At 50.3% G+C, this 115,343-nt stretch carries 96 protein-coding genes, 1 tRNA gene and 1 pseudogene; 29 read left to right on the forward strand and 69 right to left on the reverse strand.

Going from position 1 to position 115,343, the window contains the following annotated elements:
• Together OGV80_RS02835 and OGV80_RS02840 are read right to left on the reverse strand one after the other, a co-directional pair.
• The coding region (locus tag OGV80_RS02835) for a hemagglutinin repeat-containing protein (RefSeq protein ID WP_286513558.1) at window positions 1–11,096 on the reverse strand (11,096 nt) is incomplete at its 3' end.
• A 12-nt stretch (window positions 11,097–11,108) separates the two neighbouring features.
• Window positions 11,109–12,746, reverse strand: coding sequence for a ShlB/FhaC/HecB family hemolysin secretion/activation protein (locus tag OGV80_RS02840; RefSeq protein ID WP_231125754.1), 1,638 nt, complete (start codon window positions 12,744–12,746; stop codon window positions 11,109–11,111).
• Between the two features lie 414 nt (window positions 12,747–13,160).
• Here OGV80_RS02840 and OGV80_RS02845 point away from each other — a divergent pair, with 414 nt between their 5' ends.
• On the forward strand, window positions 13,161–13,736 hold the full coding sequence (locus OGV80_RS02845; RefSeq protein WP_200000224.1) for a hypothetical protein: 576 nt from the start codon (window positions 13,161–13,163) through the stop codon (window positions 13,734–13,736).
• Between the two features lie 35 nt (window positions 13,737–13,771).
• Here the strand turns inward: OGV80_RS02845 and OGV80_RS02850 are convergent, their stop codons facing one another.
• Window positions 13,772–14,380 carry a class I SAM-dependent DNA methyltransferase gene (locus tag OGV80_RS02850; RefSeq protein WP_181230713.1) on the reverse strand — a complete coding sequence of 203 codons (609 nt, stop codon included), beginning with the start codon at window positions 14,378–14,380 and terminating at the stop codon, window positions 13,772–13,774.
• 155 nt (window positions 14,381–14,535) lie between these two features.
• Here OGV80_RS02850 and OGV80_RS02855 point away from each other — a divergent pair, with 155 nt between their 5' ends.
• From OGV80_RS02855 to lacA, 4 genes are all read left to right on the forward strand, one after another.
• Window positions 14,536–15,627 carry a LacI family DNA-binding transcriptional regulator gene (locus OGV80_RS02855; protein ID WP_286513719.1) on the forward strand — a complete coding sequence of 364 codons (1,092 nt, stop codon included), beginning with the start codon at window positions 14,536–14,538 and terminating at the stop codon, window positions 15,625–15,627.
• Between the two features lie 121 nt (window positions 15,628–15,748).
• Window positions 15,749–18,826 (forward strand): beta-galactosidase, encoded by a 3,078-nt coding sequence (locus OGV80_RS02860; RefSeq protein ID WP_286513568.1) that lies wholly within the window; start codon window positions 15,749–15,751, stop codon window positions 18,824–18,826.
• Between the two features lie 57 nt (window positions 18,827–18,883).
• Entirely contained in the window at window positions 18,884–20,137 is a 1,254-nt protein-coding gene (locus OGV80_RS02865) for an MFS transporter (RefSeq protein WP_043015335.1), read from the forward strand.
• Between the two features lie 29 nt (window positions 20,138–20,166).
• Complete coding sequence (gene lacA, locus OGV80_RS02870; protein ID WP_087053101.1) at window positions 20,167–20,778, forward strand: galactoside O-acetyltransferase; 612 nt, start codon at window positions 20,167–20,169, stop codon at window positions 20,776–20,778.
• A gap of 56 nt (window positions 20,779–20,834) precedes the next feature.
• Here lacA and OGV80_RS02875 read toward each other — a convergent pair whose 3' ends face one another.
• Both OGV80_RS02875 and OGV80_RS02880 read right to left on the reverse strand, forming a co-directional pair.
• Window positions 20,835–21,167 (reverse strand): plasmid stabilization protein, encoded by a 333-nt coding sequence (locus OGV80_RS02875; protein WP_087053102.1) that lies wholly within the window; start codon window positions 21,165–21,167, stop codon window positions 20,835–20,837.
• 31 nt (window positions 21,168–21,198) lie between these two features.
• The gene (locus tag OGV80_RS02880; protein ID WP_087053154.1) at window positions 21,199–21,432 is read right to left on the reverse strand and encodes a type II toxin-antitoxin system Phd/YefM family antitoxin; all 234 of its coding nucleotides are present in this window, start codon (window positions 21,430–21,432) and stop codon (window positions 21,199–21,201) included.
• A 172-nt stretch (window positions 21,433–21,604) separates the two neighbouring features.
• On the opposite strand from OGV80_RS02880, the gene OGV80_RS02885 reads away from it, so the two are divergent.
• Window positions 21,605–21,877, forward strand: coding sequence for a YceK/YidQ family lipoprotein (locus tag OGV80_RS02885; RefSeq protein ID WP_087051666.1), 273 nt, complete (start codon window positions 21,605–21,607; stop codon window positions 21,875–21,877).
• Window positions 21,878–21,921: 44 nt separating this feature from the next.
• On the opposite strand, the gene prpE is transcribed toward OGV80_RS02885, so the two are convergent.
• The 4 genes from prpE to prpB all read right to left on the reverse strand — a co-directional run bounded on the left by prpE (window position 21,922) and on the right by prpB (window position 27,514).
• Window positions 21,922–23,808, reverse strand: a complete 1,887-nt coding sequence (gene prpE / locus OGV80_RS02890) for a propionate--CoA ligase (protein ID WP_286513573.1) — start codon at window positions 23,806–23,808, stop codon at window positions 21,922–21,924.
• Window positions 23,809–23,847: 39 nt separating this feature from the next.
• Window positions 23,848–25,299, reverse strand: coding sequence for a bifunctional 2-methylcitrate dehydratase/aconitate hydratase (locus tag OGV80_RS02895; protein WP_213732106.1), 1,452 nt, complete (start codon window positions 25,297–25,299; stop codon window positions 23,848–23,850).
• A 39-nt stretch (window positions 25,300–25,338) separates the two neighbouring features.
• Entirely contained in the window at window positions 25,339–26,508 is a 1,170-nt protein-coding gene (gene prpC, locus OGV80_RS02900; protein WP_286513604.1) for a bifunctional 2-methylcitrate synthase/citrate synthase, read from the reverse strand.
• A 124-nt stretch (window positions 26,509–26,632) separates the two neighbouring features.
• Complete coding sequence (gene prpB, locus OGV80_RS02905; protein ID WP_043015329.1) at window positions 26,633–27,514, reverse strand: methylisocitrate lyase; 882 nt, start codon at window positions 27,512–27,514, stop codon at window positions 26,633–26,635.
• Window positions 27,515–27,766: 252 nt separating this feature from the next.
• Here prpB and prpR point away from each other — a divergent pair, with 252 nt between their 5' ends.
• Complete coding sequence (gene prpR, locus OGV80_RS02910) at window positions 27,767–29,377, forward strand: propionate catabolism operon regulatory protein PrpR (protein WP_181230716.1); 1,611 nt, start codon at window positions 27,767–27,769, stop codon at window positions 29,375–29,377.
• A 32-nt stretch (window positions 29,378–29,409) separates the two neighbouring features.
• Here the strand turns inward: prpR and yahO are convergent, their stop codons facing one another.
• A complete protein-coding gene (gene yahO / locus OGV80_RS02915; protein ID WP_003830901.1) occupies window positions 29,410–29,685 on the reverse strand; it encodes a DUF1471 family periplasmic protein YahO in 276 nt (91 codons plus the stop codon).
• A 247-nt stretch (window positions 29,686–29,932) separates the two neighbouring features.
• Here yahO and OGV80_RS02920 point away from each other — a divergent pair, with 247 nt between their 5' ends.
• The 4 genes from OGV80_RS02920 (at window position 29,933) to OGV80_RS02935 (ending at window position 34,043) form a co-directional block, all read left to right on the forward strand.
• Window positions 29,933–30,565, forward strand: a complete 633-nt coding sequence (locus OGV80_RS02920) for a LysE family transporter (RefSeq protein WP_043015327.1) — start codon at window positions 29,933–29,935, stop codon at window positions 30,563–30,565.
• A gap of 79 nt (window positions 30,566–30,644) precedes the next feature.
• Entirely contained in the window at window positions 30,645–32,033 is a 1,389-nt protein-coding gene (locus OGV80_RS02925; RefSeq protein ID WP_286513608.1) for a diguanylate cyclase, read from the forward strand.
• Window positions 32,034–32,252: 219 nt separating this feature from the next.
• The gene (locus OGV80_RS02930) at window positions 32,253–33,350 is read left to right on the forward strand and encodes a 4Fe-4S binding protein (protein WP_087053155.1); all 1,098 of its coding nucleotides are present in this window, start codon (window positions 32,253–32,255) and stop codon (window positions 33,348–33,350) included.
• Window positions 33,351–33,533: 183 nt separating this feature from the next.
• Window positions 33,534–34,043 (forward strand): hypothetical protein, encoded by a 510-nt coding sequence (locus OGV80_RS02935; protein WP_223306664.1) that lies wholly within the window; start codon window positions 33,534–33,536, stop codon window positions 34,041–34,043.
• Window positions 34,044–34,142: 99 nt separating this feature from the next.
• On the opposite strand, the gene foxA is transcribed toward OGV80_RS02935, so the two are convergent.
• From foxA to pepT, 7 genes are all read right to left on the reverse strand, one after another.
• Window positions 34,143–36,251 (reverse strand): ferrioxamine B receptor FoxA, encoded by a 2,109-nt coding sequence (foxA, locus tag OGV80_RS02940; RefSeq protein WP_087051671.1) that lies wholly within the window; start codon window positions 36,249–36,251, stop codon window positions 34,143–34,145.
• A gap of 121 nt (window positions 36,252–36,372) precedes the next feature.
• The gene (locus tag OGV80_RS02945; RefSeq protein ID WP_286513613.1) at window positions 36,373–37,356 is read right to left on the reverse strand and encodes a helix-turn-helix transcriptional regulator; all 984 of its coding nucleotides are present in this window, start codon (window positions 37,354–37,356) and stop codon (window positions 36,373–36,375) included.
• Between the two features lie 197 nt (window positions 37,357–37,553).
• Entirely contained in the window at window positions 37,554–39,113 is a 1,560-nt protein-coding gene (locus OGV80_RS02950) for a methyl-accepting chemotaxis protein (protein ID WP_286513616.1), read from the reverse strand.
• 286 nt (window positions 39,114–39,399) lie between these two features.
• Entirely contained in the window at window positions 39,400–39,645 is a 246-nt protein-coding gene (locus OGV80_RS02955; protein WP_100194010.1) for a hypothetical protein, read from the reverse strand.
• A gap of 91 nt (window positions 39,646–39,736) precedes the next feature.
• On the reverse strand, window positions 39,737–40,372 hold the full coding sequence (locus OGV80_RS02960) for a DUF2913 family protein (RefSeq protein WP_286513621.1): 636 nt from the start codon (window positions 40,370–40,372) through the stop codon (window positions 39,737–39,739).
• 297 nt (window positions 40,373–40,669) lie between these two features.
• Window positions 40,670–42,031 (reverse strand): C4-dicarboxylate transporter DcuC, encoded by a 1,362-nt coding sequence (gene dcuC, locus OGV80_RS02965; RefSeq protein WP_043015319.1) that lies wholly within the window; start codon window positions 42,029–42,031, stop codon window positions 40,670–40,672.
• Window positions 42,028–43,284: a peptidase T gene (pepT, locus tag OGV80_RS02970; protein ID WP_047413179.1), complete on the reverse strand. Its 1,257-nt coding sequence runs from the start codon at window positions 43,282–43,284 to the stop codon at window positions 42,028–42,030. The genes dcuC and pepT overlap by 4 nt, the downstream gene beginning before the upstream one ends.
• Before the next feature lie 1,312 nt (window positions 43,285–44,596).
• On the opposite strand from pepT, the gene OGV80_RS02975 reads away from it, so the two are divergent.
• Window positions 44,597–44,854, forward strand: a complete 258-nt coding sequence (locus OGV80_RS02975; RefSeq protein WP_003021255.1) for a YjhX family toxin — start codon at window positions 44,597–44,599, stop codon at window positions 44,852–44,854.
• A gap of 10 nt (window positions 44,855–44,864) precedes the next feature.
• Window positions 44,865–45,611, forward strand: coding sequence for an SAM-dependent methyltransferase (locus OGV80_RS02980; RefSeq protein WP_080625665.1), 747 nt, complete (start codon window positions 44,865–44,867; stop codon window positions 45,609–45,611).
• 48 nt (window positions 45,612–45,659) lie between these two features.
• On the opposite strand, the gene OGV80_RS02985 is transcribed toward OGV80_RS02980, so the two are convergent.
• From OGV80_RS02985 to OGV80_RS03000, 4 genes are all read right to left on the reverse strand, one after another.
• Window positions 45,660–46,223 carry a DJ-1/PfpI family protein gene (locus OGV80_RS02985; protein ID WP_043015316.1) on the reverse strand — a complete coding sequence of 188 codons (564 nt, stop codon included), beginning with the start codon at window positions 46,221–46,223 and terminating at the stop codon, window positions 45,660–45,662.
• A gap of 244 nt (window positions 46,224–46,467) precedes the next feature.
• On the reverse strand, window positions 46,468–47,058 hold the full coding sequence (locus OGV80_RS02990) for a YiiX/YebB-like N1pC/P60 family cysteine hydrolase (protein ID WP_051642623.1): 591 nt from the start codon (window positions 47,056–47,058) through the stop codon (window positions 46,468–46,470).
• A 177-nt stretch (window positions 47,059–47,235) separates the two neighbouring features.
• A complete protein-coding gene (locus OGV80_RS02995) occupies window positions 47,236–48,624 on the reverse strand; it encodes an APC family permease (RefSeq protein WP_087053110.1) in 1,389 nt (462 codons plus the stop codon).
• A 343-nt stretch (window positions 48,625–48,967) separates the two neighbouring features.
• On the reverse strand, window positions 48,968–50,386 hold the full coding sequence (locus tag OGV80_RS03000) for a glutamine synthetase family protein (protein WP_043015314.1): 1,419 nt from the start codon (window positions 50,384–50,386) through the stop codon (window positions 48,968–48,970).
• A gap of 212 nt (window positions 50,387–50,598) precedes the next feature.
• On the opposite strand from OGV80_RS03000, the gene puuD reads away from it, so the two are divergent.
• The 4 genes from puuD (at window position 50,599) to OGV80_RS03020 (ending at window position 54,855) form a co-directional block, all read left to right on the forward strand.
• The gene (gene puuD, locus OGV80_RS03005) at window positions 50,599–51,363 is read left to right on the forward strand and encodes a gamma-glutamyl-gamma-aminobutyrate hydrolase (protein ID WP_043015313.1); all 765 of its coding nucleotides are present in this window, start codon (window positions 50,599–50,601) and stop codon (window positions 51,361–51,363) included.
• 25 nt (window positions 51,364–51,388) lie between these two features.
• Window positions 51,389–51,946: an HTH-type transcriptional regulator PuuR gene (gene puuR / locus OGV80_RS03010; RefSeq protein WP_047413199.1), complete on the forward strand. Its 558-nt coding sequence runs from the start codon at window positions 51,389–51,391 to the stop codon at window positions 51,944–51,946.
• A gap of 138 nt (window positions 51,947–52,084) precedes the next feature.
• Entirely contained in the window at window positions 52,085–53,572 is a 1,488-nt protein-coding gene (gene puuC, locus OGV80_RS03015; RefSeq protein ID WP_043015312.1) for an aldehyde dehydrogenase PuuC, read from the forward strand.
• A 2-nt stretch (window positions 53,573–53,574) separates the two neighbouring features.
• A complete protein-coding gene (locus tag OGV80_RS03020) occupies window positions 53,575–54,855 on the forward strand; it encodes an NAD(P)/FAD-dependent oxidoreductase (RefSeq protein ID WP_016155784.1) in 1,281 nt (426 codons plus the stop codon).
• 155 nt (window positions 54,856–55,010) lie between these two features.
• On the opposite strand, the gene OGV80_RS03025 is transcribed toward OGV80_RS03020, so the two are convergent.
• Together OGV80_RS03025 and pdxR are read right to left on the reverse strand one after the other, a co-directional pair.
• On the reverse strand, window positions 55,011–55,724 hold the full coding sequence (locus OGV80_RS03025; protein WP_286513635.1) for a GNAT family N-acetyltransferase: 714 nt from the start codon (window positions 55,722–55,724) through the stop codon (window positions 55,011–55,013).
• A 190-nt stretch (window positions 55,725–55,914) separates the two neighbouring features.
• Window positions 55,915–57,384, reverse strand: a complete 1,470-nt coding sequence (pdxR, locus tag OGV80_RS03030) for a MocR-like pyridoxine biosynthesis transcription factor PdxR (RefSeq protein ID WP_286513638.1) — start codon at window positions 57,382–57,384, stop codon at window positions 55,915–55,917.
• Between the two features lie 126 nt (window positions 57,385–57,510).
• On the opposite strand from pdxR, the gene OGV80_RS03035 reads away from it, so the two are divergent.
• Window positions 57,511–57,960 (forward strand): GNAT family N-acetyltransferase, encoded by a 450-nt coding sequence (locus OGV80_RS03035; protein WP_286513641.1) that lies wholly within the window; start codon window positions 57,511–57,513, stop codon window positions 57,958–57,960.
• A gap of 220 nt (window positions 57,961–58,180) precedes the next feature.
• Here the strand turns inward: OGV80_RS03035 and OGV80_RS03040 are convergent, their stop codons facing one another.
• The 6 genes from OGV80_RS03040 to OGV80_RS03065 all read right to left on the reverse strand — a co-directional run bounded on the left by OGV80_RS03040 (window position 58,181) and on the right by OGV80_RS03065 (window position 65,771).
• Complete coding sequence (locus OGV80_RS03040) at window positions 58,181–59,131, reverse strand: PfkB family carbohydrate kinase (RefSeq protein WP_193144579.1); 951 nt, start codon at window positions 59,129–59,131, stop codon at window positions 58,181–58,183.
• A 45-nt stretch (window positions 59,132–59,176) separates the two neighbouring features.
• Window positions 59,177–60,190, reverse strand: coding sequence for an OmpG porin family protein (locus OGV80_RS03045; RefSeq protein ID WP_286513644.1), 1,014 nt, complete (start codon window positions 60,188–60,190; stop codon window positions 59,177–59,179).
• A 12-nt stretch (window positions 60,191–60,202) separates the two neighbouring features.
• Window positions 60,203–61,696 carry a glycoside hydrolase family 32 protein gene (locus tag OGV80_RS03050; protein WP_286513646.1) on the reverse strand — a complete coding sequence of 498 codons (1,494 nt, stop codon included), beginning with the start codon at window positions 61,694–61,696 and terminating at the stop codon, window positions 60,203–60,205.
• A 14-nt stretch (window positions 61,697–61,710) separates the two neighbouring features.
• Window positions 61,711–62,943 carry an OmpG porin family protein gene (locus tag OGV80_RS03055; RefSeq protein WP_422388594.1) on the reverse strand — a complete coding sequence of 411 codons (1,233 nt, stop codon included), beginning with the start codon at window positions 62,941–62,943 and terminating at the stop codon, window positions 61,711–61,713.
• A gap of 133 nt (window positions 62,944–63,076) precedes the next feature.
• Entirely contained in the window at window positions 63,077–64,513 is a 1,437-nt protein-coding gene (locus OGV80_RS03060; RefSeq protein WP_075145104.1) for a glycoside hydrolase family 32 protein, read from the reverse strand.
• A gap of 19 nt (window positions 64,514–64,532) precedes the next feature.
• The gene (locus OGV80_RS03065) at window positions 64,533–65,771 is read right to left on the reverse strand and encodes an MFS transporter (protein WP_043015303.1); all 1,239 of its coding nucleotides are present in this window, start codon (window positions 65,769–65,771) and stop codon (window positions 64,533–64,535) included.
• 264 nt (window positions 65,772–66,035) lie between these two features.
• Between OGV80_RS03065 and OGV80_RS03070 the strand changes: the two genes are divergently transcribed.
• From OGV80_RS03070 to OGV80_RS03085, 4 genes and pseudogenes are all read left to right on the forward strand, one after another.
• Window positions 66,036–67,031 carry a LacI family DNA-binding transcriptional regulator gene (locus tag OGV80_RS03070; RefSeq protein ID WP_043015302.1) on the forward strand — a complete coding sequence of 332 codons (996 nt, stop codon included), beginning with the start codon at window positions 66,036–66,038 and terminating at the stop codon, window positions 67,029–67,031.
• A gap of 232 nt (window positions 67,032–67,263) precedes the next feature.
• Window positions 67,264–67,531, forward strand: a pseudogene (locus tag OGV80_RS03075) (VOC family protein); the annotation flags it as partial.
• Between the two features lie 1,075 nt (window positions 67,532–68,606).
• A complete protein-coding gene (glpT, locus tag OGV80_RS03080) occupies window positions 68,607–69,986 on the forward strand; it encodes a glycerol-3-phosphate transporter (protein ID WP_286513651.1) in 1,380 nt (459 codons plus the stop codon).
• A gap of 22 nt (window positions 69,987–70,008) precedes the next feature.
• Window positions 70,009–71,403: a glycerophosphodiester phosphodiesterase family protein gene (locus OGV80_RS03085; RefSeq protein WP_286513653.1), complete on the forward strand. Its 1,395-nt coding sequence runs from the start codon at window positions 70,009–70,011 to the stop codon at window positions 71,401–71,403.
• Window positions 71,404–71,699: 296 nt separating this feature from the next.
• Here the strand turns inward: OGV80_RS03085 and OGV80_RS03090 are convergent, their stop codons facing one another.
• From OGV80_RS03090 to proB, 14 genes are all read right to left on the reverse strand, one after another.
• A complete protein-coding gene (locus OGV80_RS03090; protein WP_043015299.1) occupies window positions 71,700–72,203 on the reverse strand; it encodes an ATP-binding protein in 504 nt (167 codons plus the stop codon).
• A gap of 391 nt (window positions 72,204–72,594) precedes the next feature.
• Window positions 72,595–72,670: transfer RNA gene (locus tag OGV80_RS03095), tRNA-Thr, on the reverse strand.
• A gap of 165 nt (window positions 72,671–72,835) precedes the next feature.
• The gene (locus tag OGV80_RS03100; RefSeq protein WP_043015298.1) at window positions 72,836–73,300 is read right to left on the reverse strand and encodes a methyltransferase family protein; all 465 of its coding nucleotides are present in this window, start codon (window positions 73,298–73,300) and stop codon (window positions 72,836–72,838) included.
• Between the two features lie 192 nt (window positions 73,301–73,492).
• On the reverse strand, window positions 73,493–74,941 hold the full coding sequence (locus OGV80_RS03105; RefSeq protein ID WP_043015297.1) for an EAL domain-containing protein: 1,449 nt from the start codon (window positions 74,939–74,941) through the stop codon (window positions 73,493–73,495).
• Window positions 74,942–75,282: 341 nt separating this feature from the next.
• Window positions 75,283–75,756, reverse strand: a complete 474-nt coding sequence (locus OGV80_RS03110) for a FidL-like protein (protein WP_047413239.1) — start codon at window positions 75,754–75,756, stop codon at window positions 75,283–75,285.
• Entirely contained in the window at window positions 75,731–76,462 is a 732-nt protein-coding gene (locus OGV80_RS03115; RefSeq protein ID WP_286513656.1) for a winged helix-turn-helix domain-containing protein, read from the reverse strand. The genes OGV80_RS03110 and OGV80_RS03115 overlap by 26 nt, the downstream gene beginning before the upstream one ends.
• Window positions 76,463–76,606: 144 nt before the next feature.
• A complete protein-coding gene (locus tag OGV80_RS03120) occupies window positions 76,607–77,302 on the reverse strand; it encodes a fimbrial biogenesis chaperone (RefSeq protein ID WP_043015294.1) in 696 nt (231 codons plus the stop codon).
• On the reverse strand, window positions 77,299–78,915 hold the full coding sequence (locus OGV80_RS03125) for a fimbrial adhesin EcpD family protein (protein ID WP_043015293.1): 1,617 nt from the start codon (window positions 78,913–78,915) through the stop codon (window positions 77,299–77,301). Before OGV80_RS03125 ends, OGV80_RS03120 begins: the two co-directional genes overlap by 4 nt.
• A gap of 4 nt (window positions 78,916–78,919) precedes the next feature.
• Complete coding sequence (locus OGV80_RS03130) at window positions 78,920–81,412, reverse strand: CS1-pili formation C-terminal domain-containing protein (RefSeq protein WP_043017848.1); 2,493 nt, start codon at window positions 81,410–81,412, stop codon at window positions 78,920–78,922.
• A gap of 58 nt (window positions 81,413–81,470) precedes the next feature.
• Window positions 81,471–82,148 (reverse strand): EcpB family pilus assembly chaperone, encoded by a 678-nt coding sequence (locus OGV80_RS03135; RefSeq protein WP_286513659.1) that lies wholly within the window; start codon window positions 82,146–82,148, stop codon window positions 81,471–81,473.
• Window positions 82,149–82,200: 52 nt separating this feature from the next.
• Complete coding sequence (gene ecpA, locus OGV80_RS03140) at window positions 82,201–82,788, reverse strand: common pilus major fimbrillin subunit EcpA (protein WP_003031365.1); 588 nt, start codon at window positions 82,786–82,788, stop codon at window positions 82,201–82,203.
• Window positions 82,789–83,384: 596 nt separating this feature from the next.
• The gene (locus OGV80_RS03145) at window positions 83,385–84,104 is read right to left on the reverse strand and encodes a Crp/Fnr family transcriptional regulator (protein WP_286513661.1); all 720 of its coding nucleotides are present in this window, start codon (window positions 84,102–84,104) and stop codon (window positions 83,385–83,387) included.
• A gap of 282 nt (window positions 84,105–84,386) precedes the next feature.
• On the reverse strand, window positions 84,387–85,637 hold the full coding sequence (proA, locus tag OGV80_RS03150) for a glutamate-5-semialdehyde dehydrogenase (protein WP_286513663.1): 1,251 nt from the start codon (window positions 85,635–85,637) through the stop codon (window positions 84,387–84,389).
• Between the two features lie 11 nt (window positions 85,638–85,648).
• Window positions 85,649–86,752: a glutamate 5-kinase gene (gene proB / locus OGV80_RS03155; protein WP_003031373.1), complete on the reverse strand. Its 1,104-nt coding sequence runs from the start codon at window positions 86,750–86,752 to the stop codon at window positions 85,649–85,651.
• A gap of 289 nt (window positions 86,753–87,041) precedes the next feature.
• On the opposite strand from proB, the gene phoE reads away from it, so the two are divergent.
• Window positions 87,042–88,097, forward strand: a complete 1,056-nt coding sequence (phoE, locus tag OGV80_RS03160; protein WP_042310379.1) for a phosphoporin PhoE — start codon at window positions 87,042–87,044, stop codon at window positions 88,095–88,097.
• A gap of 57 nt (window positions 88,098–88,154) precedes the next feature.
• On the opposite strand, the gene crl is transcribed toward phoE, so the two are convergent.
• From crl to gpt, 3 genes are all read right to left on the reverse strand, one after another.
• A complete protein-coding gene (gene crl, locus OGV80_RS03165) occupies window positions 88,155–88,556 on the reverse strand; it encodes a sigma factor-binding protein Crl (protein WP_016151866.1) in 402 nt (133 codons plus the stop codon).
• 57 nt (window positions 88,557–88,613) lie between these two features.
• On the reverse strand, window positions 88,614–89,858 hold the full coding sequence (gene frsA / locus OGV80_RS03170; RefSeq protein WP_043015288.1) for an esterase FrsA: 1,245 nt from the start codon (window positions 89,856–89,858) through the stop codon (window positions 88,614–88,616).
• Window positions 89,859–89,958: 100 nt separating this feature from the next.
• Window positions 89,959–90,417 carry a xanthine phosphoribosyltransferase gene (gene gpt, locus OGV80_RS03175; RefSeq protein WP_003031380.1) on the reverse strand — a complete coding sequence of 153 codons (459 nt, stop codon included), beginning with the start codon at window positions 90,415–90,417 and terminating at the stop codon, window positions 89,959–89,961.
• Window positions 90,418–90,678: 261 nt separating this feature from the next.
• Here gpt and pepD point away from each other — a divergent pair, with 261 nt between their 5' ends.
• Window positions 90,679–92,136, forward strand: a complete 1,458-nt coding sequence (pepD, locus tag OGV80_RS03180; protein ID WP_221922490.1) for a cytosol nonspecific dipeptidase — start codon at window positions 90,679–90,681, stop codon at window positions 92,134–92,136.
• A gap of 102 nt (window positions 92,137–92,238) precedes the next feature.
• Here pepD and dinB read toward each other — a convergent pair whose 3' ends face one another.
• The 11 genes from dinB to lafA form a co-directional block, all read right to left on the reverse strand.
• Window positions 92,239–93,294, reverse strand: coding sequence for a DNA polymerase IV (gene dinB, locus OGV80_RS03185; RefSeq protein WP_043015284.1), 1,056 nt, complete (start codon window positions 93,292–93,294; stop codon window positions 92,239–92,241).
• Between the two features lie 66 nt (window positions 93,295–93,360).
• On the reverse strand, window positions 93,361–94,002 hold the full coding sequence (locus OGV80_RS03190; protein ID WP_043015283.1) for a hypothetical protein: 642 nt from the start codon (window positions 94,000–94,002) through the stop codon (window positions 93,361–93,363).
• 55 nt (window positions 94,003–94,057) lie between these two features.
• Window positions 94,058–95,056 carry a putative lateral flagellar export/assembly protein LafU gene (gene lafU / locus OGV80_RS03195; protein WP_043015282.1) on the reverse strand — a complete coding sequence of 333 codons (999 nt, stop codon included), beginning with the start codon at window positions 95,054–95,056 and terminating at the stop codon, window positions 94,058–94,060.
• A 2-nt stretch (window positions 95,057–95,058) separates the two neighbouring features.
• Window positions 95,059–95,922, reverse strand: coding sequence for a flagellar motor stator protein MotA (gene motA / locus OGV80_RS03200; RefSeq protein WP_043015281.1), 864 nt, complete (start codon window positions 95,920–95,922; stop codon window positions 95,059–95,061).
• Between the two features lie 29 nt (window positions 95,923–95,951).
• Window positions 95,952–96,668, reverse strand: a complete 717-nt coding sequence (locus OGV80_RS03205) for a FliA/WhiG family RNA polymerase sigma factor (RefSeq protein WP_043015280.1) — start codon at window positions 96,666–96,668, stop codon at window positions 95,952–95,954.
• 20 nt (window positions 96,669–96,688) lie between these two features.
• Window positions 96,689–97,159, reverse strand: coding sequence for a flagellar basal body-associated FliL family protein (locus OGV80_RS03210; RefSeq protein ID WP_043015279.1), 471 nt, complete (start codon window positions 97,157–97,159; stop codon window positions 96,689–96,691).
• Window positions 97,160–97,166: 7 nt separating this feature from the next.
• Window positions 97,167–98,342, reverse strand: coding sequence for a flagellar hook-length control protein FliK (locus tag OGV80_RS03215; RefSeq protein WP_043015278.1), 1,176 nt, complete (start codon window positions 98,340–98,342; stop codon window positions 97,167–97,169).
• On the reverse strand, window positions 98,339–98,662 hold the full coding sequence (locus OGV80_RS03220; protein WP_043015277.1) for a hypothetical protein: 324 nt from the start codon (window positions 98,660–98,662) through the stop codon (window positions 98,339–98,341). The genes OGV80_RS03215 and OGV80_RS03220 overlap by 4 nt, the downstream gene beginning before the upstream one ends.
• Before the next feature lie 4 nt (window positions 98,663–98,666).
• Window positions 98,667–99,059 (reverse strand): flagellar export chaperone FliS, encoded by a 393-nt coding sequence (gene fliS / locus OGV80_RS03225; protein ID WP_003843794.1) that lies wholly within the window; start codon window positions 99,057–99,059, stop codon window positions 98,667–98,669.
• 33 nt (window positions 99,060–99,092) lie between these two features.
• The gene (gene fliD / locus OGV80_RS03230; protein WP_286513670.1) at window positions 99,093–100,418 is read right to left on the reverse strand and encodes a flagellar filament capping protein FliD; all 1,326 of its coding nucleotides are present in this window, start codon (window positions 100,416–100,418) and stop codon (window positions 99,093–99,095) included.
• A 196-nt stretch (window positions 100,419–100,614) separates the two neighbouring features.
• A complete protein-coding gene (gene lafA, locus OGV80_RS03235) occupies window positions 100,615–101,520 on the reverse strand; it encodes a lateral flagellin LafA (protein WP_087053129.1) in 906 nt (301 codons plus the stop codon).
• A gap of 552 nt (window positions 101,521–102,072) precedes the next feature.
• On the opposite strand from lafA, the gene OGV80_RS03240 reads away from it, so the two are divergent.
• Window positions 102,073–103,023, forward strand: coding sequence for a transcriptional regulator (locus tag OGV80_RS03240; protein WP_087053130.1), 951 nt, complete (start codon window positions 102,073–102,075; stop codon window positions 103,021–103,023).
• Window positions 103,001–103,480, forward strand: a complete 480-nt coding sequence (locus tag OGV80_RS03245; RefSeq protein WP_043015274.1) for a hypothetical protein — start codon at window positions 103,001–103,003, stop codon at window positions 103,478–103,480. Before OGV80_RS03240 ends, OGV80_RS03245 begins: the two co-directional genes overlap by 23 nt.
• Here OGV80_RS03245 and OGV80_RS03250 read toward each other — a convergent pair.
• The 12 genes from OGV80_RS03250 to flgB form a co-directional block, all read right to left on the reverse strand.
• On the reverse strand, window positions 103,477–104,478 hold the full coding sequence (locus OGV80_RS03250; protein ID WP_286513673.1) for a flagellar hook-associated protein: 1,002 nt from the start codon (window positions 104,476–104,478) through the stop codon (window positions 103,477–103,479). The genes OGV80_RS03245 and OGV80_RS03250 overlap by 4 nt on opposite strands.
• Before the next feature lie 25 nt (window positions 104,479–104,503).
• Window positions 104,504–105,433, reverse strand: a complete 930-nt coding sequence (flgL, locus tag OGV80_RS03255; protein WP_043015272.1) for a flagellar hook-associated protein FlgL — start codon at window positions 105,431–105,433, stop codon at window positions 104,504–104,506.
• Between the two features lie 17 nt (window positions 105,434–105,450).
• Window positions 105,451–106,827, reverse strand: a complete 1,377-nt coding sequence (gene flgK, locus OGV80_RS03260; protein WP_043015271.1) for a flagellar hook-associated protein FlgK — start codon at window positions 106,825–106,827, stop codon at window positions 105,451–105,453.
• Between the two features lie 98 nt (window positions 106,828–106,925).
• Window positions 106,926–107,228 (reverse strand): rod-binding protein, encoded by a 303-nt coding sequence (locus OGV80_RS03265; protein ID WP_029139422.1) that lies wholly within the window; start codon window positions 107,226–107,228, stop codon window positions 106,926–106,928.
• An 8-nt stretch (window positions 107,229–107,236) separates the two neighbouring features.
• Entirely contained in the window at window positions 107,237–108,358 is a 1,122-nt protein-coding gene (locus OGV80_RS03270; RefSeq protein ID WP_043015270.1) for a flagellar basal body P-ring protein FlgI, read from the reverse strand.
• A gap of 14 nt (window positions 108,359–108,372) precedes the next feature.
• Window positions 108,373–109,038: a flagellar basal body L-ring protein FlgH gene (gene flgH / locus OGV80_RS03275; protein WP_043015269.1), complete on the reverse strand. Its 666-nt coding sequence runs from the start codon at window positions 109,036–109,038 to the stop codon at window positions 108,373–108,375.
• Between the two features lie 107 nt (window positions 109,039–109,145).
• Window positions 109,146–109,931: a flagellar basal-body rod protein FlgG gene (flgG, locus tag OGV80_RS03280; RefSeq protein WP_043015268.1), complete on the reverse strand. Its 786-nt coding sequence runs from the start codon at window positions 109,929–109,931 to the stop codon at window positions 109,146–109,148.
• A gap of 30 nt (window positions 109,932–109,961) precedes the next feature.
• A complete protein-coding gene (locus OGV80_RS03285) occupies window positions 109,962–110,699 on the reverse strand; it encodes a flagellar basal body rod protein FlgF (RefSeq protein WP_075145152.1) in 738 nt (245 codons plus the stop codon).
• A gap of 9 nt (window positions 110,700–110,708) precedes the next feature.
• Entirely contained in the window at window positions 110,709–111,911 is a 1,203-nt protein-coding gene (gene flgE / locus OGV80_RS03290) for a flagellar hook protein FlgE (protein ID WP_043015266.1), read from the reverse strand.
• Window positions 111,912–111,937: 26 nt separating this feature from the next.
• Window positions 111,938–112,801 (reverse strand): flagellar hook capping FlgD N-terminal domain-containing protein, encoded by an 864-nt coding sequence (locus OGV80_RS03295; protein WP_286513678.1) that lies wholly within the window; start codon window positions 112,799–112,801, stop codon window positions 111,938–111,940.
• Window positions 112,801–113,232: a flagellar basal body rod protein FlgC gene (gene flgC / locus OGV80_RS03300; RefSeq protein WP_043015264.1), complete on the reverse strand. Its 432-nt coding sequence runs from the start codon at window positions 113,230–113,232 to the stop codon at window positions 112,801–112,803. Before flgC ends, OGV80_RS03295 begins: the two co-directional genes overlap by 1 nt.
• Window positions 113,233–113,234: 2 nt before the next feature.
• Entirely contained in the window at window positions 113,235–113,582 is a 348-nt protein-coding gene (gene flgB, locus OGV80_RS03305; protein ID WP_016151840.1) for a flagellar basal body rod protein FlgB, read from the reverse strand.
• 82 nt (window positions 113,583–113,664) lie between these two features.
• On the opposite strand from flgB, the gene flgA reads away from it, so the two are divergent.
• The 3 genes from flgA to flgN all read left to right on the forward strand — a co-directional run bounded on the left by flgA (window position 113,665) and on the right by flgN (window position 115,260).
• Complete coding sequence (gene flgA, locus OGV80_RS03310; RefSeq protein ID WP_286513682.1) at window positions 113,665–114,435, forward strand: flagellar basal body P-ring formation chaperone FlgA; 771 nt, start codon at window positions 113,665–113,667, stop codon at window positions 114,433–114,435.
• 96 nt (window positions 114,436–114,531) lie between these two features.
• Window positions 114,532–114,819, forward strand: coding sequence for a flagellar biosynthesis anti-sigma factor FlgM (gene flgM, locus OGV80_RS03315; protein WP_043017845.1), 288 nt, complete (start codon window positions 114,532–114,534; stop codon window positions 114,817–114,819).
• A gap of 12 nt (window positions 114,820–114,831) precedes the next feature.
• Entirely contained in the window at window positions 114,832–115,260 is a 429-nt protein-coding gene (gene flgN / locus OGV80_RS03320; RefSeq protein WP_087053132.1) for a flagellar protein FlgN, read from the forward strand.
• The last annotated feature ends 83 nt before the right edge of the window (window positions 115,261–115,343 follow it).

A 115,343-nucleotide genomic window follows, 5' to 3' on the forward strand; every position in this document is an offset into this window, starting at 1 on the left:
TTATTCTCAACTGCGTTTTTACCAGACTGCGCACCCGTTGTCGTGCTTTTCGAATCACCACCGGCCAGATTACCTGCCAGCCCCGATGCGATAGTCGCAAGATTGCTGACTAACTGCCTGTCACTTTCATCCAGCTCGCTGACGTGCTTGCCCGGATACATCGTTTTCAGTATCGCATTCGCAGCAAGCTCTCCTGCCACTGCGCCAGCCGCTCCGGCTGCTGCATTGTTCCCCTGCATAGCCGCCGCAGCGCCGCCCAGTATCGCATGCGCGATGGCTTTAGCCGCGATATCATCCTCATTGAGGCCCGCCTTATGACCTATGATATTGGCAAGCTCCGGTGCCGATGCACCCGCCAGCGCCGCGCCAATATCACCGCCAGCCAGCCCCTGCAGAGCGCCTACGGCAGCCTGAATCCCCCGCTGAATATCGCTACCCGTGCCGTATTTTGCCTGCTCGGTCTTATATGCCGCTGAGTTCCGTAGTTGCGTCTGGTATCTTGCTTTTTCTTCATCACTGGCGTTCACATCCGGCTCAGGAATACCTTCCTTTGCCAGCGCTTTTTTACCCGCATTCAGGCCATTTATCTCACCCTGCGTCCTCGCGATATCCGCCGCCTGGTTACCTATCTGGCCTATCAGTTGCACTTCCTGCAGGCGCTTCTGCTCTTTTTCCTTGTCAAAAATCGGACTGATGCTGCCGTTTGCATGCTCCGCATCACGGCTCAGACCGGCGACATCCTGCTTCTGATTTTCCGTGTCGCGAACCGTTATCGTCCCCTCACTCACCGCCGCCTGCGTTGTTCCTTCCGCATGCCCACTGCTGCCACCTCCGGCAATCAGGGCGTTCGCCAGATTACCCGCGAACTGTTGACCAATACTGCCCCCTGTACTGATCCCTCCCCCCTGGTGCTCCACTTTGTAATCTGCCTGATTGTGGATATCGCCAAAGCCCAGCGTGCCCGTATCCAGACTGTTTTTATCCGCCGAACCGGTAGAAGCAATGACCGCGCCATCCAGTTGGGTATGCTTGCCCACTGTGATATCAAAGCCACCGTCTCCCGCGAAGATGCCACTCTGCTCCTGCACTGAATCAAAGTCGCTCTTCATCCTGTCGCGGCTGGCATTAAGACTTGCGGAAGCGGTCCCCGCGCCGAAGGTGTACCCCACTCCTCCGCTCACGCTGTTCTGTTTACTGTCGTAGTGGTCGCTATCTTGTGTGCTGGTTATCGTCAGATCGCGGCCTACATCCGCCGTCACCTGTTTGCCATTGACCTGCGCACCAGCAAGCGTGGTATCCCGCCCGCTGTGTATCGTGACCTGATTACCCGCATCCACCGTGGTTTCATTCTGCCAGGTACCGTTGCCTTTCTCATGCCCTTTGCTGCTGTTGGCGTTCGCCGAGACGCTGATCCCCGCACCACCAGAGCCCACGCCGATACCCACGCCAATACTGCCACCGCTGCTACTGTTTTTACCGGTTGTCAGTTGCGTATCCTGTGAAGCGATGAGATTCACGTCCCGGGCGGCATCCAGTGCCACATCCTTACCGGCCTTCACTTCACTACCAGCAATAGTAATATCGCTACCTGTGGACGTGATATTGACGCTGTTGCCTGCGTTCAGAGTACTTCCCGTCGTTGAATCCTGCTCACTATGGGAGGTCGATTTTGAGGACTGTGAGCCCAGAGAGGCACTAATACCTATCGTATTGGTATTGTCTTTAGCGGTCCCTTTCGCCTGATCCAGAGCCACGGCCTGGCCGGCTTGTACTCCGGAGAGCACTGCCTGCGTGCCCTGCAGTGCCGCCAGTCGGGAATCGCTGCTTTGTTTTGCCCCCTGCGCTGCTGAAACCGCGCTGTTCACCGCACTGCCAGCAGCCCCCGACAGCGCCACCGTCAGTCCGCTGGTTTTCTGCTCAAACTTCTCATCACGGGTGCGTTTGTCATGACCCGGTTCAATAAGTACGCTGTCGCCGCGAACAGCAATATCTTTCTGGGCGATGATATCCGCTCCGCCGATATGTGCCTGCTGGCCTGCGGTGATACTGACGTTGCCCCCCGTTGAGCCGACAGTGCTGAAGCTCTCGCTTTGGGTGGTGCCTTGTTCGCGCAGATCGTGCGTCGTTTTACTGCTACCGATGGTGAAACCGATCCCGCCCGACCCCATCAGACCGCTCTTTTTAGTCTCTTTAAAGCGCCATGAGGTATCCGTATTGGTGGCAGCAACGATATCCACATTGTTGCCAGCCCCCAGCGCCACATTGCCGTCACCGGCAACGGCTGAGCCCTGTACCAGAATGTTATTCCCGGCGGCGACCGTCACATTGTTCCCACTCAGCAGCGCGCCTTTTTCCCGCGTAGCGCTGTCTTCTTCAATCGTATGGGTAGTCTTTTTACTGAGGAATCCTTTTTTGGTTTTCGTGGTTTCCTGGTAGTGATAATCGCTCTCTGTGGCGGTCGTAAGATTCACATCCCGGCCTGCCGTTACGCCGATATCGCCCTGCGCCGTAACATCCGCTGCCTGTGCGTTTACATCACGCCCGGCAATAATGACGGCGTCGCCGCCGCTGGCAATTTCCGTTCCCTGCTGGCGTACGGCGTCATTGACCACGGTTTTCTTCTTCGCACGATAACTGTCGCCGTCTGTCGTTGCTTCAGCCAGCATGTTGACATCACGCCCGGCCTGGAGACCGACATCATTCTCCGCAGCCAGCCCGGCCGCATGGGAATTAATATCCTGGCCCGCTTTCAACACCAGGTTGTCACCCGCTGACACGGTGGTACGGGAAAGCCCTGTGCTGTGCGATTCACTGCCGCCGTTACGGCTACTTTGCTGAGTGGTGGCCGCATTCAGATTGAGATCGTTACCCGATGTAAGCTGAGCATTCCCCCCCGCGTTAACATCGCTGGCGGTGACGTTGAGGTTATTCCCGGCATTGATACCGAGCTTACCGCCCGAACTGATGGTGCTACCCTGCCAGTCCACTGACGAACGGCTAGTCTCGGTTATCCAGCGTCCGGAGTGGCTCCGTGCATCGTTAATCTGGTTGGCATTTACCGCAATATCTCCCCACGCCTCCATCAACAATGAACCGCCCGCAGAGAGATTGGCGCCCGTAACGGTGATATCTTTGCCTGCCGAGAGCGACAATCCGTCCTGCGCGGTAATGGATGCCGTAGACCCCAGCAACGTATCTTTAAAGCTCACATTGCGGTATTTGTCCCTGGCACTCACATCAATCTGTTCCGCCAGCGTCAGGTTATTGATGTTGCCGCCCAGGCTTTCCAGCGCCACCGTTTTTCCGCTGATGGCGGAGCTGACGTTATTAATGTCACCCCTCGCGCTCAGGTCGAGATTGCCCCCGGCCTGCATCAGACTATTGTTAAGGTTGTTAATACTGTTTTGGCTGTCGAGAGTGAGATCGTTTCTCGCCAACAGCGTACTGCCGGAGTTGGTGATATTCCCGCTGGTCAGTTGAACATTATTCCCGGCAATGACGCTACCGTTGTTCACTGTGATATCTTTCGGCGAGAGATACAGCTTCGGTATCATTACCGTCTCACCGTTGACGGTCGCGGCTTCCCACCACAGCATGCTGTGCTCAAGGGACGCTATTTGATCGGCCGTCAGCGCCACGCCAAATTTCAGTCCCAGCGACTGCTGGGTGCTGGCAGCGCTATCCATCAGATAACGCATCTGATCAAGGTCAGAACCAATACCGTTGATATATCGACTTCCCGTCTGATTCAGCATGGCGTTACTGACATAGCGGGTATCAAACGCCGCATCACCGAGGAAGCGGTAGTCATATTCCGGGTTCAGTTTGAGACGATCGAGCATATAGGCCGATCCCAGGAACTGGTTTTGATCGGTATACGCAATATTGGTTTCACGCGGCGCTTCGCCAGGTTTGATACCCAGCATCGCATTCAAATCACCAAACAGGCTGGGATCGAGCTGACCAAGACCGTTCAGTTTCGGGTTAACGTTGATCAGGTACGGGCTTTTCGGATCGTCAGAGACGACGAAATACCCGTTGTTTCCGGAAGGTAACGGATACGCGCTGGTATCCACCGTTTTGCCCTGATTTTGCCCGGCGGCATTCACGCCCTTCTCGCCTGGGTTAATCAGGCCATTGAGTTGACCGAGGCTGGCGTTACCTTTCTGCGTGGTAGAAACAGGGTTGAGCGTAGAGTCTGATACGCCACCGCTTTCCAGCGAGCCTCCGCCGTTAATCTGCTGCAATGCGTCATGCAGTCGATCGTTCCACTGTGGGGAACTGACGCTCACCGTGTCATTGCCAGCCAGTGCCTGCTTTTGCACCCCATTACTGATAGTTTGGTTGCTGAGGGTGTTGAGGGTCGGGGTAACGATGGTATTGCTAACCCGTCCCCCACCAGAGGTTGCGTTTTCGTTGCCAATAGAAGCAGTAAACCTGGCGTTTACATTACCGCCCGCCTGAATCACAGAACGGTACGTTTCTCCCCCTTCCTGAACCCGGTCATGCCCTTCCAGGGTAAATGTTATTGTGCGTTCTTTAGGAAGCACAATAGTTTCACCTTTACTGTTTCTCCCCTCGTTATAACGCGGAGGTAACACATCTATATTATTTACGGCAAATTTCTGACGTGAGTATTTCTCTGGGGTATAGGTATAAACCAGATAATCAGTAAGCGTCCCGGACTGCCAGCTCTGGTTATTTAATGTGCTTCCTGAAAGGTCGATATTATTATTTGCCAGAATAGTACTGGCTGCGTTATCCAGCGTGTTTGCGCCAATTGACAGATTTCGCCCTGATGAAATACGAGCTGCGCCGCCAGAGCTGGAAACCTCTGTTTTTACCTGGCTGGAAATGAATTTTTGCGTCGCGGTATCTTTGAACGGCGCGTAGTAATACTGATAATAATGGTGGTAGCTACAGGCTCCATGTGCGTTACAGGCTCCTGATTCTGTTGTGTAGGAATAACCATTAACACCATAGGAGCCTGACGGTAATTCGCTTATATCAACTTTTATTGTCGCATCACCTATCCCTGGAATACTGTTTGATCCAGCTATTTGTGTCTGGTTTGTTTTCAACCCATCCCGCTGGTTCAGCAGATGTCCTGTTTTGATGGTGATATCACCGTTCTGGGTTTCGATATTGCCGGAGGTGTTGACCACTTCGCTGTTGGCATTGCCCGCAGCATCTCGCTGCATCCACAGATTGTTGCCCGCGAGGATATCGCCGCGCTGGTTGGTGATGGTGTTAGCATAAAGCGCCAGATTATTTGCCGCGTACAACAGCGCCGTATTGACGATGGCGCCCGGTGCATTGAGCGTCAGAGAGCCACGCGTTCCGGTGAAACCAGCGACTGAAATATTACCGCGACTGGTCAGCGTAATATCGCCACCGCCCTGTAACGTTCCGGCGGCATTGAGCGCCACGTTGCTGCCACTGAGGTGGCTCGCACCGTTGCCCGTTGTAATTTGCCCGTTATTGCTGAGCTGTCCGCCCGCAGCCAGGTTGAGCGATTGCCCCTGAAGCACGCTACGGTTGTCGATAGCGCCATCGCTGGTAATGGTCAGCGTTTTACCCGCGGCAAACGCGCTTTGCGCAGTAAAACCATTCACCAGTTTCAGCGTCAGATTACCCAGCGCAACCACCTGTCCCAACGCACCCAGCCCGCGACTTTCAACGGACAGGTCGCCGCCGCTGAACAGTTTCCCGGCCGCATTCTGATTAACTTCACTAGCATTCACACTCAGCTGCGAGTTCCCTAACAGCGTACCGTTATTCGTCAGTTGCTCGTATTTCACCGACAGTTGACCGGCCTGCGCGGTTCCCTGGTTGGTAAACCGGGTCCCTGCAAGCGTGGCGCTATCGGCCAGCCAGTTACCGTCATTGGTGGCCGTTGTCGCATTCAGAATGAGATTTGTCGCCTGTAACCAGCCTGCGCCGGAATACTGCGCCGTGGTCAGCGTCAGCCCCGCGCCGGAAAGTAGTTTGCCGTCATTGAGCGCGCGAGTTGTGGCGTTAAGATGAGTCTCTCCACCGCCCTGCATCAAACCGTAGTTGGACAGCACTGGCGTAGAAAGCGTCAGCCCCTGGCGGCTGACAATCTCCCCGGAAGCCTGGTTTATCAAATCACCGCTCAGCGACAGCGTTGCGCCATTATCCCCTTGTAGTCTTCCGCTGTTGGTCAATGCGCCGGTCGTCATGCCCAGCGTCGCACCCTGAATTTTACCCTCGTTGGTGACTGACGCCGCAGTCAGATCCAACGCGCCGCCGCTCAGCATACTGCCCGCTTTCTGCTGCCTGACCGCGCCGTTCATGGCAAGCGTGAGCGCATTTACGCCGCTAATCGCCGCGCTGTTATCAAGGGTTGTCCCCTTCAGCGTAAGATTTTTCGCCGTCCATTGCCCGGAGTTAGTCAGAGAAAGCGCCTGTAGCGTCGCGTTACCAAGGGCGGTAATTTTGCTGCCAGCCGCAGAAGTCAGGTTATTTGCGAGCGTAAGTTGCAGGGCGTCGGCGCTTTGTATTGCCCCATTGTTTGTCAGCGTTTGCGCACTGAGCAGAACGGACTGTCCCTGCCACGTGCCATTATTCGTCACATCGCCAGAAGTGAGTTTCAGCGCCCCCTGCGTCAGCAGTGAACCACCTGCTGCGTTAATCAATTCCTGTTGCGGTGAAGCCATCGCCATTCGCGCCATCAGACGCTGACGAGCCTCCAGCGTCAGGCTTTGCAGGCCGGTCAGCGTGCCCTGATTGTGGATCCGGTTTTGCTGCAGGGTCAGGGTATTTCCCTGTACCGTGCCACTGTTATCGAACTGTGCGCCGTCGAGCGTTACGTCGCTCTCGCTGAGCAGTTTTCCGCTGTTATCAAGCTGCTGCGCGGTTAGTGACATTCCGCCATGACTCATCACATCGCCTGATGTGGTAAGGCCGTTGTTTACAGTAGCCGTCAGATTACCCAGGCTTATCAGCGATCCTTTGTGCAGCCAGTTATCAGCGGTCAGCGTAAGCTGCTGCCCCTGCAGCGTTCCTTGCGTCGTTATATTGCCAGCATCAAAGGTCAACGCGCCGCCGCTCAGCGTACGGGAGGTTGTACCCGTCGTGAGAACATCACCAGACAGCGCAAGCCCGTTCGTCCCCTGCCACAGGCCTGAATTGTTTAACGTCGAGGCTGCAAGTGTCAGCCTGTCACCGGCAATACGTCCGGCGCTGTTGATATCATCAGCCGTAAGCGCCAGCGCGCCGCCACTTTGAATGTGTCCGGGGTTAGTAAGTCGCCCGGATAGCTTGCCTTCCAGGCCATGTAAACCGTTAAGCACGCCGCTGTTATTCAGCGAGTCGGCAGTGAATGTCAGGGTATTTCCCTGCAGTACGCCGGCGTTTTCCATCGCACCGGTATGCACCAACAGCGCATTACCGGCCAACCATTTACCTGTAGCATCCGTGGTGAAGTTATTCGTAGAAACCGAGGTACTGTCATTACCCTGAACCAGACCGCTGTTACGGATGGATTTTCCATCCAGAGTGACACTTTTCGCCGCCAGCGTACCGCGGTTATCCAGAGAGGCGGTGTTTATCGACGCCCCCTGTTTCGCCACCAGGTTACCCTGGTTTTCAACTGAGTTTGCCAGCGTCAGGTCCAGGGAATTGGCCTGAATATCACCGGCGTTAATTAATGTGTTGCCGCGCAGCGTGAAGTTGGTATTTGTCAGCAGCAGACCGTGGTTTTCCAGCGAATCGAGGCCTAAATCCAGCCCCGCACCGCTAACCAACTGCCCCTGTTGGCCATTGAACAGATTGCGGGTGGTGAGCTGTAGCGCCGAATTACCCTGCACAATGCCGTTATTCATAAGCTCCGGCGCGGAAATGCTAAGGGATTTTGCTGCAATCGTTTTGTCGTTAAACAACTGCGCCGCAGCCAACTCGAACAGGTTGAGACTGCGCAGCGATCCCTGGTTATCCAGTCGCCCGTTAGCCTTAATTTTCAGGCTATCCAGTGCCTGAACGCTGCCGCTATTGCGCAGGTTATCCAGTCTAATCGCCGCCGTACGGCCCTCCAGTTGGCCATCATTTTCGAAACGTTTTCCGCTAAGCTGTAGATCTTCACCGCTGGTCACCTGCCCACCAGCAAGGTTAGTGAAGCGATTGCCATCCCAGGCGAGCGTCTGATTCCCCTGCAGGATCCCACTGTTGCTGAGATCGCCGTGTAATGCCAGCACCTTCGCCGCCAGCATTCCGCTGTTATTCGCACTGGCGGCATGCACGGTCATACCTTGTTGACTGAGTACCTTGCCCTGGTTAGTGAACGCGTCGTGTACTGTCGCCGTTACCCCCGTTTCACCCAACGCATTACCGCTGTTTTGCCACGTATTTGCTTCCAGATTCAGCGTGCCGCCCTGCAGCAAGCCGGTGTTGTGCAGGGTCTGACTCTTCAGGCTCAATTCACCCACCGACAACACATTCCCGTCGTTTTTCACGTCCTGACTGTTCAGCGCGAGAGTATCAGCAGCCATGAGTCCGAGGTTATCTGTCTGCTGTCCGTTAACAGATAATGACGTGTCCGCCAGCAGGCGCCCCGCGGCCTCGTTTTTTACCGTCGCATATTCACTTTGCAGATTAACGCCGTTAATTTCTCCGCCGTTAACCAACTGGCGGCCGTTGAGATGCAATGAACCGTCGGTGGTAATCAGCCCATGGTTGGTCAGATACGGTATATCCAACGCCAGAGAATGCCTGGCATAGAGCGAGCCGCCGCTAAGGTTATCTAACTTATCAATCTGCAGGTCCATTGCCGCGTTGCCCTGCATCAGACCGCTATTCACAACATGCTGACTGTGGAGAGTTAGCGTGTCGGCTATCAGAGAGCCGCTGCTGGTCAGCAGTTCAGGTGCAATAATCGAGATGCGTTCAGCGCTGGCGCTGCCGCTATGAGTCAGCGTCGCCGCGCTGAGCGTCAGGGTGTCTGCCAACAGTTCGCCATGGTTATCAACTGACTGCTGTGCGCTGAAACCAACGCGTGCCCCGGTGGATTTCCCGCCATGACTGAGCCTGTCAGCCGTCACATCCAGCGAACCTTTCGCCGCCTGTACGCCGTCCAGCATCACGCTGTTGCCGGTAATCGCAAGGTCCAGACCGCTCTGTAAATGACCGTCTTTGCCGGTAGTCAGTTGCTTTGCGCCGACGTTAAGCGCACCGGCGGCATTAACCTGACCGTTCAGGTTAAGGTTTTGCGTAACGTTTAACCGTATGTCTTGTTGCCCGGCGATCAATGAATCTTTCGCGGCAGTGAGGTTTTCAGCATTGAGCGTTACCCCCTGGTTGCCAGAGAGGACGCCATATTGTTCAACTGACGCGGCCTGCACCGTTAGAGTGCCATCAGAGAGCAACTTTCCACTATTACGCAGCGTGACATCTGCCCGGATATCCGCATCGTTTTTCGCGCTCAGGATCCCCTGCTGGTTGAGCGATGCCGTCTGAACTGAAAGCTGGCTGCCGCTCGCCAGCGTGCCCATATTATCCAGCGACCCGCTGCGGACCGATACGCTGTTACCCTGCATCAGACCTGTGTTACTAAGGCTGCTGACAGAAGTATCAAGACTGCCGATTGCCGCCAGTTGACCACCATTAACGAGGAGGTCACCGGAGAGAGATAAAGCATCTCCCGCATTAACCTGTCCCTGGTTGTTCATTTCGCTACCGGTCAGGCTTAATGCGCCTTTCGCATCGACCCTGCTGGCGTTATCCAGTGCTATGCGCTGCGCCTTCAGCGTTAATCCGTTACCTGCTGAGAGCAATCCCCCTTTCGCCGACAGATCGCCGTTACTGTTAAGGCTAACATCAGCATCGCTACCCAGCGTGGAACGGGTCAGCGTCAGTCCATGAGTACCCTCGACATCCAGTTTTTCTTTGCTGGTCAGGTTGCCGTCGGTGACTGTCAGCGAGCCGTCACTGCGCAGTGAGGTGTTTTTCTGGCTAACCAGGGTGGTTGCAGCAACGGCTACATCCTGTTTAGCAGCCACCTGCAACTCGCCAGCTGCGGCAATCCCGCCACCATCGATCGTCACCTTGCCATCGCTACCCAACTGCACGTTTGCGCCGCTGGAGAGATTTGCATCCTGTAGCGCTAACGCCCCGGTGCTGTTGATGGTCATCCCGCTTGCGGTCTTATGACTACCGGTCAACGTGACGCCTTCGCCCATGGCAGAAAGGCCACCATTTGCCAGACTGTTGCCGATCGTTAATTTCCCGTTAGCATTGAGGGTGATATCACCCTGACGGGCATTCAGATTCCCGAGGTTGACCCCCAGCCCTTTCTCGCTGGAGACCAAATGAATTCGATTAGCATACATGCCGCCTAACGCGCCGGTATCAACCGCGATTTTCGGTGCTTCTCCTTCGCCATTTAGCGGGCTCGTCTGGCCATTCGCCGCAACGCGATTCGCCCCAGCGATAACTGTCAAATCTTTGGCGTGTAGCGCAGCATTGATTTCCGTGGCGCGAGCAATAATCGACACTGCATCGCTCTGGCTACCATCCAACCCCTTACCTTCGATGGTAATACTGCCCTTGCTTACATCCAGCGACTGCAGGTTGCCATTGGCGTCCAACACAGGTTTACCAGTGGTCAGGGTGGCGTTAGGCGTGTTGATAAATCCACAACCATTACAGGTAATGCCATAGGGGTTAGCGACCATGACGTTGGCGGCTTTCCCCGCGACTTCGGTATAGCCCTGCAGTTGCGAACGGTTAGCGCCGGTAACTTCGTTGATGATCCCTGAAGCTTCCTTTCCTGGCTGTAGGTTTGGGTTATTCTGGATAATGCCGCCGAGCTGAGTTTGGGTAAATTGCCCGGTCGCGTTGTTAAGGATCAGCCCCTCTTTTCCCACGTTGTAGTCGTTATATTTATTGTGTGAAATCCCGGACTGGTTCGGCGTGGCAATATTCACCACCGGAACACCATTGGCGGCTTTATCCATCTGCGTATTGCCTTCAGGCGTGATGACGGCAGCCATCGCCGGAAGCAGTGGTTGGGTAGCCAGCAGGAAACTCAACATGCCGCTTAGCAAACGCTGGGAAAAACGAACCGGATCCTTTTTCATCACCCTTGTTCCTTAAAATGCCACCGCAACGCGGTAATACACATTGAGATGATCCGGGGCCAGCCAGTCCGGATAGTTAACTGGCGTTCCTACGGTAAACTGAGTGGAAAACCAGCGACCTGAGCTGGTTAATCCCAGCGCAGCCCCCCACAACGTGCCAGAGGCATACCTGTCAACGCTATCCTGTTTCAGCCAGCCGCCGTCGAATGCCGCCATCGCGCCAATCTGTCCGAATACCGGCAGCGTAAACAGCGAATAATTCACTTCGTTGCGCCAGTAGCCGCCGTTATCTCCAGAAATGTATTGTTCTTTAAAACCGCGAACGGAGGTTTCTCCGCCCAGCGTCAGGCGTTCACTGCCGTAGAGTCGGTCCACAGACCATTGAAAATAGACGCTGCTAAGCCACCACAGTTTTTCTGCCAACGGGCGCTGAAAACTGCCATTGACGCTCCATTTGCGAAATTCCGCCCTTGGCACATCCCCCTGTTTATCGTTGTCATCCTCTGCGCCAAACCACGGCACGCCCTGGGTGAATGAAGGGTTAAACGTCGCAACGCCAGAAGCAATTTTTTGCGTATGGTTGATGCCCAGCGAAACGCTGGAAAGCTTGCGGCTACTGGTTTCCAGCAGGACATCATTCAATCTGTTACGGTTAATTCGATGCGTGAGACCCAGCGATGCAGCGGTCTTGACATCACCATTGCGAAACAAAACCCAGGATCCGTTCAACCGATGGGTTTCGCTATCACCAGTGGAACGCCAGGCATAACCATTGTTATCAATAGTGCTGAGGTAGTTACTCCAGCTGTAGCTGTAATCAAGCAGTCCGTAGCCATAAGGAATACTCACACCGGCTGCAAAGTTCTGCGCATCTTTGCTACTGGAAAAATCGCTGCTGCGTCCGCCGCTGATAAACCATTTATCTGCCAGGCCGAGCATATTATTGAAAAATAATGCACCACTGAGTTGCCCGGTTCCGGTGCTCTTTTGCCCGCTGTTATCAAAACTTACTGAACCATTGAGTGGAAATTCTGGCGTGGCGGTGAGGTTAACTATTGAGAACCCTTGCTGACTGCCCGGCAAAATTTCAATTTCCACCGGCGTCTGGCGAACGCGGTTCAACTGCTCCATCCCCTGTTCAATGTCACGCAGATTGAGAATTTTTCCTTCCATTCCGGGAAAGGTCATCAGCAGAGTGCGCGATGGGACGCCTTCCAGACGTATTTGCTGCAATTTCCCCTCAAGCACCGCGATATGCAGCACCCCGGATGAGAGATCCTGTTCGGTTAAAAAGGCACGACTGGTGATATAGCCTCGACTGATATACCAGTCGGAAATTGCATTTGTCAGTTCCGTCAGCCGGGGAATATCCAGGCATTGATTCACCCACGGCGCGATAAGCTTTGCCGAGGCAGCGGCGGACAACTTCGTTGCGCCGTCAATATCAATGCGCGAAATCATAAAACACGGCCCTTCAGCCCGGGCTGGTGTTTTCGGCGTTACGGTTTCAGGCAACGTAACGCTACGCTCCAGCTCTTCACGCTGACGCTGGTTTTCATTAAGTAGCTGCTGCTGTTGCTGCTGAATGGTATTACGATCCGCAGGAGAGAGTGGTGCGGCAGAAGCAGTTGTGAACGGCAAAATTAACATCCCAATCAGTAATGCCAACTTTCTTTCATCCCTGAACGTCACCCCAACCCCCAAAAAAGTACGAAAGCGAACTTGACTGCAAAGCACAGTCGACCATTTTAAAAAAGCACAAAATGTAAACAAAAGTAAAGACATTAAGTGCTTTTTCACTTCATTCCTATTGCATTTTAGGATTTTTTATATTTTTAAATTAAATTATTCTTACTCTGTTGGCCCAATCTCATCGCTAGTCGCCCATTTGCCCACATTCATCTTCTGGACAACGCTCCAGGATGACACCACACGCATCGTGCCAAAAGTCCCCCCTCCCCTGAAACTAAATAAGCGGAATACGCAATACCTGGAAATTGTACTATTATCGCTTAACTTAATTGTCGTAAAGTAATAGTATTGAAAGACATGGAATAATTAAAAATGAATACCAGAATAATTAAGCCTTCCGCGATCGTTCTTTTTTTCCTTACTCTGGCAATGTTCAATGGTTTTATTGCAACCCTGAGTTTTTTATTGTCTATTTATACCATCAATAAATTTCGTTCCGATGAATACAGTCAATACCAACTTTTTTTAGCAACCACCTCAATTATTCTAACAATCATACCTTTTGTTTTAATGGTCCTAACCAAAATAGAAGGGAAAGATTACTCAGCGCAAATAGATATAGCGGCATTTAACAGTTCCTCCCCTGAAACCTGCCCTACTATTAACGAACAATTTCGTGACAGATACGACACTGTTATAAAAAAAATCCCCTCAGTTTGTGGAACAGAGCGTATCAAAGATGTTGAATATTTGACGCAGGGGCTTGGCATTACTTTCTATTCAATAATTTTTTCCCATTTCTCAGTCGCCGCATATTTTTTCCCCCAGCCAGAAGTCGTCAACACATGCCAGAAATACGTAAAAGAGTATGCTGAAATATGCCCTCCAATAAAAGGATCTGCGCTGGATAAAACAATAAACAACCTACTAGCCCTCAAGTTCCGGTAGATTTAAAAAAACACTTCAGAATAATACTTTGAGATTTAGCCTCTTTTTTGCGCCAGCCAGATGGTATGTCCGGCGCACTGCGGATCTTCCATCATCATCTCGACCACCGCAAAGCCATACGCTGACAGCAATGCGCGGTATTCGTCCGGCGCGAGGCTGGCGTGAAACAGCGGCTCGCCCTCAAATTGCCCCATGGCAATGCCGTTGTCCGTACCGCTGGTAAACATCAGCGCGCTACCGGGATGGCTGAGGCGGTCAAAGATCGGGAACATCTTTTGCTGGTCCTGCTGGGTTAGATGGAAAAAACTGTCCCAGGCGATCAGGCCGTCGAACGTCTCGTTAAGCACCAGCTCGCGCATATCTTGCTCCAGCCAGCGCTGTGCGGGAAATGAGTGCCGGGCGCGGGCCAGCATCGCCTGAGAACCATCAATGCCCGTAAGCTGAAAGCCTTGCTGGATAAAATAACCGGCAATCGGCTGACCGTTGCCGCAGCCAATATCCACAATGCTGCCCTGCCCGCCCATCACGGTGATGAACTTATCCAGCCAGCTTTTCTCGAACAGGGCGCGTGAGCGCTGACTGGCAAAGGCATCCGCATGGCGTCGGTAGATGGACAGAATATTATTTGCCGCAGAATCGCTCACAATGTCCTCACTTTTTTATTCTGTTAAGCACAACGACGATAAATCCTCCAGCACACGAGGCGCAACCCTGGAATGCGCCTCGCAGAACCCATGCGCAAATCCCCCAAAACCGTCCCGCTGTGGCATCATAGCGCGCAGATAACGTCATGAAAGGGGTGATAAACGTGAAACCGGTAACGCTATACGATGTGGCAGACCATGCAGGAGTCTCTTACCAGACCGTCTCGCGCGTCGTGAATCAGGCCAGCCACGTTTCCGCAAAAACCCGACAGAAAGTTGAGGCCGCGATGGCGGAGCTCAATTACATCCCTAACCGCGTCGCACAACAGTTGGCGGGAAAACAGACGCCGCTGATTGGCGTCGTGACGGCGAACCTTGCCCTGCATGCCCCGTCGCAAATCGTTGCCGCCATAAAATCCCGCGCTGACCAGTCCGGTGCCAGCGTGGTGATCGCCATGGTCGAGCGCAACGGCGTTGAGGCATGCAAAGCCGCGGTTCATAACCTGCTTTCTCAACGCGTAACCGGGCTTATCATCAACTATCCACTGGATGAAGAAGACGCCATTGCCGTGGCTGCCGCCTGCGGTACGGTGCCGGTGCTGTTTCTTGATGTCTCTGACCAGACGCCAATTAACAGCGTGATTTTCTCCCATGACGACGGCGCGCGCCTCGGTGTTGAGCATCTGGTGCAGCACGGACATCAACGGATCGCCCTGCTGAGCGGGCCACACACTTCGGTTTCGGCAAGGCTTCGGCATGCGGGGTGGCACAAATATCTGGCGCACTACCAGCTGAAACCCACCGCGGAGCTGGAAGGCGACTGGAGCGCGATGTCTGGTTTTCAGCAAACGCTGCATATGCTTAATGACGGTAACCTCCCCACCGCCATGCTGGTCGCGAACGATCAGATGGCGCTGGGCGCGATGCGGGCAATCAGCGAGTTTGGTCTGCGGGTGGCGGTGGATATCTCAGTGATCGGCTACGATGACACTGAGGACAGCGCCTGCTACATTCCACCGCTGACCACCATCAGGCAAGATTTTCCGTTATTGGGTGAAACCAGCGTCGACAGGCTGCTGCAACTTCCCCGTGGCGAATCGACCGTGGGCAACCAACTGCTGCCCGTAACCCTGGTTAAGCGCAAAACGGTTCTGCCACCCGATACCCAAACCACCTCTCCCCAGGCGCTGGCAGATTCACTGATCCAGCTGGCACGGCAAGTTTCTCAGCTCACACCAAAATTGTGAACGCATAACAATTGTGTGAGTCAGTTCACTCATTGAACGCCCTATCCTTTACAGTTGGGGTCGCTTATTCGTATTTTGATTGAAATTGTGAGCGAATAACAAATTCAAACAGGATACCGTTATGAACCTGAACACTGATTCACTCTCCGCTGTTCTGAAACGTCGCGACTGGGAAAATCCCGGCGTCTCGCAGCTCAACCGTCTGGAGGCGCACCCGCCGTTCTGTAGCTGGCGCTCAGCGGATGATGCGCGTACTAATCAGCGCTCGACTCAGTTACGTTCGCTGAATGGCCAGTGGCAATTCGCCTGGTTTCCCGCGCCGGAAGCAGTGCCGGAAAGCTGGCTGACAAGCGATCTGCCACAGGCTGACACTATCAACGTTCCCTCTAACTGGCAGATGGACGGTTACGATGCGCCAATTTATACCAACGTCACCTACCCAATCCCGGTTAATCCTCCGTACGTTCCGGCACAGAACCCGACAGGATGTTACTCGCTCACATTCAATATTGAAGACGCGTGGTTAGATGAAGGTCAGACACGCATTATTTTTGACGGCGTCAATTCCGCGTTTCATCTGTGGTGCAACGGCCGCTGGGTCGGCTACGGTCAGGATAGCCGCCTGCCATCGGAGTTCGATCTTAGCGATTATCTGTTACGCGGCGAAAATCGTCTGGCCGTGATGGTGCTGCGCTGGAGCGACGGCAGTTATCTGGAAGACCAGGACATGTGGCGCATGAGCGGGATCTTTCGCGACGTATCTTTGCTGCATAAGCCCACTGTGCAAATCTGCGACCTGCGTATTAACACCCATTTTAACGACGACTTCAGCCGCGCCGTGCTGGAGGCGGAAGTCAGAGTGGCGGGCAACGCGAGCGAAGAGTTACGCGTCACCCTGCAATTGTGGGAAGGTGAAACGCTCACTCACGAAACGACCTCCCCACTCGGCAGCGAGATTATTGATGAACGCGGCGCTTATCATGACCGGGTTACCCTGCGTATGAACGTCGAAAAGCCGGCGCTGTGGAGTGCCGAAACCCCCAATCTGTACCGCGGCGTTGTGCAGTTACGCACCGCGGGCGGAGTGCTGATTGAAGCGGAAGCCTGTGACGTAGGCTTTCGTCAGGTTGGTATTGAAAACGGCCTGCTGTTACTTAACGGTAAGCCGCTGTTGATTCGCGGCACCAACCGTCATGAGCACCATCCGGTCAACGGCCAGGTGATGGACGAGGCGACGATGGTGCAGGATATTCTGCTGATGAAGCAGAATAACTTTAACGCCGTGCGCTGCTCCCATTACCCGAACCATCCGTTGTGGTACACCCTGTGCGATCGCTACGGTCTGTATGTCGTCGACGAAGCCAACATTGAAACCCATGGCATGGTGCCGATGAACCGCCTCACCGACGATCCCGCCTGGCTGCCTGCCATGAGCCAGCGCGTCACGCGCATGGTACAACGCGATCGCAACCATCCGAGCATTATCATCTGGTCACTGGGCAATGAATCCGGCCATGGCGTCAATCACGACGCACTCTACCGCTGGATAAAATCAGCAGACCCGTCACGCCCGGTACAATATGAAGGCGGCGGCGCAAATACCGCGGCGACCGACATTATTTGCCCGATGTACGCCCGCGTAGATCAGGATCAGCCCTTCCCCGCTGTCCCCAAATGGTCGATTAAAAAATGGCTGTCGATGCCCGGCGAGCAGCGTCCGCTGATCCTCTGCGAATACGCCCACGCCATGGGCAACAGTTTTGGCGGCTTCGCCAAATACTGGCAAGCGTTCCGTCAGTATCCGCGCCTGCAGGGCGGGTTTGTCTGGGACTGGGTGGATCAGTCGTTGATTAAATATGATGATAACGGCAAGGCATGGTCAGCCTACGGTGGCGACTTTGGCGACACACCTAACGATCGTCAGTTTTGCATGAACGGACTGGTATTCGCCGATCGCACTCCGCATCCGGCGTTATACGAGGCCAAACATGAACAGCAGTTCTTCCAGTTCACGTTACTGCCGGGCGCTGAACGCCAGATTGAAGTGACCAGCGAATATCTGTTCCGCCGCAGCGATAACGAAGTTCTGCACTGGTCGATTGCTCAGGACGGCAATCCGCTGGCCGCCGGAGAAATCGTTCTGGATATCGCCCCACAGGGCCGCCAGGTGATTACCCTGCCTGATGTCCCGATGCCGGAAACCGCAGGCCAGTTGTGGTTGACGGTGCGCGTAGAACAACCTCAGGCAACCGCGTGGTCAGACGCCGGGCATATCAGCGCCTGGCAGCAGTGGAAGCTGGAAGAAAAACTCAGCCTGGCACGGCTGCCAACTCACTGTTTCGCGCCACAGCTTAACGTTAGCGAAAACATCTTTACCGTTGAGAACGATAACAAGCGCTGGCAATTCGACCGTCAGTCTGGCCTGCTGACACAGTACTGGATTGGCGATACAGCCCAACTGTTAACCCCACTGACCGACCAGTTCACCCGCGCACCGCTGGATAACGATATCGGCGTGAGCGAATCAACCCGCATCGACCCTAATGCCTGGATTGAACGCTGGAAGGCTGCCGGTCATTATCAGGTCGAAGCAACGTTACTGCACTGTGCTGCCGACACGCTGAGCAATGCGGTACTGATCGCCACCGAACATGCGTGGCAGTATCAGGGTGAAACGCTGTTCGTCAGCCGAAAAAGCTACCGCATCGACGGCAAGGGTGAAATGCAAATAACGGTGGATGTCGACGTTGCCAGCGGTACGCCGCATCCGGCCCGTATCGGCCTGAGCTGCCAACTGTCGCAGGTCGCAGAGCGAGTGAACTGGTTAGGTCTCGGTCCGCATGAGAACTACCCGGATCGCCTGAGTGCCGCCTGTTTCGATCGCTGGGATCTGTCGCTAGATGAGATGTACACCCCGTATGTTTTCCCGGGCGAAAACGGTTTGCGCTGCGGCACGCGTGAACTGCACTACGGCGCGCACCAATGGCGCGGAGACTTCCTGTTCAACATCAGCCGCTTTAGCCAGCAGCAACTGATGGAAACCAGCCACCGCCATCTGCTGCAACCTGAGGCGGGCACCTGGCTCAATATTGATGGCTTCCATATGGGCGTCGGCGGCGATGATTCGTGGAGTCCTTCCGTGTCGCCGGAATTTCAGCTGAGCGCCGGGCGTTATCACTACCAGGTTATCTGGGGTTAAACATAATAATAATGGGCAGGTTATGACCTGCCCTTATTTTTCCTGAGGAAGTCTGTTATGTATTATTTAAAAAACACTAACTTTTGGATGTTCGGCTTTTTCTTCTTCTTTTACTTTTTCATTATGGGTGCCTATTTCCCCTTCTTCCCTATCTGGTTACACGATGTAAATCAGATCAGTAAAGGTGACACCGGGATAATCTTCGCCTGTATTTCACTGTTTTCGTTATTATTCCAGCCAATTTTCGGACTGCTTTCCGATAAGCTTGGCCTGCGTAAACACCTGCTGTGGGTCATTACCGGAATGCTGGTAATGTTTGCCCCGTTCTTTATTTACGTTTTTGGCCCGTTATTACAGGTTAATATTTTACTGGGTTCGATTGTCGGCGGGATTTATCTTGGCTTTATTTACAATGCCGGCGCTCCGGCGATTGAAGCCTATATTGAAAAGGCCAGCCGCCGAAGCAACTTTGAATTTGGTCGCGCGCGCATGTTTGGCTGCGTGGGCTGGGCGCTGTGCGCCTCAATTGCCGGAATTATGTTCACCATCAATAACCAGTTTGTCTTCTGGTTAGGTTCTGGCTGTGCGGTCATTCTGGCATTGCTGCTGCTCTTTTCAAAAACAGATGCCCCCTCTTCAGCAAAAGTCGCGGATGCGGTAGGTGCCAACAACTCGGCATTCAGCCTTAAGCTGGCGCTGGAATTATTCAAACAACCGAAACTCTGGTTCCTCTCCCTGTACGTGGTCGGCGTTTCCTGCACTTATGACGTATTTGACCAGCAGTTCGCCAACTTCTTTACCTCATTCTTTGCCACCGGCGAACAGGGTACCCGCGTGTTTGGCTACGTCACGACGATGGGGGAATTGCTCAACGCCTCGATCATGTTCTTTGCGCCGCTGATTGTGAACCGCATCGGCGGAAAGAACGCCCTGCTGCTGGCCGGTACGATCATGTCGGTGCGGATCATTGGTTCATCATTTGCCACCACTGCGCTGGAGGTCGTGATCCTCAAAACGCTGCATATGTTCGAGATACCGTTCCTGATTGTCGGTTGCTTCAAATACATCACCAGTCAGTTTGAAGTGCGTTTCTCGGCCACGATTTACCTGGTGTGTTTCTGCTTCTTCAAACAGTTAGCCATGATTTTCATGTCAGTTCTGGCCGGAAAAATGTATGAAAGCATTGGTTTCCAGGGGGCGTATCTGGTGCTGGGGATCATTGCGCTGAGCTTCACGCTAATTTCCGTATTCACCCTTAGCGGGCCGGGACCGTTTTCCCGCGTTTTCACTCCAGCAAGTAAACAAGCCTGAAGACCAATGACACAGAGGGAATATCTTCGATGAGCATGTCGATAAGAGACCGAATAAAAGCAGGCAAGCTGTTTACCGATATGGGCGAGGGACTGCCGCAGGAGAGACTGCGCGGAAAAGAGTTAATGTATGAATTTAACCATACGCGTCCATCGGAGGTTGAAAAGAGGGAAAGACTGATTCGTGAAATGTTTGCCACCGTGGGAGAGAATGCGTGGATCGAGCCCCCCATTTATTTCTCCTACGGCAGCAATATTCACATTGGCAAAAATTTCTATGCCAATTTTAACTTTACCATTGTGGATGATTACACGGTCACCATTGGCGATAACGTTTTAATTGCGCCAAACGTCACGATCACGGTAACGGGTCACCCTGTTCACCACGAATTAAGGAAATCCGGAGAGATGTTTTCCTTTCCGGTCATCCTCGGCAATAACGTATGGATTGGCAGTAACGTAGTCATCAACCCGGGCATAACGATTGGCGATAATTCCGTTATTGGCGCGGGGAGCGTGGTCACAAAAAACATTCCGCCAGATGTCGTAGCCGTGGGGGTTCCTTGCAGGGTAATAAGAAACATTAACGAACGAGATAGAGAGTACTATTACCAAAATTATAAAGTGGATCCGTCAATTTAAACCGTCATGCCGGATGCACCACTCACGTGGTTTATCCGGCCTACGATGTGCAATCCTCACACCATAATCAGCCGTTTGAACAACAACTGTTGGATGTCTTGTCGATAGGCCAGAATTGCATGAGCCGTCGCTACCGCGCCCTCAAAGGTATAGAGCACCCGATAGCCTCCGGCATGATTAAACTCGCGATATTTTGCGCATCCTATCTTGAGCAATTCCGGGCAAATCTGACATCCAAGCGGAAACTGCCCGACTGTACGCTCAAAATGTGTCAGGATATCTGCGACAACCGGGCGCGGATCGACCTGCGCCCGACGAAGATGAATCACAATATCGTCAATGCAGAGCTTTACCGTCAGTGTGTACTCAAAAGTAATCTTGTGTTCCATTTAAGACCCTTTTCAATGAAGAGTTTCCCCCTCAATCAGTAATGCCATCCAGCAGTTGATCTTTGGTGAATACACGTCCCTCAGCTTTGTCTTTTTCCGACAGGGTAAGCAATTTCAGCAGTGCGATCGCATTCTCCCGCTCCTGCTGTTGTTCATAAGACTCAATAACATATGCCGGTACGCCATTCTGTGTCACCAGGATAGGTTCCGAGAGTTCGAGCGTCGCCGCATTTTTTTTAATGAAGCTGATAGTTTCTACTTTCATTGTCTGGCCGTCGTTGGACATATCTCGGTTTAAATATAGACCATATTCAGACCACCAACAAGAACAGCATTCGCCGCAGCCTACTTGCCCCCATCATTGGGCTTAAGTTCCTAAGACAACCAGCCGCTTTTTTACCGTTATGATAAAACGGGGCGAGAAGCCAGGTCATAGCATGAGCAAAAAGACGGTTGCGGTAATGGCGCTCTTTATCAGCGTATTACTTTCAGGATGCGGCAGCATTGATGCACGCACGGCAGGTGAGGATTCAGATACGTATTACGTGGGTATGCACCATGATATTGATAAACTAAAAAACCCGGGCGCTTACGATTATAACTATTTCGATTTAGCACTGTTATTTGTTGATGTGCCGTTATCGTTCGTGGCCGATACGCTTTATGCACCGTTTGATTACTATCACGGACCGTATAAGAAAGCGGATTAAAACGCAGGCCCGGTAAGCATTGCGCCACCGGGCATAACACGACGCTACTCCTCGATCGCCTGACGGATTTGCTGTAAAGACGCGGGATCGTCAATGGTCGTCAGATCGCCAGGATCGCGGCCTTCGCAGATCGCCTGAATCGTTCGTCTGAGCATTTTGCCGGAGCGTGTTTTCGGCAGTTGCGATACAAACCAGACGTGCGCCGGACGGCCAAAGTTACCAATCTGACTGTCCACCAGCGCCATAATCGCCTTCTCTTCCGAATGAGCAATGTCGCGGTCTTCCAGGCTGTCGCTCTGTTTCGGAATGACAAACGCGACCGCTACCTGCCCTTTCAGCGCGTCCTTCACGCCGACGACCGCCACTTCGGCGACGTTTGGATAGCTGGAAATACTCTCCTCTATCTCGCGCGTCCCCAGCCGGTGCCCGGCCACGTTGATGACGTCATCTGTCCGACCAAGAATAAAGTAATAGCCGTCCGCGTCACGAATCCCCCAGTCAAAGGTGGCGTATACCTGGCGGGAAAAAAGTGACCAGTAGGTATTCACAAACCGCGCGTCATCCCCCCAGATGGTCTGAATACAGCCCGGCGGCAGTGGCCCTTCAATCACCAGCATCCCCTTCTCGTTCGCCGCGCAAGGTTCACCGGTCACCTCATTGAGCAACTGCACGTTATAGCCATACATCGGCACGCCAGGACTGCCCAACCGCGACGGTCTGTCGTCCAGCCCGCGGGCGATCGCCATAATCGGCCAGCCGGATTCGGTCTGCCAGTAGTTGTCGATAACCGGGACGCCCAGCGTTTCCGTGACCCAACTGGCGGTCGGTTCATCCAGCGGCTCACCCGCCAGATACAGCACTTCCAGCGAGGAAAGATCGTGATTACGGATTTGCGCGGTCGGGAATTTCTTCAGTACGCGAATGGCGGTCGGGGCCGAGAACATCCGGCTGACCTGATACTTCTCAACAATTTTCCACCACACCCCGCAATCCGGATACGTTGGCAGCCCTTCGTAAACCACCGTCGCCATCCCCGCCAACAGCGGGGCGTACACGATATAGGAATGTCCAACCACCCAGCCGATGTCCGACGCGCAGAAGAACACGCCGCCTGCTTTACCGCCGAAAATGGTGTCCATCGAGGTCGCCAGGGCGACCGCATAGCCGCCAACGTCGCGCTGGACGCCTTTCGGTTTGCCGGTTGTCCCGGAGGTGTAGAGAATGCAGGACGTTTCGTTTGATTCCAGCCAGACAACTGGCACCCGCGCCCCGAGATGCTGTTGGCGAAGGGCGGCAAAGTCAAGGTCACGCCCCTCGACCCGCGCCATTTTCGCCAGACCGCGATCGACCAATACCACATGACGCGGCTGGTGCTGCGCCTGATCGATCGCATCATCGAGCAGCTTTTTATACGGCAGGATCTTGCCGCCGCGCGCCCCGGCATCCGCCGAAACAATAACCACCGGTCGGGCGTCGTCGATGCGCGCCGCCACGCTGTGCGAGGCGAAACCACCGAACACCACCGAATGGATCGCCCCAATGCGCGCGCAGGCCAGCAGCGTAATGTGCGCCTCGGCGATCATCGGCATATAAACCAGTACCCGATCGCCGCGCTGTACGCCCAGCGACATCAGTATCGCCGCCGCGACGTTCACTTCGTCATACAGCTGACGAAAGGTAAACGTGCGTTCTTCTTCGGTTTCTGATGACACCGCAATCAGCGCCAGCGCCTCGGGCTGTTTGTCCAGCCAGCGATCGATGGCGTTATGGCACAGATTGGTCGTGCCGCCGCAAAACCAGCGGGCAAACGGCGGGTTGCTGTGATCCAGTACCTGTGTATACGGCTGCTGCCAGTCAATACGCTGGGCCTGCTCGGCCCAGAACGACTCCGGCTGCGTAATCGAACGTTGATAAAACTCGCTATAAGACATAATGCTCTCCTGTTGAACTTACGCCTGATGAGTCGGGTTTCAGATAACAAATAAATCCATATACTCATTGACCGGCATCTGCTCCAGGCGAGTTCTGTCCAGGGAGACATCCAGGATGCGCTGCTGCTGACGGGTCGGAAACTGACGCGCCAGGTTGATTTTGAACTTCTCGACCAGCTTCGGCATGCCGTCGTTACGACGGCGCGCGTGGCCGATTGGGTATTCCACTACCACTTCTTCAAAACGTGAACCGTCGGTGAATTCCAGGGTGATGGCGTTGGCGATGGCGCGTTTTTCCGGGTCGTGATAATCGGCAGTAAAGGCCGGATCTTCAAAGCAGTTGATCTTCTCGCGCAGGGCATCAATGCGTTTGTCCTGCGCCACGCCGTCTTCATAATCTGCCGCCGTTAAACGCCCGAACAGCAGCGGAACAGCGACCATATACTGGATACAGTGGTCACGATCCGCGGGGTTATCGAGCGGACCTTTTTTATCGATGATGCGGATACAGGCTTCGTGCGTACGAATGGTCACTTTTTCGATATCCGCCGCCGTTTTACCTGCGGCCTGCAGTTGCTCGTACAGCGTCATTGCCGCTTCTACCGCAGTCTGCGAGTGGAACTCGGCCGGGAAAGAGATTTTAAACAACACGTTTTCCATTACGTAAGAACCGTACGGGCGCTGGAAGCGGAACGACTCACCTTTAAAAGAGACGTCATAAAAGCCCCAGGTTTTCGCCGTCAGTGCGGACGGGTACCCCATCTCACCGGTTTTCGCCATCAGCGCCAGACGTACCGCGCGCGAAGTGGCATCGCCTGCCGCCCAGGATTTACGCGTGCCGGTATTTGGCGCATGACGATAGGTACGCAGCGCCTGGCCGTCGACCCATGCCAGCGACACGGCGTTAAGAATTTCATCCCGGCTCAGGCCAAGCATCTCGGCAACCACCGCCGTCGAGGCCACTTTGACCAACAGGACGTGATCGAGACCTACGCGGTTAAAAGAGTTTTCCAGCGCGATACAGCCCTGAATTTCATGGGCTTTAATCATTCCGGTGAGCACTTTTTTCATGGTTAACGGCGCTTTCCCCACCGCCACCGCATTGCGCGACAGCCAGTCAGCCGTAGCCAGAATACCGCCGAGGTTATCGGAAGGATGGCCCCATTCCGCGGCCAGCCAGGTGTCATTAAAGTCCAGCCAACGAATCATCGCGCCGATATTAAACGCCGCCTGCACCGGGTCAAGCTGGAACTGGGTGCCCGGAACGCGCACGCCGTTCGGCACCACAGTCCCGGGGACGACCGGCCCCAGCAGTTTTTTACAGGCCGGATATTCCAGCGCTTCCAGGCCGCAGCCAAGGGTATCCAGCAGGCAATAATGCGCGGTGTCATACGCCACCTTCGAGGTGATTTCGTAGTTCATGACGTAATCAACGATATCAACGATTTCACGGTCAAATTCCGGGCGGACGTTCGAAATATGTGCAGACATAGGGTACATTTCCTGTTTTTTATCTTTCGAGGTTTGGTATTAGCAACGTTCTTCAATCGCGATAAATTCGCGATCTTCCGGGCCGGTATAGTTGGCGGAAGGACGGATAATTTTGTTGTCCTGGCGCTGTTCGATGATGTGCGCCGCCCAGCCAGTGACGCGGGCGATGACAAACAGCGGAGTGAACATTTCAGTGGGGACGCCCATCATGTTGTAGGAAACCGCCGAGAACCAGTCGAGGTTCGGGAACATCTTTTTCGTTTCCCACATCACCTCTTCCAGGCGGTCGGCGATGTTGTACATTTTCAGTGAACCGCCTTCCTGTGAAAGCTGTTTCGCCACGCGTTTAATCACCTGATGACGCGGGTCGGCGATGGTGTAAACCGGGTGGCCAAAGCCAATCACCACCTCTTTGTTTTCAACGCGTTTACGGATATCCGCTTCAGCTTCGTCCGGCGTTTCGTAGCGCTGCTGGATCTCCAGCGACACTTCATTCGCTCCGCCGTGTTTCGGCCCGCGCAATGCGCCAATCGCGCCGATAATGGCGGAATACATATCGGAGCCAGTCCCTGCAATCACGCGACCGGTAAAAGTGGAAGCGTTAAATTCATGCTCGGCATACAGCACCAGCGAAATATGCATCGCCTTTTCCCAACTTTGCGACGGCTTTTCGCCATGCAGCAGGTGCAGAAAGTGGCCGCCGATGGAATCATCGTCGGTTTCCGGCTGAATGCGCTCGCCGTTATGGCTGTAGTGATACCAGTACAGAAGGATTGAACTGAGCGACGCCAGCAGCTTGTCGGCAATATCGCGTGCGCCGGAAACGGTATGCCCCTCTTTTTCCGGCAGCGTACAGCCCAGCGCGGAGACGCCGGTGCGCATCACGTCCATCGGATGCGAGGCGGCAGGTAGCGCTTCCAGCACGGTACGCACGTTAGCGGGCAATCCACGCAGCGCTTTTAATTTAATCTTGTAGGCGTTGAGTTCATCGCGGGTAGGCAATTTTCCGTGGATCAGCAGGTGCGCAACTTCTTCAAATTCGCACTGCTGCGCCAGGTCGAGAATATCGTAGCCGCGATAGTGCAGGTCGTTACCGCTTTTTCCTACGGTGCACAGCGCGGTATTTCCGGCGGTGACGCCTGACAGCGCAACCGATTTTTTAGGTTTAATGACATGGGTACTGTTTTGCAGGATCGTTGTGTCGCTCATGTTGTCCTCGTCATTTTTATAATATGTAGGGTGCTGAGGGTGTGCGAGTAGCTACGCAGGCCGGATAAACGCAGTGCCATCCGGCATTGCCTGATGGCGGCTTCGCCTTATCAGGCCTACGTGGCTACTTTTTTGTGTACAGCGCGTCGAGTTTCTCTTCGAACTGGTAGTAATTGATGCTTTCGTAGAGTTCGTTGCGCGTCTGCATAATGTCGATAACGCTCTTTTGCGTTCCTTCCTGGCGCAGCACGTTATAAACCTTTTCCGCCGCGCGGTTCATGGCGCGGAAGGCTGACAACGGATACAGCGCCATCGCGACGTTCGCGCTGCGCAGTTCATCGGTGGTGAACAGCGGCGTAGCGCCAAATTCGGTAATATTGGCGAGGATCGGCACCTGTACCGCATCGGCAAACTGGCGGTACATCGCAAGTTCGGTAATGGCTTCCGGGAACAGCATGTCCGCACCCGCTTCAACGTATGCCTGGGCACGATCGATAGCCGCCTCTAACCCTTCCACCGCCAACGCATCGGTTCGCGCCATGATGACAAAGTTGGGATCGGTACGCGCATCCACGGCGGCGCGGATCCTGTCGACCATCTCTTCTTTCGAGACGATCGCTTTGTTCGGGCGATGACCGCAACGCTTGGCGCCGATCTGATCTTCAATATGCAGCGCGGCGGCACCGGCTTTGGCAATCGACTTCACGGTTCGCGCCACGTTGAACGCTGACGATCCAAAACCGATATCTGCATCCACCAGCAGCGGCAGCGGGCAAACGTCAGTAATGCGACGAATATCGGTCAACACGTCATCAAGGGTAGAAATACCGAGATCCGGCAAACCCAAAGAGCCCGCCGCGACGCCGCCGCCAGAGAGGTAAATGGCCTGATATCCGGCGCGTTGGGCCAGCAGAGCGTGATTGGCGTTGATGGTGCCTACGATTTGTAATGGATTTTCTTTGCTGAGCGCGGCGCGAAACGCCAGCCCTGGGGAGTGTAGAGACATATCCCGTCCTCTTGTTATCAACTTGTTAGCATTCGTTGATTTACTTAAAGCAAGGGGTATGCCAAAGACCTTAATTTTTAATTAATTTATGAATTTTAATTTAAAAACAATATGTTAAGGTCAATCATTGTCTCTGTGTTGCACAAAAGCGTGTCAGCTATCGTTTCAAGAAACGTTCCTTCACGTTTCATTGCAACATTTATGAAACACAACTAAACCCTAATACTCGGTTCCTTACTTTTTGGGTTGGTTATGGCTGATACGCATCTTCCGCCACGGGTGAACGATGACAAACCGGTTATCTGGACGGTTTCGGTCACGCGTCTGTTCGAACTGTTTCGCGACATCAGCCTCGAGTTCGACCATCTGGCGACCATCACCCCTATTCAGCTTGGTTTCGAAAAGGCGGTGACGTATATCCGCAAGAAGTTGGCCACCGAGCGCTGTGATGCCATCATTGCCGCGGGCTCCAACGGAGCATATCTGAAAAGCCGTTTATCGATTCCGGTGATCCTGATTAAACCCAGCGGGTTTGACGTGCTACAGGCGCTGGCAAAAGCGGGAAAGCTCACCTCGTCGATTGGCGTCATTACCTATCAGGAAACCATCCCTGCGCTTCTCGCCTTTCAAAAGACCTTCAATTTGCAGCTTGAACAGCGCAGCTATATCACCGAAGAAGATGCCCGTGGGCAAATCAACGAGCTGAAGGCCAGCGGCACGCAGGCAGTGGTCGGCGCGGGGTTGATCACCGACCTGGCGGAAGAAGCAGGCATGACCGGTATTTTTATCTATTCAGCAGCTACCGTGCGCCAGGCTTTTGTCGATGCGCTGGATATGACCCGGCTGACGCTGCGCAGAAATGGTCAGTACGCCTCTGGCGATACGCTACGCACCCGCTATGCGCTGGGGGATATGCGCGGTCACTCTGCGCAAATGGAACAGGTGCGGCACACCATTATGCTCTACGCCCGTTCGCGTGCGCCGGTGCTGATTCAGGGCGAAACCGGCACGGGCAAAGAGCTGGCGGCGCAGGCCATTCACCGTGAGTTTTTCACCCGTCAGGACAATCGCCGCGGGAAGCCCTCGCCGCCGTTTGTTGCTGTCAACTGCGGGGCAATCACTGAATCATTGCTGGAAGCTGAACTGTTTGGCTATGAAGATGGCGCTTTTACCGGCTCCCGTCGGGGAGGACGTGCGGGCCTGTTTGAAATCGCCCACGGCGGAACGCTGTTTCTTGATGAAATAGGCGAGATGCCGCTGCCGTTACAAACCCGACTACTGCGCGTGCTGGAAGAAAAAGAAGTTACCCGGGTCGGTGGACATCAGCCGATTCCGGTCGATGTACGTGTGATTAGCGCCACTCACTGTAATCTGGAGCAGGAGATGAAGCAGGGAGAGTTTCGTACCGATCTGTTTTATCGCCTGAGCATTTTACGCCTTAAGCTGCCGCCGCTACGCGAGCGGTTGCCCGACATCCTGCCGCTGGCGGAAGGCTTTTTAAAACAGTCGCTGGCGGAGCTGGATGTGCCGTTTTCTGAACCCGTGCGTAAGGGGCTGGGACTGAGTCAACCGACGTTGCTCAATTATGGCTGGCCGGGAAATATCCGCGAACTGCGTAATATGATGGAGCGTCTGGCGCTGTTTTTAAGCGTCGAGCCGCAGCCTGAGCTGAATGTACAATTCCTGCAGCAGTTGTTACCGGAACTGGTCGTTGCTGCTGACTCCCCACAGCTATCCACATCGTTGACGCCGCAGCAGGTGCTGGCACAATTCAATGGTGATAAAACCGCGGCTGCACGCTATCTCGGAATTAGCAGAACCACGTTCTGGCGCAGATTAAAAGAAAACCCGCCAGTACAATGACCGACGGGTGGCGTATTTTTTACAGCAGCGTGTTATTTTTTCTTGTAAATATTCGCTGTGCCATGGATTTTGTTATCCGTTTGGCCGGAGGTTAATACCACCACATCAGCGCCTTTCTCTTCAGCTTTCTTCAGCAGCTCTTCTTTAGCATCTGCAACAGAAACTTCATTACTCGTTGAAATATCACCGATTTTTGTGTACTGCGACTCAACCTTTTCAAACTCAAGTTTTGTCATAAATTCCGCAGCATAGGCGTTGGAAAAAACTAAAGCTAACGCACCAATAAGTACTTTATATCCAGTTTTCATATAAAAGCTCCAGGTTTTGTTATATATGCCATCATCGCCCCCTGAACATTCGACACGCGAGTCAAGGATGATTAATAAGTAGTTCAGGCTGATAAAAAGATCCAGAGCAGGCGGAAATATAAAGATATTTTGCTAATCGTTAAATACGCAAAACGCGCAGTGTGAGTGAATACGCAGAATGACGTGGATACTAAAATTATAGTGTTAGCTGACCCTGCTTCCGCCCTCACTAATGGATACGTTGTCTATGGAACCTCTGCACGCCGTCATACTCACCGTCAGCCTGTTTGTTTTAACTTTTTTTAATCCCGGCGCGAATCTGTTTGTGGTGGTGCAAACCAGCCTGGCGTCAGGACGACGCGCAGGCGTCATGACCGGTCTGGGCGTGGCCTTAGGCGATGCGTTTTACTCCGGCCTCGGGCTCTTTGGTATGGCGACGCTTATCACCCAGTGTGAAGAGATCTTTTCGTTGATTAAGATTGTCGGCGGCGCCTATCTGCTGTGGTTCGCCTGGAACAGCATCCGGCATCAGGCTACGCCGCAAATGGCAACGTTACAACAGCCGCTTTCCGCCCCGTGGTATGTGTTTTTCCGCCGTGGATTATTAACGGATTTATCTAATCCGCAAACCGTGCTGTTTTTTATTAGTATCTTCTCGGTCACCTTAAGCGCTGACACGCCAACGTGGGCCAGGTTGATGGCCTGGGCAGGCATAATATTGTCTTCCGTTATCTGGCGTATTTTTCTCAGTCAGGCGTTTTCATTGCCCGCCGTGCGTCGTGCTTATGGCCGAATCCAGCGGGTTGCCAGCCGGGTGATTGGCGCCATTATCGGTGTCTTCGCGCTCAGGCTTATTTATGAAGGTATTAGCCATCGATAAGAGAGTTTAACTTGACCATCGTGAGGTAATTGTCCGTAATACCGCCTGAATTTTTAATCGCACGTTGAGTGGCAGTGAGATGGAACAGGTTGAACCGGTAAACGACACATTACTCCTTACAGAATGGCAGGCGCTGATACGACAAACATCGCCTGAAGTTCACACGCTCCTGACATCGTTAAGCGATGAAGAGATCCGCCATTTAGTGACCGTTTTTTATGACTATATGCTCTCCCACGCCCAGAGCGCATTATTCCTCAATACAGAACAGGTCAGTACCCGCCTCAGCGGCAGCATGTTTGACTGGCTGCGCAGCGTCCTTGGCAGCGCGCATGAAGATCTCTCGCAACTGCTGGCCAAACAACGCAAAATTGGCGTGGTGCATGCCCGCATCGGTCTGCCCATCGATCTGGTGAACCGCGGCGCGCGTAAGCTCAAAGATGAGCTGTATCGGGTGTTGAAAACCAAAGCGGACTATTCGTCCTCTCTGCTGAGCGATGCTATCTGTTTCAGCAGTCTGGCAATGGATACCGCACTGGAGGCCATGACAGTCTCCTATTCCCCAAGCCATCAAAACTCGCTGCATACTCAGGAGCAGTATCGTCTGCAGACTATTTACGATGACGTTAACGTCGAGCGTGAGCGGCAAATCCGTTCGTTTACTGACTGGGAAAACCAGTTTATCTATAACATTGCCACCGCAATGCCTTTCGGTGAAATGGTATTTCTGGCGAACTCTGATTTTGGTATGTGGTTCTCGCATAAGGGAAAACATATTCTTGGCAACAGCAATTTGCTCAACGAAATGGAATCACTGATTGCAGAGATCGACACTCGTCTGACGACCACCCTGTCACCTCAGCATCAACCGACAGAGCCCGAACGGATGAGCTTATTACAGGATGTTCGCCAGCTCTCAGCAAAAATCCATTTCCTGCTCGCCTCAATGTTTGAGGCGCTGGTTAAGCAGGAAAATGGTAAAGATTCGCTGACCCAGTTGCTTAACCGCCGCTTTATTCCGACCATCATGCGACGCGAAATCTCGCTGGCGTTACATGCGCGTAAGCCTTTTAGCCTGGCAATGCTGGATATCGACTACTTCAAGCAAATTAACGATAACTTCGGACATAATACCGGTGATCTGACGCTCAAAAGCGTCGCGGCGGTTATTTATGATCATATCCGTAGCAGCGATTACGTGTTCCGCTACGGTGGTGAAGAATTTATGATTCTGCTCGTCGAGTCAGATGAATCGCAGGCCAGTATTATTCTGGAAACGCTGCGTATGAAAATTGCCGGGATGCGCATGGCCGCCTCTGCGACAGAAACGTTTTCCATTACCGTCAGTATCGCTATTGCCGAATATGACTATCATCCCGACTACAAACAACTGGTTGATAAAGCCGATCGCGCACTTTATCAGGCAAAAAGTAATGGTCGTGACCGCGTTGAGGTTTATCAGGAATAACCATTGCTCTGCAGAGAAATAAATACCCCGTTCAGGGTATTTATCTGACCTGTGATAAATATCAGGCTGTTATTATTATTCAGGTATTTTCGCATGATAAAAATAACAGCCGCGTAATAAGATGCAAATCAAATACACCAAATCTGAATAGCGCTAGCATATCCCGGTGATGACGCCTTCTGAATGCAGAAGGGGAAATATGAGGGACAGTATAAAATCATGAACGGGAAGAAGAGAACGCGCTGGCAGCGCCGCCCAGGCACGACCGGAGGCAAACTGCCCTGGAATGACTGGCGCAATGCCAGCAGTTGGCGAAAAGCCACCCAATTTCTCCTGCTGGCTATCAATATTTATATTGGCGTGACGTTCTGGTATTGGGTCCGCTATTTCGAAACCGCCGGTACCAGCGTCTATGTACCAAGGCCCGGCGGTATTGAGGGATGGCTACCGATAGCGGGCTTAATGAATATCCGCTATACGCTGGAGACCGGTTTTCTTCCGCCCATCCATGCCGCCTCCATGCTGCTGTTAGTTGCGTTTATCCTGATCAGCCTGTTGTTAAAAAAAGCCTTCTGTTCGTGGTTATGTCCGGTGGGCACGCTTTCCGAACAGCTCGGCAATTTGGGCAAAAAATTATTCGGTCGCAACTTCACGTTGCCGCGCTGGCTGGATATCCCGCTGCTCAGCCTGAAGTATTTGCTGCTGAGCTTCTTCTTGTATATCGCCCTGTCGATGCCCGCCCAGGGGATCCAATATTTTCTGACCTCAGCCTATGGCATCATTATCGATGTCAAGATGCTGGATTTCTTTCGCCATATTGGCTCCGCCACGCTTATCTCCGTGGTGGTTATCAGCATTCTGAGTCTGTTTATTCGCAACGCCTGGTGTCGTTATCTGTGCCCTTACGGCGCGTTGCTTGGGCTTTTCTCGCTGCTCTCACCGTTTAAAATCCGCCGCAATGCCGACAGTTGCATCGACTGCGGGAAATGCGCGAAAAACTGCCCGTCGAATATCCCGGTAGACAGACTGATTCAGGTGCGAACCGTGGAATGCACTGGCTGCATGACCTGCGTTGAATCCTGCCCGGTAGCCTCAACGCTGAGCTTTTCCCTGCAGACACCGCCAGGTGCGCAAGGCAACGGTGGTAAACCATTATGGCGCCAGACGGCGCTGTCGGGTGTTGCTATGACAATACTGGTGCTGGGAATTCTGTTTGCCACTATTGGTTACGCTGTATATGCCAATGTCTGGGATACACCGGTACCCGATCACATGTATTTCCAGCTGATCCCGAAAGCAAACATGATCGGCCATTAATTCTTTATCAGTCTGTTCAAAAACCCTGCCAATTCTGGCAGGGTTTCCCGCCTGTTACATCATTTTAAGACTATTGAACTTGTGTCATCGTGTCCTCGTTTATACAACCTTAACTATCACCCGTAATCATTTCTCTATTCTGTTATGGGCGACTGGGACCACAATAATGAACGGGATAACATCATGACTAAAATAAAACTGGCACTGCTATTACCTTTATTTCTGGCGGGCTGTACGATGAGCGACGGAGAATTAAGAAACGCCTACGCTCAGCATTATCAGCAACCCGCCGCCTATGTCGATATTTATAAGCAGAAAATAGCCAGCATGGATATTAATGCGCTGGCCCAATACGCCGCCGCAGAAGACAAGAAAAAAATGCGTGGGCAGCCAAGGCTGAAAATCGACGAATTCATTACCATTGAGAACGTGCAGGCGAAAGGAAATCGGGTGGTCTACGATTACTCGCTGTCCGAAAGCTGGCTGGCGCTGTCTGCAGATAAACAGCGCGAAAAGCAGACCAATATGAATAAAGACCTGGTCTACCGTACCTGCTCGCTGGAAACGGTACGCCTGGCGCAGGCCAAAGGGCTGGAAGAAGAGCATAACTACTACAGTCAGTACCCGGACAAGGTCGCCTTTACGCTGAGAACCAGCGCGCAAATTTGTATGCAAAACGGTTTTACAAAATAGCCGCAATCCACTATGCCTGATGCGCTGCGCTTATCAGGCATACATTTTGCGCACTGCCGGAGGCCGGATAAGGCGCCAGCGCCGCATCCGGCTAAAGCATCAGAACTTCCACGAAACGCTACCAACAATGCTGCGCTCGGCGCCGAAGTAGCAGTACGAGAGCGAGTTACAGGCCGCAACGTAGCGCTTGTCGGTCAGGTTGTTGACGTTCAACTGTGCGCTCAATCCTTTAATGCCGATATTCGTTAAGTCGTAGCCAATTGCCATATCCACCAGCGTGTAGGACGGCAGAGTGTGAGTATTCAGGCGATCGCTGGCAATACCATTCACATAACGTACGCCTGAGCCCAACGTCAGGCCGTCCAGCGGGCCGCTTTTCACATCGTAGCTCAGCCAGGTACTGGCCTGGTTACGCGGGGCATACACTGCGCGCTTACCCTGCTCTTCCGGGCTGCTTTTCTTATAGCGAATGTCGGTATAGGTATACGCCGCCTGCAAACGGAAGCTATCCGTCAGTTGGCTAATTGCCTCCAGTTCCACCCCTTCAGATTCAATTTCCCCAATCGAGCGGTACGGATCGGTCGGCTCTTCTTTGGTGGCGATATTCGTCTGATTGATACGGAATACCGATGCGCTGAACTGGCTGTTGAGCCCTTCCGGCTCATATTTCAGCCCGGCTTCCCACTGCTTGCCTTTCATCGGATCCAGCAGATTACCGTTCTCATCGGCAAAGCTGGTTGGCGTAAAGGCAGTGGAATAACTCACGTACGGCGCAAAGCCGTTATCGAATAAATAGAGCAGCGCGGCGCGGGTACTGAAGTTGTTTTTATCCAGATCGCTGCGGGTATCGTTGATCTTATCAATGTTAGAGACGCTGACCTGATCGTAGCGACCGCCAAGCGTAATACGCCAGCGATCCCATGACATCTGATCCTGTAAATAGTACCCCGTCTGACGCAGCTTGTGCTTTTCGCGCGCATACATGTCGATGTAATCAGGCTTCGCGCCGTACACCGGATTAAAGGCATTAATCGGCGGGAACGCGCCGTAGTAGCCAGTGGTATTATTGCTGCGATCCTGATAGTCGATCCCCACCAGCAGACGGTGGTTAACCTGCCAGGTATCAAAGCTGCCGTCGAGCTGGTTATCCAACGTAATCGCCGACATTTTTTCATCGGAGCCGGAGTAGCCGCGATTAAGTTCGGTTTCATTCAGCCAGCCCGCCGCATAGACCTGGTTCAGCTCCACGTCGGTATGCAGGTAGCGCAGCTTTTGCCGCACCGACCAGCCGTTATCAAACAGGTGCTCAATGTTGTAGCCCACCATGTTTTCACGGCGATCGTATTTATCGTAATCATCCTCGCCTTCGTAAAAGGTGTTGGAGATCTTTTGTCCGTAATGCGGAACCACGGTGCCGTCATACGGCAGACCAGAATGGCTACCGCCTTCCGGATCACGGTGCAGATAGGCCATCAGATCCAGACGCGTCTGGTCGGTGATGCGCCAGGTCAGGCTGGGCATCAGCGCATAACGTTCTTCCTTCAATGGACCAAACTGCGAGTCCGCGTAACGCGTCATTCCGCTCAGTCGCGCCGCCACGCGATCGTTATCATCCAGCGCCCCGGTGACGTCAAACGCCGCGCCGCGTTGGTTATTGTTGCCGGCAAACAGCTTTACTTCTCCACCCGCATCAAACGATGGCTTACGTGAGGTCAGCGCCACAATACCGCCCGGAGAGGAGCGGCCATACAGTACGGAAGCCGGGCCGCGCACCACTTCGATATCTTCGAGGAACCACGGATCGACCACCAGCGAGCTGTGAGAGTTGGTGTCGCCCATCATCTTCAGACCATCGAGATAGACGTTGTCCAGGCTGCCGTCAGAAAAGCCGCGCAGCACGATGTAGTCAAAGCGATTGGAAGCGCCAATCTGATTGCTGTACACCCCAGGCGTATAGCTGACGGCCTGGCGCACGCTGGTTGCGCCCTGCTCTTCAAATTGTTCACGGGTAACGATCGATACCGACTGCGGCGTTTCAATATCCGGCGTGGCAAGCTTCGTGGCCCCGCTCTGCATCTGTGAGGTGACAACCACCGTATCGTTTTTTGTTGTTTCCTGCGCCAGCAGAGGAAAAGCCACGCTGCCGGTAACCCATCCCACCAGCAGCGCCAAGCGAGTCTTCGCGAACATGAATATCTCCAAAGGCATGTCTAATTGTAAGTGAGAATTATTACCTTTTTGCTGACGGAGATAGCTATGCCGGATGCCAGGTTGCCTATGCGCAGTGCCAAATTGTCAGGAAATCACGTGCGTAAAACGCAAATATGGATTAGCAAGGTTTGAGCAAATCGCCCGGCGAAAAGCCGTAACGGCGACGAAAAGCGGTAGAAAAGTTGGTGGCGTGCTGATAACCCGACATCCAGGCCGCCTGTTGTACGCTGTATCCTTCCAGTAGATAGCCGCGCGCACGTTCCAGACGGCAATCGCGCAGGTAGTCGAATACCGAACAGCCATAGGCTGTGCGAAACTTACTGCGCAGGCTGCTGGGACTCATCGCCGCGCGTTGGGCCAGTTCATTAAGGGTGTAGTCATTTTCGGGACTCTGCTCCAGCAGACGGCGAACGACCTCCAGCCGCTGTTGCTCACCGCTGGCCGCAAGGCGTTTGCCGCTCTCAACCTGACACACGCTAAGGCCATGGCCGAACAGTTGTAATATCAGCCCTTCCAGCATCAACTGACGAGAAACATGGCTAATCGTGCTCTGCTGCGCGTACTGCAGTCCGCTGAGTAAAAACCCCGGTACCTGCCATATAAGCGTCGGTGTCTGGCATCTTTCCCACTCACGCATCAATGATTCAAGCAACCCCGTGCGCCACGCGCCGTCGGGATACAGACCAAGCGATAAGGTTCGCAGTTTGCAGTCGGCATGATGGCGGGCACGCATCGTCTGGTGCTCGCTCAGGCGTGAGCTAAACGCCATCCCGGAACGCACCATATGCTCCTGCCCGTTGAGCGTCAGAATCACGCAACCTTCCATGACTACCAGCATATAGAGAGGGCTGCTGTGGCGGGAGGTTGTTTCGTAAGGTTGCAATACCTGTACGTCGGAGTGCGTCACGCACATTCCGCAGGGGAGCGTCATCTCCTCCACCTCACCTTGCAGAACGGGGCTGCAGGACGGTAAATCCGGCTTTTGCGCCAACAGGGGAAAACGGTAATCAATCCCGTAGCGTTCACCAAAATCCATAAACTCGCTGACGGAGAAGGTGCGAGCAACGCGTCTGGAGGCATTCAGGGCGGTGGTGTTCTTCATGCTGTCTTCTGCACAGGAAATGGGATTAACGATTTATCACTGAAGCAACATTACCATTCCCTGAACAACACGACAATAATAATGAGAACTATTATCAATTGAATAATAACGCAGTCTCTCGCCAACCCGCCATCTCATCAGGCGGAATAACCCACTGATGAGATGAGCAGCGCCGGGTTAACGCCCTGAACACTATGCTACGATTTTTCTTCCACCTGAAACACAGCCACCGCCTCGGACAGCATGGCCGACTGCTCTTCCACACTGCCTGTCGTGGCGGCAATCTCCTCAACCAACGATGCGTTCTGTTGAGTCACTTGCTCCATCTGCGTTACCGCGACCCGGATCTGTTCAATACCACGGCTTTGTTCTCCTGATGCGCCGGAGATATCTTCCATTAATACGTTGATGTTGCGTATCGCTTTGGCGAGATCCGCCATCATGACCCCACTATTTTCAGCTATCTCAACGCCTTCTTTGACGCTGATTGCCGCTTTGGCTACCAGTTCACTGATCTCTTTCGCCGAGGCGGCGCTACGCTGGGCAAGGGTTCTGACTTCACTGGCTACAACGGCAAACCCACGCCCGGATTCACCTGCGCGTGCTGCTTCTACCGCGGCGTTTAACGCCAGGATATTGGTCTGAAACGCAATACTATCAATAACATGTGATATTTCGTTTACGCTTTGCGCATTGATGCTGATCAGATGAATTTTCTCGACCATCTCACTCATCAAACGCTCGCCGCGCAGGGCCATTTCTGTGCTTTCACTGGTCATGGCAGATGCCTGGTGGGACTTATCGGAGTTATTTCTTGTCGTTACCGAAATCTGTTCCATGCTGGCCGCTGTTTCCACCACTGCCGCCGCCTGCTGCTCCGTTCTGGTCGATAAGTCTGAATTACCGGAAGCAATTTCCTGCATACCCGTATTAATCGATCCGACGCCATCGCGAATGGTGCTGACCGTCTCACGCAGACCGTTCTGCATATTTTGTAAATTCAAACACAACAGACCTATCTCATTATTACCCGATACCTTAACCGGATGACTCAGATCGCCTTTGCCAATCCGTGAAAAATGCTCAGACACGGTATTTAATGGCCGAATGATTGTCCGGTTCATCCAGATATTGCAGATAAAAAAGATAAGTACTGTTACCATCAGGATCACAGATACCTTCAGTACTGACTTATTAAACTGAACGTGGGTCTGTTCTACGATCTTTTCACCGACCAACAGTGTTGATTTGTAATAATTCTCCACCTGGCTATCAAAGTTTTTGCGAATAGCAAGCAGTTCAGGCTCGATAGTTACTTGTGTATTTACAATACTGCCGGTAGAAATCATCTCATTTAATTTATCAACATGTTTTTGTGCCGCATTCATTTGTTGCTCAAAGGCAGCCCTGATAGCTTTACCGATCTGCGGATCATCAGCGGTTAAACCTGGTATGTCCCAGAAATTATTGAACTGTTTTCTGGCTTTACCAATCTCCTCTTGCGCCTGGCTCAATGTTTGTTGGGTATCAGACACATTATGCAGCTGAATATTATCAAGTCCCCCTCTTATTTTATAAACAGCCTCAGCAACCTGATGCAATGCATCCTGTTCCTTAATGACATTATGCAGTAAAAGTGTACTTTTTTGGTTTTCTTTGAGATCGATGAGCTCAAATCCATTAGAAAAAAACTGCATAAAAGTGAATAACAACAGCAATAATAACAGACTGGTTTTAATCCTCATACCCTTTAACATTTGAACATCTCCATAACAATAAAGTTCATCCACGACCTAATTGTTATCGACCCGCAAAGAAATACCTTAACCTGTAAAATGGTTAATTATCAGAACGTATTCTCGCTGGCTTTCTCGTCATAAATTAGATGCACGAACCTACACACTGCGGCCAGCTGCGTATATCTCAAGCAGGGATAAATAAAACCAGAACAAACCCACATTAATATTATTTATGGATAATAAAATGATACGCAAATTGAACGCCAACAAGCCATTGAGAATAGCTGAGTTGGCGTTATCTGACTTAAACCAGGCAGCGAATATAGACGGTAACCTCTGCCTGTCTATCGCCCGGAACCCGCACCCAGGACAACGAATCAACGGTGATTGGCGCCATTTCATTTTCTAAGCGTAATAAAGGCGTACTGCCATCTGGCATACCTGTGCTTTCCGCTATCTCGAGAACGCCCCGAAAAGAAATGGATACGTTGTCTGAAATATCAGACAACCTAATCCATTCGCTGCCGATCGCTAACTTTCGCGTAAACATTCGCTATCCTTGGCGCGTGGTTTATATCCGATACATTGATATGTAGATCAATACATTGTTCGAATTATCAGCACTCTGCTCAGTTCGTCAGTTAAGCATTACTTACCTGAAGAAAATGGAAGTGGTAAAACTCATTCGATATGTGCTTTACAAATTCAACTGCGAGGTTATGTTTGATGAAAGTTAACTTTGCAAACTCAACATCACCATACACCCGGATACAGAAGGGGTTAACAATCTCTCCCTGAATGCCAAAGCACTCCTGGAGTCTGGTGTCATCCATAAAAATAAAATTACCGTCTCTTACCTTAATTTTTTCATGCAGATCTCGCCATTTCTCCGGCGTAAGCAAAAAGCTTTCCCAGCCATTATTTCTCAATACCTCGATCGTATGAGTAAACTTAAAATAATCGTTTTGCATTGTTACATCACCACTCGAAGTCGAGTACAGGTATTCTATTTTAAATTTAAGCTGTGCATTGAGGCTTTTTTTATTTCCTTCATCAATTAACCACTGAAGCTCATTGACGATACTCCTTGAAAAGAGTTTTCTTTTTTTAGCGATGGTCAGCCAATGCATAATAAAAAGATGTTCTGACATTTTAGAGTTAATCTTACGATCCTGTGTTGCGATACCGATTGCAACTAATGCACTCCAGGTAAACGCTTCCAGGTCATCCTGATAATGGTGTCGTAACGTACTAACTTTTCCTGAATCTTTTACCACTGAAACCTGCCCAAATAAATCATTATTTCATGTCGACCTTGCATCATTCCATTTAAAAAACTACTACAACTAAAAACCTCAAAATATGATCCAGATTAATTTATCTCAATGTAAAATAAGAGACCTGAAACACATTATCTTTATTAATCATTAATAGTTGAAAGGTTGACCGCAAATAATAAGAACAACTCAATAAAGCTGAAAGCTAATAATAATCACCAGCAATCAATGCAACAACATATCAAACCAGAAAACCTCCAGTTCAATGAATCGGAGGTTTGCCTGTGCCTGCAATTGTTAATAGAAAATACCGATGATCAGAGTATGAGTAACAAAACCTACGATCAACGGCACGGCGGTCCTTTTCACCACATCAAATGGGGTTATTTTGGCTCCGCTGGAAACGGCAATCACCACGCCGGATACCGGTGAAATTGCCCGTCCCATATGCGATGCCTGCTGCATCGGCAGGATCATGGCAACAGCATTAGCCCCCATGCTGGCGGCGATTTGCGGGATGAGCTCAACAAAGGCGAGGAATGGCGCATTTCCCGAGCCCATAATGATTGCCGCGGCCAGCGTCACCAACGCAAATACCACCGCCATGGCAAACGGTGGTAACCCCACGTGTTCAGCCATCAGTATAAGTTGGTCGATAGCACCGATAACCTTAATGCCATGAGCAAAAACCCCCGCCGCCACCAACAGTCCAACCACGCCAGTAAACGCAGTGCCCATTCCCTTAAGGAAATGGCTGAATCCTTCGCATACCGACTTTAAATCACGCACCCGCAGCCACTCGATCAGCATACAGATTGCCATTGAAATGAGGACAATGGTGATAATATTCAGGTTAATACCGCTGACGAACATCTCGGATGATCCCACTGCCATCAGAATTGGTAGCATCGGAAGCAGCGCGTAAAATGCCGGAGCTTTTCCTGAGTCAGTCACCTCAGCGCTACCGATTTCCCGTGGTAACGTCCCCGCTTTACGGTCACAATGTCGCTGCCAAAAAAAATGGCAAACGCCGACGACCAGAACCGTTGCCAGCGCGGCGGGTCCCTGGTGGTAGACAACATATTCCACCACATCCATATTGACCGCTTTAGAGCCCCGGATAGCATCGATTGCCGTCGGGGTGTAAGCCACGCCAAGCGAAGTGGCAATAACCCCGGCAGCCGAAGCCGCAGAAAGCCCTAATCCCAGCATAATGGGGAACATCGTCCCCATCAGCAATACGGCAAGCCCGGTTGCTGAAGGAATGGCCAACTGCAGGAGGCTGGCGAGCAGGTAGGAGAAAAAGAGCAGCACATAGGGTGAACGCAGCGTCCGTAAGGGTTTCGTGACGACGCGCACGACCGCTTCATTTGCCCCGATGTGGTCCATGTAATGCGCAAATCCCATTAACGCCATGATCATCAGGCCGAGATCGGCGGCACGGGTGCTGAAGAGATCGCGCATCACCTCGAAAGGATCAAGGAAGGAAATCCCCGTACTGGCAACGCCCTTCGGTAATACCGTCCCCCATCCGGTTAACGCGGTGCAAATCATCAGAACTAAGCCCGCAATAAATAGCACAGGTTCAGCGCGATAACCTTTCAGAATCAGACGCGCCACCATCACGATAACCAGAAGCGCGATTAATACCTGAATCATGGCTGAGCTCTCCGCTGCGAGAACTCAGTATACGTTTCCTCAATGACCGCCACCACGACATCGCTGGCAGCCCGTAAGGAACGCACCGGCAGATACTCATAAATTGAATGGAAGTTATGAGCACCGGTAAAAATATTTGGGCACGGCAATCCTTTTTGCGACAGAACCGCGCCATCATACCCGCCACGCATAGCGACAGGGGCTGGGGTAATGCCACATTTCTGATAAGCGCGTAATGCAATATCAATCGGATAGCGCGCATCACCCTGCAGGCTATTAAACACATTCTGATAGCGATCGGCTAAATGACAGACCACGCTGTTTTCTCCCCACAGCGCACAGGTGCTTACGGCAAGCTGACGGATAAACGCCATTCGCGCTTTATAACCTTCTTCACTGAAGTCGCGGATATCCAGCTTAAGGACCGTACGGGCGCTGTTACCCTGTAGCTGTTTTACCCAGTAATAACCTTCGCGCCCTTCCGTATACTCAGGCGCTTCTCCCCCTGGTAGCATCGCAATAAACTTATGCGCCATCAGCAGTGAGTTCTTGAGCTTACCTTTGGCCGACATCGGGTGTGCGGACTGCCCGGTAAAGATGATTTCCGCATCACCTGCATTCCAGTTTTCGTAAACAAACTCACCGATACCGCAGCAGTCCAGGGTATAGCCAAAATCAGCACCAAACGCCGCAACATCAAACGCTTTTGCGCCACGCAGGCCCTGTTCCTCGTCCGGGACAAAACCGACTTTCACCGGCCCATGTTTAATCTCCGGATGCGTAATCAGATACTCCAGGGCATTCATAATTGCGGCGATGGCGGCTTTATCGTCTGCTCCTAACAGACTGGTTCCATCCGTTACCAACAGGTCATCACCGATATAATTTTTCAGTTCTGGAAATTCACTTTCGCGCAGGTAAATATTCAGCTCTTTGTTCAGGCATAAATCCCCCCCGCGATAATGCAGACGCTGTGCTTTGGTGTCTGCGGTCTGTTCCGCACTGGTATCCAGATGACCAAAAAAGGAGACCACCGGGATCGCGTCATCGGTATTGCCAGGTAAGGTTGCCGTCACAATAGCGGTATCCCTGACCTCAATGTTTTCCATTCCTAATGCTTCAAGTTCTGCTGCAAGCAGTTTTGCCAGTTCCATTTGACCTGGGGAAGAAGGCATTATCCCATTAGCGCCGTTTTCCCTTGATGTCGTGGTATTGATTTTCGTGTAGTTTATAAAGCGTTCAACAATATCCATTCCAGGTGATCCTTAATGTATCATTTAAGAGGTACTGCGAGAGAAGACCAGCATGCAGCGCGGGTTGATGAATCTGAGAACCGAATAAAATCAGCGTTCATCCCAGAACGCTGATTTTATGGGCACTACGACAACGATTTATATAAAGGAAGATAAAAAGGCTAGTGGTTGTACCTGTGATTAAAAACTCCTTTCTGATTGATGAAATCATATTCCCTGTCTGTTTTTACTGCTATTTCCCATGGTGTTGAGCTAACAGAAGTCATAAATAGTATCCGTATACCTAAGAGATAATAGAAATCATTTAGATTCCTGTATTCTGCACCGGTATAAGACGTACCATCGCTATATTTTTTTAATGAACGAATACTGTTACAGCTACATGCAACCGTTTGCACTTCTCTACAAATAGCCAGTTAACGCACTAAAATCCGTGAACAAAATCACAATTACTTCAAAATCACGCTTTTCTCATTACCATGAAAAACAGTTAGTTATAAGAGAAATCATATAATACCCCTATAAATTAAGGTGGATTCATACTATTCACAATGGAATATGTTCATAGTGGTACTATTTCAATATTACAAAACCCGTTGAACAAAGATCTCACAAGACATTATTAAAAAGGCTCCAACAACAATATTAATATTTTATTCAAAGTGCTTAACAAATTTATCCACATACAAAAAAAACCTCTCCCCTGAGAAGAGATTCAGGGCAGAGGTAATACGGGTGTTAAGGACATATTTATAGTTTTAATGATAACAGAAGAGCTTCTTGCAGGATCGAGTATACACACTTAGCAACATTAAGAAAATTCTTAAAACAATGAAATTAAAAATTTAATTTAAAACCACTTTTATAATCAAGAAGTATTTATCAAAGCAAAAAAGCAAGCAACAGAAAACTTTAATCGCATTAATCAATGATGTCATAATAATTAAACAGCAACGCTGCGTGGCTAACGATGACGATATTTACGATGTTCAAATATTAAATTATATTGATACATCAACGCATTTTCACATAACAAGAATTAAAAAGTCGTTAAATAAGCAAAATACACTTTTTCGTTACTGATCACACTTCTTCCACAGGGAGATTCCCCCTGCTGTTCCTTGCTGGTATGATTCAGCAGGTAAATACCTTCTAACTCAACCCGAGGCTTTGATGCTGGAGAATGTAATCATCTGATAATCAGCTTCCCGACCTTTTCAGGCCGGACTGGTTATCAATGCGCCGAAATCGAATGCGGACACCGCTGTGTGTTTGCACGTTTTGCACATGATGATTAAACAGGTTTTCCAGTATGAATTTATCCCGTCAGGAACAACGTACCTTACACGTTCTCGCCAAAGGTGGTCGTATTGCTCACGTCCGCGATGCCTCAGGCCGCGTCACTTCCGTCGAATGCTATAGCCGCGAAGGATTGCTTCTCTGCGACTGCACACTCGACGTATTCAAAAAGCTCAGAACCAAAAAGCTGATCAAATCCGTCAATGGTCAGCCCTACCGTATCAATACTACCGGGCTGAACAACGTTCGCGCCCAACTGGATAATCGCTAAGGAGAGAGAAATGGATATCCCGAAGATTTTTACAATCAGCGAAAGCGCACATCGCATTCATAATCCGTTCACCGCGCAGAAATACGCCACGTTAGGTCAGGCTTTGCGAATGGCCTCAGGCACCCGCATCCTGGACCTTGGCAGCGGATCGGGTGAGATGTTGTGCACCTGGGCACGCGATCATAATATTTCCGGCGTAGGTCTCGATATGAGCATGCTGTTCAGTGAGCAAGCCACTCTACGAGCCAAAGAATTGGGCGTCACTGAGCGCGTGCGTTTTATTCATGCCGATGCAACAGGTTATATCGCTGAAGAAAAATTCGATATTGCCGCCTGCGTTGGCGCAACCTGGATTGCAGGCGGCGTTGCCGGAACGGTCAGACAGCTGGAACAAAGTCTCAAACCCGGCGGGATCATACTCATCGGCGAACCATACTGGCGTCAGATGCCCGCAACGGAGGAGATTGCCCAGACTTGCGGCGCGACGTCAGTGACTGATTTCCTCTCTCTGCCGGAACTCGTTTCGTCTTTCGACCAGCTCGGTTATGACGTGGTTGAAATGGTACTGGCTGACCAGGAGGGTTGGGACAGATACGAGGCGGCAAAATGGTTAACGATGCGCCGGTGGCTGGAGGCAAATCCGAACGATGACTTTGCCCCGGAAGTCAGAGAACAACTGAGAGGTTCACCAGCACGCCACGTTGCATTCACCCGTGAATACATTGGCTGGGGCGTGTTCGCACTTATGCAGAGGTAATAGGTAAAGTCGGTATAGCCAGGCAGGTTGTACCGACTTTCTCATGGCTTACTTCATTAATACTTCAACAAATTTAGCCAGCCATTGCGGATGCGCGGGCCATGCCGGCGCGGTAATCAGATTGCCATCAACGTGGGCCTGGTCAATACCGATGTCTGCGTAATGTCCACCGCTCAGACGAACCTCTGGCGCACAGGCCGGATAGGCGCTACAGGTCCGATTTTCTAACACCCCCGCCGCCGCTAACAGCTGAGGCCCATGACAAACCGCGGCGATAGGTTTACCGGCTGCGTTGAAATCTTGCACCAGCTTGATGACATCCGGATTCAATCGGAGATATTCCGGAGCACGTCCGCCAGGGATCAGCAGCGCGTCGTAATCTGCGGCCCGCGCCTCGGCAAAATTCGCATTCAACGTAAAACGATGCCCGGGCTTTTCACTGTAGGTCTGCGCCCCATCAAAATCATGAATAGCGGTTTGAACGTAGTCACCCTGGCTTTTATCCGGACAGACAGCATCAACACGATGGCCCAGCATTTGCAGTGCCTGAAAAGGCACCATCGTTTCATAATCTTCGACATAATCTCCGACCAGCATCAGTATCTTCTTCATTCACATCCCCCGCTCTCGATTATTAATGATGAGAAATAACGGCCATCTTTACTATAGCCCACGCATTTCACGGCATTAATAAATACAACAGAACACGCCGTAACCGACGTCAGAAAGTAGTTATCCTTGTCCCTCCATCAGATACAGGCATGTGATGATTCACCGCCGGCTGAACCCATTTTAATCTCTATAATGATGCCGTGATTGCACCAGTATTAGATACTATTCTGAATAATGGCGGCCTTTACAATATTCTGTTTATCAAAGAAATATGAGAATCCTGCCATACATCCTCAGGGCTAATAAATCCTTTCGGATTATATGCAATGCTAATTCCGGCATTGTTGAAGCAAGCGTAGACGAGTTCGGAGCAGATGTATTCCCTGTCCTTTTTCGATTTTCCCTTCCCAAGTGCTATCCTCGCAAGGATGCGTGCTATTTCTTCTTTATCATATGGACGGGTTAGTTCATTAAGACCAAAAGCGGCTACTTGCTCAACGGCAGACTTAGACAACGCATCATACCTGGCGAGAACAACCCGGCCTTTGTAAGGTTTCCCAATATCATCATAATCAGATAGATATTTTGATAATGGAGCAAGTCGTACCCCCATATCTTCCACGCTTTCCAGGAGCAACACGCGATCTATTTGCGGTAAAACAAAAACAATCCCCACATGGCTCCATGGTGAATCAGTCATCTTTTCAATTGCTTTTGATACCAGGTAGTCTCCGGAGGCGAAAAAAAGGTCACCTGATTTTAACGTTTCACGCAACGTGGCATAATTAACCACTTTCATCGCTTTGACTTGTGCTAAATCAATATGATTTGGCATGTGAACCTCGAAGAGAAAAAAGGATGGTATTAAAAGTTTATCCAACCTGCTGCTATATCTCTCTACGACGAAATAACGATACCGGATCTCTTTTTACGGCCGAGGGCGCCCTTGACGGCACGCCCTGTTGTTAATACCCGAAATAGAAATGTGGTTCGTCGTCTGATTTATTCCCCATCACTCCCAGGCCCGCTCAGATTTCGCGGCATCAAACTGCGGCGGCGGTTTGCGAAAACGTCCGGTCAGCCAGGCGAGATACACCAACCCTAACCCGGCCCATACCAGTCCCAGCGTCAACGATGTCACCTCCAGATTCACCCACAGTACGGCAACGGTGGCGGCACCGACCATCGGCAATACCAGATAATGCAGCTTCTCTTGCCAGGTATGCTTGCGTCCTTCACGACGCCAGAAGTGGTTAAACACGGAGAGATTAACGAACGTAAAGGCCACCAGCGCGCCAAAATTAATCAACGCCGTAGCGGTCACCAAATCAAAAAACAGGGCCGACAGCGCCACAATCCCGACCATAATGACGTTCAGCGCGGGTGTACGCCATTTCGGATGAACATAGCCAAAGTACTTCTCCGGGAAGACATTATCGCGGCCCATCACGTACAGCAGACGCGAAACACTGGCATGCGACGCCAGACCTGACGCCAGCGTATTCACAAAGGTGGTACACAGGAAAATTGACTGGAATAGTTTACCGCCGACGTACAACGCAATCTCCGGCAGCGCCGCATCCGGGTCTTTAAATCGGCTAATGTCCGGAAAGAACAACTGCATAAAGAACGAAGCGGCAATGAAGATCAGTCCGCCGTAAAGCGCGGTGAGGAAAATAGCTTTTGGGATGGTACGTGCGGCATCCGGCGTCTCTTCAGAGAGCGTCGTTACCGCATCAAAACCGAGAAACGAGAAACAGACAATGGTCGCCCCGGTGATAATCGGGATCAAATGCGCATTCTGGCTGATAAACGGTTGCAGCGACCAGACGGTCCCTACCCCCTCGCCTTTGTGCAGCCCCTGTACCACGAGGAAAATGAACACCACGATTATCGCCACCTGTACCAGGACAAACAGCGCATTAAAGTTCGCCACCAGGTTAACGCTTTTCAAATTGGCCGCGGTGAGGATCGCCACGAACATCACTACCCAAATCCATGGCGCAACCCCCGGGAACAGCGCAGAAAGGTAAATTTTCGCCAGTAGGACGTTAATCATCGGCAGGAAAAGATAGTCAAGCAGTGACGACCAGCCAACCATAAACCCCACATGCGGATTAATCGCTTTTTGCGCGTAGGTATAGGCCGAACCGGCTTGTGGAAACTGGCGCACCAGCTTCCCATAACTGATGGCGGTAAACAGTACTCCCGCCAGGGCCAGCAGATAAGAGGCCGGAACATGGCCGTTGCTGATACCCGAAACAATGCCAAAGGTGTCAAACACCGTCATCGGCGTGAGATAGGCCAGCCCCATCACCACCACCTGCCACAGCTTCAGGGATTTTCGCAGCTGTGCTTTGCCCGGCTGGGCAGCATGATCCGCAGAAGGATTAGTCGACATAGCTTTCCTCCCCGCGACGAGACCTGATCTGCGTTCGAAACGTGGGTACAGCAGACCTGGGTCGTGTCGGGGAGGAGAGCCATAAGAAAGGCGTCAATGTTGCACCGCACAGGAGCGGTCCGTACTTACTGCGGGAGCCATGGATGCTCACGCGGGGCGGGTTTTTAAACATTGGCATCATCACATTTCCTCGTCACAAACTCTGTCGGTTATCTGAAGACCCGTTGTCGCCCGCGCTCCATTACGCGACATCCGGGAAATGGCAGGTATTCCTGCAATTTTTACGGGCTGGCTCCGCTCAGCCCGCATGATGCGACTTCTTTTTCAATGACCTGTACAACGGTCAGGCGTTTTTCAGCATCCACTCAATTTCGGTGTCGGTTATCAGGCGTTCAAACTGGATCAGCTCATCGTTTTTACAGGCGTGATACACATGGCTAAAACGCTCCCCGAGCAATTCACGCAGATTGTCATTTTGCATGAACTCCCACAGCGCATCGCTCTGGCGGATAGGAAACGGCAGCCCTTCCTGCTCCAGTCCGTTGCCTTCCACCTCATCCTGCAACGGCAGTTCGTTATCCAGACCGTGGAGGATCCCCGCCAGAATGGTCGACATCACCAGGTACGGGTTAGCATCCGCCCCCGCCACGCGATATTCAACCCGATGGTTATCACGATCGCCGCAGGGAATACGCAGCGCCACCGTACGGTTGTTGTGCCCCCAGGAAGCCTGGGTCGGAACATACATCCCCGGCTGGAAACGGCGATAAGAGTTCACGTTCGGCGCCAGCAGCGCCATTGACGCGGGCATCAGATCAATCATCCCGGCAAGCGCACGCTTAAGTAATGCGGAATCATCGCCATTCGCATCTGCCAGCACGTTCTCGCCTTTGTTATTCATAATGCTGATGTGGATATGCATCCCGCTACCGGCATGCTCCTCATAAGGCTTTGCCATAAACGTGGCATGCATCTTGTGTTTTTCTGCCACCAGCCGTACCAGGCGTTTCAGCGCCAGCGCGTCGTCGCAGGCGTCGAGTACGTTATCGGTATGGTAGAGATTGATTTCAAACTGCCCCGGGGATGCTTCAGCTACCGCGCCGTCTGCCGGGATCAGCTGCAAACGGGCCAGTTCATCGATATCGTTGAGCACATCTGCAAAGTGGTTCAGGTTATCAACAGAGTAAACCTGACTTTGGGTATTACGATCGTCCGTTCCCGGCGCGCACGGCGGCTGCAGATAACCTTCGGGATCGCGCTTACGATCGAGTAAATAGAACTCCAGCTCTACCGCTACGACGGGGAACAGACCGCGCTGGCGTAGTTTCTGCCAGAGTCGGTTAAGTACGTTCCGCGGCTCAACGTCAAAGGGAGCGCCATCTTCATCCAGCATCGTCAGCATCATCTGCGCAATAAACTCCGGATCGGCGGCCGAAGGGGTTAACGTGCCGGCCACCGGAACACAGGTCCGATCCGGTTCGCCAAGCTCCTGGCCTAATCCCGCCTCTTCGACCACATTGCCAAGAATATCCATCGCGAAAACGGATGCCGGGAAATAGCAGCCTTTCTCTAACTTATGTAATCCTGCAACCGGAAGGCGCTTACCGCGAAAACAGCCATTAAGGTCGGTTAACAGCACATCCACATACTGCGTATTGGGATACCGTTCCAGATACTGTTTAACTTCACGCGCAAACGCGCTACTTCGTCTCTCTTCAGAATGCTGAACAAAATTCTCAACTTCTACGATATTGGTTTCCATGATTCACCGCCGTTGGCCTGGTAAGCTGTTCTGTGATTTGACTGTTAAATATAATGTCCACTCTTCGACTCTGGATGCAAACAAATTGTTTGCCAAATGTTAAATTAAGTTTGCTAGAAGGTTATTCCGCTGCTAGATTGAGAAAATAATGAACGGAATGGCGCAACAAGGAACCGTTTGGCAATAATTTATTCCAAAACGTGAGGTCGATCATGGGCAATATATTTGACAAGCCAGTTATTGGTGTCGTGATGTGCAGGAACAGGCTTAAGGGTCACCAGACCCAGACTCTGCAAGAAAAGTACCTGAATGCGGTATTAAATGCCGGTGGATTACCGATAGCGCTTCCCCATGCGCTCGCGGAACCCGAATTGCTAAACGCACTGTTACCGAAACTGGATGGTATCTTCCTGCCAGGAAGCCCAAGCAATGTGCAGCCGCACCTCTATGGTGAAAATGGCGATGAGTCTGACGCCGATCCCGGGCGTGATCTTCTGAGCATGGCGCTAATTACCGCCGGGCTCGAAAGGCGCATTCCCATTTTCGCCATCTGCCGGGGCTTACAGGAATTAGTTGTCGCCACTGGCGGGACTCTGTATCGTCGCCTGTGCGATCACTCACAGTTCCTGGAACATCGTGAAGATGCAGAACTCCCGGTGGAGCAGCAATATGCACCATCTCATGAAGTTCAGGTTCAACAGGGAGGATTGCTATCTCAGTTAATACCAGGTTGCAGCACGTTTTGGGTTAACTCCCTGCATGGTCAGGGCGCAAAAACACTTGGCCCGCAGCTGCGCGTGGAAGCACGCTCGCAGGATGGATTAGTGGAAGCTGCCAGCGTCCATGACCATCCTTTCGCGCTCGGCGTGCAGTGGCACCCGGAATGGAACAGTAGCGAATACGCCCTGTCGCGTTTGTTACTTGAAGGTTTTATCACCGCTTGTCAGAACCACCTCGCTGAAAAACAGCGACTCTGACCACTACTGTTAAGGAAATGCAATTATGAGCGATGACGGCCTGGCGCCGGGTAAACGTTTGTCAGAGATCCGCCAGCAATTGGGTCTTTCGCAGCGTCGTGCCGCCGAACTGTCTGGGTTAACGCATAGCGCCATCAGCACCATAGAGCAGGATAAAGTCAGTCCTGCCATCAGTACGCTGCAAAAGCTATTGAAAGTATATGGGCTGTCGCTCTCCGAGTTCTTCGCGGAACCGGAAAAGCCTGACGAACCGCAGGTGGTTATCAATCAGGAAGATTTGATTGAGATCGGGAGTCAGGGAGTATCCATGAAGCTGGTACACAACGGAAATCCGAATCGTACGCTGGCAATGATGTTTGAAACCTATCAGCCAGGCACGACAACCGGGGAGAGAATTAAACACCAGGGTGAAGAGATTGGCACAATACTGGAAGGTGAAGTGATACTGACCGTCAATGGTCAAACGTATCCTCTGGTTGCAGGACAAAGTTATGCCATAAACACCGGCATACCTCATAGTTTCAGCAACACCTCGGCAGGGATCTGCCGCATCATCAGTGCCCACACTCCCACCACTTTCTAATAAGTAGCGGCCTGAGTTTCTCAGGCCTTCTTAAGTAACGCGCATTAACAGGGTACATCCCTGGGGCATCGTGCAGCCTGATTTTGCCTGAAAAAGATCAGCAACGAACTTTATCTTATTGATATAAAAGGAGTAGCTATGAACTTTCAGAATCTTAAATATTGGCGTGATAAAGCCAGCCATTATTCGCCGGAAACCCGTTTATTTATTAACGGCGAATATTGTACCGCCGCTGATAACGAAACCTTTATTACGCTGGATCCGGCAGGACAACGTCCACTGGCTAAAGTCTCCCGCGGTAAAAAAGCGGATGTGGACCGCGCGGTCACCGCAGCCCGTACCGTATTTGAACGCGGGGACTGGTCGCAAGCCTCACCCACGGAGCGCAAAGCGGTACTGCACAAACTCGCCGATTTAATGGAGCAGCATCACGAGGAACTGGCGCTACTGGAAACACTCGATACCGGTAAACCGATTCGCCATAGCCTGCGTGATGATATTCCAGGCGCCGCACGTGCCATCCGTTGGTACGCCGAGGCGATAGATAAAGTCTATGGCGAAGTTGCCACCACCTCGGTGAACGATCTGGCGCTGATTGTGCGCGAACCGGTGGGTGTGATTGCGGCTATCGTCCCGTGGAATTTTCCCCTGCTGCTGGCCTGCTGGAAACTTGGCCCGGCACTGGCTGCGGGCAATAGCGTGATCCTCAAACCTTCCGAAAAATCACCGCTGACCGCCATTCGCCTTGCTGCGCTGGCTAAAAAAGCGGGTTTGCCCGATGGCGTTCTCAGCGTTGTTAGCGGCTATGGTCACGAAGCGGGCCAGGCGTTGTCGCTGCATCCGGATGTCGATGTGATCACCTTTACCGGCTCGACCCGTACCGGCAAGCAACTGCTCAAAGACGCTGGCGACAGCAATATGAAACGCGTCTGGCTGGAGGCCGGAGGTAAAAGCGCCAACATCGTGTTTGCCGACTGTCCGGATCTACCGAAAGCCGCCGCGAATGCTGCGGCAGGTATCTTCTATAACCAGGGTCAGGTCTGTATCGCCGGTACGCGTCTGCTGCTGGAAGAGAGTATTGCCGATGAGTTCATCGCGCTGCTGAAAGAGCAGGCGAAAAACTGGCAGCCCGGCAACCCACTGGATCCGGAAACCACGATGGGCACGCTTATCGACAACGCGCATGCCGACACCGTGCACGGTTTTATTCGCGACGGTGAAGCGCAAGGCACGCTGGCGCTGGATGGCCGCAGCCACGTACATCCGGCGGCTATCGGCCCGACTATTTTTGTCGATACCTCGCCGCAAACCCACGTCAGCCGCGATGAGATCTTCGGTCCGGTACTGGTCGTTACCCGTTTTAGCAGCGAAGCCGAAGCCCTGGCGCTGGCCAACGACAGTGACTACGGCCTGGGCGCTGCGGTCTGGACCCGCGATTTGTCGCGCGCCCACCGTATGAGCCGGCGCCTGAAGGCCGGTTCGGTCTTCGTGAATAACTACAACGACGGTGATATGACCGTGCCGTTCGGCGGCTATAAGCAAAGCGGTAACGGGCGCGATAAGTCCCTGCATGCGCTGGAAAAATTTAGCGAACTGAAAACCATCTGGATCTCCCTGGAGTCTTAATCATGACTGAACATACCAGCAGTTATTACGCCGCAAGCGCCAATCAGTACGAACCGTTTCCCACCCTCAGCGAATCGGTGAGCTGTGATGTTTGCGTCGTGGGCGGTGGCTATACCGGCCTCTCCTCAGCCTTGCACTTAGCCGAGATGGGTTACGACGTGGTGTTACTGGAATCCGCGCGGATTGGCTTTGGGGCCAGCGGACGCAACGGCGGTCAGTTGGTTAACTCTTACAGTCGCGATATCGACGTCATCGAACGCACCTACGGCCCGGATGCTGCCAAAATGCTTGGCAGCATGATGTTTGAAGGCGGCAATATCATCCGCGAACGCATCAAGCGTTATCAGATCGAATGCGATTATCGTCCCGGTGGGCTGTTTGTGGCGCTGAACCACAAACAGATGGAAACGCTGGAAGAACAGAAGTCGAACTGGGAACGCTACGGCAACACGCAGCTTGAGCTATTAGACAGCAGCGAAATTCGCCGCGAAGTCAGCAGCGATCGTTATGTCGGCGCGCTGCTTGACCACAGCGGTGGCCATATTCATCCGCTGAACCTGGCGATTGGCGAAGCTAACGCCATTCGTCTGAACGGCGGACGCGTCTTCGAACAGTCGCCGGTTACCCGAATTCAGCACACCAGCCCGGCGGTGGTCAGCACGGAAAAAGGTCAGGTGACGGCACGCTTTGTGATCGTCGCGGGCAATGCCTACCTCGGTGACAAACTGGAGCCTGCGCTGGCAAAAAGCAGCATGCCGTGCGGCACGCAGGTGTTAACCACCGAACCGCTGTCTGCGGAGATGGCGCGCTCGCTAATCCCGAAAAACTACTGTGTGGAAGATTGTAACTACCTGCTGGATTACTACCGTCTGACCGGCGATAACCGCCTGCTGTACGGCGGTGGCGTAGTCTACGGCGCTCGCGATCCGGACGATATTGAGCGTCTGGTGATGCCGAAACTGCTGAAGACCTTCCCGCAATTGCAGGGGGTAAAAATTGATTACCGCTGGACCGGTAATTTCCTGTTAACGCTGTCTCGCATGCCGCAGTTCGGGCGTCTTGATACCAACATCTACTATATGCAGGGCTACAGCGGTCACGGCGTGACCTGTACCCACCTGGCAGGACGGCTGATTTCGGAACTGCTGCGCGGGGACGCCGAGCGCTTTGACGCGTTCGCCAAATTGCCGCACTACCCGTTCCCGGGAGGCCGCAGCCTGCGCATTCCGTTTACCGCCATGGGGGCGGCATACTACAGCTTACGCGATCGCCTTGGGGTTTAAGTTCTTCCGCGATAAACCCGACGCACAGGGCGGTCCCCCCTGTGCGTTTTTTTATTCCTGGGAAGCGAAAAACAGTGGCGATTTTTGTGCGCTTCACTGACCCTGGCCAGCGTGATCTTCACCGCCAAAATCACCCCGTTTATTCGGGGAGCCTTTTATCCCCTTTCCATCAGTTCCCCAAGACGTTTAATCTGCCGTCCCTGGCTATCGAAATTACCCTCATCGAGCCACAAATCGTAGGCAGGACGGAGTATCGGGTACTCGCCGTCAATGATTGAGTACCATGCGGTATCACGATTTCGTCCGCGGGTAACGATAGCCTGCCGAAATATACCTTCAAAACTGAAGCCAAAGCGCTCTGCTGCCCTACGGGAAGGCGCATTGAGGGCATCACATTTCCATTCAAAACGGCGATAGCCCAGATCCTCAAAAACGTACTTTAAAAGCAAGGATATGACTTCCGTTGAAATTCGCGTGCGCTTTATGCGAACGGAGTAAGAAACATGCCCTACCTCAATCACACCATTTACGGGATCAATACGCATCAGTGCAAACGTACCAACAGGCTTCATACTGACTAAATCGATCACAGCAAAATGCATTGGATCTGTCTGTTCTTCCATCTTTTTTACATAAACCAGGAAGACATCAAATGTTTCAAAAGGCCCAACTGGCAGATATGTCCAGTCACGATTATCGCTTGCTTCGCCGTACGCTTCATAAAGATCCTTTGCATGGCGTTCGGCGTTAATACGTTCAAGCTTGCAATAGCGACCTGCCATTTGCTGAACCAGTGGAAAGGGAGCACCTTTCCAGTCAGACAAAGACTGACCTACGGGTTGATGGAATTGATTAAAGCTGCCCGACATATCCACACCTCTTACAAAACAGGACTAAACCCGCGCAGAATATGATCAAACCAACCCGACCAAAAGAACCACAATGCGTGTTTTTTACGGATCCACAGTATTTCATTGTGCAAAAAACAGACATCATATTTTAGGCGTAGTCAAAAAAGCGCACGACAGCATTAATGATAAGAGCCGAATACACTATAATTTAAATAACCTGAGCCAGACGGCGTATTCCATCAATAATTGCTTCAGAAGGATGATTAGCAAAACCAATCAAAATTCCCTGTCGCGAGACATCTCCCTGATAATAACGACTCAGTGATAGTATCCCCATTCCGAGAGCTCTGGCTTTCTCCTCGACTTCATTTCCGGTCAATCCGTTTTGAAGCCAGCACACAATATGAACCCCAGAGTCCGAAGGTTGGACAATCATTTTATCAGCCAGATATTGGTGAATGGCGTTGACCAGCACAGTTCTTCTTTCATAACACGCCTTGCGAATTCGACGCACATGGCTGGCATAATGTCCATCCCCAATAAAATTGGCCATCACTGCCTGCTCAAGATAGCTGGTACCGAGATCGGTAAAATATTTCGTCACCATAATCTGTTCTTGTAAGCCTGGCGGGACAACTAAAAAACCTAAACGAAACTCTGGATACATCATTTTAGAAAACGTTCCGGCATAAATTACCCGTTGGTTCTGATCTAATCCCTGCAATGCTTGTAAAGAACGATCGGCATAACGGAATTCACTATTATAATCATCTTCAAATATCCATGCCCGGTTAGACCTCGCCCATTCCAGCAACTCAAAACGCCGGGAGAAACTTAACGCTCCACTTAAAGGGTATTGATCCGACGGAACAACGTAGGCGAGCTTAGCGTCAGGAAAATGATCAATACCATAGCGGACGTTCATTCCTTCGCTATCTACCGGTACCGGCCTCACCATTGCGCCAACAGACATAAAAGCCCCTCGGGCGCCTTTGTAACCCGGGTCATCCAGCCAAACCTCATTTCCTGTCGACAGCAGCGCTCGTGCAGTGATGTTCAATGCCTGTTGAATACCATTTACGATGATTATCTGTTCTTCGTTACAGTTCACTCCACGCGTTGTTTTAATGTAGTGGCAAACTGCTTTTCTCAAAGGAAGGTATCCGCAAGGATGAGTATGAGCCCCCAGTTGATGTCGGGATTGTCTCCAGACCCGTTGCAGTAGCTTTCCCCATAATGCATGCGGGAAGAGATCCGTACAGCCAACGCCAACCGCGAATAGACGGTTCATGCCGCGCCCTTCATACTCATTTGACCATAAATCGTGAACAGGATTATCTCGGCTGTGAACCTGTTCATCAGGCGCGACGACGCCCCCCGACTGCACATTTGGGTAGCTATTGCTGATACTCCGATCCGGAATATTGTGTGCGACATACGTTCCAGACCCTTTGCGGGTCAGGATATACCCTTCATCTAATAGCCGGTCATAACCGGCAATCACTGAGTTTCGTGAAATTGACATCATCTCGGACAACGCCCGGGTTGAAGGCATCTTCGTTCCTGCTGGTAATCGGCCTGCAAGAATGTGATCACGAAGAGTGTGGTAGACTTGTTCTTTCACGACACCTTTTCCTAAAACAAATCCTTGAAATAAAGGTGCATTATTTTTTTTCATTGTATTAACCTTTACGCTAAAAGTGGATCCTATCAATAGATGAAAAGTGTCTCTTTACGATAATTTATAAAAATCTTAGGATCATCATCCTAACACATTATTCTTATAAAATATCAGGAGAGATATATGAACAACAAAAACAGTATTACTATTGAAGCCGCAAAACAGCAAGACTACGACAACTGGCTTCCTTTATGGATAAATTACCAAACATTTTATCGTACTAAAATTTCAGATGAAGTAACAAAATTAACATGGGAGCGTTTCCTTACGCCGAGTGAACCTCTTTATTGTGCCGTCGCGAAATATGATGGCAAAATAGTGGGTCTGGTGCATTATCTCTTTCACCGCTCAACCTGGGCAGAATCAAATTATTGCTATCTCGAAGATCTATTTGTTAGTGAAGAGGTTCGTGGTCAACATATCGGGAAACAACTTATCGAGTATGTTCAACAGCAAGCACAGAATCACCACGCGTCAAGATTATACTGGCACACGCATGAAACTAACCTGCGTGGACAACGACTGTATGACTGGGTTGCCAAAAAGAGCGGGATGATCGAATATCGTATGTGAGGAAAGTAATACTCAGGACAAATATTAATTATTCAATACTAAAAAATAAAAGATTAGCCTCTGAGTAGATATACTCAGAGGATGTATCTATCAAGCATCAAAAAGGTAAAGAGCCGGTATGGCAAAAATAAAGTAAAAATCCCCGCCATCCGATGATGGATGCGGGGACATTCACAAAGATCATAGAGAGTTAAAATTATTAAACTCGCCGTTATTATGCTTAAACGTCTTTTATTTCGTAGTCCGGTAGATGACTTTGTGTAATAAAGGCATTCAGTGTTTCACTGTCCGGCAGTGCGGTCAGTGCGCCTTTGCGGGTTGTCGCGAGCGCACCGCAGCCACTGGCCCAGGCGATAGCCTGGTGGAGCTGCTCAACGGACTCTGGCATCCGGTTGTCTGCCAGCCATGCCAGCAAACCGGCGACAAAAGCATCCCCTGCCCCAGTTGTATCAATGCTATCGACGGTATAGCCGTTGAAATGGATCACATTATCCTGCCAAAGCACCATTGCGCCTTGCGCTCCGTAGGTCACAACTTTCAATTGTGCAGGAAGCGCTTTAAGGCCGTCGAGCGCATGGGCAAAATCGTGTGTACCCGTCATCCAGTACCACTCTTCTTCTGAAAGCTTAAGAATGTCAGCCTGTGAAGAATACTGGCGCACCACCTTGAGCATTTCATATTTATCAGGCCACATTTGTTCGCGTAAATTCACATCGAAACTCAGTAATCCGCCGCATTTCTTAACCTGACAGATTGCGGTAGCCAATGTATCACGGCAAGTCTCGGCAACCAGAGCCAGGGAACAGAAGTGCAGAATATCGTCGCTGAAGTCTGGAAGCGCAGCGGGTGTTAAATATTGATCCGCGGAGGGATTAGTTAAAAATGTAAATCCGCGTTCTCCGCCGTTACCCAGCGAGACCAGCACCGTACTGGTTTGGTGCTGATTATCCAACTGAAGGCTTGTGGTTGAGACGCCTGCATCGAACAATGTTTTTTTCAGAAAATGGCCAAAATCGTCATCACCAACCCGGCCAATAAAACCACTTTGTCTGTCTAAACGCGCAGTACCAATTGCCACATTGAATGGCGCTCCTCCTGCACAAGCTTGATATTGCATGTCTGCAAGCGGTAAAAGATCCACCACCGCATCGCCAAGCGTCCAGATATTCATGGTATTTCCTCAACAATAATTAACGCATTTATTTAAACGTGACTGTTAAAAGTTATAATCCAGCATCAGCTTATAGTCGGTCGTTATGGCATCACCATTAGTGACCCAACTGCCACTCTGGTTTATTAACGAACCGGTAATCTCCCCGGACACCGTAAACCGAGAGGTCAATGGATAATTTGCTGACAATTTCAGAAAACGGTTACGGGTATTCTGGAATACCTCTCCATCTTCATCCCGCGCATTATTTTTCTTATAATGCCCATATCCACCGCTAAATGTTGTAGATAATTTACCCCAGTTACGCCAGACGCCGACTGATGTTGTCCAACTTTTTTCATCAATATCCCCCCATTGCGCGCGGTCTAAAATTGCAGAAGCGAATTGCTGGCGGAACCAAACTCCGGTGGTATTGTTAATAATGTATTGAACGCCAGGTTCAATCTGAAAAGAACGTATATCCCGATCATTTTGTGCCCCCCCATTACGACGATGGTCAATCTGCTGATACAGGTAATTAAAGAATGAGAAGCTGTCCGTAACACGCAGATCGGTAAAGAATTTGATACGTCCCTGCCACCGATCCTCGATGGAAGAACTTCCTCCCATGACGTCCCAGCCATAGCGTAGACGCTTGTAGAAATATTCATGGCCGATAATCAACTGAGTCCACTGATTTTGGCTGAGGTATGTTTGATCCTCCCATGTCCCGTTATAGTTGGTGGTTCTACCTTCAGAAAATGCTAAATACCAGCCGGGTAACGCATCATGGCGCATCACCCCTTGTACAAATGTCAGTGAATCATTTCCGCTGTGGAAATGGCTGTTACGCCAGTTATTGTCCTCAATGGCATATTTCATTTTCAGTTGACCATGAACACGACCACCGGCGGGGTTGGAGGAACGGGTTGAGGTCCACATCACGTCTTCATCCAGATAAGACCATGGATCCACAGCAATAACTTTTCCCGATGCCTCCTTCATGATGCTCATGCTCGCATTCGCCAGCGACGGAAACAGAAGAACAAAAATAACAGACAGGGCATGATAGTTTTTCATAGTAATATCTCGTTATATTATTTCTTTTATTTTCAATGTGGCGTGAAAATTATCATTTTGCGGCAGGCTAATACTCCATGGTTTCTCCGGCATGGAATACATTCGGGTACTGAATGCGGCTTTGTTATTTATATAAAAAACAGCAACTGAGTCTTGAAGCAAAACACGTAACTCTATTTTCTCATCAAGAGGAACATTTACCCATGACTCCGCGTTCGCCTGATGAATAGAGGCAAGTGGTGCATTGAAAAAATAGACCTTGCCTTTGCTCTTATTGAACACAACGTTGAGCTTTGCGTCGCTCACCCTGTCGTCAATCAGACCAAAACTCATCACCATTCCGGCAGAGGGGATATCTATCGTTGCACTTAACTCACCTCGTTTGGGCAGCGGTGGGTATACCGCAGATTGTAATGGACCAAACTGTGTTGCTGTTTTTAGCATTTTACCGCTTTTTAAGGTGGTCACCGGACCGGGGTTGTCATTAATGACTGTCTGAAGTTCCTGCGAGAGGATGCTTTTGAGCTGCCCCTGCTCATCCGCGATGAGCTCATGAACAACCAAATTTCCAGCCCAATCAATGTTGCCACTGTCACTGCTTCCTGCCTTGGTTGGGATCCAACCAAAAACAAACAGACGATCGTTTTTAAGCGCCAGTTTTCCCGCATAAAACCCCGAGCCATCGACCGCATAATTGTCCATCTTTCGCCACGGCCCATCAGGATTATCCGCAACCCGGTACTGGGTCAAGCGTAGCGGCCATTGGTCGCTAAAGCTGAGATACCAACGTCCGTTAAAGAAAACCAGTGTCGGACATTCGAGGTTAGAGTTACTGGTAATCGTGTCATTATCAAAAAATACACCACGGTCTTCCCAGTTCTTCAAATCGGTTGAACTGTACCGGGCAATGACACCGCGCCCGTCGCGACGGGTAGTAATTAACATCCAGTACTCTTTCTTTTCTTCGACCCAAACAACATGAGGATCCCGGAAGTCATTCCCGCGATAATTATCGCCTGGCAGGATCGTATCTTGTGGATGTTTCACCCAGTGAAGACGGTCTTTACTGGTCGCGTGCATAATAGACTCAACCGGAAACACATTTTCATTGTGCGCGGTATACCAGGCATGCCAGGTATCGCCAACTTTCACAATCGAACCGGTTCCTAATAATAGTTCAGGGTCGTCAACGTCATTAACGTAAGGAATCACTTCGGAATGGTTCTGATAGTTATATAAATTGGTACTCGATAGCAAATGAATAGCATGGACCCCCAAATCGCTACCACCGCGCACATCATTAAGATAAAAAATATCAAATTCACCATCATTATAAACAGGCATTGGGTCACCAATAAAAGAACCTTCTACCCGCGGAAAAAAATTATTAACATAGCTAATACTTTTATTGTGTAATGTTTCTTTAGACGGCTGCGACCAGGCTGGCATATTGATAAGCGAAAGCGCCAACAGAGCGGCAGATACCACTAATATTATTTTTTTCATATCACACCTGAATATCAGAAGTTATAATTCACGCCAACCACGGTAAAGGGATTCCACGAATGGCCGGTAGAAGTCCAGAGCCCGGACTCTTTTGTGAATTGTGCTTTGAATTCACCATATAATCGAACTTCACCAAAGACTGGATAGCTGATGGTACCGCCAATGAATTTATAACGACCGTCATAAAAAATTTCTTTAGCATTGCTGGCGTTATCTATTTTGTCCTGACCGAAGCCTAAATACAGGGAGGTTAACAGAGGATACCAGTTTCGCCAGAGTCCAGCCGTAACCTTCCATTCTTCTTCTACAATATCGCCCCAGCTCTCGCGTTCCTGCCGGTTATAGTAATAATAGGGCCGCAAATACAGACCAAGATCGGGATTCACGCGATATTGAATAGCAGGCTCGATTTCAAAAATATATTGCTCAAGATCGCCATTCCCCGGCTCGTTGCCCTGCGGCTGGTATTCACCATAGGCGTAACCGGCCAGGCTCCATTTGTTGCTCAGTCGCAGGTCTTGCCAGATTTTATACCTGCTTTTCCAACGTTTAGTTGCCGTTTCTGAACCAACCATGACCTCCGTGCCGATATTACCGCGCCAGGTTTCAAAAATATGACCGACAAAAAACTCATTGATCGTATTTGTGCCCTTGTAATCCTGGTTACTAAATTGACCTTTATAGCTATCCTCGCGGGCGTTCCAGAAACCAAAGTACCAATTGGGTAGCTCGTCGTGCCTTAAAAAAGCCTGAATAGTGGCAAGTTTGAATTTGCCACTATTTTTCTTATTATCGCTCCAACGAACATCATCAATCTCTATCTGAGTTCCAATATTTCCGTGTAGACCACCAGCCTCCATATTGCGGCCAATACTGTTCCAGTGAACAGGAGGATCTTCCTGCCTTAAACGCAACAGACTGACATCTTCTGGGGAATCTCCTTTATTATTCGCATTCACCTCATAGGTTTTATTTTCAGTTGCTGCGGATAACGTTGCAGGCTTGGACGACGTCGTTGGCAGCGCCGTTTTACCTACAGCGTTACGTGACGTTTGCTCATTACCTTTAATTGTTGGCGATGTACTCGTTACGTTGGTTTCAGATTCATCCAGAAAATAGCTTTGATAGTTTCCTGTATAAGTAACTGGTTGTTCTGTATTATCCTCAGCGATAGCGGAAAACGCTGTGACTGACGTTATAACACAGGCTAGTATCTTCTGTTTTAAAATAAGCCTTTTGATATTCATCGCAGAAACGCGATAGTGAGGCATTAATATTTCATCCATTTCGTTATCTCATTATTTTAGGCAAAATATGCCAGCCAAAGACTGGCACAAATAAAAGCTCACAATGTAAGAGGTAAAGCGAATCGGGACTATATTATTTATCTAAAGACCAGTATCCGGCTTGCTGTAATGTGGCAACACCATGATTCGCAAACAGTGAAAGATCGCGCTGGGCCGGGTGAGGATATATTCGGCTACTTAAGCACGCATCACCATCATTAACAAATACCTCTACTGATGAGCGGTCGATAAATATACGTAATGTCAGTAAACCGTCTGCTGGCAACGGAATACTGCGAGTTCCTACCAGCGAATATTCTGGATAGCGACGCTCCACTATCAGACGCTGGGCTTGATTATCGGCGTAAATTCTTAGTCCATCCCCTAATGCCATACCAAACTGTTCAGCCGTAGAGGCGTTCAGATCCCATACCAGTTGTACCTCGACCGCTTCGGCATCAGCCGTAATAAGGACTTTCTGATTACGCAGGCAACACGCGGGTGTTGGATAATAGCTGCCACGCAGCGCGGTGACTTCGTCAGCGGGTTTCATCCTCACCCGATAGTCATCACCAAGGCTCAGTTCACGCGGTAGAGACAACATTCCGGCCCAGCCGTCCTGCTGCTCAGGCATCGGCGATTCCCACATATCCAACCAACCGATAACAATGCGACGATTATCCGGAGTCAGAAAGCTTTGCGGAGCATAAAAGTCATGACCGTGGTCCAGCTCAATAAATTGCCCATCATGGGTGAATGGTTGACCTTGCTGCCATTCACCAAGTAAATAACCGCTCTGAAAAAGGTTGCGATTGCGATAACCTTCCGCCGCGATCCCCTGCGGAGAAAACATCAGCACCCGCTTCCCTTCCAGAGTAAAGAAATCAGGGCATTCCCACATATATCCCATTCCTTCATCAGCCTCGGCAAATATCCCTTCGTCTTGCCATTTACGGAGATCGGATGAACTATACAGACGAACCTGCCCCGTATTCTCCACACGGGAACCGACCACCATGTACCAGCGCTCACCTTCGCGCCATACCTTCGGATCGCGAAAATGATGCAGCCCTGACGGTGTATCAATGACCATACCATGTCGCTCAAAATGGATACCGTCACGACTGGTTGCCAGGCACTGCACCTGGTAGAGATTGTCGTCTGTGTCTGGCGAACCGTGAAATTTATGTCCGGTATAAATCAGCGCCAGCGTATCGCCATCCACCACAGCGGAGCCGGAGAAACAGCCGTCCACATCTGCTGGACCTTCCGGCGCCAGCGCGACTGGCATATGTTCCCAGTGCACCAAATCTTTGCTGCGAGCATGCCCCCAGTGCATTGGTCCCCATTCAGGAGAATAAGGGTGATGTTGATAAAACGCATGATACCACCCATCAAACCATACCAGGCCGTTAGGATCGTTCATCCAGCCTGCGCGAGCAGCGAGGTGATACCGCGGATACCAACGCGGATTAATATCGGCTTGTGCTTTTTCAAGCGTCTGTTCGGTCTGTTCTAACAAGGATGTCATCGTCTTTACTCTCAGTACATTACGCAACGTTTTGCTGCAAAAAGGATGGCTCAGATGAGGACTTATTTGAGCGCAAAAGGAAAATGGAAATAAACGTGGTGCAAAACACCATAATTCCCATGATTAGATAGGATTGGGCGAAGCCAAATTTTTCATAGCTAAAGCCTGCCAGTGGGGACAGTACGGTGCCAATAATTGAACTGGTGCAGGCGAATCCAACCAGATAAATCGTGGAGGACAGACGCTTGTCAAAATTCAGACTGTTGTATTTAAAAATGGCGACTAACAATATCGGCAGTTCGACAGCGTGAAGTAATTTTGTAATGGAAATAAGCAGTGGCCCTTCCACCAGCCCGGAAGCGATCATACGCATCGCCATCACCATTCCTGCGAATATCAAGCCATTTTTAGCGCCAATACGGTTAACCAACCAGGGGGCGCAAAACATGCCAGCGGCCTCCAGAAAAACCTGGAAAGAGTTTAAATAGCCAAACATTTCATTCCCTTCTCTTAATGACGGGAACTGTGAAGAGAAATAGACAGGGAATTGCTGATCGTATACGCCGTAAATGCAGGTGCCGACCACGAAGAATATCAACGCCCAGAAACGTGGAAGAGTAAGGAGATTTAGAGCATCTTCCAGAGAGACTTTTTTAGCACCGATTTCGAGTTTTTCCATGCTTGCCGGAGCCGCGACTTTTAAGCGGGCCAGCAGACAGAAGAAAATTATCCCAGAGCAAGAAGCCACCAGGAAGTTAAGGTCAGGGTTAATGTTAAACAGTAGCCCGGCAAAAAACGTAGCCACAGCCCAGCCCAGAGACCCCCACATGCGTGCCCGACCAAACTCAAAGGTACTCTGACGCGCAACACGCTCGGTGTAGGACTCCAGAACGCCAATACCGCCGTTAAATGTCAGCCCGATAAACAAACCGCCGAATACGCTCCCAAGCAAAATGTTGATACTCAGTAAATAGCTAAACAGCAAATAAGCGGGACCGGAGAGAATGAGTAATGTGGTGATGCACCATAACAGATGTTTGCGTAAGCCTAGTCGGTCCTGAATAAAGCCATAACAAACCTGAGCAAACAGCGCGGAGACGGATAGCACGGAAAAGATAATTCCGGTTTCCGACGCCTTTAGTCCCACTTCCTGATGCAGCCAAATAGAGAGGAGTGAACTTGATGAGGACCAGGTCACAAAGAAAAAGAACAACAGCGCGCTGAGCAGCAGATAGCTGCGAGAAGGTCTTTTTTTCATTTACGTAATCTCAGGGAAATGACATGTCAGGATGGTAACGTTAACATTTTGCAGGTACACTTGATTTTGGCGCGATAATCGATGTTAATCACAAAAGTTAACGTTAACATTATTATGTTAGGATCAAGCTCACATTTTTTATCGTCGCTTGCAATTCTTCATGGTTCGATGCCTAGAATAGGTATTTGTCTTTGTTCACAACCCGTTAATAGATGGATTGGGTACAAAATCTGGATTGGGTAGTTAGTATTTTTACGGAAGACTATGGCATCTCTAAAAGATGTGGCCAGACTGGCCAATGTATCGCTAATGACCGTATCTCGGGTGCTGAACGATCCGAAACGTGTGAAGCCAGAAACCCTGTCCAGGGTACAGGAGGCTATATTACAGCTCAATTATGTACCGGACCTCTCTGCCCGCCAGGTTCGTCGTGTCGGTTCCAGGAATAAAACGATTGGCGTGCTCGCGTTGGATACTGTCACAACCCCTTTTTCAGTGGACATTACGTTGTCTATCGAGGAAACCGCACGCGCGTACGGCTGGAATAGCTTCGTGGTTAACATGTTTGCTGATGACAATCCTGACGATATTGTTGATCTACTACTCGCACACCGACCCGGAGGGATCATTTTCACCACGATGGGATTACGTGAGGTGAACGTTCCTTCCAGGCTGCTGAAGCATCCTTGCGTACTGGCCAACTGTGAGAATAAAGGAGAACCAGTTGCCAGCTATATTCCCAATGATGAACAAGGGCAGTATACGGCAGTAAAGGCGCTATTATCAGCGGGGTACTGTCGCCCTCTTTGCTTGCATTTACCGGTCAACCATTTAGCAACACGACGCCGCCGTCGGGGGCTTGATCGTGCCTGCCGTGAAGCCAATATTAATCCTGACACGCTCAATCACTGCTATATGCAATATGGAGATGAACACTATCGTGATATTCCGGACATTTTGCTGAGATATATAGTTCAGGGCATCCCACAATTTGATTCGGTAATTTGTGGTAATGACCGTATCGCATTTATGGTATATCAGACCCTGTTAACACAGGGGATCCGCATCCCACAGGACATTGCCGTTCTGGGATACGATAACCTCGTCGGGATTGGAAATTTATTCTTACCGCCGCTATCCACAGTCCAGTTACCACATTATGAGATTGGTCGGTTAAGTACGTTGCACATTATCAATGGCGACAGCCACCGGGAGAAAATTCTGGTCGACAGCCCCTGGCTACAACGAGAATCATTTTGAACATGCCGACAGGTTCCCCCATTTACGTCATTATGACGGGATAACCATCAGGTACTGCTGGCGCAGGCTATGATTATGACCTGAAACTCATCTTTATGTTCCTCTTTCCTGATATCGGGCCGTTGCCATAGCGATTGAGTTGAATTCGAGTCTTGATTTCACCAGTGCTCAAAAATCGTTCCCCCCCTAAGTCCTCTCGCCATCAATTGTATGTTTATTAATCAGAATAAAACTACTTGGGCAACCGCAGGCCAGGCGTAATGAAGAAGGTGTGCCGTGAGGAACGTTCAACGGCAACCACTCCGTTGGCCTGTGCATCAGCTGCCCCTTTGATTGACAACCTACCAGAGCTGGTAACGGCACGTTGGTGGCGCTGAAAGCGCATTCCGTCTAGCATACTAAGCAGTTGTACCTACTCGCACTAAGCCTGGGCAACAAAGATGAAGGCGCGCCGGGGCATGGGCCCGCAGTATGGTCAGGGCTACTACAGTAGTACCTAAGTATGTGATCCGGATGGCAATAAGCTCGCGTCTATCTATTATGCGGCAGTACCCGGACGGATGCATTACTCAGCAGTTCTGTCTACGGGGATACTTAACGAGATCACTATTTCAGCCCAGGTGATCCCTTATAAAAAGTTGCTGCTCTACGACTGCACGCAAGACATGTTCAAAAAACTTAGAACCAAACAGCGGATTAAATCCTTCCCCTAAGATGAAAAGACATGAATACGACACGAGGGGTGAAACGTGGTAATCGTTACATGACAAAGGTAACGATACTCACAGTTGTAAGATGAACGTTGTCGGTCAAAAGACGAGTAAGTTATGTGAATTGCATAGAACTGAGATGCCTGCGGGCTCTATTTTCAGAAGGCAGTTTACCTTTATTAGGGTAATCCCATATATGGCAAAGAGCAGGCGTTTCACTAATAATCTGGTACTGCGCAATCGTTGTCATTGAACAGCCCAGAGCCGACAACATTACATAACAAATTCTGTCTGTGGCGGATCACAAAGGCAACAACCTGCACAGGGAAAAGTTCAACGTTAATGATCTCCCCATCCTAAATCAAGCAACTCCAATGAACACAGATATAGGTACTTACACAACTTACAGTCGAAATAAATTATTTCACTTTTGATATTACATTTTGTATCACGGTGAAAATTGTACATACATTTAAATATTGAAATTCCGAATTAGAGTATTGACATCAAGTTATGATTTAATTGATTGATTTAACTGATTAAATTCACACCAGGACTTAATTTATTTTTGTAGTTAATTTCGAAATTAATAATGTAATGTGAATGTGGTCACAACATAGCACATATTGCATGCTATAAGGTCTACCTGCAGTATTAAGTCTCGACTTCTAATCTATGGCAGGGGAATATTTCTTACCCAGGAACTTTATGTTTCTGGATATGAATGAATTGCTTTTCCTGTCATGCATTCTATCGTCTTGAGACAAGGCAAATCATTTTTCTGAGCATTACGCATTATTACAAGACTATGGTGTCAATTGGGAGTCGTTAGAGAAATCAGTGATTTTTTGATGGAGCATCAATTATGTGGAAATTATTTGAACCACCTAGGCACAAAGAAAAAATCCCCGATAAGAAAATTGATGGCGAATATAAACAAATGCGCTTTCAACTGTTTATTGGTATCTTTCTTGGTTATGCTGGTTATTACTTCGTACGCAATAATTTTGCATTGGCTGAGCCACATCTTATTCAGCAGGGATTTTCGCATGCCGATGTGGGAATTGCGCTATCTGCGGTAGGGATAGCATACGGACTGTCGAAATTTTTTATGGGCAACATTTCTGACCGGGCCAATGCCAGAATATTCCTTCCTTTCGGGTTGCTGTTGTCCGGGCTTGTCATGTTATTTATGGGATTTGTCCCTTGGGCCATGTCAAGCGTGACAGTTATGTTTATTTTGCTGTTTATTAATGGCTGGCTGCAGGGAATGGGATGGCCGCCCTGTGGACGAGTTATGGTTCACTGGTGGACGAAGAAGGAGCGAGGACGAATTGTCGCTGTGTGGAACTGTGCACATAATGTTGGTGGTGCCGTACCTTCTCTGCTATTTATTTTAGGTATGTGGTGGTTAAAAGATTGGCGATCTGCTATTTACCTTCCCGCATTTGCGGCCATTGTATTGTCAATTATTGCTTTCACACTGGTACGTGATACCCCGCAGTCCTGTGGATTGCCTTCGGTAGAGGAATGGAAAAACGAATACCCTGAAGATTACGATGCTAAAAGAGATGAGGAAGAGTTCAGTGCCAGGGAGATTTTCGTCACTTATGTTCTGAAAAATAAAGCATTATGGTTGATTGCACTGGCAAATATTTTCGTTTATCTGATGCGGTATGGAATACTAAACTGGTCACCCGCCTACTTACAGGAAGTTAAACATTTTACGGTAACGCAATCATCTCTGGCCTATGCATACTTTGAATATGCAGGCATCCCGGGCACTATAATTTGTGGTTGGGTATCAGATAAAATCTTTAAAACAAATAGGGGAGCTGCTGGAGTAGTATTTATGATTTTAGTACTTATCTGTACTATTATTTACTGGCTTAATCCTCCAGGCCATTATGGAATAGATGTTGCGTGTATTACAGCAGAAGGTTTTTTAATTTATGGGCCTGTAATGTTGATTGGTTTACATGCGTTAGAACTTGTTCCTAAGAAAGCTGCAGGTACCGCGGCAGGGTTTACAGGCCTGTTCGGTTATTTAGGGGGTTCTACTGCTGCAAACGCTATAGTTGGTATAATGGTTGACCATTTTGGTTGGAATGGCGGTTTTTTAACAATGATAATAGGTTGTATCATTGCAATCATTTTACTTGCGTGGACCATGCTGATTGAGAAAAGGCATCATTTAGAAATTCAAAAAAAAGAAGCCGAATTATTGGCACCAAAAGGCATTTAACAATATATAAGGCATAATATTTATGAAAAAGGAAATTTTAAGCATTTTAATGATGGCATTGTTACCTAAAATGCTATTGGCACAAGAGGTTACTACTAAAGATGATATCGCATTTAATAAGACAAAAATCGGTCATAATATTTTAGTTATAGGACATCGTGGTTATCCTGGTATAATGCCAGAAGAGACACGACCTTCTTATGAGTCAGCAGCAACAAACGGTGCTGATTACCTTGAACTTGATTTGCACATGACAAAGGATTGTCAATTAATTGCACGTCATAATCCCTGGATGAAGGATAATACAAATATTGAGGAAGTTGCTAAAACTAATCCAGAGGTTGCTAAAAGGAAAAGAACCACTCCAGGACGTTATGTAGACATAAAATGGCAGCGTGAAGTTAAAGATCATGGTCCGGATAAATACTTGACTGATTTAGTTGATCCTAACGATTATAAATCACGCTTAAAAGCGTTAATTGTAGACGGTGAAGATCATACTAATGATTGGGCTGTTAGTGACTTTACGCTTAAAGAATTAAAAGATTGGATAGGTGGTACATCATTTGATGCTGCTACTGATAGACCATCTTCTTTAAATGGTAAATTCCCAATTTTAACTTTCCAGGAAGTTATTGATATAGCCAAGGAAGAAACAAAGCGTACAGGACGTACAATTGGTATTTACCCTGAATCAAAAAACCCGATCTGGAATAATGGTCAGGCTATCGCAAATGGATGCGGGACATTAGGTTCACATCCATTCGAAGATTCTATCTTGAAAGTCATTGAAAAAAACAACTTAAACTCAAAAGAATCTCCAATTATAGTACAAAGTTTTGATCCACAAAGCCTAAAATATTTAAGGTCTAAAGGGCTAAAGACCAGGGTTATTCAGTTAATGGATGGAAATAATGTAGATTATTACACAGGGAAAGTTATTTATAATACAAATAACTATCTTACGTTTGTCTCTGGTCGTCCATACAGCTGGACTATTGAAGGAAACCCTGATTATTTTGGAAGTATGTTTACACCCGCAGGATTAAAAGAAATTGCTACATATGCTGATATGATTGGGCCATGGAAAATGGAAGTCATGACATTTCTCAACACAAAAAAAACAGGTAATCGCAATGATATAAAGTTAGTGAACTCAGTTAAGCCTAATGAAGTAATTGCTAATGCACATAGATTAGGATTATTAGTACATTCATTTACTTTCAGGAATGAAAAACAGTATTTGGCAGGTATTTACCATAACCAACCTATTAATGAACTTCTTGACTTTTATGAGGCTGGTATCGATGGGGTGTTTACTGATTATACTGGGACAGCTATAGATGCGCGTGGTATATTTGAGGGAGCGATAAAACCCTTGTCCTCAACGGAGGATTCAAACTTAACTAAATTATGATAATTGATAATTAAATTTGGTAACCCCCGGCTTTGTCGGGGGAATCCTGGAAATTAAACTCATTGAGAAATGGGACTGGCAGGCTGACTAAACACCAATGAACGTGAGCATTCGAAAGATGCCAGAGCGGGAAAAAACTACGAGCTGCGCAGCAGTATCAATATTCTGCGTCTGGCTTGCGCGTATTTTAAGAAGGTGGCGTTGGGTCGTCTGTGTAACATCATGAAAATTGAGAGCAATTGTCTACAGCGATGACATGTTCTCAACGTTATTTTCAACAATGCGGTCCTGTCATATTATTTCATAATCATTTTTTTGAGTGAAGCGGCTACCTGTTCTGCAGTTTGGCCCTCGACATCAACTTTCTGCGTTTCCAATAAGTTACACGACTTTAGCCGAGAAAGTGCTCGCGGTATAATATCGATTTTACGAACACCACAAGATATATCTTTATTTAATCTCTTCAGCAGCTCCGTTTCAGAACAAGTAAGAGTATAAATATGTATATTGCATGATTCTTTATCTATCTTGCTACAAATATCATTTAACAGTAGCTTGTCGTGCAGTACCCAACAAAAAACGACGAACTGATAGGCGGAACAACCAATAAAATTATTAAGTAATGTTGTTATGTTTTTTTTAACCAACTCAATCGTTTCATCATTGACTATAAAGGGGTGGCTATCCCAACACCAGTCACCATCTAAAAAAACATTAGAGGGTAAGATTTCACATAAAGCTCTTGAAACTGTCGTCTTACCAACCCCCATCGCACCATTGATAATAATAACCTTTTTCATTTTCTCCTCTTTTAAAATTGGTTATTAAGTATAATTATTCACAATCGAAATTTCCTCCGATTTGCACTCAAAGTCAATTTTAGCGCTCATAAACTATTACCATAACCTAAACCAGTGCACTTATCGAGAATAGAAAGAACGACCTCCAAATACAAACCAGCATTATCTGCGAGCTTATAGGCCTATCTCAGGGTTTAACAACGTCTACCTGTCACGCATTAACCTTCATTGGGGGTATCTCCCTAAACCGAACACAGAATGCCCCCACTTATGCCCCCAACGGTGACTTGATTCCGGTGAGTCCAGTTGATAACAGGAGATAAGACACGGGCCAGAAACCGCAGTATACGGACTTTACGTTGATTTCGGTAAACCAGGGAGAAATGTGAAATGGTGCCGATAATAGGAGTCGAACCTACGACCTTCGCATTACGAATGCGCTGCTCTACCAACTGAGCTATATCGGCCCTGAAAAGGACATGTCCACGAATGTGAGCACGGGGTAGAAGGTTAAAACTAACCGGGCGATGCGTCAATGGCCTTGTGAATCAAACGCCTAATTTTGCATCATCCGGTTTCAATAACGCACGAATCGTGTCGTGACAGGAATGCTTGTACCCGGTCGGGTAAGACTATAGCCAGCGGCGAACCTGCCGCTCAAAGCGATCCCATTCCAGCCCGAAGTGTTTTCGCAATTGTTCCTCTTCAAAATCAATATGCAATTTGGCAACCGCCAGCATAAACAGCGGTACAGCCACTACGCCAGCCGGGCTGCCGACGAACAGAGCAAAGGCAAGCTGGAGCCCGCTCATACCAAGGTAGATCGGGTTGCGACTCCAGGCGTAACATCCGCCGGTAACCAGCGTGGTCGATTTATTTGCATGAAGCGGGTTCAGGGTCGTACGTTTCATCCGCATCTGCCATGCGGTATGCAGTATCATCCACAAACTGACGCTGGCCAGTAATGCGCTTATCACGATATTTACCGCGCCAAATGTGAAACGTGGGCTCGCCGTCAACGCATCGGCAACGAGGAAAAGTACTAAGATGAATGGCGGCGGAAACCAGACTCTTAATTTTTGCAGGAAATGACGCATGGCTATGGACTAACCTCGGAAGCGGTTTGATTAACGCTGATACCGCTATACATACCCTGTAAAAGACACATAAACAAACGATGCTTCATTCACAACAGGCTTTCGCCTTCACCAGACAGGCAGGATCTGTAGTACCAACCTCTGCAAAAATACCGGCATCAGAGGCATCCGCCCCTGATGTTCCCGACAGGTTTACGCTGAAAAAGTTGAATCCGACGCTGATTCAAACAGCCCTACAGACTGCTTGTAAAAACGCATAAAATCATCAAACATCACTGGCGGTAAAAATTGATAGCCCTGCAGGTAATCCACATTATTTTTCCCCAACCATTGCTGCTGATAGCCGTATTCAACGCCTTCCGCCACCATGCGTAATCCCAGGAGCCCGGAAAGATGAATGATTGACTCGAGCATAGGGATATGTTGCTCAGCTTCTTTAATAGCCTTGATGAACGTTTTATCAATTTTGATAACATCCAGATCTAACTCATTGAGATAGCAGAGGTTAGCGTATCCAGTCCCAAAATCATCTAAAGCAAACAGAACCCCTCGGTTTCGCAACGATCGTATCAGCTCTTTGATGGCTGGAGTGATAGTGAGAGTCTGATTTTCGGTTATTTCAATCATTAATTTTATCGGTAGCCTTTGCGTTATCTCCATAAAATTAAGGCATTCCCAATAAAAAACGGGATTACTTAAACCTGATGGACTGACATTAAAGGAGACGAATAGCGTTTTATTTATACCCTCGCTTCCGTCGACCAGATTACGCGCAACGGTGGTCATTAAATAGCTCGTTAACTCATTCATTAAGCCACTTTTTTCAGCCAGAGGTATAAACTCACGCTGAGAAATCGCATAATTATGGCCCTGTGGCCATCGAGCTAAAACCTCAACACCACAGACATCCCCACTGATATTTACGATGGGCTGAAAATAAGGAATGATTTCTTCATTCCTTATTGCCATACTCAGTCGGCCAGAATCTGAGACATCATATGCATCGCCGTAAATTACATTCTCACCAGAATGATTGTTTGTCGGGTAACCTTCATGCAATAAATTATTCCTGGTTAAAAAAATGATGGTTTCATTAAAATGAGAAAATCCCAGTCGAGCGGTTATCCTTTCCCGATATCGATACACTGACTTAGTTGTTAGTGAGTTAGCAATACAAAAATCGTGCAATTTTTCTTTTGTGAATGATGCATACAACATTTCCTCTTCAAATTCAGTCAAATGAAAAGTAAACATCGTCGAACCTTTAGTGACCTCCACAACCTCATTGGGTGCCATTAAATTGGCTCTGAGCTGAGAAATCAATTGATCAGATAATTCTCTTCCATTAATGAATGCATACTCCTCATATCCTCGATTAACAGAACGAGTTTCATTCATCCGAAGAACAATACAGTTTATGTTGATAAACTGCGTGCTATTTCTCTGAAACCATTTTCTGACCAGTAGCAATGGTAACCGGTTATCGATCACCAGCAAACAGGACGGGTATCGTGGAATAACTGACTGGGTACCAGAAATAAATGATCGCGCATCAACCAGTACCAGATTAGGCAGCCACGCTTTTATTCCCGAGAAAAGAAAAATATCATAACTGAGCAGAAAAACCTTTTTCGTATTCATAGTTACCACCAACTTAAATTTATGGCATAGCAGGTCCCTCGTTATATACACGAGAGAATATACAACACCTTCAGTCTCCAGCAATTATAAGGCGGTTCGTGAATTAACTTTATCCATAAGTCATATCACGTAGTTTCAGAGTTTATAATCACAATTATCCATATGCGTATTCCCATTAAATGGTAAATCCATTTTAAATATCGAAAAAGGAAAATTCCTAATTTTCACCAGTACAAATCCTTTTACTCATTTTCACCACAAGACAAAACAAAAGACCACAAATACTATTAACAGCAAAACATACAACTACCAAAATCAAAATACTAACATATTACCTCGATTCATGCTGCCCGACAAACCATGAGCGTACGTCGCAGATCTCTTATCGCATAGACATTCCCGGCGATACGGATGACCTTATAATAGAAAATATCCTGTTGAGACATAAGCAGTTCGGTAATTTCATCGGGAACATTATCGTTTTTATTTTTGACAATAGCCAAGCGACGAGTCTGCACATATCCGTCGCGGTCTTTGCCAATAAAATTCAGGACAACATTACGATCTACGGCATAGTGCTTACCCTGAATATTAAGGCTCCCTACCTGGGATACCCGCCCTTCGGTAGCAGATGAAATACGAAAAACCAACAGAACTTCACCTTCAATTTTTACGCCCTGAGTTTGCGCCTGCAGATGAAGGTAATTCTTGGCAGAGCAGGTCAGCGTCTCAGGTTCTTGATGGCGATAAAAAAAGTATGCTGTTATCACAGCAAGAAAGATCGCCCCGCTAATAAATATAATTTTCGCATTCACGGGCAGCCCCTCCTTTATCCAGCGTACAGATCCCCAAAAAATTCTCTTTAAGATCATTACCTGCCGATAAATTATTGTCATCATAAAAAACTATTGTTTTCTTGCCATCATGACAGGTCGCGTTTAATTTTCTCCACATATCAGAAGATAAAAACGCTTTCGTTTTATAAGCATTATTGTCATCGGCTGTATAAAGTTCACAATCACCTATTGCCCTAATATAGATAAAATTCGTGGTACCTGAGTTAAGAGTTGGCAATATCAAAACCGCGCTCCCAAGAAAGGCAAACAATAAAATAAATAGAAGAATGTTTTTGCGTTTCGGTGCTGCGGGTGAGTTCACCGTTTCTGTTACCGAACGAACAGGTACATCTCCACTGAAAGATGACTGTTCATCATTGACCGAAGCATGGAACAAAAATCCCTGCCGGGGCAACGTTTCAATGGGATTTTCTGCCCCCAACTCACTAAATGCTTTTCGCAATATACTGATACTTTTATTAAGGCTATGACCCGATGGGGCCATACCATGCTTTTTCCATACTTCTTCAATGATAAACTCACGGTGGAGTTGTTGATTTTTATGGGCAATGAATAGCTCAAGTAATCTCGCTGTAGATGCCGAAAGGATTATTGTAGTTTCGCGATGTTTCAGGCTTTTTCTGGTGGAATCGTACTCAACCTGATCATTAATTATACTTTTCATACTACCTGACTCTTAAATACCGTGACATGGAGTACAAATGACCAAAGTTTCATCTGTGCCGAGCTGATTACTGCATTGTATAAAGATAGTTACAGTATAGGTTCGATATCTAACCATGACATATCGGATCAGACTCAATGCTTACTATTGATTGAGTTTGAAGCACCCCTGGCCTACTGGGATGTATTTCTGCAACGCTACGATAAACTTTCGGTTTTTTGTTTTCAGCTCACTACTACGCCAGGTTTCACCCGGCAACACATAACGCATGGTGGCTTCATCATCGGTTGAGTTGCACCCCTGGTGTACGATGATTTTAAAAAAAGTATTCCCGGTGTTTTTCAGTGTTCCGTTAGCCTCATCAATGGTGTAAGCCAGATTTATGTTTCTCGGGCGAACAACCAATATGGTGTCCATAGCGATCACCGGGAGAGCCTGCCCGCCTTTCCCTTGATTACGTTCGGTAAACAGCGTGATCGGCATTTCGCGAAACAGAATTCGGTAATAGCGTTCTTTATCATCCTGCGGCCCACGGTAGAAAATCTTAAAAAACTCACTCGCCTGCGGAGCCAGTGAAAAATTCAGCGGAGTAAACAGAAGTTCGCCTTCAGCAATAGCACTTCTGTTTTCACCTCCCGGTCCCGGCTTATCAATTTTTACTGCGCCGATACTGTATAAATTCTGTTTCTGACTATCGTTATAGATTCGTTTACTGATAAATGATTTATCCGATGGCATCTCATAAATGGTCGACTCCAGGTAGACTGCCTGTGTAGAGAATGCTGTCAGACCGGAAAGTAGAATAAATACCCATCTAAGCGCCAGACGGCGGCGGTTCATGGCGTCACTCCCACCCAATTCGCCGTGACTTTTATCTCTCCACTGGCGCTGACGACACCTTCCCAGTCAGCGCCGGAAACGGTTAACATCGAACGTGAATCATTCATTGGGAAAAGCAACTTCAAATCAGTAGCATAATAGCTTCCATCGTCATTGTTATTTGCGTCCCAGGGCGTCTGTTGCCACTGCGCATCTCTCATACTGACTGCCGCTTCACTGCAGCTATTTCGTTTTTGCACCACGCCCCCCGACTGACTGTTGTACTGCAGAAAAGCGGGAATTGGGACGGACAGCCCGCCTTGCGCAGACGTAAACAGACAATAAGGGACGCTGTTTATCGTCGTACTTTCCCCAATAACTTGCGCGGTAATACTGTCGGCCTGACGGGGGCCTGAGACGGTTACGGTGTAATCCATTTCTATAGGAGCGGCATTGCCAATCGTGCCACTACCGCTCGCAGAAGCTGTGTTGTCCGAAGAGACGATACTGATCCCATACTCCTTCGGCACAATATTGAGCTGTAGCGAAGGGGTAAACTGGTAGTGTCCTGACTCTGGTGTTAAGCCATTATAAAAGCCGAAGGTAAACGGCTGACTGTTAGTAATGCTGATCCCTGAATCAACAAGCTTCTTCAAAAATGCTTTTGACAGAAAAATATAAATGTATTCTCCAGAGGTGGTAAAAACGTTGTAATAAGCCGTTGAAGTACCATAGTTATACCAGTTTGAACCATTCCCGGAGTATCTCACGGTGGCCGCTCCAGGCGTAAAACCAAGCATCGCCGTGTCGACAAAAGCGCGAAACGTCAAGGAGCCGGTCAGATTGGCCGTTTGTTGCAAGTTATAACTCACCATTTTGCAAATCACACCGTCAGTACCGCCCACCACGCCAAGTTCGCAATAACCAGAGTCTTTGGTGATGCTCGGCGTACCATCGCTGGCAACCCAAAGCTCCTGAAATGCGTTAGTCGAGACAAGTGACAGATGACCGCGTTTAGTTAACGTGTAATTGACGTAATTCCATGATCCTGTCGATTGGTCTTTGCACCGTTGCCCGGAAGAATAATCATAATTTACAGAAGTATAACAGCGGTTGAACACATAGGTTTCGCTGCTACCGGTAGGCACATTGCGGAAGTACTCATAAGCAGTATCGGTCAGGGAAGCGAATCCGTAGGCGCCACCAATAACGCCTGCGACAGAGCCGACCTGCGCATGATAAAAACCGTTTTTGTCAGTGCCCAATCCGGCAATAAACCCGGTTGATGGGCACTGGGTGCCACTATAACAACGGATTCCCCGGAAAGGCCCGTTAATCGGGGAGTTATCAATCCACATGTCCTGATAATAATTTCCAGGCGCAGTCCAGCCGACAAAACCTAAATACCCGAGACTCACCTGAGAGGTACCGTATTTTATCCACGTGTTTGACCCGCTGAAACGCGGATCAAGTGCCGATGGGGTAATAAAGTATTCACTATCAATGGCATTTTCGATAAACAAATAGTTATTACTGACTGAGCCGGAAGAGATTGCATTCAACGCCAAAGCAGGTACAGGTGAAAAACTCCCTACGGCACAGATTACAGTAGCTAATTTAATTAATACTTTCATTTTATTACCTCTGCGCCATCGTGGTTTGCGTTGCACATTTCACATCACCAACCCACGCTGCGCCGCGTGCTTTTTCCAAATCAAGATCGGCTTCGCATATACTGCCATTGGCTGAAATTAACGTGATGACCGGATACTTTTTATCGATATCGATAGCAAACTCACCCTTTTCATCCGTACGCGTTTTACCGATGTGGTTATGGATATCGGTATTTGTAGCCAACTGTCCATCGGGATAACGAATGCGCCCGAATACGGTGACCATGCTTTTCACTTCAGGGTTGATAACACCCACGTTACCCGGATATAGCGTCAGCTCCTGTTTGCGTCCTGAAACAATATCGAAGCTGTCCTCAGAGTTTTTATCATTAAGGATTTCCAGCTTGTACTGAGCATAGGGCGGCAGTGCAATGAAATTTGATTTACCGCTGAGAAGATAATTGCGGTTATTAATCTTCGCAGCCAGTTTCCCCTCGCCGGTCAAATCTGTTTTCACAATGATGCCAGACCGCTGTCGCTCTTTACTCAGGCCGAAATCTTTACCTGCCCACGCCAGAGAACCCTGGGAAGAGAAGTTCATATTGGTGGAGTTGTCAGCAGAACGCGTTACCGATACGGTGCCGGCGTTATATTTCGTGTCATAACTCAAATTGCCGTTTACCGAATAATTATTGTCGTAATACTGTTCGCCACTCAGACGCGTTGATGCCGACAATCCGACCGATTTAATCGGGCCCTCAGCATACTGCTTGCGCGCGCTGAGATTACCCTGAGTACTGCCATAGCGATCGCGGGAGACGCCCATACTCAACCAGGATGCCAACGGCAACGATAAATCCAGACTGACATAACGTTCCTGCCGCCCATCGTCATTCCGGTTGTTGTAGTAATAACGCTGAATACCTGCACGCAACCCAACCGTGGCATACCTGCCTGAATAAAGGGTCGTGCTGTAGTCCAGATTACGATATTTATTTCCCGAGTAGCGATTCTCCGTCTGACTCACGGTGAGCGAGCCGCCATGAGGAATAAACTTTCCGAGGTTAAGAGTCCCGCCAATGGAATAATTATCACGCTCCTGCATGGGCAGACGATCGCCAATTTTACTGTCTTCACGAGATGCCCAAAGGGAACCGTATCCCTCAGGTACATTAAGGTTGATGTTACTGATATTTCGCCATGACGAATCGTTCGCCACCAGCGTCTGATTGCCAATGCTTACGTATTCATTCACATTGAGCGTGACATCCGTTTCATTAACCGCATTGTTGTCAAAACCGTAGAGCGTGGACTTCAGGCCCAGCCCCGACAATATTGCCAGCGTCACCGATGCGGCCCCCCCGGCAATCCAGGTCTGCTCGCTGCCCAAATCCTGATAATGATTTCGCTTATAACTCACACGGTCATAATCCAGTGAGCCACCAAACAGTTGCCACGAGAGCTGATCAATCCCGGCAGCTTGTTGGCGGGCAAAGATTTTATTAACCCTGCTGATACGACTATTAATTGTCCGGCCATTGACCACGATATCTACCGTGACGTCATAAACTCCATACGGAAAACGACTGGTATCAATTTCATAACTGCCCATATTAAAGTTCTGGACGCTGAGCAAACGCCCATCACGGAAGACATGAACCTCGCCAGCGGCTGGCAAAAATACGGTAATCGGCGTGAGTGAAAGCGCGGTATTCTCAACAACCGTACTTCCTTTGTTTCCGTAGCTCACACCGTAAATTTTCCCGCCATTCAGCGCATTCAGGCTGGCAATAGACTGGACATTCCAGGTGTCGAGCATCCCAAGCGCCAGTCGATAACCGTCATAATCACGCTCATACATCGCACGATAGAGTTTACTGGTGCCGTTGCTGTCGCCGATGCCGTAAAACGAACCGTTAATGTTGATATGGTGCTCGCGCAGCGATGTAGTATTGTCCACCGTCAGATAGCTGCGGGTACTGCTGCCATTATGATAATCGTTGTAGTAGGTACCAAAGTTATAGTTCAGGACGTTAGAGAGAGACTCCACGCTGGAAGGTCCAAGCAGGCTGCTGCGTGCGACAATCGCCTCAGTTAACGCATCTTTGCTGACAATCATCTCCAGGTGAAATGAAGAAACGTTGAGCTGCAGGCGTGCATTGTCCGATAGCTCGATATTGGTGTTATCGTGAAATTTCACATCACGAATTTTTTCTACCAACGCACGAGTTTTTCCAGATAACACGGCATTATTAGGCAATTCAGCAAGAGTCAGGGCTTTAACTGTAATATTGCCATCAACAAGTGAAATCACCGCATCGGCAATTTTTTGCTGACTTTTCTCGTCAGTCTCGTTGTAACGAATATATACCGGCACCGTCATTCCCTGCTCCAGTGAACGGGCGAAAGCGCTGGGAATAACGTAATTACCCACTTTTACTGGGGCTGCATGTGAAAATCCTGGTGTCAGCGCAAGAAAAAAACAAATGCTACCGCCGACAATATTTGTTGTTGTCATATGCATCCTTACATTCCGGTATTTTTATTTATCCCGTACAGATGGCTGCAATCGACCATCACTTCACTGTAATAAACTGCTTACCGTGCCAAATACCAATGCGTGAACGGCTATTGCTGATGTCGGTAAACTGTAATTTTATTTTCGTACCTGGCATAATGTAATAACGTTCGCGACAACCTCGTCCCTGATCGCGAGCCTTATCCTTACATGCGCCATAGGCGATCACACGAAACGAAACATTGCCAGTATTGGCAATAACATCGCCATTTCGGCTATATTCAAAACGCTCTTTTCGCGGCGCGACCACCAGAATAGTGCCAATTTCAGCCGACGCTGTTGCAACCGCCATTTTATTCGCCCGAGTTTCCGCGCTCTCGGTGACCGGCTCATCTATCCATTGCAGACGATAATAACGTTCGAGATCATCTGCAGGTCCTTTATAAAAGAAGCGAAAAACATCCTTTGCCTGACCAGGAAGAATAAGATTGGCAGGTGTAGAAAGTAACTCTCCGGAATTGACAGGTTTTATTTCGACTCCCCCCGCCAAAGGTGATGACAATTGTTTTACCGAAACACTGACATAACGCGCTGCATCAGTTGTATTAGTAATTTCTTTCGATAATGAACTCTCAGCAGAAGTCATTATCGATGTGATTTCACCCACATTAATTGCCAATCCGGGAAAAGATACTACTAACCCTACCAACATCGCTGTCGGTAAATATTTTTTCATGACGCCATTCCTGATAAATTCGGGAGAAAAAATTCTCCCGAATTTTTATTACTTAGGCAGACGGAGTCGTCCAGGTTGCATTAAACTGTACTTTTACATCTCCAGTCCAATAGCCGTCTGGCAGAGCAGAGTAATCCGTTACTGCCTGGCTACCATCAGAAGTCGCTGACGCGATGGTGAATTTGAAGTTGGATTGATCGCTGACACGAGCAGCACCGTTATAAGCGCCATCAGCCATCAGGCTTTCAAGACCAGAAGTCGAGCTGGAGTTAACCAGGACAGTATCTGATGAGTTAGTCAGCGCGGTGCCATTCCATGCCACCCCTACGTTCAGGGTAGACGCATCGCCACTGGCGTTGGTCAGCGTGTTACTAATGATCTGAGCAGTCAGCTCAAAATCAGTTGCCGTTTCCTGACCCTGAATAGTCACATCAAAAGCACCGTCCTGAGAGTTGAAGGCTTTCAGACCTTCAGCATACTGGAAAGTCAAAGAGTTCAGCGGGGTGACAACCAACATACTGGTGGTATCTTTTGTTGCCGTCGCGTCCCACGAGGCAGTTGCAGAAGCAGTAACGTCTGCCATTGCATTTGCTGCAACAAATACAGAAGCCAGAGAGGTTACTAATAATAATTTTTTCATTTTTATCTTCTCCTAAGAACAAACTCACCACCGAGTCTTATTTTTAAGTCACTCCAGCGGTTCCATTAATTGCGAGCCAGAATTGCCGCGCCAAAAAATTATCATTTGAATTAAGTAACATCTCAACAAACCCTGAAACGCAAAAATTACAAAAAACTAAGAATTTTCCCACAAAAAAATTTATCTAAGAAGTTTCCTAAGACGGAATTACTTGAAATACGCCTTGTTTCAGAATTATCACCCACACAAATAAGCAATACCAAACAATTCATCTTTTTTATGTTTTTGATAAATATCAAAAAGATCATACAAATAGCACCTAAGCAAAACCCTTACAAAACATAAAGATAATTAACGCCTCCATATTTTCTCTATAATGCTTATTATTTGTTGCAATTATGCTAAATTTTTAACTTCACAAGAAAATTCTCATGAAATATCCATATGAGGGGGAATATTCTTATAAAATAATCATTAAGCTGGAGGATTAGTATTCGAATTGATAATTATTTCACAAAAATAAAACCAGGAATTTTCCATATAAAAAGAATATTCCTGGAATATCAAGAGTTATATAACGTTCAACCAGGAGAGATTTAGCTGAAACCTTTTAATCCCAAATAACTATTAAGTGTTACCGTTCGCACCCGATGTAGGGTAATCAAATTTTGTTGTTCGAGAGATTTAAATGACCGGCTAACGGTTTCAATTTTAAGGTCGAGATAACTGGCAATTTCCTCCCGGGAGAATGGCAAGTGAAGCGTCGTTTCTGGCCTGCCAATACGTACATGCATCTCGTAAAACTCCACCAGAAAAGCAGCGATCCTGGCCTCAGCCTGTTTATTCGCATAGCGCCGCAGTTTTTCAACAATGAATCCATTGTCCCTGCAGAGAAACTTGATGACTGCGGCAGCAACCGACGGATCCTTTTCTGCTACTTTGAACAACCGCGCAATATCGATATGACATACCTCCGCAGCCGTTGCCGCCTTAATCGTTGTCAGGTACTTCCCCCCTTCGACAGCATCCAGCGCCATGATATCTCCCGGAACATAAAAGCGACTGATAAAATCGTTATCACCGCATTCCACGCTGGACTTGCAGTATCCCTCGTGAATAACAAAAAGCATGTTTGCGGCTTCATCCTGCCGGGCGAGTATCTCCCCTGCTTTAAACCTTCTTCTTTTGTCTATTAATCGGTGTTGATTATCACGATCAATTGCCGCTCCCTTTGGACACAGCGAACAATGGCGGGGGGGAAACGGGTTGCCGAGCGGCACAACAGGAATACGATGTTTGTGAATATCCGATTTCACGCAACAACTCCTCATAAAAATGAGACTGATTCTAATAGATCGAACCATAGGAACAATACGTGAACGGCAGACCAGGAAAATTCATGCTGGCAGGGAAAATTCTGTGATACGTCGCCTTTCGGGCTCCGGTGAGAGCGTAGGTCAAAAACAGACTGATGCGGATGATGTTAAAACGTAGGATAGAAAAATAAATGCGGCAGCGAAGTGAAGTTTAGAATTAAGCGGGAGATGCCTTAATAGCTTTAAAATTAAGAGCACTATTATGGCATCGCCCGTTTTCAATTACGCCCGGATCGTGTCGTCACCGAAGCCAATCCACTTATATGTGGTCAGTGCTTCCAGCCCCATTGGGCCACGCGCGTGCAGTTTTTGCGTGCTAACTGCCACTTCCGCCCCCAGTCCGAACTGACCGCCATCGGTAAAACGAGTAGAAGCGTTCACGTACACGGCAGAAGAGTCCACTTCATTCACGAAACGGTTGGCGTTGCTGAGCGTGCGCGTCAGGATAGCATCCGAGTGCTGGGTGCCGTGTTCGCGAATATGGGCGATTGCGCCATCCATATTTTCGACCACCACTACGTTCAGATCCAGAGACAGAAACTCGTTATCCAGCTCTTCCGGTTTCAGCGGCACCAGTTTGGCCGGGCCACACAGTACCTGCATCACGATTTCGTCACCGTGCAGCGTAACACCGCTATCCGCCATCTTTTGGCTTAATGCAGGCAGGAAACGCTCAGCGATACCCTGATGCACCAGCAGAGTTTCTACGGTGTTACAGGTGCTTGGACGCTGAGTTTTGGCATTAACGATAATCTTTAACGCCGGGGCTATCTCAGCAGAATCATCAACATAAATATGGCATACGCCAATGCCGCCGGTGATGACTGGGATGGTCGACTGCTCACGACACAGCTTATGCAGGCCCGCGCCACCGCGTGGGATCAGCATATCGATGTACTTGTCCATACGCAGCATTTCAGCGACCAGCGCGCGGTCCGGATTATCTATCGACTGCACCGCTGCTGCGGGTAAACCGCAGGCTTCCAGCGCCTTTTGGATCACCGCCACGGTCGCGGCGTTGGTCCGGTACGTCTCTTTCCCACCGCGCAGAATTGCCGCATTACCGGTTTTCAGGCACAGGGAAGCAACATCAACGGTGACGTTTGGGCGCGCTTCATAAATCACGCCAATCACACCCAGCGGAACGCGACGACGTTCAAGGCGCAGGCCGCTATCCAGCAGACCACCGTCAATCACCTGCCCGACCGGGTCGGCGAGATTACAGACCTGACGCACATCGTCAGCAATCGCTGTCAGGCGCGCAGGGGTCAGCGCCAGGCGGTCGAGCATCGCTTCGCTCAGACCATTTTCACGCGCCTGTTCTACATCCTGCTTGTTAGCGCTAAGGATACTTTCCATTTGCGCTTCCAGCTCATCGGCTATTTTTTCCAGCACGCGATTTTTTTCGCGGCTGGAGAGCAGCGCCAGCTTGTATGACGCAGCTTTGGCAGCAATGCCCATTTGTTCCAGCATATGCCTGTTCCTTAACGGGTGATCATATCGTCGCGATGGACAGCAACCGGACCGTATTCGTAGCCCAGGATGGTGTCGATCTGTTGTGAGTGATGTCCGGCAATACGGCGCAGCGCATCGCTGTTATAGCGTGTAACACCGTGGGCAATATCGCGCCCTTCGAGATTACAGATACGGATCACTTCACCACGAGAGAAGTTGCCTGTCACGCTTTTAATGCCTTTTGGCAGTAATGAGCTACCGCGTTCCAGAATCGCTGCGGTCGCGCCCTCATCGACGGTAATTTCCCCGGCAGGCGGTGCGCCGAAGATCCAGCGTTTACGGTTTTCCAGCGGAGAGGCCTGAGCATGAAAACGCGTCCCGACAGAAACGCCTTCCATCACATCGCCAATAACGCCAGGCTTGCTGCCAGCGGCAATAATGGTGTCGATCCCGGCGCGGCACGCGACATCGGCAGCCTGCAGTTTTGTTCCCATGCCACCGGTTCCCAGACCCGAAACGCTATCTCCGGCAATGGCGCGCAGCGCATCATCAATACCGTGCACGTCTTTGATCAGCTCAGCCTGCGGGTTGGTGCGTGGATCGGCGGTGAACAGCCCTTGCTGATCGGTCAGCAGCAGCAGCTTATCGGCCCCGGCCAGAATCGCCGCCAGCGCAGATAGGTTGTCGTTATCACCGACTTTAATCTCGGCGGTCGCTACGGCGTCATTCTCATTAATGACAGGAACAATGTTGTTATCCAGCAGCGCACGTAGCGTATCGCGGGCATTGAGGAAGCGCTCTCTGTCTTCCATATCCGCACGCGTCAGTAGCATCTGGCCGATATGAATACCGTAAATCGAGAAAAGCTGTTCCCACAGTTGAATCAGTCGGCTCTGCCCTACCGCCGCCAACAGCTGTTTCGAGGCTATCGTTGCCGGGAGCTCAGGATAACCAAGATGCTCACGTCCGGCGGCAATCGCGCCCGAGGTAACGATAACAATACGATGCCCTGCGGCATGGAGCTGTGCGCACTGGCGAACCAGCTCTACGATATGGGCGCGGTTCAGGCGGCGCGATCCGCCCGTTAACACACTGGTGCCAAGTTTTACCACCAGCGTCTGGCTGTCACTCATGATTCTCTGCCATTCAAAATTGGGGAAAATGATATCAAACGAACGTTTTAGCAGGACTGGCCCCGGTTGCCAACAACCAGCGCACAAAGCATGAAATTTTATTGCGCAGGATCAGCAAGCGTAACGGCAGATTTTGACGCATTTATTACAGAAACAAAAAAACATCCTTTTTTAAAAATATTCTTACTTTGTCATAAAACGTTCATTGCCAGACGTTAAAAACCTTCCTGTCTTTTAACGGGGATCACACCCAGTGAATATTAGCGCGTACTTTTAATCAGGAATGAAAATGAAAAAGAGCACTCTGGCATTAGTGGTGATGGGTATTGTTGCGTCGGCATCCGTACAGGCAGCGGAAGTGTATAACAAGAACGGTAATAAACTGGACCTGTACGGTAAAGTAAAAGCCATGCATTACATGACGGATTATGACAGCAAGGACGGCGACCAAAGCTATATCCGTTTAGGCTTTAAGGGCGAAACGCAAATTAATGATGAACTGACGGGTTATGGTCGCTGGGAAGCAGAGTTCGCCGGCAATAAAGCCGAAAGCGACTCTAACCAGCAAAAAACTCGCCTGGCCTTCGCCGGTCTGAAATTAAAAAATCTTGGCTCGTTTGATTACGGTCGTAACCTCGGCGCGCTGTACGACGTGGAAGCGTGGACCGATATGTTCCCGGAATTCGGTGGCGATTCATCTGCGCAGACCGATAACTTTATGACCAAACGCGCCAGCGGCCTGGCGACTTACCGTAACACCGACTTCTTCGGCGTCGTGGATGGACTGGATCTGACCCTGCAGTATCAGGGTAAAAACCAGGATCGCGATGTGAAAAAACAGAACGGCGACGGTTTTGGTACCTCCGTTACCTATGACTTTGGCGGCAGCGATTTCGCGGTCAGCGGCGCTTATACCAACTCCGATCGTACCAACCAGCAGAATCTGCAAACTCGTGGTACAGGCGATAAAGCAGAAGCCTGGGCAACCGGCTTAAAATATGATGCCAATGATATTTATATTGCGACGTTCTATTCTGAAACACGCAATATGACGCCGATTTCCGGCGGCTTCGCCAATAAAACACAGAACTTCGAAGCGGTTGTTCAGTACCAGTTTGACTTTGGTCTGCGTCCGTCACTGGGTTATGTGCTGTCAAAAGGTAAAGATATTGAAGGCGTAGGTAATGAGGATCTGGTGAATTATATCGACGTGGGCGCAACATACTATTTCAACAAAAATATGTCCGCGTTTGTCGACTATAAAATCAACCAGCTCGATAGCGATAATAAGCTGGGCATCAACGATGATGATATCGTCGCTGTCGGTATGGTCTACCAGTTCTGATATAGCATAAAAAAATGCCGGATGGGGTTGCGCCGCCATCCGGCATTTTACTGTTCATTACGCCGTTAATTTAACCGGCTCATCGTTAAAATCGTCAGCAGGCTCCAGCGCCAGATTCAGCGAGGTTAACAACCCACGTAATTTTTCATGAAATTCACGTAAGGTGTATTCCAGTCGCTCTACCACTTCAGTCTCTTTCACCGGCACCGCCGTCCAGTTCCCGTCTTTATCAAACAAGCCAAACTGGTAGCTGTAGGTGAAGCGTTTTTCCTGCGCCTCCAGTTCCATCCACCAGCCCCAAAACTCGCGTTTTTCAGGGGCGGGTTTCACATTGACGCAAACAGCCAGACAATCGAAAAAAAACCGATTATCTTCGCACTGCCCTTCCCGGATGTACGGGCCAAGCGCGGTGAATTTCTTGATCAATCTACTTTTCGGATGCCCACTCGGTAACGTCATTACGATCTCCTTAGGTGAAGCACCTGTTTTACCAAATCGATAAAATTTAGCAAACTTTTAACACAATCTCTGATTGATCCAACCAGTGATTTCCTGCAGGCCTTTGTCAAAATTGCGATACACCGGGTTGAATGGAATCTCCAGCAGCTTACCGTCGGAAGATGAAGATGTGATTAAACGCGACTCCTCTTCCGGGCTAAATGGATCGTTTTTCCAGAACCCCGACAGCATTGGCGTTGGGCAGCGTCGACCCAGCAGGCCCTGCACTTTTAATGAATAGCGATTAAGCTCAACGCGTAGCGCTTCATCGGATGCGTCGTGCATCCCGAGGCGACTGGCCAGAACGTCAAGATACATTTCCGGGACGCTTGCCTGACGTTGTGGGTCACTTAGCAGCGCATGCACTACCGGACCAAGACAGGCAACCGCCTTCAGACGCGATGATTCCAGATACGCCAGGCGTACCGCCACGTTAGCACCAAAGCGGAAACCGAAGGCCGCCACGCGGGTGTGATCCACCCATGGAACATTCGGCAGCGCTTTTAATACGTGCTGGTGCAGCAGGCTGGAATCCTGGGTCAGTTTCCATTTTGATGAGAACCCGACCGACGGCATATCCAGCGTCAGCATAGCAATACCGCGCGGGGCAAAGTAACGCTCATACAGACTGTAATAATCCGTTTGCATGGAGTCGAGGCCACCGCACATCAGCACCGTCGGGAACGGACCGTCGCCTTTTGGCATATGCAGGAAACCGGTGATCGGCGCGCCGCCGGTTACGGCAAACTCCATCTCACGCAGCGTGCCCGGCAGACGCTGCGCAGCTTCTTCATAAGCGCGATTGGCCAGAGCCTGCGCCTGCTCTGCCAGCTCATCGCCTTTTAAGTGTGGATACGCGGCAATGTTGTACAACGTGGAAGCATGCAGCCAGTGGCGTCCACTCACCTGCGGATCCTCCTCCATAGACGCTTTCTGTTGCCAGTCCATCGCCTGCTTCGCCCACTCGTAGATCCAGTTTCCACCGCGATAGCCGATGACCGTGTCATAGAGCTCTTTATCCGTGCGTTCGGCTTCGCTCATGACGATACGAGCCTGCACTTCGAGGATTTCGCGCGGATCGACGCCACGCCAGATCCACATCAGGCGATTCACCATGCGATACCAGTGTGGAACGGTTTTGCCATCCAGGGCGGATTGTACGGATGGCTGCGCGCCGTGATTAAAACGACGAACCAGCGTTGACGTTTCAGGGTGTTTGAAGCGGGGTTTAAACAGGACTTCGCTGAGGTTAGCCTGTGACATGATTGCAGCCTCCATGAGTACTCACTAAGGCATAGTGTAACCTGACACAGTGCAAAAAGAACAACGCCCGGCAGTTGCCAGGCGTTGAAAACTTTTTAGATTAGCGACCAGAGATCGGCGGGACGAACACTACGCCCATATCCCACGGCTGCTCAATCCAGGTATCCTGAGGGATATCAACAACATAATCATTCACCAGCGGGCGGCCAGCCGGCTTAGCGAAAATAGTAACGAAATGCGCTTTAGGGTACATTTCGCGGATCGCAACGGCAGTACCACCGGTGTCAACCAGGTCATCAATGACGATGAAACCTTCACCGTCGCCTTCGGCACGCTTCAGCACTTTCAGTTCGCGCTGGTTGTCGTGATCGTAGCTGGAGATGCATACGGTATCGACATGACGAATACCCAATTCACGCGCCAGCAATGCGCCCGGCACCAGACCACCACGGCTAACGGCAATAATGCCTTTCCATTGTTCAGAAGGCATCAGGCGGCTTGCCAGTTTACGTGCATGGATCTGCAACATGTCCCAGGTGACGACGTATTTTTCGCTCATGTGAAGTGTCCCAGCCTGTTTATCTACGGCTTAAAAAGTGTTCGAGGGGGAAATAGGTTGCGCGAGATTATAGAGATCTGAAGCACTAAAAACCAGTGTTTCGCGGAATCCACGCCTCTTTTTGCATGCTTTATGCTAGCCGTCAGCGGAGAAAGTGGTATTCTCAATCGCATCGCGCAAGCCTGACTTGTGATGTTTTTAATTCTGCTAACCCCGTGGCCTGCAAGCAAGTTTTGTAGGACATCGCCAAGGAGACTCAACGTGTCTGAACTGTCTCAGTTATCCCCGCAACCGCTGTGGGATATTTTTGCCAAAATCTGTTCTATTCCTCATCCGTCCTACCATGAAGAGCAGCTCGCTGAACACATTCTGAGCTGGGCCCAGGAGAAAGGTTTCCACGTCGAGCGCGATCAAGTCGGTAATATCCTGATTCGCAAACCTGCTACCGCAGGCATGGAAAATCGCAAGCCGGTCGTTCTGCAAGCGCACCTGGATATGGTCCCGCAGAAAAACAACGACACCGTACACGACTTCACTAAAGATCCTATCCAGCCTTATATTGACGGCGAATGGGTAAAAGCCCGTGGCACCACGCTGGGTGCGGATAACGGCATTGGTATGGCGTCTGCGCTGGCCGTTCTGGCTGATGACAACGTGGTACACGGCCCGTTAGAAGTCCTGCTCACCATGACCGAAGAAGCGGGTATGGATGGCGCGTTTGGTCTGCAGGCTAACTGGCTGCAGGCAGATATTCTGATCAACACCGACTCTGAAGAAGAAGGTGAGATCTACATGGGTTGCGCAGGCGGTATCGACTTTACCTCTAACCTGCCGCTGTCCCGTGAAGCAATCCCGGCTGGCTTCCAGAGCTTTAAGCTGACGTTGAAAGGCCTGAAAGGCGGCCACTCCGGCGGCGAAATCCACGTGGGTCTTGGTAACGCCAACAAGCTGCTGGTCCGTTTCCTGGCGGGTCACGCCCAAGAGTTGGATCTGCGTCTGGTTGATTTCAACGGCGGTACGCTGCGCAACGCGATTCCGCGTGAAGCCTTTGCTACCCTCGCCGTAGCTGCAGATAAAGTTGATGCGTTAAAAGCGCTGGTCGGCACCTACCAGGAAATCCTGAAAAACGAACTGGAAGCCAAAGAGAAGAACCTGGCTCTGCTGCTGGATACCGTGACTCAAGATAAAGCCGCGCTGACCGCTCAGTCTCGCGACAGCTTCGTGCGTCTGCTGAACGCCACCCCGAACGGCGTTATCCGCAATTCCGACGTAGCAAAAGGCGTGGTAGAGACCTCCCTGAACGTCGGTGTGGTCACCATGACTGACGATAATGTACAGATCCACTGTCTGGTTCGCTCGCTGATCGATAGCGGTAAAGACTACGTGGTGAGCATGCTGGATTCACTCGGCAAGCTCGCGGGTGCCAAAACGGAAGCCAAAGGCGCGTATCCTGGCTGGCAGCCGGATGCTAACTCCCCGGTTATGCACCTGGTGCGCGAAACCTATCAGCGTCTGTTCAACAAAACGCCGAACATCCAGATTATCCACGCCGGTCTGGAATGTGGTCTGTTCAAGAAACCGTATCCAGAAATGGACATGGTTTCCATTGGGCCAACCATCACGGGTCCGCACTCCCCGGATGAGCAGGTTCATATTGAAAGCGTCGGCCACTACTGGACGCTTCTGACTGAACTGCTGAAGTCTATTCCAGCGAAGTAAGGTTCTGCGCTAAATGCCGGATGGCGCTGCGCTTATCCGGCCTACACGCTAATTTGTAGGCCTGAGAAAGTTTTTATGCCGCCATCCGGTAATTGTTCTGAGTCACAGCCCCAACAGTAGCTGTCTTTCCATTTGTGGATCCAGCAGCGTGACGTGTAATCCCACCAGCCTCACACCACGCCCTCCCCGACGTTCATCCCAGGTTTTGCGCGCCGTCGCAATCAAGTCATCTTTATTTAAGCGCGGCCAGACGTGCTCCTGCGTGGTCTGCTGAAAATCATTAAACTTGAGTTTTATCCCCTGGCGAGCGATCAGGAGATCCGGCTTTACCTTTGCCAGACGCCGTTCCAGTTCGGGATACAGCCGCTCAATAATTGCCTCGCACTCTGGCCACTCGTGAATATCTTCCGCCAGCGTGCGCTCCACGCCGACGGATTTGCGCAGCCTGTCGTTGTTGACGTCCCGCTCGTCAATGCCCTGGCTACGCTCCCACAGCACACGACCAAACTTACCAAAACGTTTGAGCAACATTGCCAGGTCGTATTTTTGAACATCCTCGCAGGTACGTAATCCCATTGCTTCCAGCTTAGCGGCGGAGACTTTGCCGACGCCGGGAATTTTGCCTAACGGTAACGTTTTGAGAAATTCAGGAACGTCGGCAGGAGTAATCACATATTGCCCGTTGGGCTTGTTGAGATCGGAGGCAATTTTTGCCAGGAATTTAACCGGCGCAATTCCGGCGGAGGCGGTGAGCTGCAGCTCGTTAAAAATCGTCTGGCGGATCTCCTGGGCGATCAGCGTAGCAGAACCGTGACAGTGGGTACTGTCGGTGACATCCAGATAGGCTTCATCCAGCGAAAGAGGTTCAATCAGTGAGGTATAGCGAGAGAAGATCGCCTGAATCTGCCGGGAAGCTTCTTTATAAGCCTCATAGCGACCAGGCAATAAAGTGAGATGCGGGCACAGCTTTAACGCCATTCCCGTTGGCATCGCGCTACGTACGCCAAATTTGCGCGCCGGGTAATTGGCTGTGCTGATAACTCCCCGGCGCTCGCGGCTGCCGCCGATGGCAATGGGAATGTCTCGCAGGGCGGGGTTATCGCGCATTTCCACCGCCGCGAAAAAGCAGTCCATATCAACATGTATGATTTTGCGCATCACTCGCCTCCCACAACACTGTTTAAGTATACAGTATTTTTATGGTGTGAGAAGTATGATTATACCTTACGCCGGACCATTCATGACGAAGCGCGCATCGCACAGGTAACGCACAATATCCGTTTTCGTATGTTCCGCTGGATTGCCCGCCGTACTGACAAACAGTTTATTTACTTTGCGAATATTTGCCCGCAGCAGTTTTTCGATTGTCATCAGGCGAAAGGCATCATTCTCAACGCAGAAAAGCTCGTAATCGCCCAGACGTTCGCCACAAATTTCACAATGGTTCATCCAGTAACGAAGCCCGGTGGTTTTACTTTTATCGAGATAGTAATTGCTGGCTTTGATGTTCTTTTTTATCTCTTCAGGCAGAGAATTAATGTGGAACAAAAAGCTGTTACGCCTGACCGACTGCCAGCCCTGACCATCCTGATTTTTCTTAATAAAGCGGGTAAACATCACGCCATGAATACGGGTAATTTGGTGGCAGCTCCAGCAGTGCATCTTCGAGGTAATCACCAGATAGTACGGGGCGACGATATTGAAACTGTCGGTGTCGTAGACATAGTCACGCAGCGCCCCGTTTAGCTCATGGGGTTCGGTGTACCAGATACCTGAAACCTTGTCGAAATGTGCGCCCTGACAGGCCACATCGGTGACGTTATCAGTATCAATATCCAAGGGAATAATATGGGTTACATCTATCACATTGCCTTCCTTAGGGATAATTTGCCCCCACGTTGCGTGGGGGACGGGAACAGAATTAATGCGTGACGGGAGCAGATTGTTGACGTAAAGAAGTCACCTGCTTTTGCTTGTCCAGCTTATCAACCAGCGGTTGCACAACCTTCTCTCCCTGCTGGCCGAAATATTGATACAACGTATCGGAAGCGCTTTGCGTCAACACCATGATCTCAATGCGACGGTTACCGGCGCTTTCCGGGTTTTTCGCATCCAGCAACATTTGGTCCGCCATCGCGCTGACCTGCATAACTTTATCCTGCGGCATTCCGGCATCTTCCAGTACGCGTCGTGCCGACAATGCGCGGTCGCCGGAGAGGTTCCAGTTGTTGTAAATATTGCTCTTATAGCTCATCGCGTCAGTATGCCCGGTGATGATTATCTTGTTATCCAGCGAGTCAAACACGGGAGCCAACTCAACCAGCAGCGATTTAAAGAACGGCATAATTTTGGCGCTTCCGCGTTCAAACATATTGCGGTTCTGGTCATCTTTAATCAGTACGCGCAGCCCCTGAGGAACAATCTCCATCTCGAGGTTAGTTTCCATATGCGCGTTGCGGGCGATGACATTAATGTCGGTCGCCAGCTCGCCCAATTCACGGGCTGATTTTTGCTTCAGTAACGTCGTTTTCTCGTTCACGTCTAACGCCTTTTTCGCGTTTTCTTCCGTGATCTTCGCCGTCTCCTGCGGATTGGCGGTTTTATCGAGTTTGTTGCGCGTGACGTTTTTCTTCTGCGCACCCGGCGCTATCGGCTGCTTGCCCAGCTTGTTTAACGGCGCCATACCGCCACCGTTAAAGATTGATTGGCCATGCAGCGCTGCCACGATGTTTTCACGGTCAGCTTTACTGACGCTGTTCACGATCCACAGCGTCATAAACAGCGCCATCATCGCCAGCGTAAAGTCAGCAAATGCCACTTTCCACGCTCCACCATGATGACCTGCATGGTTCTTTTTAATTTGTCGGCGGATAATGGTGGTTTTCGCGCCGCGATCGCGACGATTTGGCCCCTTCCTCATGCTTATTCTTGCTCCAGCATCGCATTCACCCACGCATCCAGATTGGCGAATGTGGGTTTGGAAGCCAGATGAAGAAGTTTACGTCCGGCATCGACCGCCAGCAGCGTCGGCTTACCGCCCGCCTGCGCCACCAGCACGGTACGTACGCATTCAAGCAATGAGTGTTCTGCCCGCGCCTGCTGTTCCATGGCGTTTGCCAATGGGTCCATCAGGCAATAACAGATGAATACCCCCAGGAATGTGCCCACCAGCGCCGCCGCCACTTTCAGACCGATAAGCGCAATGGAACCGTCGATAGACTGCATGGTGATGATGATACCCAACACCGCCGCGCAAATCCCGAAGCCAGGCATCGCCTCGGCGGTACGTTGCAGGGAGCGCGATGGGGTTAACAGCGATTCTTCCGCCGTATCCAGTTCCTGATCGAGGATCCCTTCCAGCTCGTGGGCATCAATTTTCCCCATCGCCATCAGACGGAAATTATCGGCGATAAATGTCACCAGTCGCTTCTGAGTCAGTACCAGCGGGTATTTCTGGAAAATAGTACTTTCTTCCGGCTGTTCGATATGCTGATCCAGCATGCGCAGACCGCCGTTTTGCACCATTTCCAGTAGCTCATACAGGCACATCAGCAGTTGGCGCTGGAACTCCGGTCCCATTTTCTTTTTACTGATCACCCCTTTAATCTGGTGGACGATCTCTTTGAGTACGTGCACCGGGTTACCAATGATCATCGCCCCCAGACCCGCACCAAAGATAATAATAATTTCTGCCGGCTGCCAGATGGCAATTAATTGTCCGCCAGCCTCAAAGTAGCCACCAAATACGCAGCCTAAAACCACCAGTAAACCAAAAATCTTTTGCATTACGTCCTCCGCATGTTGATTCGGAATTGTTAATCTGGATATAAACAATCACGAATCTTGTGCGTGATTTTTTTATTCATTTGACAAATACGGGCTTCAGTCAGCCCTAATACCAGCGCGATCTCTTTTAAATTCATATCGTGCTGGTAATACATTGAGAGCACCAGCCCCTCTTTTTCGCTGAGTTGGCTCAGGGCATAACCCAGCATTTCCTGCGTGACGAATTGTTCCTCAAGCCCCCGCCCTTCGAGCGGCGCAATCGGTATATCGCCATTCAGTAATTCATCCAGACTGGCCAGCGATTCGGCGCCTTCCAGTTGTTGGTATTCCTGATAATCTTCAGACGACAACCCCAGCCGGGAAAGCTCCTCCCATGAGGGTTCATGCCCGAGCCGGGTACGCGCATCACGAATCAAATCTTTAATCTGATGGTATTTTTGTCGTAGCTGACGAGGCCGCCAGTCGAGGCTGCGCAGCTCATCGAGTATGGCGCCACGAATACGGTGGACGGCATAACCGGCAAAGCCTTCATCCGGTTGACCATAGCGGCGAATCGCATTCAGCAATCCCATCAGCGCCGTTTGTTCCATATCCTGCCTGTCCATAACGCAGGTACATTGCGGCGCAAGTTGACGCACCACTTTGCGCACCAAAGGAAGATAGGCCTGTAAATAATGGCTCTCTTGCTTTGGCGTTAGCACGGGCGTCGCATTAAAGTCTTCCGACTCGTAAGCATCCTGGATCATGTTATTTCCTGGCGTGTCGCTTATTGAAACACGACTTTTTTCACCAAAATGTCCTTATAAGGTGTCGCCATTTTGCGTTTCGCTAATTCAATTTTCAGATTTTCAAAAACTTTCTTTCTGATATCGGAGATCTTCAGCGCCCGAATATCCTCATATTTCATATTCGAGAGTTCATCTACCGTAATACTTTGATAGAGCGGTTCGTCTTTCTTAATTTTTTCAGCGTCTTTCTCTGAATCAACGACCATTACCAGCTCTGCCACCATGTATCTGTCTTCCCCTTCATTATCATGAAGCGTAACCACCGTTTCCGGCAGGGAGACAAAAATACTGCTGGACTCATCCTGGCTATCTTCCGCTTCATGCGCAGGCTTATCTGCTGCTGTTGCGGTTCCTTTAGTCATAGAATGATAAATGCCCCATCCTGCGCCCCCTGCAATACCCAGCGCCACGACGGAGCTAATCAGACACGCGATAACAATTTTCTTCATCTTGCTTTTACACTTTGATCAGAACGGATTCGTTCTGTTGAAATTGAGGCTCATCGTTAAGCGTCAGCGCCGACGTAACCTCGTCCTGTTGATGATCTGACTGCTGTTGCTGCTGTTGCGATTGCCCCTCGGAAGAGACCTGAACGTTCACTTCCATGAAGTTTTGCGCCGTGAGGTGCTGGCGTAAGTTTTCGCTAAATTGCTGCAACGAGCGGCAGACATCACTCTGATTTGCGCCGATGTGAACCATCAGCTTTCCGGCATCCAACTGCACGGCAATTTCCAGTTTGCCAAGCGAAGGAGGATCAAGACGAATAGTCGACACCTGCTGTTGCTGGCCCAACTGGAATTGAATTCTGTCTTTGAGCAGCGCGGTAAGCTTCTCTCCGAGTTCCTCTGTTGACAGCGTGGTCGGCGTCGAAACTTGCGTCGACACCACGCTATGATCGCTCAGGGCATTCACCGGCTGATTTCCCTGTGCCGCCGTATTAAGCAAACTTTGCGTCGCAAGCGTTGGGTTAACCGCCACGCCATCCGTTTTTCTCACCGCCATCGGGCGAGGAACGCTATGATCCTCAGACTTCACGCGGGCGGAAATTTGCTGTGACGTTGAAAGCGAAGCAGGTTCAGGCGCGATCGCGCGCAGATCCTGGGCGGAGAATGTGGCCAGTTTGGCCTGCTGATCCGGCGTTGCCTGAGGCAAATCCTCGCCGATCGACGCCAGCAACGTTTGCAGTTTAGGCGGCAGTGACGATAAATCCGTGGCATGCTGCTCAGCCGACGGCGAGGACGTATTTCCTTGTTGAGCCATCGCGCCCGCCAGTTGACGCAGCAGCGATGAACCTGATTGGGAGGTTTGCACCTGCGCCAGCATTTTCAGCATCTCACCGTCCGGCTGCTTCTGGGTTGGTGCAGACGCTGACGCCTGAGCCGGTTGCGCCAGCAGCATCGCCAGCAATGCCTGCATAGCCGCAGGATCTGCATCATCGCGCTGATGCCCGGCCGCCGACGCCTGCTGTTGGTTGACTTTTGCGCCGATCAAACGTTCAGCCACCGCGTTAAGCCCAGCCTGCGGCAAAGAAAACGTGCTGCCGCTCGTTGACGTTGTTGGGGCTGAGATAGCCGCCTTTTCCGGTGTGGCCTCTGCCAACGCACTGGCCGAGGCCAGTAATACAGGATTCATGCCTTCTCCGAAATTAAATTAACCATTGAGTACGCCAACATTCCTTCCTGATTTTGCTGATGTTGATCCATGCGCGCTTTGAGTTCTTCCGCACGCTGCGTTCGCCGGGTTATTAGCGCCTCAAACGCCGCATGCATTTTGCTTTTCACTTCCCTCAGCGCCCCGGCATCAGTTTCCCAGGCGGCATAGTCATGAAAAACGCGCATCACCTGCTGATGCAGGCCGGGTAATCGTCGCCAACGCTTGTTATCCAGCGCGTCGTTCATCTCTTGTACCAGGGCATAAAGCTGCTGTTGCTGTTGCAGACGCTCTCTTTGCATCGCCTTATCCCAGTTTTGCCGACAGACCTTCCCAGCCCGTGCGCAGATTCGTCAGGATGAGGATCACTTCATCAATTTTTTCCAGCGACAATTCGCCGCTGGCTTCGTACAGGCGGTAGACGCAGTGGTCATACAGCCGGGACAAATTCACCACCAGCTCGCCGCCGGTTTCAAACTCCAGCGAGCTGGTTAAGGCGTTGAGAATATCAATGCATTTGTTGATGCTTTGCGCCTTACGCTCATAGCGTTTGTTCTCAATGTGGCTTTTGGCGCGTTCCAGCTCGTCCATCAGCCCCGAAAACAGCACCAGCACCAGCTCTAACGGCGATGCTGCTGCGGTACGCGCAGCAAGATCCATCTCTTTGTATTGCGAATAACCATCCTGCGTGTCGTACATGTTGATTCTCAGTCCTTCTCTTAAACCAGCCGGTTACATAAACGCGGCCATACTCACTTTCATGGTGTACGTTTCAACCAGCGTATTGGTGTACTCTTCCACGTAGCGCTCGTAGTTGGTGTTATAGGTTTCAGTCAGTTGATCGCTTTCGTCCTGAATTTTGCTCTGCTGGTCATCAATGTTTTCCTGACGCATGGCGATGATGCCGTTACTGGAATCCAGATAGCTTTCCATCAGGTCGTCCATCTGCGCGACCATGCTGTCTTCCCCGACGAAAATAGAGGTCAAGCCGTCCGGATTTTCTTCCATTTCTTCGCTGAACTGGGTGGAGTCAATTTGTAAGTGACCGTCGGAATCCAGCGTGATGCCATAGTCGACAATCGAAACACCGCCGTAGGAGGCGTGAGCAATATCATCCATCTGATTTGCCAGCGAATTCATCCCGGCGTCACCGGCAAAAACCCCGGCAGCCGTGTCGTCATCGCCATAGCTGGTCAACGAATCGATGGTGTCGATTAACGTGTTGTAGGCATCCACAAAGGTCTGCACTTTGGCCTGCGATCCGCTGGAGTCTTCCGCGACGGTAAACGTGGTCACATCGTCAGGATCGGTAGGGTCGCTGACCTCAGAAAAGGTCATCGTCACGCCGGGGATAACATCATCAAACGTATTGGAGCTGCTGGTAATGGCAGGGCCGTCCTCGTTACCCAAATGGATTTCGGCGTCCTGTGGATTCGTTAACATCTGCTCACTAGATGACTCCGCCGCAGCAAGATCGTCGTTGCCAGAAACGCTCACCGAAAAACCGCTTTGCTTTCCCGTAGTATCAGAGGTCAGCATGATGGTGGTGGTGCCATCGGTTTTAACCAATGCCGCCGACACGCCGGGGTTGTCGTCCGAGTCATTGATCGCGTCAACCAGTTCACTGGCATCAATGAAACTGTCGCCATCTTCATCGGCAGCAGCAAGATCGATATCCATGGTCGTGCCGTCATCCATCGATAACGTAAAGGTACCGGATGCGCTGTACTGGTCATCGCTCATGCTGAAGGTGGTTTGTTGCGCCTGCGCAAGCGCCGAAACATAAAACGAGTAAGTCCCGGCCTGCGCCTCGGAGTTCGCCGATACGGTATTCGCGTCATTATTAGAGGTAGCAGAAAACGTCAGCGGGCCGTCTGTGTCGCTGTTCAGCGCATCGATGGCCGTCTGAAAATTCGTCAGCGCGGTACTGAGCGAGTCCAGACCGCTGCTCTCTGCATTCAATTCGTTCTGTTCGTTCTGCAAATTCGCCGCCTGGGTAGCAATATCGGCGTAGGCAAACTCTTGTGCTAATTTTTGGATCGGACTCGTAAAGCTCATAATCGATGACTCCGTGCAACGTTATTTATGTAATAGCAAAACGCATGCCAAAATTTTTTATTATTCAGATTCAGTAAGTTAACTTAGTGGCGGAAAGGCGTTTTCCCTTCCCCAGGAAGGTTTCCAGGTAAAAGCCAGGTCGCTGAAAGCACAACACCGCCGGATGGCGGTGTTGTGAATGACGTTAAGTCAGGAATTACTGCAGCAGGCTGGAAACCATGCTGGACATGCTGTTGGACTGCTTCAGCATGGTGATGCCAGTTTGCATCAGCACCTGTTGCTGGGTCATGTTGGACGCTTCCGTCGCGTAGTCGGTATCCATAATGTTACCGATCGCCACTTCCGTGTTGTCCTGCATGCTGGTCAGGTTAGCTGCGGTATCGTTCAGACGGTTGATAGATGCGCCCAGTTTGGACTGGATCTTAGACACGTCATCCATTGCAGTCTGAATAGTGGTGATCATCTGGTTTGCAGAACCAGAAGTGGTCAGCTCAGTACCACCAGAGATACCGGCAGCACCAGACTGGTCAGCTTTGAAAGAGGCGCTAACATCATCCAGCGCATTAACCAGATCGCCCAGCTGGCTGGAGATATCAACGGTCATGGTGTCAGAAGACTCAGCACCAACCTGGAAGGTTACCGCACCCTGGAACAGACCATTTTTACCGGTGTTGCTGGTACCGGAAACACCGAACAGGTTGGTGCCGCCGTAAGTGGTGTTCTGCAGCATATCGGACATCTGCTGACCCAGTTCGTCGTATTCGTCCTGCATCGCCTGCAAATCTTCGTCGTTGTAGGTTCCGTTCGCTGCCTGAGTGGACAGGTCTTTCATACGGCCCAGTACGTCGGTCATTTCATCAAACATGCTGTCTGCAGTCTGCAGCATCGCAGTCGCATCGTTGATGTTGCTCAGCGCAACGCCCATACCGCTGGACTGCGCAGTCAGACGGCTGGCAATCTGTTTGCCCGCAGCGTCATCTGCAGAAGAGTTAATACGGTTACCTGTCGCCAGACGTTCCATAGAAGTAGACAGTGATGCGCTGCTTTTGTTGATAGCATTAACAGCAGACATTGATGCGGTATTAGTATTAATCGATAACATGGTACAGCTCCTTGGGAATAATCGTTTTCGTTTCGATACTCTGTAAAAACGACCACCCGTCTGGAAAACTTAAAGCGCTGCAAAAAAAATTTTTACGCCCCTCACCACCTCATTAACCAGAGAGATAAACCTCAACTCTATTTTAGCTTTCCGTGCTTCCCTTTCACCAACACCCACTACATAAAGGAGATCTCAATCAAGATTTAATTAAAAGATTATTAGAAATATCTAATAATGGGTTGATTGCTTACACACCAACAGGGCTAACATCATGATACCAATGAGATTATACTCAATCAAAAGCGCTTTAATCACCCACTCCCTGACCTTATTTTACATTTAGTTGCAAATACCCTGTATTTTTATATTGTGAGTCTCAGGCACTTTCGTTACATTTCAAATCCCTTTTTGCACAGCATAAAAAACACTCAATAGCGATTCGGCTGCTGTTTCACAGCCAAAAGACATTTCAATTTCTCCAGAATTTTAATGCACTGATTTTTAACGGTGTGACACCAGGGATATAAAAATCTTGCGCGGGTATATAAAACCATGAGTATTGTAGTCAACAACTGGCGGATGGATTCCTCGCTTAATGCGCTAATCCATTGTGAAACAGGCGAGATACGTCGTCTGGGCGAATACCATTTTATTCTGTTAGAAACATTAGCTAAAAATGCCGATGTTGTTTTATCTCGTTCATTTTTAATGACCGCAGTATGGAAGAATCGCATCGTCGGTGGAAATAGTCTGCCGACAGCCGTTCATGCCCTGCGCGTTGCTATCGATGATGATGGTAAACAGCAGGAGATTATTAAAACCATACCTAAAAAAGGGTATTTATTTAATAAAAACTATCTGACTGAAATCATTGATCCTAATGAAAATAAAGCTGATGACAGCGCCGTTGAGGTAACCGAAGAGAATGCTGAGGTGGCTGAAACCCTTGCATCTGAAGAGCGTCTACCATCAACAACAAAAGAAAAAATATATCTAAATAATAGTCATTTAAACGCAAGCAGCAAAAAAAAACTGGCAACCAGACGTCACCCTTACCGGGCCGTACTGATTACGTTACCCGTTATCGTTGTCGCCTTGTCGCTGTTTGCCCTGATCTCTTATTTTAAAGCGCCGTCAGAAACAAAAACGCCAGAAGCCCCGCAACTGGTTAAAGAGACGCTGGAAAACGCCAATCGTATTACGGCTTATCAACTTTATGATCCAGGTGAGAATAAGAAATCATTATCACTCGTTTCACAACATATTCTTCCTGGTGTCGAGCAGATCAATCAACTATTGGTCACGCATAGCGCCTCGATGACCTTGTATTATCGGGTGTCTCTCAACAAGCTTGCCCTTGATATTGTGCTAAGCAATCAATGCAATGACAACTGGCAGTTAGCGCTGAGCTTTGATAACTGGCTAAATAAAGATAATGAAATGAATGGTATTTTAATTAAAGAAGTGGAGAAAATGTTAAATGAAATGCCAAAATGCAAATAATTACTTTTTCCCCTGCCTGTCCGCTTTAACGTTATTTTGTACCTTTATGGCCCAAGCCCACATTGAAAATACGGTTATTGTTAATTACGATCTTAATTCTGGCAAAAACGTACATTATGAACTCATTACGAGTCCACTGAATAAAAACACGACCGTTACTCTCGTCCCATTGGAGCAAAGTAACAAAACGCCATCAACGTTTAAGATCGCCGCCTGTATTAACCATTATGCTGGCACGTCGAAACAGGGGGAGTTTCATTTTAGTACGACCAAAACCGATCAAAACGATTCTCGGCTGGCGAATTTCGGGTCGTTTGTGACAGAACACAACCTGCATACGTGGTGGATTCATTTAGACGCGCAGCAAAATTTGCTTTTTACACAGGATGTAGGAGGTCTGTTAATCACAGACCCCTCTGCTTTTACTTTCTCAACAAAAGCATGCCATCAGGATTAGCTTAATAAACTACGGACCGTCTGGCTGGAAAGCCGGGCTTGTCCGTTTACCGCCTGTGCTAATACCTGATAATTGTGATTAGCATGATCCAATATCCCGCCCAGTGATTCCGAAGCTTTAACCGCACTTTCTGCCTGCGGAAAACGCGCCATACCGTCAATCAGCTGTCGGGCCTTCTCCTGCTGCGCGGCCATTTGCGCACGCTGATCGCCAATGACATCCAGCGTCTGCTGTAAGCCATCCTGAGAACGGGAACCGCCCTGCGCGATATGTTGCAGAAGGTCTTCTGAACGGGACGGATCGGCAAACGTTTTGAGTAGGGTAAACGCCGATGACTTCGCATCAACATCGCGTACGCTCAGGGTTTGTTGGATCTGTGGCCACTGCTTTTCCGCAGTGGAAAAGCTCAGCGCCCCCTGCTGATCGTGCACCTGCACCCCGACACGACGCAGCGCGTTGCTCATCATCATTTTGTACTGACCGGGATCCAGATCTTCACCGACCACCACCGCCGAGTGCTGCGTTTGCCGCCCGTCAGAGACGCTGAACATACGTGAACTTATGGCGTTTTTTTGCAGCATTTGCGCCAGTTCAGGTGAGTGAAATGTCACTCGCGCCTCGCCCTGCAAAACCGGACGCAATTGCCTGTCCACCGCGCCGCCGGATAACGCCGTTCTTTTATCCAGCCACTGTGACAGCTCGCTCCCTTTTTGCTGCTGCGCCTGTGGGCCGCGGCGCGATGCGTGGCGATAGTCAAGCAAATGCTGTTCCAGTTGTCCCAGGTAGTGGTCAGCCTGCTGCAGCGTGGTGAGCTGATCGTTAAGCTGCACACTGTAGCGCTGAGGCCGGGTGGTAATGAGTGGTGAGGCCGGATAATCACTCGCCGTTGCGGGTAACTTTTGACGGACAGGGGCATTCTGCGCAACGGTATGCTGCTGCACAGAAGGATTAAGCGCTCCGCTACCGGAGAGTGATGTTGTATTTAAACCGACCTGCATACTATTCCTGAGCTACTGCTAACTGTTAAATCACACTGAAAAGGTTCAACTCACTCACTTTGGAGTAAGTTTTTAAGGTGGCTTCCATCGCCATTTCCAGACCGGTAAAGGTAATGGAGGCTGGGCCATAATCCAGATCGCTAAGTTGACTGATCAACTGATCGTTGGAGGTGGTGATATCCGTCTGAGCGCCGCTCAGCATGGTCATCGTATTCTGCGTTTCACCAATGGTGGCGATAGAGGCGTTGAGCGCGTCAGAGGCCACATCAACCGTATCGATGGCATTTTGAATATCGCTTTGTACCTGCGGATCGGCAGGGTCCACCGACGGATCCTGTAACTCTTTCGACAACGATGTCAGGGTGTTCAGAACGTCGAGGCTGTCGCCGAAGAAATCGCTGACCGCAACATTGGTATCAACCTCGACGCCATTAGACACCGTGGTCTGGCGATGATCGTCGTTACCCTGATAGGTATAGCTGTCGGTCACCCCGTCGCCATCCTCATCCACCGCGACAATTGGTGGTTGATCGTTCACCGTCCCGCCAAACACATAGTGACCGTCTTCATCCTGATAATTCAGCGCTGAGACCATCGCTTCAGTCATCGACTGAATATCCTGCCCCAGGCTGGACAACGACTCGGCGGTATTGGTGCCGTTGGCGGCCTCCAGCAGATCGTCACGAATCGCTAACAGATCGTTATTGACGCCATCCAGAATAGACTCCTGCTGGCTCATCCCCGCCGAGGCGGAATCAATATTAGTTTGATACTGATCGAGAGCTGATTGCTGGCGATTAAGCTGGGTGATGCGTGTCGCAGCGATAGGATCGTCTGACGGCAGCAGAATACTTTTCCCCGTCGCCATCTGCGTGACGACGTGGGAAAGATCGCTGGAAAGGTCGTTAAAACTCTGCGTCATGGACACATAGGACTGTTGTGTAGTGACTCGCATATTAATTCCTCTTCCGGTTAGCTACACATTTCCAGCACAGAGTCGAAAATATCTGCGCCCGTTGAGATAACTTTGAGGTTGGCCTCGTAAATTTGCTGGTAGGTAATGAGGTTCACCGCTTCTTCATCCATGCTGACACCGCTGACGCTGCTCTGCTGGTTCTGCGCTTCGGAGTACACGTTCGCCGCTGCTTCCGCTTCCGTCTGGTTTTGCTGGCTGTAAATACCGATGTTACTGATGATCGACGAACAGGCTTCACCCACGGTTACGCTGCCTAGCCCCTCTATATCCAGCGGTTCAGTAGAGATGTTGATCAGCGCCTGCAGGTTATCGCTGTTGCCGCTTTCGTCCGGCGAGCTGGAAAATGCCAGCTCATCGGCGGTGATATCAGGGTTCACCTCCAGCGGGCCATCCGATGAGTTTTCATCATAGATAAACAGCGGTTCACCGGGATTTCCGTTCAGGTCGTAGCCCTGCGCCAGTTGGGTGTTCACCGCATCGGCAAACTGCTCCGCCATGCTGTTAATCGTTCCCGTCAGCGGCGTCAGCACTTCATTCTGATAATCAAACAGCGCACCCAGCGAGCCGCCGGTATCGGTGTTCATGGATGACGTGGTTCCGGCGAACGTCAGCGACATGCTCTGCGTGCCATCGGCGTTGGTATCCAGTTCGATGGTGGAACTCTCCTGCCCGCTGACTAACGGCTGACCGTTTTGCAGCGTGACGTTATAGTTGCCTTCATCATCAATATTGACCTGGACATCCATGATGCCGCTCAGTTCTTCCACCATCTGGTCGCGGGCGTCGTACAGCGCAGAGGCGTTATCGCCATTGGCTTCCGCTTCGGCGATTTGCTGGTTATAGCTGGCAATGCCGCTGGTCAGGGTGTTCACCTGCGCCACCATCGCCTGTTCCTGGCTGACTATCTCACTGCTTTGCGAGTCGATGTAATCGAGGGTGTTATCCACGCGCAGCGCCAGCGCCCCGGACTCGCTGATCACCTGCTCACGCAGAGCGGAATCATCCGGGCTGGTAGTCGCTTCGTTGAGGGCGGCAAAAAAGTTGTCAAAGCCGCCACTCAGGCTGCTGTTATCATCGCTGAGCACGGTTTCCAGCTGAGTTAAATACTCCTGCTGGGTGTTGTAATAACCGTAATCGCTGGCGGCATACCAGACCTGGTTCACCTGATACTGGTTAGATACCCGGCGAATACTGTCCACCTGCACACCGTTACCCGCGCTGTTCGCAGAACCGGAGCTGGCGCCTATGGTACTGGTAATGGCCACCTGGCGGGTGTAACCGTCGGTCATGGCGTTGGCCGTGTTTTGCGCCGTTACGTTAAGCTCAACCTGCGCTGTCGATGCGCCGCTGTAGCCAATGTTAATCATGTCCATCAAAGAGTCCTCGCCGGTCAGTTCCCCGGTCTGTCGTTAACAACCTTGCCGATTAAAAGCGGCGAAAAAACCGCAGTTCTTAAGCCGCCGCGCAACCTTTATCCTTTGTGATGCGGGGAGAGCTGTTTGACGATCATCGCCGCAATCCCAATGCCGTGCTGCTGGGCCAGGCTGTTGCATAGCTGATCGTCGTAAAACCCCTGCATCATGCGCACCGAATCGCTGTTAAACGGGTTATCTTTGGAGTCGAAGATCTCATTGGTTTTACGCATTTCTTTCAGCATGTTGCGTAAGAAAATGGCTTCAAACTGCTGAGCGGCTTTCTGCAAATCGTTATCTTTAATTTTCGGGCCCATTAACGCATCGCTGCCGTCAATGCCCCCGCTATGATTCACTTTGATGTCGGCCATTAAATTACCTCCAGATCGGCATCCAGCGCCCCGGCTTCATGCAGGGCCTGTAAAATGGACATAATGTCGTCCGGCGTGGCCCCCAGGCTGTTGAGCGCATTAACCAACGTCTTCAGGCTGCTGGATTCAGGCAGCGTTATCATCCCCGGTCGGGCATGATTCACCGAAATATTGCTCTGCGGCGTTACCGCCGTACGACCGCCGGCAAAGGCATTCGGCTGGCTGACGTTGCTGCTTTCATTGATGGAAACCGTCAGGCTGCCATGCGATACCGCCGCCGCGTGCAGGGCAATGCCATCACCCATCACCACCGTGCCGGTACGCGAGTTAAACACCACGCGGGCGCGTACTTTCTCGGCCTGAACCTGAACGTCGTCTAACTGAGACATAAAGGCGACGCGCGCCCCGGGGCTGGTTGGCGCGCGGACGCTGACATTGGTTGAGCTTTGTGCCGTGGCAATGCCGCCAAATGAGGCGTTAATTGCCGCCGCGATGTTATTGGCATCTTTGAAGGAGGGACGCTTCAGATTAAGCGTAATGGTGTCACCCATCTGGAAGTCGCTGGGAATTTCACGTTCGACCGACGCACCGTTCGGTATCAGCCCGGCAGTGGGCGTATTCACGGTCACGCTGGAGCCGCTCGCCCCGGTCGCGTTCATCCCGCCGACCACCACGCTCCCTTGTGCGAGGGCATAAACCTCCCCATCCGCGCCGTGTAGCTGGGTGAGCAATAACGTGCCGCCGCGCAGGCTTTTGGCATCACCGATCGAGGAGACCGTGACATCAATAGTCTGTCCGCGCGAATACATTGGCGGCAGCGTCGCGCTGACCGCCACCGCCGCGACGTTTTTCACCTTCGGATCGATTTTGCTCGGCAGTTGTACGCCAAACTGGCGCAGCATGTTAGTGATCGTTTGGTTGGTGAATTTGACCTGGTTTTTATCCCCGGTTCCGTCCAGCCCCACCACCAGGCTGTAGCCGACGAGTTGGTTTTCCCTGACGCCCTGGACGTTGACCAGCGACTCCAGAGATTGCGCCTGCGTGGTGCCCGGCAGCGCCAGGCTCAGGGCGATAACGATGCCGTTTAACGCCTTCATCCAGCGCCCGCTTAAGTGTTGCATATCAAAATCCTGCATTAGATCGGGAAGAGAGGATGGTTAAACAGACGCGTCAGCCAGCCCGCCGCATTGGCATCGCTCAAGGCACCGCGGCCCGCATAGGAGATACGCGCATCGGCAATACGCTGCGATGAGACGGAGTTGTCGTTTTGAATATCATCGGCACGCACCAGACCGCTCAGGCGGATGTACTCATCCCCCTGATTGAGGGTGAGCCATTTTTCGCCGCGAATTTCCAGAATGCCGTTCGACTGTACCGAGTGTACCGACACCGTAATTTCGCCGCGCAAACTGTTTTGCTGCTGCGAGGTCGCCGTTCCGTTGAAATCGCGATTGGCATCCACAGAAGCGGAAAGGTTATCTTTGGTATGCCCAAACAGAGTCGGTGCGCCGATATCGACAGTATTATTCTTACCGAAATTGGTTTTCGCCTGTTTGCTCGACTGGGTGGACTCTTCCAGCATCACGGTCAGGATGTCGCCCACCCGATAGGCGCGGCGGTCCGCCGTCAGCGACCAGTTATAGCCCGTTTCAAACACGCCACCCGCACGACCATCCGCCGTTGGCGGCGCCTCGGTTTTGGGAGGAGCAAAGAATTCGTCATTTTTTTTGACCAGGATAGCCTGCGATTCGCACCCGCTTAACAGGGGCAGCAGGACCACCAGCCAGAGATATTTTTTCACGTTCTGCCTATATTCTGCCGGATGGCGCTACGCTTATCCGGCCTACAAATGGGTGTTGCTTATTGGCCGGATAAGCGTAGCGCCACCCGGCATATCACGTTCTTGCGTTACAGCGTCTGACTAATAAACTGCAGCATGTCGTCTGCCGCGGAGACCATTTTGGCGTTCATCTCATAGGCACGCTGTACGGTGATCATCGCCACCATTTCATTGACGATGTCGACGTTTGAGCCTTCCAGTGCGCTGTCCTGCAATGTTCCCAGGCCATCTTCCCCTGGGATACCTTCCGTCGGTTGGCCGCTGGCTGCCGTTTCCAGGTACAGGTTGTCGCCTTCGGCTGAAAGCCCCGCTGGGTTAGCGAAGTTCACCAGCGTCAGTTGCCCCAGTTCGGTCGGGTCGCTATCGCCGGGAAGGATCGCCGTCACGGTGCCGTCTTCGCCAAATGCCACGTTAGTTGCGCCGGATGGCACGTCAATTTCCGGTTGGAGGGGTAAGCCTTCGGAGTTGGTTAGCACACCGTCGGCGTTAATCTGCATGTTGCCGTCACGGGTATACGCAATATCCCCGTTGGCCTTTTGCACCTGCCAGAACCCCTGCCCCATGATGGCGACGTTCATCGCGTTGTCGGTGGTTTCCACATTCCCTTCGGTGAAGGTTTTTTGCGTTCCAACAATGCGCACACCGCTACCGAACTGCATTCCGGTCGGCATGATGTTGTTTTGATCGAGCATGGCGCCCGGCGCTTCCTGAGTCTGATAAAACAGATCCTGGAACATCACGCGGTCACGCTTAAAGCCCGTGGTGTTGACGTTGGCGATGTTGTTGGCAATCGCACTCATCTCAGCATCCTGCGCCGACAGGCCGGTTTTACTGATCCATAACGCTGCGTTCATAAAACTTTATTCCTGATTAAAGGCCACGACTCAGGAGCCGCGTAGCAGCCTGTTGCCGGAGTCGCTGAGATCTTCAGCCGTTTTCATCATCTTGATTTGCGCTTCGAACTGGCGGTTCATTGCAATAGACGACATCATTTCACTCACTGCAGACACGTTACTGCCTTCCAGAAAGCCGCCGCTCACTTTGATGTTTTCATCGCGCTGCGCCGGTACGCCATCCACTGTCACCAGCATCCCCTCGCTATTTTTCGCCAGATTAGCAACAGGAATATCCACCAGCTTCAGGCGATCGATATCCATGGTGGCGGTAACATCGCCGTCGTCTGGCGTAACTGACAGCGTGCCGTCGCTGCCGAAAGAGGCAATCGCATTCGGCGGCAAAATAATCGGGCCGTTATCCCCGAGCACCACGTTACCGTCGATGGTCAGTTGCCCCTGATCGTCCTGCTGAATATTGCCGTTGCGGGTGTAGACCTCGTTTCCGGCTTTATCCTGCACGGCGATATAGCCGGTACCCTGAATGGCGACGTCCAGCGGGCGTTCGGTTTTTTCCGCCACGCCGGTGCTGTCATTGACGCCGCTGGGACTTTCCTTCGCCATAAAACGCGTGTCGAAGCCACCGCCCTTCACTTTGTCATTGCTCGCCATCGCCATATCCGCACGAAAACCATTGGTGTTGACGTTGGCAAGGTTATTGGCGCTAATCTGCTGCTCCAGTAGCGTCTGGGTGGCGCCGCTCAACGCGGTATAAATCAACCGATCCATTTCTTAGCCTTACATCGCCTGGAAGAGAGCCTGATCCAGCTGCGTACTGGTGGAAATCACCTTGGTGTTCGCCTGGTAGTTACGCTGGGCGGTCATGAGATTGACCAGCTCGTTGGTAATATCCACGTTGGAGCTTTCGAGCATGCCGGAGGAGAGCGTGCCGCAGGAGCCGGAGCCTGGCGTGCCAATCAGCGGCGTACCGGATTCGCCCGTCTGCACCCAGGCAGTCCCGCTTACCGCTTCCAGCCCGTTCTCATCCGGGAAAGTGGCCAGCACCACCTGCCCCTGCAGCATGCGTTCGCCGTTGCTGTAGGTGGCGTAAACTTTTCCGTCGTCATCAACCTGCACGCCGTTTTGCGTCGCGGAGGCATAACCAGTCGCGGAGTTGGTGGTGACCGAGAAATCAGAGCCGTACTGAGTACAGTCGGAGTAGTCAATGGTCATCGAAATCGGTGCGGCTTCATCGGTGGTGAAGGTAATGGTTTGCGGCGTGGTGGGATCCGTCAGCTTACCGGTATTCGGATCGAAGGTCAGCGTGGTCGGCGGTACGCCACTTTGCGCTTCACCATCAAAGGTGTACTGCACTTCCCAGGTGTTATCCCCGGTTTTAGTAAAGTACTGGCTAACCGAGTGCTCATTACCCAGCGAGTCATACACGGTGGTGGTGTAGCTGTCGGTGTAGGTATCGCTGTTATTCGCGTCAAACGGTACGCTGGCGCGATCGATCGCTTCATCGCTGGCGTCAAAGTTTGCCGTGAAGGTCATGCTGTCCGTGGCCTGCGCCGGGATGTTGCCGGTTTTAATCTGGATATCCGTAACGGTACCGGTTTGCAGCGTGCCGCTGTCATCAACCGGATAACCCTGCAGGTAATCGCCAGAGGCATTAACGATATAGCCGTTTTTGTCCGTCACGAAGGAACCGGCGCGGGTATAGGAGATGTTCCCGGCGCTGTCGCACATAACAAAAAAACCATCATCATTGATAGCCAAATCCAGCGCATTACCGGTTGAAACCATTGAGCCGCCGGTGGAGATGCTTTGTGCCGAACCCGCCACGCTCACGCCCATCGCCTGCGTTCCGGCGTACATGGCGGAGAACTGAGTGGTCATCGATTTATACCCGACCGTACCGGAGTTCGCGATGTTGTTACTGATGCCATCAAGCTGTTCGTTGACGGCGTTCAGGCCCGTCGCTGCAATTTCATAACTCATTGTTTCTTCCTGTAATGTAAACTAAATCAGAGCACCGTATTGCTGTCGGCGTTGTCGCTGCCGTCATCAGTATCAGGCGGCGTGGTGTCATCAGTGCTGTCCAGTACGCCAAACTGGGTGATCATGGTGAATGGCACTTCGCCAACGCCGTCAACGTTGAGTACCGGCGTGCTGCCATCGAGCGGAATACGCACATCTTCCACCTTACCCGTCACCTCAATCGGCACTTCCTCTTCTCCGGTATTGGTCACCACAGATACGCTGTAATCACCCGGCGGGATGCCGTAATCGGCAGGATTAATATCGAAATCCACCTGGCCTGGTCCAACGGAGGTTTCACCTTCCGGGATCAGCGACACGGTGTAGTCGTCACCCGCTTCATCGGTAAAGTGCAGATCCACATCGGTACAACTGTCATCCAGCGTGACGCGCCCCTGGATCTCCTGGCTGTTGTCTTCGATATCCAGCGAGGTGGTTTGCACCATAATGTCGTCGCCGACCATATTCCCCAGCGCCATCACCTGAATGTTGCTCATCAGTACGGCGTTGGTGTTGGCCTGGACGCTCATCTCTTCCATCATGGCAACCTGCGCCATTGAGGAGAGCTGATCGATATAGGCCGTAGGATCGGTGGGATCGGTCGGGTCCTGGTTTTCAATTTCAGCCACAAACAGCGTCAGAAACGTGTCGACCGCCGACGTTTCAGTAGATGTTGTGGTTGTCGGGGTGCTGCTGTCGCTGGTATCCGTGGTTGACGACGCGGCAGAAGAACTGCTGTCTCCCAAATTGGTGCTTTGCGTCGTAGCGCCGACGTTATTTTCAGCCACCGACGTCTTCTGTGAAGAAGAGGCCAGCGCCTGAGATTGGGCATACAGAGCCAGGGTATTCATTACACTTCTCCCAGTTTGAGTAAGCTTTGCTGCATACTTTTGACGTTATTCAGCACATCAACATCGGTTTCAAAATCACGTGAGGCGGACATCATGTCGGCCATTTGCTCGACCACGTTGACGTCCGGATACCAGACGAAACCGTTCTGGTCCGCCATCGGGTGGTGCGGCTCATAACGCTTCACCGCCCCGCCGCTTTGCATGACGTCCTGTACCTGTACGCTGGCGCCATCAATGGCATGGCGGTTATGCGCGCCTATCAGGCTATTGTTGTAAACCGCGGCAAAAACCGGGCTACGCGCCTTATAGGCCTGCGCCTCGCTGCTGGCGGGAGATTCCGCATTCGCCATGTTGCTGGCGACGGTATTCAGACGGATGGTTTGCGCCGTCATCGCCGAGCCGGAAATCTGGTAAATATCAGTAAACGACATGGTTATTTCCCTTCAATGGCCTCTTTGATACCGCTAAGCTGCAGATTCAAAAAGGTCAGACTGCTTTGATAATCCATACTATTTTGTGAAAACCGGGCCTGCTCGGTATTCAGCTCTACGGTATTGCCATCCTCTGAGGGCTGCATCGGCACACGGTATTTCACGTCAGCCTCGGGCAGCACATTTGTGCGACTTGCCCGTTGCATCTCAGCGGCAAAATCAATATCTTTAGCTTTGAAATTTGGTGTATCGACGTTTGCCAGATTCGCGGTCAGTAGCTCGGTCCTCTCAAGACGTAACTTCACTGCCTGCGGATGTACACCCAATGCCTGCTGAAAACTGATTCCCATTTCTTGCATCACTCCTGCGTAGATATCGCTGTTATTAGCAATATGTATGCCAACTTTTAAGTGATTGATGAGAAATGACTTTATGAAACTACCCTCCTACGTAAGGAAGCCTTCTTTCCCCTTTGCCGCGGAAATATTGCTGGCTTTATGCTGCGTCTTACCCGTACATGCCGCCGTCCATCCCATACAGCACAGCGCCCGGGAACAGATCAACGCGCTGGTCCTGACGGCGGCTGGTCATGAAATTGACGCGCTGGCACAAAAGCAGCAGTGGCAGGACTATCGCTACACGTTCAATATCTATATTCCCTCCGCCGTCAGCACCAGCGCGCTATGCGCAATCGCGCCTCAGGTCACCTCCAGCACCTCTGCGGAAATGGCCCTTTCGCGAATGAACTTTGTGGTGAGCTGCCCAGGCAGCGCGGGCTGGCAATATAACGTTGCTGTGCGCCCCGACGTGTCGGTGCCGGTAGTGATGCCAAAGTCGTTGATTGCCCGAGATACGGTGATTACGGCCGACGACCTGCAGCTTAAAAAATTCAATATCAGCAACCAGCGGGAAGGGTTGATGACAAATATGGATGAGGCGATTGGTCTCACCAGCAAACGCGCCCTGCAGCCGGGTAAACCGATTACCCGTAGCGAGTTGGTTCAGCCCGTATTGGTTAAACGCGACCAGCCGGTGATGATCGTCTCCCATACGGCCGGGATTACCGCCTCGATGCCGGGCGTGGCATTGAAGAACGGTCGTAAAGGGGATGTGATAAAAATTCGCAACAGCAGCAGCCAGCGGATCATTAGCGGGATGGTGGACGATACCGGCGTGGTCACTACGCTCACTGCTGAGCAGTGAAGGGATTTTTTGTGATGGGATTAAAGTTTTCCTCTATTGCCGTCGCTTTTAGCCAATAACGGATAACCAACCCAACGAAATATGTACGAGGTTGCTATGAAAATTACCCCAACTCTGCCAGGCAATCGCCCTGCATCAACAACCGGGCAAACGCGTTCAGACAAGAGCAGCGCGCAGACCACAACCTCCAGCGCCGCAACGCTTTCTGCCGACGATATTACTCAGGCAGGATTGCAAACGGCACAGCAAACGCTGAACAGCGATCCGCAAAGCGACGTTGATTACGACAAAGTAGCGCAAATGCAGGCCATGCTGGCCGCAGGCGACATGCAGGTTGATACCCAGCAGTTGGCTGGCGACATGCTCAGCTTTTTCCAGAAATAAGAGGCCAAAATTGTGAGTACCAGGCTACAGCAGGTGAAAACTCTGCTTCAGGGCATCCGGGAAGACGGGACGCGATATGACGCGCTCAGACAGCAGTTGGAACAACAACGTCTGTGCATGATCCGTCGCGCCAGTGAAGAGCTGCTGGCGGTCAATGACACAATCCAACAGCATTATGAGCAGTTGCAAAACAGCAGCCAGCAGCGTCGATCAATCCTGCAATTACTGGGCGTAAGCGTCGATCGTGCAGGGATGGAACAGGTATTTAGCTGGTTGCCGGGCGTACAGAAAAGTGCCGCAGAGGGCTGGTGGCAGAGCCTTGAGCAGAAAGCGAAACGCTGCAAGGCGTACAACGAAAAAAATGGCGATCTGCTGATCCGCCAGTATGAATTTATTCAGGCTTTTTTAGGCACCGAGCCGGATTTTATTTACCAGCGCTAAAACTTCCTTCCCTGACGCGGAAACCTGCTTTCCGCGCCCAATCTAACTAATTGATATAAATGCAATAAAAATTCAGGCATGGA

The sequence above is a fragment of the Citrobacter sp. Ce119 genome, from assembly GCF_030334525.1.
In the GTDB taxonomy this organism is placed as follows: Bacteria; Pseudomonadota; Gammaproteobacteria; order Enterobacterales; family Enterobacteriaceae; genus Citrobacter; species Citrobacter europaeus.

Excerpts from the sequence above, each read along its gene's own strand:
- OGV80_RS02840 (WP_231125754.1), bottom strand. The coding sequence starts at position 12,746 with ATGTTAATTTTGCCGTTCACAACTGCTTCTGCCGCACCACTCTCTCCT.
- OGV80_RS02845 (WP_200000224.1), top strand. The coding sequence starts at position 13,161 with ATGAATACCAGAATAATTAAGCCTTCCGCGATCGTTCTTTTTTTCCTT.
- OGV80_RS02860 (WP_286513568.1), top strand. The coding sequence starts at position 15,749 with ATGAACCTGAACACTGATTCACTCTCCGCTGTTCTGAAACGTCGCGAC.
- OGV80_RS02865 (WP_043015335.1), top strand. The coding sequence starts at position 18,884 with ATGTATTATTTAAAAAACACTAACTTTTGGATGTTCGGCTTTTTCTTC.
- lacA (WP_087053101.1), top strand. The coding sequence starts at position 20,167 with ATGAGCATGTCGATAAGAGACCGAATAAAAGCAGGCAAGCTGTTTACC.
- OGV80_RS02875 (WP_087053102.1), bottom strand. The coding sequence starts at position 21,167 with ATGGAACACAAGATTACTTTTGAGTACACACTGACGGTAAAGCTCTGC.
- OGV80_RS02880 (WP_087053154.1), bottom strand. The coding sequence starts at position 21,432 with ATGAAAGTAGAAACTATCAGCTTCATTAAAAAAAATGCGGCGACGCTC.
- OGV80_RS02885 (WP_087051666.1), top strand. The coding sequence starts at position 21,605 with ATGAGCAAAAAGACGGTTGCGGTAATGGCGCTCTTTATCAGCGTATTA.
- prpE (WP_286513573.1), bottom strand. The coding sequence starts at position 23,808 with ATGTCTTATAGCGAGTTTTATCAACGTTCGATTACGCAGCCGGAGTCG.
- OGV80_RS02895 (WP_213732106.1), bottom strand. The coding sequence starts at position 25,299 with ATGTCTGCACATATTTCGAACGTCCGCCCGGAATTTGACCGTGAAATC.
- prpC (WP_286513604.1), bottom strand. The coding sequence starts at position 26,508 with ATGAGCGACACAACGATCCTGCAAAACAGTACCCATGTCATTAAACCT.
- prpB (WP_043015329.1), bottom strand. The coding sequence starts at position 27,514 with ATGTCTCTACACTCCCCAGGGCTGGCGTTTCGCGCCGCGCTCAGCAAA.
- prpR (WP_181230716.1), top strand. The coding sequence starts at position 27,767 with ATGGCTGATACGCATCTTCCGCCACGGGTGAACGATGACAAACCGGTT.
- yahO (WP_003830901.1), bottom strand. The coding sequence starts at position 29,685 with ATGAAAACTGGATATAAAGTACTTATTGGTGCGTTAGCTTTAGTTTTT.
- OGV80_RS02920 (WP_043015327.1), top strand. The coding sequence starts at position 29,933 with ATGGAACCTCTGCACGCCGTCATACTCACCGTCAGCCTGTTTGTTTTA.
- OGV80_RS02925 (WP_286513608.1), top strand. The coding sequence starts at position 30,645 with ATGGAACAGGTTGAACCGGTAAACGACACATTACTCCTTACAGAATGG.
- OGV80_RS02930 (WP_087053155.1), top strand. The coding sequence starts at position 32,253 with ATGAACGGGAAGAAGAGAACGCGCTGGCAGCGCCGCCCAGGCACGACC.
- OGV80_RS02935 (WP_223306664.1), top strand. The coding sequence starts at position 33,534 with ATGACTAAAATAAAACTGGCACTGCTATTACCTTTATTTCTGGCGGGC.
- foxA (WP_087051671.1), bottom strand. The coding sequence starts at position 36,251 with ATGCCTTTGGAGATATTCATGTTCGCGAAGACTCGCTTGGCGCTGCTG.
- OGV80_RS02945 (WP_286513613.1), bottom strand. The coding sequence starts at position 37,356 with ATGAAGAACACCACCGCCCTGAATGCCTCCAGACGCGTTGCTCGCACC.
- OGV80_RS02950 (WP_286513616.1), bottom strand. The coding sequence starts at position 39,113 with ATGTTAAAGGGTATGAGGATTAAAACCAGTCTGTTATTATTGCTGTTG.
- OGV80_RS02955 (WP_100194010.1), bottom strand. The coding sequence starts at position 39,645 with ATGTTTACGCGAAAGTTAGCGATCGGCAGCGAATGGATTAGGTTGTCT.
- dcuC (WP_043015319.1), bottom strand. The coding sequence starts at position 42,031 with ATGATTCAGGTATTAATCGCGCTTCTGGTTATCGTGATGGTGGCGCGT.
- pepT (WP_047413179.1), bottom strand. The coding sequence starts at position 43,284 with ATGGATATTGTTGAACGCTTTATAAACTACACGAAAATCAATACCACG.
- OGV80_RS02975 (WP_003021255.1), top strand. The coding sequence starts at position 44,597 with ATGAATTTATCCCGTCAGGAACAACGTACCTTACACGTTCTCGCCAAA.
- OGV80_RS02980 (WP_080625665.1), top strand. The coding sequence starts at position 44,865 with ATGGATATCCCGAAGATTTTTACAATCAGCGAAAGCGCACATCGCATT.
- OGV80_RS02985 (WP_043015316.1), bottom strand. The coding sequence starts at position 46,223 with ATGAAGAAGATACTGATGCTGGTCGGAGATTATGTCGAAGATTATGAA.
- OGV80_RS02990 (WP_051642623.1), bottom strand. The coding sequence starts at position 47,058 with ATGCCAAATCATATTGATTTAGCACAAGTCAAAGCGATGAAAGTGGTT.
- OGV80_RS02995 (WP_087053110.1), bottom strand. The coding sequence starts at position 48,624 with ATGTCGACTAATCCTTCTGCGGATCATGCTGCCCAGCCGGGCAAAGCA.
- OGV80_RS03000 (WP_043015314.1), bottom strand. The coding sequence starts at position 50,386 with ATGGAAACCAATATCGTAGAAGTTGAGAATTTTGTTCAGCATTCTGAA.
- puuD (WP_043015313.1), top strand. The coding sequence starts at position 50,599 with ATGGGCAATATATTTGACAAGCCAGTTATTGGTGTCGTGATGTGCAGG.
- puuR (WP_047413199.1), top strand. The coding sequence starts at position 51,389 with ATGAGCGATGACGGCCTGGCGCCGGGTAAACGTTTGTCAGAGATCCGC.
- puuC (WP_043015312.1), top strand. The coding sequence starts at position 52,085 with ATGAACTTTCAGAATCTTAAATATTGGCGTGATAAAGCCAGCCATTAT.
- OGV80_RS03020 (WP_016155784.1), top strand. The coding sequence starts at position 53,575 with ATGACTGAACATACCAGCAGTTATTACGCCGCAAGCGCCAATCAGTAC.
- OGV80_RS03025 (WP_286513635.1), bottom strand. The coding sequence starts at position 55,724 with ATGTCGGGCAGCTTTAATCAATTCCATCAACCCGTAGGTCAGTCTTTG.
- pdxR (WP_286513638.1), bottom strand. The coding sequence starts at position 57,384 with ATGAAAAAAAATAATGCACCTTTATTTCAAGGATTTGTTTTAGGAAAA.
- OGV80_RS03035 (WP_286513641.1), top strand. The coding sequence starts at position 57,511 with ATGAACAACAAAAACAGTATTACTATTGAAGCCGCAAAACAGCAAGAC.
- OGV80_RS03040 (WP_193144579.1), bottom strand. The coding sequence starts at position 59,131 with ATGAATATCTGGACGCTTGGCGATGCGGTGGTGGATCTTTTACCGCTT.
- OGV80_RS03045 (WP_286513644.1), bottom strand. The coding sequence starts at position 60,190 with ATGAAAAACTATCATGCCCTGTCTGTTATTTTTGTTCTTCTGTTTCCG.
- OGV80_RS03050 (WP_286513646.1), bottom strand. The coding sequence starts at position 61,696 with ATGAAAAAAATAATATTAGTGGTATCTGCCGCTCTGTTGGCGCTTTCG.
- OGV80_RS03055 (WP_422388594.1), bottom strand. The coding sequence starts at position 62,943 with ATGAATATCAAAAGGCTTATTTTAAAACAGAAGATACTAGCCTGTGTT.
- OGV80_RS03060 (WP_075145104.1), bottom strand. The coding sequence starts at position 64,513 with ATGACATCCTTGTTAGAACAGACCGAACAGACGCTTGAAAAAGCACAA.
- OGV80_RS03065 (WP_043015303.1), bottom strand. The coding sequence starts at position 65,771 with ATGAAAAAAAGACCTTCTCGCAGCTATCTGCTGCTCAGCGCGCTGTTG.
- OGV80_RS03070 (WP_043015302.1), top strand. The coding sequence starts at position 66,036 with ATGGCATCTCTAAAAGATGTGGCCAGACTGGCCAATGTATCGCTAATG.
- glpT (WP_286513651.1), top strand. The coding sequence starts at position 68,607 with ATGTGGAAATTATTTGAACCACCTAGGCACAAAGAAAAAATCCCCGAT.
- OGV80_RS03085 (WP_286513653.1), top strand. The coding sequence starts at position 70,009 with ATGAAAAAGGAAATTTTAAGCATTTTAATGATGGCATTGTTACCTAAA.
- OGV80_RS03090 (WP_043015299.1), bottom strand. The coding sequence starts at position 72,203 with ATGAAAAAGGTTATTATTATCAATGGTGCGATGGGGGTTGGTAAGACG.
- OGV80_RS03100 (WP_043015298.1), bottom strand. The coding sequence starts at position 73,300 with ATGCGTCATTTCCTGCAAAAATTAAGAGTCTGGTTTCCGCCGCCATTC.
- OGV80_RS03105 (WP_043015297.1), bottom strand. The coding sequence starts at position 74,941 with ATGAATACGAAAAAGGTTTTTCTGCTCAGTTATGATATTTTTCTTTTC.
- OGV80_RS03115 (WP_286513656.1), bottom strand. The coding sequence starts at position 76,462 with ATGAAAAGTATAATTAATGATCAGGTTGAGTACGATTCCACCAGAAAA.
- OGV80_RS03120 (WP_043015294.1), bottom strand. The coding sequence starts at position 77,302 with ATGAACCGCCGCCGTCTGGCGCTTAGATGGGTATTTATTCTACTTTCC.
- OGV80_RS03125 (WP_043015293.1), bottom strand. The coding sequence starts at position 78,915 with ATGAAAGTATTAATTAAATTAGCTACTGTAATCTGTGCCGTAGGGAGT.
- OGV80_RS03130 (WP_043017848.1), bottom strand. The coding sequence starts at position 81,412 with ATGACAACAACAAATATTGTCGGCGGTAGCATTTGTTTTTTTCTTGCG.
- OGV80_RS03135 (WP_286513659.1), bottom strand. The coding sequence starts at position 82,148 with ATGAAAAAATATTTACCGACAGCGATGTTGGTAGGGTTAGTAGTATCT.
- ecpA (WP_003031365.1), bottom strand. The coding sequence starts at position 82,788 with ATGAAAAAATTATTATTAGTAACCTCTCTGGCTTCTGTATTTGTTGCA.
- proA (WP_286513663.1), bottom strand. The coding sequence starts at position 85,637 with ATGCTGGAACAAATGGGCATTGCTGCCAAAGCTGCGTCATACAAGCTG.
- proB (WP_003031373.1), bottom strand. The coding sequence starts at position 86,752 with ATGAGTGACAGCCAGACGCTGGTGGTAAAACTTGGCACCAGTGTGTTA.
- phoE (WP_042310379.1), top strand. The coding sequence starts at position 87,042 with ATGAAAAAGAGCACTCTGGCATTAGTGGTGATGGGTATTGTTGCGTCG.
- crl (WP_016151866.1), bottom strand. The coding sequence starts at position 88,556 with ATGACGTTACCGAGTGGGCATCCGAAAAGTAGATTGATCAAGAAATTC.
- frsA (WP_043015288.1), bottom strand. The coding sequence starts at position 89,858 with ATGTCACAGGCTAACCTCAGCGAAGTCCTGTTTAAACCCCGCTTCAAA.
- gpt (WP_003031380.1), bottom strand. The coding sequence starts at position 90,417 with ATGAGCGAAAAATACGTCGTCACCTGGGACATGTTGCAGATCCATGCA.
- dinB (WP_043015284.1), bottom strand. The coding sequence starts at position 93,294 with ATGCGCAAAATCATACATGTTGATATGGACTGCTTTTTCGCGGCGGTG.
- lafU (WP_043015282.1), bottom strand. The coding sequence starts at position 95,056 with ATGAGGAAGGGGCCAAATCGTCGCGATCGCGGCGCGAAAACCACCATT.
- motA (WP_043015281.1), bottom strand. The coding sequence starts at position 95,922 with ATGCAAAAGATTTTTGGTTTACTGGTGGTTTTAGGCTGCGTATTTGGT.
- OGV80_RS03205 (WP_043015280.1), bottom strand. The coding sequence starts at position 96,668 with ATGATCCAGGATGCTTACGAGTCGGAAGACTTTAATGCGACGCCCGTG.
- OGV80_RS03210 (WP_043015279.1), bottom strand. The coding sequence starts at position 97,159 with ATGAAGAAAATTGTTATCGCGTGTCTGATTAGCTCCGTCGTGGCGCTG.
- OGV80_RS03215 (WP_043015278.1), bottom strand. The coding sequence starts at position 98,342 with ATGAATCCTGTATTACTGGCCTCGGCCAGTGCGTTGGCAGAGGCCACA.
- OGV80_RS03220 (WP_043015277.1), bottom strand. The coding sequence starts at position 98,662 with ATGCAAAGAGAGCGTCTGCAACAGCAACAGCAGCTTTATGCCCTGGTA.
- fliS (WP_003843794.1), bottom strand. The coding sequence starts at position 99,059 with ATGTACGACACGCAGGATGGTTATTCGCAATACAAAGAGATGGATCTT.
- fliD (WP_286513670.1), bottom strand. The coding sequence starts at position 100,418 with ATGAGCTTTACGAGTCCGATCCAAAAATTAGCACAAGAGTTTGCCTAC.
- lafA (WP_087053129.1), bottom strand. The coding sequence starts at position 101,520 with ATGTTATCGATTAATACTAATACCGCATCAATGTCTGCTGTTAATGCT.
- OGV80_RS03240 (WP_087053130.1), top strand. The coding sequence starts at position 102,073 with ATGAGTATTGTAGTCAACAACTGGCGGATGGATTCCTCGCTTAATGCG.
- OGV80_RS03245 (WP_043015274.1), top strand. The coding sequence starts at position 103,001 with ATGAAATGCCAAAATGCAAATAATTACTTTTTCCCCTGCCTGTCCGCT.
- OGV80_RS03250 (WP_286513673.1), bottom strand. The coding sequence starts at position 104,478 with ATGCAGGTCGGTTTAAATACAACATCACTCTCCGGTAGCGGAGCGCTT.
- flgL (WP_043015272.1), bottom strand. The coding sequence starts at position 105,433 with ATGCGAGTCACTACACAACAGTCCTATGTGTCCATGACGCAGAGTTTT.
- flgK (WP_043015271.1), bottom strand. The coding sequence starts at position 106,827 with ATGGACATGATTAACATTGGCTACAGCGGCGCATCGACAGCGCAGGTT.
- OGV80_RS03270 (WP_043015270.1), bottom strand. The coding sequence starts at position 108,358 with ATGCAACACTTAAGCGGGCGCTGGATGAAGGCGTTAAACGGCATCGTT.
- flgG (WP_043015268.1), bottom strand. The coding sequence starts at position 109,931 with ATGAACGCAGCGTTATGGATCAGTAAAACCGGCCTGTCGGCGCAGGAT.
- OGV80_RS03285 (WP_075145152.1), bottom strand. The coding sequence starts at position 110,699 with ATGGATCGGTTGATTTATACCGCGTTGAGCGGCGCCACCCAGACGCTA.
- flgE (WP_043015266.1), bottom strand. The coding sequence starts at position 111,911 with ATGAGTTATGAAATTGCAGCGACGGGCCTGAACGCCGTCAACGAACAG.
- OGV80_RS03295 (WP_286513678.1), bottom strand. The coding sequence starts at position 112,801 with ATGAATACCCTGGCTCTGTATGCCCAATCTCAGGCGCTGGCCTCTTCT.
- flgC (WP_043015264.1), bottom strand. The coding sequence starts at position 113,232 with ATGTCGTTTACTGATATTTACCAGATTTCCGGCTCGGCGATGACGGCG.
- flgB (WP_016151840.1), bottom strand. The coding sequence starts at position 113,582 with ATGGGAATCAGTTTTCAGCAGGCATTGGGTGTACATCCGCAGGCAGTG.
- flgA (WP_286513682.1), top strand. The coding sequence starts at position 113,665 with ATGAAACTACCCTCCTACGTAAGGAAGCCTTCTTTCCCCTTTGCCGCG.
- flgM (WP_043017845.1), top strand. The coding sequence starts at position 114,532 with ATGAAAATTACCCCAACTCTGCCAGGCAATCGCCCTGCATCAACAACC.